The 115,343-nt window shown below is 32.0% G+C and carries 110 protein-coding genes, 9 tRNA genes, 1 other RNA gene, 1 pseudogene and 1 riboswitch (2 of these 122 cut by a window edge); of the genes and pseudogenes, 53 read left to right on the top strand and 68 right to left on the bottom strand.

Annotated elements, in window-relative coordinates; genetic code table 11:
- Window positions 1–539 carry the end of a 3-isopropylmalate dehydrogenase gene (gene leuB, locus B3J26_RS07765; protein WP_291074047.1) on the top strand. It extends 586 nt beyond the left edge of the window, so 539 of the gene's 1,125 nt are visible here — the last part of the coding sequence; the start codon falls outside the window, past its left edge; the stop codon is at window positions 537–539.
- Window positions 540–619: 80 nt separating this feature from the next.
- On the opposite strand, the gene groL is transcribed toward leuB, so the two are convergent.
- The 9 genes from groL to miaB all read right to left on the bottom strand — a co-directional run bounded on the left by groL (window position 620) and on the right by miaB (window position 10,595).
- Complete coding sequence (gene groL / locus B3J26_RS07760) at window positions 620–2,245, bottom strand: chaperonin GroEL (protein ID WP_125349630.1); 1,626 nt, start codon at window positions 2,243–2,245, stop codon at window positions 620–622.
- Window positions 2,246–2,348: 103 nt separating this feature from the next.
- Entirely contained in the window at window positions 2,349–2,627 is a 279-nt protein-coding gene (locus tag B3J26_RS07755) for a co-chaperone GroES (protein WP_125349629.1), read from the bottom strand.
- 155 nt (window positions 2,628–2,782) lie between these two features.
- Window positions 2,783–5,029, bottom strand: coding sequence for a reprolysin-like metallopeptidase (locus tag B3J26_RS07750; protein ID WP_291074045.1), 2,247 nt, complete (start codon window positions 5,027–5,029; stop codon window positions 2,783–2,785).
- 5 nt (window positions 5,030–5,034) lie between these two features.
- Entirely contained in the window at window positions 5,035–5,373 is a 339-nt protein-coding gene (locus tag B3J26_RS07745; protein WP_115001712.1) for a hypothetical protein, read from the bottom strand.
- A 188-nt stretch (window positions 5,374–5,561) separates the two neighbouring features.
- On the bottom strand, window positions 5,562–5,912 hold the full coding sequence (gene secG / locus B3J26_RS07740) for a preprotein translocase subunit SecG (RefSeq protein WP_038332909.1): 351 nt from the start codon (window positions 5,910–5,912) through the stop codon (window positions 5,562–5,564).
- A gap of 4 nt (window positions 5,913–5,916) precedes the next feature.
- Complete coding sequence (locus B3J26_RS07735; RefSeq protein WP_291074044.1) at window positions 5,917–7,125, bottom strand: tetratricopeptide repeat protein; 1,209 nt, start codon at window positions 7,123–7,125, stop codon at window positions 5,917–5,919.
- 23 nt (window positions 7,126–7,148) lie between these two features.
- A complete protein-coding gene (locus tag B3J26_RS07730; protein ID WP_115001709.1) occupies window positions 7,149–7,658 on the bottom strand; it encodes an LptE family protein in 510 nt (169 codons plus the stop codon).
- A 1-nt stretch (window position 7,659) separates the two neighbouring features.
- Window positions 7,660–8,931, bottom strand: a complete 1,272-nt coding sequence (locus B3J26_RS07725) for a sigma-54 interaction domain-containing protein (RefSeq protein WP_125349624.1) — start codon at window positions 8,929–8,931, stop codon at window positions 7,660–7,662.
- Window positions 8,932–9,149: 218 nt separating this feature from the next.
- Window positions 9,150–10,595, bottom strand: a complete 1,446-nt coding sequence (gene miaB, locus B3J26_RS07720) for a tRNA (N6-isopentenyl adenosine(37)-C2)-methylthiotransferase MiaB (protein WP_125349623.1) — start codon at window positions 10,593–10,595, stop codon at window positions 9,150–9,152.
- A gap of 122 nt (window positions 10,596–10,717) precedes the next feature.
- Between miaB and B3J26_RS07715 the strand changes: the two genes are divergently transcribed.
- The 10 genes from B3J26_RS07715 (at window position 10,718) to B3J26_RS07670 (ending at window position 21,950) form a co-directional block, all read left to right on the top strand.
- Window positions 10,718–11,512, top strand: a complete 795-nt coding sequence (locus tag B3J26_RS07715) for a hypothetical protein (protein WP_125349622.1) — start codon at window positions 10,718–10,720, stop codon at window positions 11,510–11,512.
- Window positions 11,513–11,597: 85 nt separating this feature from the next.
- Entirely contained in the window at window positions 11,598–14,117 is a 2,520-nt protein-coding gene (gene topA / locus B3J26_RS07710) for a type I DNA topoisomerase (protein WP_291074043.1), read from the top strand.
- A complete protein-coding gene (locus B3J26_RS07705) occupies window positions 14,117–15,268 on the top strand; it encodes an arginase family protein (RefSeq protein ID WP_221856107.1) in 1,152 nt (383 codons plus the stop codon). Before topA ends, B3J26_RS07705 begins: the two co-directional genes overlap by 1 nt.
- Window positions 15,269–15,376: 108 nt before the next feature.
- Window positions 15,377–16,816: a gliding motility lipoprotein GldK gene (gene gldK / locus B3J26_RS07700; protein ID WP_221856105.1), complete on the top strand. Its 1,440-nt coding sequence runs from the start codon at window positions 15,377–15,379 to the stop codon at window positions 16,814–16,816.
- A gap of 35 nt (window positions 16,817–16,851) precedes the next feature.
- Entirely contained in the window at window positions 16,852–17,523 is a 672-nt protein-coding gene (gldL, locus tag B3J26_RS07695) for a gliding motility protein GldL (RefSeq protein WP_038332928.1), read from the top strand.
- Between the two features lie 121 nt (window positions 17,524–17,644).
- A complete protein-coding gene (locus tag B3J26_RS07690; RefSeq protein WP_291074042.1) occupies window positions 17,645–19,141 on the top strand; it encodes a GldM family protein in 1,497 nt (498 codons plus the stop codon).
- A gap of 23 nt (window positions 19,142–19,164) precedes the next feature.
- The gene (gene gldN, locus B3J26_RS07685) at window positions 19,165–20,067 is read left to right on the top strand and encodes a gliding motility protein GldN (RefSeq protein ID WP_038332933.1); all 903 of its coding nucleotides are present in this window, start codon (window positions 19,165–19,167) and stop codon (window positions 20,065–20,067) included.
- 76 nt (window positions 20,068–20,143) lie between these two features.
- Entirely contained in the window at window positions 20,144–20,338 is a 195-nt protein-coding gene (locus B3J26_RS07680; RefSeq protein ID WP_291074041.1) for a hypothetical protein, read from the top strand.
- An 80-nt stretch (window positions 20,339–20,418) separates the two neighbouring features.
- On the top strand, window positions 20,419–21,477 hold the full coding sequence (locus B3J26_RS07675; protein ID WP_291074039.1) for an NAD(P)/FAD-dependent oxidoreductase: 1,059 nt from the start codon (window positions 20,419–20,421) through the stop codon (window positions 21,475–21,477).
- A gap of 11 nt (window positions 21,478–21,488) precedes the next feature.
- Window positions 21,489–21,950: a hypothetical protein gene (locus B3J26_RS07670; RefSeq protein WP_115001691.1), complete on the top strand. Its 462-nt coding sequence runs from the start codon at window positions 21,489–21,491 to the stop codon at window positions 21,948–21,950.
- 6 nt (window positions 21,951–21,956) lie between these two features.
- On the opposite strand, the gene B3J26_RS07665 is transcribed toward B3J26_RS07670, so the two are convergent.
- Together B3J26_RS07665 and B3J26_RS07660 are read right to left on the bottom strand one after the other, a co-directional pair.
- A complete protein-coding gene (locus B3J26_RS07665) occupies window positions 21,957–22,178 on the bottom strand; it encodes a hypothetical protein (protein WP_115001689.1) in 222 nt (73 codons plus the stop codon).
- Window positions 22,179–22,196: 18 nt separating this feature from the next.
- The gene (locus B3J26_RS07660; RefSeq protein ID WP_115002126.1) at window positions 22,197–22,517 is read right to left on the bottom strand and encodes a hypothetical protein; all 321 of its coding nucleotides are present in this window, start codon (window positions 22,515–22,517) and stop codon (window positions 22,197–22,199) included.
- Between the two features lie 107 nt (window positions 22,518–22,624).
- Between B3J26_RS07660 and B3J26_RS07655 the strand changes: the two genes are divergently transcribed.
- From B3J26_RS07655 to B3J26_RS07640, 4 genes are all read left to right on the top strand, one after another.
- Window positions 22,625–24,541, top strand: coding sequence for an ABC-F family ATP-binding cassette domain-containing protein (locus B3J26_RS07655; RefSeq protein ID WP_291074037.1), 1,917 nt, complete (start codon window positions 22,625–22,627; stop codon window positions 24,539–24,541).
- Window positions 24,542–24,615: 74 nt separating this feature from the next.
- A complete protein-coding gene (locus tag B3J26_RS07650; RefSeq protein ID WP_291074035.1) occupies window positions 24,616–25,095 on the top strand; it encodes a DNA-deoxyinosine glycosylase in 480 nt (159 codons plus the stop codon).
- A gap of 169 nt (window positions 25,096–25,264) precedes the next feature.
- Window positions 25,265–25,337, top strand: a tRNA-Gly gene (locus tag B3J26_RS07645).
- Between the two features lie 24 nt (window positions 25,338–25,361).
- Window positions 25,362–25,445 (top strand) — tRNA-Leu (locus B3J26_RS07640).
- Window positions 25,446–25,573: 128 nt separating this feature from the next.
- Here the strand turns inward: B3J26_RS07640 and rho are convergent.
- Entirely contained in the window at window positions 25,574–27,211 is a 1,638-nt protein-coding gene (gene rho, locus B3J26_RS07635) for a transcription termination factor Rho (protein ID WP_221856089.1), read from the bottom strand.
- Between the two features lie 174 nt (window positions 27,212–27,385).
- On the opposite strand from rho, the gene B3J26_RS07630 reads away from it, so the two are divergent.
- The 4 genes from B3J26_RS07630 (at window position 27,386) to B3J26_RS07615 (ending at window position 32,189) form a co-directional block, all read left to right on the top strand.
- The gene (locus B3J26_RS07630; protein ID WP_291074032.1) at window positions 27,386–27,799 is read left to right on the top strand and encodes a DUF4293 domain-containing protein; all 414 of its coding nucleotides are present in this window, start codon (window positions 27,386–27,388) and stop codon (window positions 27,797–27,799) included.
- 264 nt (window positions 27,800–28,063) lie between these two features.
- Entirely contained in the window at window positions 28,064–30,250 is a 2,187-nt protein-coding gene (locus B3J26_RS07625) for a glutamine synthetase III (protein ID WP_291074031.1), read from the top strand.
- 107 nt (window positions 30,251–30,357) lie between these two features.
- Window positions 30,358–31,449: a peptide chain release factor 1 gene (prfA, locus tag B3J26_RS07620; RefSeq protein WP_038332970.1), complete on the top strand. Its 1,092-nt coding sequence runs from the start codon at window positions 30,358–30,360 to the stop codon at window positions 31,447–31,449.
- Between the two features lie 86 nt (window positions 31,450–31,535).
- Complete coding sequence (locus tag B3J26_RS07615; RefSeq protein ID WP_260391979.1) at window positions 31,536–32,189, top strand: phosphoribosylanthranilate isomerase; 654 nt, start codon at window positions 31,536–31,538, stop codon at window positions 32,187–32,189.
- 59 nt (window positions 32,190–32,248) lie between these two features.
- On the opposite strand, the gene B3J26_RS07610 is transcribed toward B3J26_RS07615, so the two are convergent.
- The 5 genes from B3J26_RS07610 to B3J26_RS07590 form a co-directional block, all read right to left on the bottom strand.
- On the bottom strand, window positions 32,249–33,556 hold the full coding sequence (locus B3J26_RS07610; RefSeq protein ID WP_115001677.1) for a DUF2268 domain-containing putative Zn-dependent protease: 1,308 nt from the start codon (window positions 33,554–33,556) through the stop codon (window positions 32,249–32,251).
- A 121-nt stretch (window positions 33,557–33,677) separates the two neighbouring features.
- Window positions 33,678–35,249 (bottom strand): DHA2 family efflux MFS transporter permease subunit, encoded by a 1,572-nt coding sequence (locus B3J26_RS07605; RefSeq protein ID WP_291074030.1) that lies wholly within the window; start codon window positions 35,247–35,249, stop codon window positions 33,678–33,680.
- Between the two features lie 21 nt (window positions 35,250–35,270).
- Window positions 35,271–36,464, bottom strand: coding sequence for an HlyD family secretion protein (locus B3J26_RS07600; protein ID WP_038332984.1), 1,194 nt, complete (start codon window positions 36,462–36,464; stop codon window positions 35,271–35,273).
- Between the two features lie 11 nt (window positions 36,465–36,475).
- On the bottom strand, window positions 36,476–37,771 hold the full coding sequence (locus B3J26_RS07595; protein ID WP_052217631.1) for a TolC family protein: 1,296 nt from the start codon (window positions 37,769–37,771) through the stop codon (window positions 36,476–36,478).
- Window positions 37,761–38,390 carry a TetR/AcrR family transcriptional regulator gene (locus B3J26_RS07590; RefSeq protein ID WP_219033728.1) on the bottom strand — a complete coding sequence of 210 codons (630 nt, stop codon included), beginning with the start codon at window positions 38,388–38,390 and terminating at the stop codon, window positions 37,761–37,763. Before B3J26_RS07590 ends, B3J26_RS07595 begins: the two co-directional genes overlap by 11 nt.
- Before the next feature lie 105 nt (window positions 38,391–38,495).
- Here B3J26_RS07590 and B3J26_RS07585 point away from each other — a divergent pair, with 105 nt between their 5' ends.
- From B3J26_RS07585 to B3J26_RS07575, 3 genes are all read left to right on the top strand, one after another.
- Window positions 38,496–39,767 (top strand): DUF2851 family protein, encoded by a 1,272-nt coding sequence (locus B3J26_RS07585; RefSeq protein ID WP_125349609.1) that lies wholly within the window; start codon window positions 38,496–38,498, stop codon window positions 39,765–39,767.
- Window positions 39,768–39,989, top strand: a complete 222-nt coding sequence (locus tag B3J26_RS07580; protein ID WP_125349608.1) for a PspC family transcriptional regulator — start codon at window positions 39,768–39,770, stop codon at window positions 39,987–39,989.
- Between the two features lie 133 nt (window positions 39,990–40,122).
- The gene (locus B3J26_RS07575) at window positions 40,123–41,322 is read left to right on the top strand and encodes a helix-hairpin-helix domain-containing protein (RefSeq protein ID WP_291074028.1); all 1,200 of its coding nucleotides are present in this window, start codon (window positions 40,123–40,125) and stop codon (window positions 41,320–41,322) included.
- A gap of 90 nt (window positions 41,323–41,412) precedes the next feature.
- Here the strand turns inward: B3J26_RS07575 and B3J26_RS07570 are convergent, their stop codons facing one another.
- The 3 genes from B3J26_RS07570 to B3J26_RS07560 form a co-directional block, all read right to left on the bottom strand.
- Window positions 41,413–44,325 carry a M16 family metallopeptidase gene (locus B3J26_RS07570; protein ID WP_291074026.1) on the bottom strand — a complete coding sequence of 971 codons (2,913 nt, stop codon included), beginning with the start codon at window positions 44,323–44,325 and terminating at the stop codon, window positions 41,413–41,415.
- A 71-nt stretch (window positions 44,326–44,396) separates the two neighbouring features.
- Complete coding sequence (gene crcB, locus B3J26_RS07565) at window positions 44,397–44,777, bottom strand: fluoride efflux transporter CrcB (RefSeq protein ID WP_291074024.1); 381 nt, start codon at window positions 44,775–44,777, stop codon at window positions 44,397–44,399.
- Between the two features lie 70 nt (window positions 44,778–44,847).
- Window positions 44,848–46,416 (bottom strand): NAD(P)/FAD-dependent oxidoreductase, encoded by a 1,569-nt coding sequence (locus tag B3J26_RS07560; protein ID WP_125349603.1) that lies wholly within the window; start codon window positions 46,414–46,416, stop codon window positions 44,848–44,850.
- A gap of 107 nt (window positions 46,417–46,523) precedes the next feature.
- Here B3J26_RS07560 and B3J26_RS07555 point away from each other — a divergent pair, with 107 nt between their 5' ends.
- Window positions 46,524–46,916, top strand: coding sequence for a protease inhibitor I42 family protein (locus B3J26_RS07555; protein ID WP_291074023.1), 393 nt, complete (start codon window positions 46,524–46,526; stop codon window positions 46,914–46,916).
- Between the two features lie 49 nt (window positions 46,917–46,965).
- Here the strand turns inward: B3J26_RS07555 and B3J26_RS07550 are convergent, their stop codons facing one another.
- On the bottom strand, window positions 46,966–48,159 hold the full coding sequence (locus B3J26_RS07550; RefSeq protein WP_291074022.1) for an aminopeptidase C: 1,194 nt from the start codon (window positions 48,157–48,159) through the stop codon (window positions 46,966–46,968).
- 489 nt (window positions 48,160–48,648) lie between these two features.
- On the opposite strand from B3J26_RS07550, the gene B3J26_RS07545 reads away from it, so the two are divergent.
- A complete protein-coding gene (locus tag B3J26_RS07545; protein ID WP_291074020.1) occupies window positions 48,649–48,810 on the top strand; it encodes a hypothetical protein in 162 nt (53 codons plus the stop codon).
- A 76-nt stretch (window positions 48,811–48,886) separates the two neighbouring features.
- Window positions 48,887–49,075, top strand: a complete 189-nt coding sequence (locus B3J26_RS07540) for a hypothetical protein (protein ID WP_291074018.1) — start codon at window positions 48,887–48,889, stop codon at window positions 49,073–49,075.
- A gap of 75 nt (window positions 49,076–49,150) precedes the next feature.
- On the opposite strand, the gene B3J26_RS07535 is transcribed toward B3J26_RS07540, so the two are convergent.
- The gene (locus B3J26_RS07535) at window positions 49,151–50,749 is read right to left on the bottom strand and encodes a hypothetical protein (protein WP_257467997.1); all 1,599 of its coding nucleotides are present in this window, start codon (window positions 50,747–50,749) and stop codon (window positions 49,151–49,153) included.
- A 138-nt stretch (window positions 50,750–50,887) separates the two neighbouring features.
- On the opposite strand from B3J26_RS07535, the pseudogene B3J26_RS14855 reads away from it, so the two are divergent.
- A pseudogene (locus B3J26_RS14855) lies at window positions 50,888–51,199 on the top strand (DUF3817 domain-containing protein).
- A 118-nt stretch (window positions 51,200–51,317) separates the two neighbouring features.
- On the opposite strand, the gene B3J26_RS07525 reads toward B3J26_RS14855, so the two are convergent.
- The 3 genes from B3J26_RS07525 to B3J26_RS07515 all read right to left on the bottom strand — a co-directional run bounded on the left by B3J26_RS07525 (window position 51,318) and on the right by B3J26_RS07515 (window position 51,605).
- A tRNA-Gly gene (locus B3J26_RS07525) sits at window positions 51,318–51,390 on the bottom strand.
- A gap of 26 nt (window positions 51,391–51,416) precedes the next feature.
- Window positions 51,417–51,500 (bottom strand) — tRNA-Leu (locus tag B3J26_RS07520).
- Window positions 51,501–51,532: 32 nt separating this feature from the next.
- A tRNA-Gly gene (locus B3J26_RS07515) sits at window positions 51,533–51,605 on the bottom strand.
- 142 nt (window positions 51,606–51,747) lie between these two features.
- Here B3J26_RS07515 and B3J26_RS07510 point away from each other — a divergent pair.
- Together B3J26_RS07510 and B3J26_RS07505 are read left to right on the top strand one after the other, a co-directional pair.
- Window positions 51,748–52,122, top strand: a complete 375-nt coding sequence (locus B3J26_RS07510) for a hypothetical protein (RefSeq protein WP_125350484.1) — start codon at window positions 51,748–51,750, stop codon at window positions 52,120–52,122.
- A 3-nt stretch (window positions 52,123–52,125) separates the two neighbouring features.
- Window positions 52,126–52,842, top strand: coding sequence for a DUF2071 domain-containing protein (locus B3J26_RS07505; protein WP_038333029.1), 717 nt, complete (start codon window positions 52,126–52,128; stop codon window positions 52,840–52,842).
- Window position 52,843: 1 nt separating this feature from the next.
- Here the strand turns inward: B3J26_RS07505 and cobC are convergent, their stop codons facing one another.
- The 6 genes from cobC to B3J26_RS07475 form a co-directional block, all read right to left on the bottom strand.
- Window positions 52,844–53,404, bottom strand: a complete 561-nt coding sequence (cobC, locus tag B3J26_RS07500) for an alpha-ribazole phosphatase (protein ID WP_291074016.1) — start codon at window positions 53,402–53,404, stop codon at window positions 52,844–52,846.
- Window positions 53,389–53,580: an adenosylcobinamide-GDP ribazoletransferase gene (locus B3J26_RS07495; RefSeq protein ID WP_291074014.1), complete on the bottom strand. Its 192-nt coding sequence runs from the start codon at window positions 53,578–53,580 to the stop codon at window positions 53,389–53,391. The genes cobC and B3J26_RS07495 overlap by 16 nt, the downstream gene beginning before the upstream one ends.
- Entirely contained in the window at window positions 53,541–54,164 is a 624-nt protein-coding gene (locus tag B3J26_RS07490) for an adenosylcobinamide-GDP ribazoletransferase (protein WP_291074013.1), read from the bottom strand. The genes B3J26_RS07495 and B3J26_RS07490 overlap by 40 nt, the downstream gene beginning before the upstream one ends.
- Window positions 54,158–55,177, bottom strand: coding sequence for a nicotinate-nucleotide--dimethylbenzimidazole phosphoribosyltransferase (cobT, locus tag B3J26_RS07485; protein ID WP_286494756.1), 1,020 nt, complete (start codon window positions 55,175–55,177; stop codon window positions 54,158–54,160). Before cobT ends, B3J26_RS07490 begins: the two co-directional genes overlap by 7 nt.
- 99 nt (window positions 55,178–55,276) lie before the next feature.
- A riboswitch (cobalamin riboswitch) is annotated at window positions 55,277–55,398 on the bottom strand.
- A gap of 8 nt (window positions 55,399–55,406) precedes the next feature.
- Window positions 55,407–55,652, bottom strand: coding sequence for a hypothetical protein (locus tag B3J26_RS07480; protein WP_291067599.1), 246 nt, complete (start codon window positions 55,650–55,652; stop codon window positions 55,407–55,409).
- Between the two features lie 56 nt (window positions 55,653–55,708).
- The gene (locus B3J26_RS07475; protein WP_291074012.1) at window positions 55,709–56,050 is read right to left on the bottom strand and encodes a hypothetical protein; all 342 of its coding nucleotides are present in this window, start codon (window positions 56,048–56,050) and stop codon (window positions 55,709–55,711) included.
- Between the two features lie 145 nt (window positions 56,051–56,195).
- Here B3J26_RS07475 and B3J26_RS07470 point away from each other — a divergent pair, with 145 nt between their 5' ends.
- Genes B3J26_RS07470 through B3J26_RS07455 form a run of 4 tightly spaced genes read left to right on the top strand, consistent with a single transcriptional unit; the run spans window position 56,196 to window position 64,987 of the window.
- Entirely contained in the window at window positions 56,196–60,119 is a 3,924-nt protein-coding gene (locus B3J26_RS07470) for a response regulator (protein ID WP_291074011.1), read from the top strand.
- A gap of 11 nt (window positions 60,120–60,130) precedes the next feature.
- Window positions 60,131–60,487 carry a response regulator transcription factor gene (locus tag B3J26_RS07465; protein WP_291074010.1) on the top strand — a complete coding sequence of 119 codons (357 nt, stop codon included), beginning with the start codon at window positions 60,131–60,133 and terminating at the stop codon, window positions 60,485–60,487.
- Between the two features lie 4 nt (window positions 60,488–60,491).
- Complete coding sequence (locus B3J26_RS07460; RefSeq protein ID WP_291074008.1) at window positions 60,492–61,556, top strand: HEAT repeat domain-containing protein; 1,065 nt, start codon at window positions 60,492–60,494, stop codon at window positions 61,554–61,556.
- A gap of 2 nt (window positions 61,557–61,558) precedes the next feature.
- The gene (locus tag B3J26_RS07455; RefSeq protein ID WP_291074007.1) at window positions 61,559–64,987 is read left to right on the top strand and encodes a sulfatase-like hydrolase/transferase; all 3,429 of its coding nucleotides are present in this window, start codon (window positions 61,559–61,561) and stop codon (window positions 64,985–64,987) included.
- Here B3J26_RS07455 and B3J26_RS07450 read toward each other — a convergent pair.
- From B3J26_RS07450 to B3J26_RS07415, 8 genes are all read right to left on the bottom strand, one after another.
- Window positions 64,984–66,231 carry a YaiO family outer membrane beta-barrel protein gene (locus B3J26_RS07450; protein ID WP_115001652.1) on the bottom strand — a complete coding sequence of 416 codons (1,248 nt, stop codon included), beginning with the start codon at window positions 66,229–66,231 and terminating at the stop codon, window positions 64,984–64,986. The genes B3J26_RS07455 and B3J26_RS07450 overlap by 4 nt on opposite strands.
- Window positions 66,232–66,321: 90 nt before the next feature.
- A tRNA-Leu gene (locus B3J26_RS07445) sits at window positions 66,322–66,405 on the bottom strand.
- A 24-nt stretch (window positions 66,406–66,429) separates the two neighbouring features.
- A tRNA-Gly gene (locus B3J26_RS07440) sits at window positions 66,430–66,502 on the bottom strand.
- A 29-nt stretch (window positions 66,503–66,531) separates the two neighbouring features.
- Window positions 66,532–66,615 (bottom strand) — tRNA-Leu (locus B3J26_RS07435).
- A 35-nt stretch (window positions 66,616–66,650) separates the two neighbouring features.
- Window positions 66,651–66,723 (bottom strand) — tRNA-Gly (locus tag B3J26_RS07430).
- 88 nt (window positions 66,724–66,811) lie between these two features.
- Complete coding sequence (gene accD / locus B3J26_RS07425) at window positions 66,812–67,660, bottom strand: acetyl-CoA carboxylase, carboxyltransferase subunit beta (protein ID WP_115001651.1); 849 nt, start codon at window positions 67,658–67,660, stop codon at window positions 66,812–66,814.
- A 43-nt stretch (window positions 67,661–67,703) separates the two neighbouring features.
- Entirely contained in the window at window positions 67,704–68,771 is a 1,068-nt protein-coding gene (fbaA, locus tag B3J26_RS07420; protein ID WP_115001650.1) for a class II fructose-bisphosphate aldolase, read from the bottom strand.
- Between the two features lie 37 nt (window positions 68,772–68,808).
- On the bottom strand, window positions 68,809–71,412 hold the full coding sequence (locus B3J26_RS07415) for a BamA/TamA family outer membrane protein (protein ID WP_291068964.1): 2,604 nt from the start codon (window positions 71,410–71,412) through the stop codon (window positions 68,809–68,811).
- 4 nt (window positions 71,413–71,416) lie between these two features.
- Here B3J26_RS07415 and B3J26_RS07410 point away from each other — a divergent pair, with 4 nt between their 5' ends.
- From B3J26_RS07410 to B3J26_RS07400, 3 genes are all read left to right on the top strand, one after another.
- Window positions 71,417–72,160 (top strand): TrmH family RNA methyltransferase, encoded by a 744-nt coding sequence (locus B3J26_RS07410; RefSeq protein ID WP_115001648.1) that lies wholly within the window; start codon window positions 71,417–71,419, stop codon window positions 72,158–72,160.
- Window positions 72,161–72,248: 88 nt separating this feature from the next.
- Window positions 72,249–73,517, top strand: coding sequence for a serine hydrolase domain-containing protein (locus tag B3J26_RS07405; protein ID WP_291074005.1), 1,269 nt, complete (start codon window positions 72,249–72,251; stop codon window positions 73,515–73,517).
- 145 nt (window positions 73,518–73,662) lie between these two features.
- Window positions 73,663–74,046 (top strand): HU family DNA-binding protein, encoded by a 384-nt coding sequence (locus tag B3J26_RS07400; protein ID WP_038333067.1) that lies wholly within the window; start codon window positions 73,663–73,665, stop codon window positions 74,044–74,046.
- A 132-nt stretch (window positions 74,047–74,178) separates the two neighbouring features.
- Here the strand turns inward: B3J26_RS07400 and B3J26_RS07395 are convergent, their stop codons facing one another.
- The 3 genes from B3J26_RS07395 to B3J26_RS07385 all read right to left on the bottom strand — a co-directional run bounded on the left by B3J26_RS07395 (window position 74,179) and on the right by B3J26_RS07385 (window position 78,009).
- Window positions 74,179–74,703 (bottom strand): hypothetical protein, encoded by a 525-nt coding sequence (locus B3J26_RS07395; protein ID WP_038333068.1) that lies wholly within the window; start codon window positions 74,701–74,703, stop codon window positions 74,179–74,181.
- A gap of 121 nt (window positions 74,704–74,824) precedes the next feature.
- On the bottom strand, window positions 74,825–75,937 hold the full coding sequence (locus B3J26_RS07390) for an ABC transporter permease (protein WP_280049842.1): 1,113 nt from the start codon (window positions 75,935–75,937) through the stop codon (window positions 74,825–74,827).
- The gene (locus B3J26_RS07385; RefSeq protein ID WP_291068975.1) at window positions 75,937–78,009 is read right to left on the bottom strand and encodes a carboxy terminal-processing peptidase; all 2,073 of its coding nucleotides are present in this window, start codon (window positions 78,007–78,009) and stop codon (window positions 75,937–75,939) included. The genes B3J26_RS07390 and B3J26_RS07385 overlap by 1 nt, the downstream gene beginning before the upstream one ends.
- Window positions 78,010–78,202: 193 nt before the next feature.
- On the opposite strand from B3J26_RS07385, the gene surE reads away from it, so the two are divergent.
- Entirely contained in the window at window positions 78,203–78,967 is a 765-nt protein-coding gene (gene surE, locus B3J26_RS07380; RefSeq protein WP_038333074.1) for a 5'/3'-nucleotidase SurE, read from the top strand.
- Window positions 78,968–79,034: 67 nt separating this feature from the next.
- On the opposite strand, the gene B3J26_RS07375 is transcribed toward surE, so the two are convergent.
- From B3J26_RS07375 to gyrA, 3 genes are all read right to left on the bottom strand, one after another.
- The gene (locus B3J26_RS07375; RefSeq protein WP_291074002.1) at window positions 79,035–79,943 is read right to left on the bottom strand and encodes an IS110 family transposase; all 909 of its coding nucleotides are present in this window, start codon (window positions 79,941–79,943) and stop codon (window positions 79,035–79,037) included.
- A gap of 133 nt (window positions 79,944–80,076) precedes the next feature.
- The gene (locus tag B3J26_RS07370) at window positions 80,077–81,273 is read right to left on the bottom strand and encodes a tetratricopeptide repeat protein (RefSeq protein ID WP_291074000.1); all 1,197 of its coding nucleotides are present in this window, start codon (window positions 81,271–81,273) and stop codon (window positions 80,077–80,079) included.
- Between the two features lie 3 nt (window positions 81,274–81,276).
- A complete protein-coding gene (gyrA, locus tag B3J26_RS07365; RefSeq protein WP_291073999.1) occupies window positions 81,277–83,850 on the bottom strand; it encodes a DNA gyrase subunit A in 2,574 nt (857 codons plus the stop codon).
- Between the two features lie 364 nt (window positions 83,851–84,214).
- On the opposite strand from gyrA, the gene rpmH reads away from it, so the two are divergent.
- The 4 genes from rpmH (at window position 84,215) to B3J26_RS07345 (ending at window position 87,176) form a co-directional block, all read left to right on the top strand.
- Window positions 84,215–84,373: a 50S ribosomal protein L34 gene (rpmH, locus tag B3J26_RS07360; protein ID WP_019974979.1), complete on the top strand. Its 159-nt coding sequence runs from the start codon at window positions 84,215–84,217 to the stop codon at window positions 84,371–84,373.
- Between the two features lie 82 nt (window positions 84,374–84,455).
- The gene (locus tag B3J26_RS07355; RefSeq protein WP_038333079.1) at window positions 84,456–85,148 is read left to right on the top strand and encodes a cell division ATP-binding protein FtsE; all 693 of its coding nucleotides are present in this window, start codon (window positions 84,456–84,458) and stop codon (window positions 85,146–85,148) included.
- Between the two features lie 80 nt (window positions 85,149–85,228).
- A complete protein-coding gene (locus tag B3J26_RS07350) occupies window positions 85,229–86,344 on the top strand; it encodes a glycosyltransferase (protein ID WP_185144468.1) in 1,116 nt (371 codons plus the stop codon).
- Window positions 86,345–86,354: 10 nt separating this feature from the next.
- Window positions 86,355–87,176, top strand: coding sequence for a 2OG-Fe(II) oxygenase (locus B3J26_RS07345; RefSeq protein ID WP_280051062.1), 822 nt, complete (start codon window positions 86,355–86,357; stop codon window positions 87,174–87,176).
- A gap of 13 nt (window positions 87,177–87,189) precedes the next feature.
- Here the strand turns inward: B3J26_RS07345 and B3J26_RS07340 are convergent, their stop codons facing one another.
- Window positions 87,190–88,308 carry a glycosyltransferase gene (locus B3J26_RS07340; RefSeq protein WP_280063386.1) on the bottom strand — a complete coding sequence of 373 codons (1,119 nt, stop codon included), beginning with the start codon at window positions 88,306–88,308 and terminating at the stop codon, window positions 87,190–87,192.
- Between the two features lie 18 nt (window positions 88,309–88,326).
- Window positions 88,327–88,560 carry a uroporphyrinogen decarboxylase gene (locus B3J26_RS07335; protein ID WP_115001637.1) on the bottom strand — a complete coding sequence of 78 codons (234 nt, stop codon included), beginning with the start codon at window positions 88,558–88,560 and terminating at the stop codon, window positions 88,327–88,329.
- 76 nt (window positions 88,561–88,636) lie between these two features.
- On the opposite strand from B3J26_RS07335, the gene kdsA reads away from it, so the two are divergent.
- The 4 genes from kdsA to B3J26_RS07315 all read left to right on the top strand — a co-directional run bounded on the left by kdsA (window position 88,637) and on the right by B3J26_RS07315 (window position 92,063).
- A complete protein-coding gene (gene kdsA / locus B3J26_RS07330) occupies window positions 88,637–89,446 on the top strand; it encodes a 3-deoxy-8-phosphooctulonate synthase (protein WP_291073996.1) in 810 nt (269 codons plus the stop codon).
- A 73-nt stretch (window positions 89,447–89,519) separates the two neighbouring features.
- On the top strand, window positions 89,520–90,881 hold the full coding sequence (gene hemN / locus B3J26_RS07325; RefSeq protein ID WP_291073994.1) for an oxygen-independent coproporphyrinogen III oxidase: 1,362 nt from the start codon (window positions 89,520–89,522) through the stop codon (window positions 90,879–90,881).
- A 60-nt stretch (window positions 90,882–90,941) separates the two neighbouring features.
- A complete protein-coding gene (gene hpt, locus B3J26_RS07320; protein ID WP_038333090.1) occupies window positions 90,942–91,478 on the top strand; it encodes a hypoxanthine phosphoribosyltransferase in 537 nt (178 codons plus the stop codon).
- Window positions 91,479–91,484: 6 nt separating this feature from the next.
- The gene (locus B3J26_RS07315; protein WP_125350758.1) at window positions 91,485–92,063 is read left to right on the top strand and encodes an adenylate kinase; all 579 of its coding nucleotides are present in this window, start codon (window positions 91,485–91,487) and stop codon (window positions 92,061–92,063) included.
- Window positions 92,064–92,096: 33 nt separating this feature from the next.
- On the opposite strand, the gene B3J26_RS07310 is transcribed toward B3J26_RS07315, so the two are convergent.
- From B3J26_RS07310 to B3J26_RS07295, 4 genes are read right to left on the bottom strand one after another with little or no spacing between them, the layout of a single operon-like run.
- Window positions 92,097–92,567, bottom strand: coding sequence for a hypothetical protein (locus B3J26_RS07310; RefSeq protein ID WP_280036948.1), 471 nt, complete (start codon window positions 92,565–92,567; stop codon window positions 92,097–92,099).
- 7 nt (window positions 92,568–92,574) lie between these two features.
- Complete coding sequence (locus B3J26_RS07305; protein WP_219033696.1) at window positions 92,575–93,606, bottom strand: quinone-dependent dihydroorotate dehydrogenase; 1,032 nt, start codon at window positions 93,604–93,606, stop codon at window positions 92,575–92,577.
- 45 nt (window positions 93,607–93,651) lie between these two features.
- The gene (locus tag B3J26_RS07300; RefSeq protein ID WP_219033695.1) at window positions 93,652–94,245 is read right to left on the bottom strand and encodes a hypothetical protein; all 594 of its coding nucleotides are present in this window, start codon (window positions 94,243–94,245) and stop codon (window positions 93,652–93,654) included.
- Window positions 94,246–94,255: 10 nt separating this feature from the next.
- Window positions 94,256–94,432, bottom strand: coding sequence for a hypothetical protein (locus B3J26_RS07295; protein ID WP_181816329.1), 177 nt, complete (start codon window positions 94,430–94,432; stop codon window positions 94,256–94,258).
- A gap of 209 nt (window positions 94,433–94,641) precedes the next feature.
- On the opposite strand from B3J26_RS07295, the gene obgE reads away from it, so the two are divergent.
- Both obgE and B3J26_RS07285 read left to right on the top strand, forming a co-directional pair.
- Entirely contained in the window at window positions 94,642–95,628 is a 987-nt protein-coding gene (gene obgE / locus B3J26_RS07290; RefSeq protein ID WP_115001628.1) for a GTPase ObgE, read from the top strand.
- A 23-nt stretch (window positions 95,629–95,651) separates the two neighbouring features.
- Entirely contained in the window at window positions 95,652–95,972 is a 321-nt protein-coding gene (locus B3J26_RS07285) for a YbaB/EbfC family nucleoid-associated protein (protein WP_038333099.1), read from the top strand.
- Between the two features lie 32 nt (window positions 95,973–96,004).
- On the opposite strand, the gene B3J26_RS07280 is transcribed toward B3J26_RS07285, so the two are convergent.
- The 3 genes from B3J26_RS07280 to B3J26_RS07270 form a co-directional block, all read right to left on the bottom strand.
- On the bottom strand, window positions 96,005–96,784 hold the full coding sequence (locus B3J26_RS07280; RefSeq protein WP_291073991.1) for a rhomboid family intramembrane serine protease: 780 nt from the start codon (window positions 96,782–96,784) through the stop codon (window positions 96,005–96,007).
- A 73-nt stretch (window positions 96,785–96,857) separates the two neighbouring features.
- Window positions 96,858–97,838: a hypothetical protein gene (locus B3J26_RS07275; protein WP_125350526.1), complete on the bottom strand. Its 981-nt coding sequence runs from the start codon at window positions 97,836–97,838 to the stop codon at window positions 96,858–96,860.
- A complete protein-coding gene (locus tag B3J26_RS07270) occupies window positions 97,835–98,332 on the bottom strand; it encodes a hypothetical protein (protein ID WP_125350525.1) in 498 nt (165 codons plus the stop codon). Before B3J26_RS07270 ends, B3J26_RS07275 begins: the two co-directional genes overlap by 4 nt.
- A 50-nt stretch (window positions 98,333–98,382) precedes the next feature.
- On the opposite strand from B3J26_RS07270, the gene B3J26_RS07265 reads away from it, so the two are divergent.
- The 3 genes from B3J26_RS07265 (at window position 98,383) to rnpB (ending at window position 102,071) form a co-directional block, all read left to right on the top strand.
- A complete protein-coding gene (locus tag B3J26_RS07265; protein WP_115001619.1) occupies window positions 98,383–99,033 on the top strand; it encodes an NRDE family protein in 651 nt (216 codons plus the stop codon).
- 119 nt (window positions 99,034–99,152) lie between these two features.
- Entirely contained in the window at window positions 99,153–101,678 is a 2,526-nt protein-coding gene (locus tag B3J26_RS07260; protein ID WP_125350523.1) for an ATP-dependent Clp protease ATP-binding subunit, read from the top strand.
- An 83-nt stretch (window positions 101,679–101,761) separates the two neighbouring features.
- Window positions 101,762–102,071: RNase P RNA component class A (rnpB, locus tag B3J26_RS07255), an RNA gene on the top strand.
- Here rnpB and B3J26_RS07250 read toward each other — a convergent pair.
- The 6 genes from B3J26_RS07250 to B3J26_RS07225 all read right to left on the bottom strand — a co-directional run bounded on the left by B3J26_RS07250 (window position 102,071) and on the right by B3J26_RS07225 (window position 107,034).
- Window positions 102,071–102,679 (bottom strand): LuxR C-terminal-related transcriptional regulator, encoded by a 609-nt coding sequence (locus tag B3J26_RS07250; protein WP_291073990.1) that lies wholly within the window; start codon window positions 102,677–102,679, stop codon window positions 102,071–102,073. The two genes, rnpB and B3J26_RS07250, sit on opposite strands and share 1 nt — an antisense overlap.
- A gap of 26 nt (window positions 102,680–102,705) precedes the next feature.
- Window positions 102,706–102,843 (bottom strand): hypothetical protein, encoded by a 138-nt coding sequence (locus tag B3J26_RS07245; RefSeq protein WP_291073989.1) that lies wholly within the window; start codon window positions 102,841–102,843, stop codon window positions 102,706–102,708.
- Window positions 102,844–103,029: 186 nt separating this feature from the next.
- Window positions 103,030–103,971, bottom strand: a complete 942-nt coding sequence (locus tag B3J26_RS07240) for a transketolase family protein (RefSeq protein WP_185144213.1) — start codon at window positions 103,969–103,971, stop codon at window positions 103,030–103,032.
- Window positions 103,971–104,675 carry a hypothetical protein gene (locus B3J26_RS07235; RefSeq protein WP_291073987.1) on the bottom strand — a complete coding sequence of 235 codons (705 nt, stop codon included), beginning with the start codon at window positions 104,673–104,675 and terminating at the stop codon, window positions 103,971–103,973. Before B3J26_RS07235 ends, B3J26_RS07240 begins: the two co-directional genes overlap by 1 nt.
- A gap of 22 nt (window positions 104,676–104,697) precedes the next feature.
- A complete protein-coding gene (locus tag B3J26_RS07230; RefSeq protein ID WP_291073985.1) occupies window positions 104,698–106,164 on the bottom strand; it encodes a hypothetical protein in 1,467 nt (488 codons plus the stop codon).
- 24 nt (window positions 106,165–106,188) lie between these two features.
- Complete coding sequence (locus tag B3J26_RS07225) at window positions 106,189–107,034, bottom strand: transketolase (RefSeq protein WP_125350518.1); 846 nt, start codon at window positions 107,032–107,034, stop codon at window positions 106,189–106,191.
- Between the two features lie 170 nt (window positions 107,035–107,204).
- Here B3J26_RS07225 and B3J26_RS07220 point away from each other — a divergent pair, with 170 nt between their 5' ends.
- Both B3J26_RS07220 and B3J26_RS07215 read left to right on the top strand, forming a co-directional pair.
- A complete protein-coding gene (locus tag B3J26_RS07220) occupies window positions 107,205–107,417 on the top strand; it encodes a hypothetical protein (protein WP_280049851.1) in 213 nt (70 codons plus the stop codon).
- Window positions 107,407–107,733 (top strand): hypothetical protein, encoded by a 327-nt coding sequence (locus B3J26_RS07215; protein WP_280049852.1) that lies wholly within the window; start codon window positions 107,407–107,409, stop codon window positions 107,731–107,733. Before B3J26_RS07220 ends, B3J26_RS07215 begins: the two co-directional genes overlap by 11 nt.
- Window positions 107,734–107,764: 31 nt before the next feature.
- Here the strand turns inward: B3J26_RS07215 and B3J26_RS07210 are convergent, their stop codons facing one another.
- From B3J26_RS07210 to B3J26_RS07200, 3 genes are read right to left on the bottom strand one after another with little or no spacing between them, the layout of a single operon-like run.
- The gene (locus tag B3J26_RS07210) at window positions 107,765–108,010 is read right to left on the bottom strand and encodes a hypothetical protein (RefSeq protein WP_280049853.1); all 246 of its coding nucleotides are present in this window, start codon (window positions 108,008–108,010) and stop codon (window positions 107,765–107,767) included.
- A gap of 2 nt (window positions 108,011–108,012) precedes the next feature.
- Complete coding sequence (proC, locus tag B3J26_RS07205) at window positions 108,013–108,795, bottom strand: pyrroline-5-carboxylate reductase (protein ID WP_280051056.1); 783 nt, start codon at window positions 108,793–108,795, stop codon at window positions 108,013–108,015.
- Between the two features lie 25 nt (window positions 108,796–108,820).
- A complete protein-coding gene (locus B3J26_RS07200) occupies window positions 108,821–110,359 on the bottom strand; it encodes a sodium:solute symporter (RefSeq protein ID WP_291073981.1) in 1,539 nt (512 codons plus the stop codon).
- 107 nt (window positions 110,360–110,466) lie between these two features.
- On the opposite strand from B3J26_RS07200, the gene recR reads away from it, so the two are divergent.
- Window positions 110,467–111,081, top strand: a complete 615-nt coding sequence (gene recR / locus B3J26_RS07195; protein ID WP_115001603.1) for a recombination mediator RecR — start codon at window positions 110,467–110,469, stop codon at window positions 111,079–111,081.
- A 1-nt stretch (window position 111,082) separates the two neighbouring features.
- Window positions 111,083–112,153, top strand: coding sequence for a glycosyltransferase family 2 protein (locus B3J26_RS07190; protein WP_291073980.1), 1,071 nt, complete (start codon window positions 111,083–111,085; stop codon window positions 112,151–112,153).
- 19 nt (window positions 112,154–112,172) lie between these two features.
- Here the strand turns inward: B3J26_RS07190 and B3J26_RS07185 are convergent, their stop codons facing one another.
- The 5 genes from B3J26_RS07185 to ftsH all read right to left on the bottom strand — a co-directional run.
- Window positions 112,173–112,436 (bottom strand): hypothetical protein, encoded by a 264-nt coding sequence (locus B3J26_RS07185; RefSeq protein ID WP_115001599.1) that lies wholly within the window; start codon window positions 112,434–112,436, stop codon window positions 112,173–112,175.
- A gap of 83 nt (window positions 112,437–112,519) precedes the next feature.
- The gene (locus B3J26_RS07180; protein WP_125350513.1) at window positions 112,520–113,170 is read right to left on the bottom strand and encodes a phosphatidylserine decarboxylase family protein; all 651 of its coding nucleotides are present in this window, start codon (window positions 113,168–113,170) and stop codon (window positions 112,520–112,522) included.
- Window positions 113,167–114,015 (bottom strand): phosphatidate cytidylyltransferase, encoded by an 849-nt coding sequence (locus tag B3J26_RS07175; protein WP_125350512.1) that lies wholly within the window; start codon window positions 114,013–114,015, stop codon window positions 113,167–113,169. The genes B3J26_RS07180 and B3J26_RS07175 overlap by 4 nt, the downstream gene beginning before the upstream one ends.
- A 2-nt stretch (window positions 114,016–114,017) precedes the next feature.
- A complete protein-coding gene (locus tag B3J26_RS07170) occupies window positions 114,018–114,623 on the bottom strand; it encodes a hypothetical protein (protein WP_291073979.1) in 606 nt (201 codons plus the stop codon).
- Window positions 114,624–114,753: 130 nt separating this feature from the next.
- Window positions 114,754–115,343 carry the 3' portion of an ATP-dependent zinc metalloprotease FtsH gene (gene ftsH, locus B3J26_RS07165; protein ID WP_291073977.1) on the bottom strand. 1,423 nt of this gene lie beyond the right edge of the window, so only the last 590 of its 2,013 coding nucleotides appear in the window; its start codon lies off the right edge, out of view; the stop codon is at window positions 114,754–114,756.

Genomic DNA, 115,343 nt, shown 5'->3' with positions numbered 1-115,343 from the left:
CCTCTCGTTTATGGCGAAAAGTTGCGATGGATATTAGCCAAAAATATCCTGAAGTTGAATTAGATTTCTTGTTTGTTGATAACGCAGCGATGCAATTAATTATCAATCCAAAACAATTTGATGTGATTTTGACAGAGAATATGTTTGGTGATATTATTTCGGACGAAGGAAGTGTAATTGGAGGAAGTATAGGTTTGTTGCCTTCGGCTTCTATTGGTACAGAAAATGCATTGTTCGAGCCTATTCATGGTTCGTATCCACAAGCAAAAGGAAAAGGAATTGCAAATCCGATGGCTTCTATTTTGAGTGCCGCAATGATGTTGCGTTATTTGGGATTGGAAGAAGGAGCAAAAGCAATAGAAAATGCGGTGGGAAATGCGATTAATAATTTGATTGTAACTTCAGATTTAGATGAAACGAGCGATTATTCGACGTCTGTTGTAGCAAATTATATTGCGAAGATATTATTGAGCGATCATGATCATCATTCATATTTTAATTTTGAAAATGTATTGATGGGGAAATCGACGATTATATAGTTTTTATTATTTATGACTTAATGAAAAAGCCATTCAGAGTTCTGAATGGCTTTTTCTATTGTATTTTTATGAGTTGATGATTACATCATTCCTGGCATTCCACCTCCCATTGGTGGCATAGCTGGCTCATCTTTTTTAATTTCTGTAACAACCGCCTCAGTAGTAATTAACATACCTGCAACAGAAGCAGCGTTTTCTAATGCAACACGAGCGACTTTAGTTGGATCAATAACTCCAGCCTCGATCATGTTTACATATTCGTCAGTTTTTGCATTGTATCCGAAATCACCATTTCCTTCTTTTACTTTAGCAACAACTACAGAACCTTCTCCACCAGCGTTGTGAACGATTTGGCGTAATGGTTCTTCAACTGCACGCGTTACAATTTTAACACCTGTCGCTTCGTCAGCATTTGTTGTGTCAATTGTTAAGTTAGATAAAGCTCTAACGAAAGCAACACCACCACCAGCAACGATACCTTCTTCTACAGCAGCGCGAGTTGCGTGTAAAGCATCATCAACACGGTCTTTGATTTCTTTCATTTCAACCTCAGAAGCAGCACCAACGTATAATACAGCAACACCTCCAGCTAATTTAGCTAAACGCTCTTGTAATTTTTCGCGATCGTAGTCAGAAGTAGTTGTTTCTACTTGCGCTTTAATTTGGTTAACACGAGATTTGATTTGCTCAGCATCACCAGCTCCGTTAACAATAGTTGTATTGTCTTTGTCGATAACTACTCTTTCTGCAGTACCTAACATTTCTAAAGTAGCAGTTTCTAACGTAATTCCTTGCTCTTCAGAAATAACAGTTCCTCCTGTTAAGATTGCGATATCTTGTAACATTGCTTTTCTACGATCTCCGAATCCTGGTGCTTTAACAGCAGCAATTTTTAAAGAACCTCTTAAACGGTTCACTACTAAAGTAGCTAAAGCTTGACCTTCAACTTCTTCAGAAATGATTAAGAATGGACGACCTGATTGAGCAACTGGCTCTAATAAAGGTAATATTTCTTGTAAGTTAGAGATTTTTTTCTCACATAATAAGATGTAAGGATTCTCTAATTCAGCAATCATTTTATCTGCATTTGTTACGAAGTATGGAGATTGATATCCACGATCGAATTGCATTCCCTCTACAACGTCAACGTAAGTTTCTGTTCCTTTTGCTTCTTCAACAGTAATTACTCCTTCTTTTCCAACTTTAGAAAAAGCTTCTGCGATTAATGATCCAATAGTATCATCGTTATTTGCAGAGATAGAAGCAACTTGTTTAATTTTTTCTGATGAATCACCAACTTCTTGAGATTGCTCTCTTAAGTTAGCAACGATTCCAGAAACAGCTTTATCAATACCACGTTTTAAGTCCATTGGGTTCGCACCTGCAGCAACGTTTTTCAAACCTTCGCGAACGATAGCTTGAGCTAAAACTGTAGCAGTTGTAGTACCATCACCTGCAACGTCGTTTGTTTTAGAAGCAACTTCTTTTACCATTTGAGCACCTAAGTTTTCGATTGGATCTTCCAATTCGATTTCTTTTGCTACAGAAACTCCGTCTTTTGTTACATGTGGAGCACCGAAAGATTTTTCTAAAACTACGTTACGACCTTTTGGTCCTAATGTTACTTTAACTGCATTTGCTAATGCATCAACACCTCTTTTTAAAGCGTCTCTTGATTCAATGTCGAATTTAATATCTTTTGCCATTTTTTTTATAAGTTTTGTTGTCTTAAGTCTTAAGTCGAATATAATTAAAAATAAAAAAATAAGTTACTTTGTACTTAATACATTTTACTAATTACAACTAAATTTAGATGATTGCCAAAATATCAGCTTCACGCATGATTAAATAGTCCTTTCCTTCTAATTTTAATTCAGTTCCTGAATATTTTCCGTAAAGAACTTTGTCTCCAATTGCAACAGTTATTGGTTCATCTTTTTTACCATTACCAACTGCTACAACGATTCCTTCTTGAGGTTTCTCTTTTGCTGAATCTGGGATAATAATTCCTGATGCTGTTTTAGTTTCTGCAGGAGCAGGCTCAATAACCACTCGATCTGCTAATGGTTTAATGTTTAATTGTGACATATTTGTATTTTTATTTTAATAATTGATGGTTTTAAATAAACGAAAAACGTGCCAACACACAATTTCTGCCATTATGGATAAGTTAATTTCACTCCTTAAAACAAAAATGCCAAGTTGTATGACAACTTGGCATTTAAAGTGATTTTTATGAATAATTATTTTTTGATAATCACTTTTTTCGTGAATTGTTCGTTACCTGCTTCAATCGAAACAATGTAAACACCATTTGATAAACTAGATAAATTAACTTGTTGAGATTTCGAAGAATTCAATTTGTTTGAGTAAACTGTTCTTCCTGCTAAATCTGTCACAGTAATTTTACCTGTTGTAAATGAGTTTGTAAAATCTAAATTGATTATTCCATTTGAAGGATTTGGAGAAATTGTCGCTAAATCTTTTGAATTGATCTCAGAAGTTGCCAATTTATCAGAAATTTCAAAATTTGAAGCATTTACCGCTAAGAAAACATTATCAATTGCTTTAATCATAATGCGCGCTTCTTTTGTTAACGAAACATTCGTTGGAACTGTGAAATCATATTTTCCATTATTTGGAACTGATTCAGCTAAAACATAATCAAATGTTTTTCCACCATCAACTGATAATAAGATTTTTACGTTTTGTGTATCAATTCCGTTTGCATCCGTTCCCGCAACATCCCAAGTAATTGTAGCAGGATAATTTTGTGTCCAATAATCAGTTGTCGCTTGCGAAGTCACTTTGAATGGTCCGAAATCTTTTGTAACAAGAACAACATTCTTACGATCAGTTTGACCTCCTTTAGGATTGTTATCTCTAACTAAAAGAGAGAATTTTAGCGTACGAGCAACGCTTGGAATAACTTCCCAGTTCATAGGAGCTGGATTTGTCTCTAAAGTTAATTTACCATCAACAATTGATTGTAAATTAGGGAAGTATCTGTATCCTACTGTAGTTGGATTAAGAGATCGAAATGTTGGTCCATTTTTATTAGTAGATACAGGAGGTTGCGTAGCTATTTGTATATCTGTTTGTTCCCAGTTGTATGTTATTGCATCTCCATCAGGATCAGTAGCTGTTGCTTCCAAAACAAAAGCAGTTGAGTGAGGAATGTTATATGACAATTTATCTAGAGCAATAACAGGCTCATTGTTTCCTGAATCAGTATTTACTGAACAACTTCCATTTGTAGAAGTAATAAAATTATATATATTACTAACACTTACAGTAGAAAAATAAGGGTCACTATTATTTTGTACATTAGGAGGACAAATACCAGCATAAGCCATAATGGTACTTCCACTACCAGGTTCAACAGCTGTAGCGCCTGAGCGATTTCCTCCACAAGAATTGTTAAAAGTATGTGGTGCTCCAAATTGATGTCCCATTTCGTGAGCTACATAATCGATATAGAAAGGATCATTTATAGGTGCTCCTAATCCAGTTACACCTCCTGCTTTAATTGTACTACAAGGACTTTGTAAGTAAGCTACTCCACCACCACCAGTAGAAAAAACATGGCCAATATCATAATTATCTACACCTATTTCTCTGTCTAAAACAATTTGATTTTCTTTTAGCATAGCACTTCCATTATTGTTGGTGTATTCATCTGATGTAATAAAAATAATTTTATCATTATTTTCCACTAGTTCCATTGTTACACCAAACTCTTTTTCATAAACACCATTTACACGAGTCATAGCTACATTTATAGCTGAAATAACAGCTGCTAGTTTTTCTTCATTGGTACCAGATGATAATCCTGCTCTATTTACATGGTATCTAGAGTACTCTATAGTTGTCGCTAAAGCTAAACGGTATTTTCTCATTTTACCATCAATAGCAGTTTTATTCGTAGGTATATCATTTGTGATTTGATTGATTAATTTCTGTTGATATACATCATCTGTATGACAAGAAAAATTAATATTATCATCAACATTTTTTCTACTATATGAAATGTAAGTTGACAAATCTTCTGTATAAGCATCAATATAAGAAATATCGTGACCTTTCTGTATCATTGCACTAAAACCGTGATAAGGAGAATAACTAAAACGGATTGTAGCTTTTCCATCAACAGATTTCCCTACATAAGATTTAATCGTGTTATATTTCTCTTGTAATTTAGGCGCCATAATAGATGCTTCTTCAACAAGATATTTTGTTATTTCTCCATTTTCATTCGGAATGTTTACTAACTGAGCATTATTATTCCCTTTGTTGGCAATAGAATTTAAGTCATTAAGTAAACTTGTAACATCTAATTTAAATAATGTAAATTCTTTAGGAACAGTTGATCTTTCAACTAAATTAGTAGGTTGAAAATTTTTATTTTTCAATTCTTGCCAATGATTACTTTGCGCAAAAACCGAACTTCCTCCCATCAGAAGAGATAAGATAATAAATTTTGTTTTCATAAATTTCAATATTCTAGTGTTAAATAATTAATTTCTTTAGGTATTTCTATAAAAAATAAGTTGATAGATTTATCAGCTTCATCTTTATATTGATGTAGTTTTAAAATGTTTTTTTTAGAAGAACTAGTTAATTCTGAGATTTCGTAACGATCAATATCTTCTTTACAAATAACTGCAATATTTTTATTTGAGAAGTCAATTATTTCTAATGGAGCGTTTCGTTGTCCTGGAATAATTAATGACGTTTGAAATTCATCAAAATCTTTCATATTTGTAAAAACTTTTACTTCATTTTTACATCCTTTTCCATCAAATGCAGTTCTAAAAATATTTAATTCATTCATAGAAATAGTTTTTAAAACTTTTTGGTGACCGCATCCGATAAAAAATAAAGATATTAATAGTATAAAGAAGTAATAGTGTTTCATATTCAGTGTTTAGGACTAAATTATGAATAAATATTCAATATAAGGCATTAAAAAACGAGAATCATTCGATGATTCGCGTTTTTTGATTTATTTTCTTATCAAAATTACTTCGCTGGTTGAGCTGGTAATTGATTTTGACTTGCTCCGTTTGCAGCAGGTTGCGTTGGTAAATTATTAGCCGGTGCCGTAACATTTGGCTTAATTGGTTTTATCGCATTTGGATTTTCATGCGAAGCACTTGCTCCAATAATCAATACGATTACAGCGATAAATAATCCCCAAGTTGTGTTGTCTAAGAATTTATTTGTTCTTTGAACTCCAAACATTTGGCTTCCTCCGCCACCTCCGAAAGTAGAAGATAATCCTCCTCCTTTAGGGTTTTGAGATAATACGATTAGTACTAATAATACACATAAAATCATGATAATAATCATGAAAAACTGAAATAGTCCCATTTTATTATTTAGAGTTTTTTAAATTTTCAATTTCTTTAATTCGATTTGCAAATAAACTATTTTTTTCTGGATATTTCAAAATTAATATCTTATAAGCTTTAATTGCCTTATCATATTTTTTTTGCTCAATATAAATTTGAGCCAAAGTTTCGGTCATCAAATCCGAATATTCTTCCGTATTCTGAACGAAATTTGATGGTGTGTTGACTGGTGTAATATCCGTTTTTTTCATCGGAACGATTTTCGGATTTTTTTCCAAAAAGTCATCAATCAACTTGTATTTTATTTCTCTTTCTGCAATTTCTTGTTCTTCCTCAATCTCTTGTTGTGTTTTTGATTGAGAAGGAACTTTCTTCAACCAATCTGAAAAAGAAAACGTCGATTCATCCGAATTATTTTCAATGATCTCTACTTTTTCTTCAATCATTTCAGGTTCAGATTCTTCAATTGCTTCAGCATTTTCAGACAATCCTTCTACAATTTCTTCTTCCTGATTATCTTCTATTGTTTCAATTACTTGCTGAGGTTCAGATTCAAAAATTTCAATTCCAGAAGTTTGTTGAACAGCATTTTCTATATCATTTTCAGAAGTCAAATTTTCTTCTTTCGAATTATTTTCTACCACAACTTTATTCGTGATTTCAGCAACTTCGTTCAATTCTTCATCCGAAATAATATCAACCACATGATCTGTTCTCAATTCCGATTCTTCTGTATCATTTTCGATCATTTCGTCCACAATATCTTCATTAATTTCATCAGAATTTATGTCAGAAACAACTTCAATTTCTTGGTTTGATTCTTCTTTTTCTTCAATGATTTCATCAACAACTTCAACTGTTTCGTTATTGTTTTCGATGATTTCTGAAGTAGAATTTTCTAAAATAGGTTCAGAAATAAATTTGTTTTCAGCTAATTCTTCCACTTTTTCTTCTACCATTCCAGGAGAAATAGTTTCAGTTTTTGTTTGAATTTCTTTCTGAATTGATTCCGAATTGATGTAATGATACAAATCGACACGATTGCTGCTGTGAATTGACGTTTTGTTCAAATAATCCTCAAAAGAAGGATGATTTTCCTTTTTCAAACCATAAAGTAACAATGCACGCAATGTGTAGAAATACGGATATTTTTCTACTTCTTTTTTAAGAAGTGGAATGTCCGATTTCTCAACTTCGTACGGATGTGCTACTAAATATTCAATTCTGGTCATTGCTCAAATATAAGGTTATTTTTTTACCAATCCATCGCAATAGACGCAAAAACTTGGTCGCGAATATCATCAATAATTAAAGGAACAATTGACGATTCTACAGCGCTTAACATTGCATTTCCGTCATATAATTGGAAAGCAGAAAATGTTCTGTCATAACTTTTTGATTCGTCTTTATTGTTGATGTATCGAACTTTTACATAAATTGTCAAACGGTTTTTTGCTGCAATATCATTCGATTGAATTGCTTCTGGAACAACATCGTATCCCGTAATTTCACCTTCGATAATTAAGTCAGAATTTTCGTTTGAGTTTAACTTCAACTTCGTTCTACTTCTAAAAATATCTTGAATCGCAATCGTTAAATCTTGACTCAAAGTAGGATTTTGTTGAGGTGCGTAATTCGGGAAAGTTGCCACATAAATTGTGTTCCAATCTGGTTGAATTGCTGCTCCCGAAAGTGAATATTTTATACATCCTGTTAAACTAAAAATAGCAAAAATACTAAGGATGAATAGTTTTATTTTGTTCATATTACAAATGATATTGTTTGATTTTTCGGTACAATGTTCGCTCAGAAATTCCCAATTCGTCAGCCGCCATTTTACGTTTTCCTTTGTGTTTTTCCAACGCCAATTTTATCATTTCCTTTTCATTATCTTGCAACGAAAGAGATTCTGGTTCTTCGATTGGACTTACGTCGTATACATCGTTCGAATAATCGTATTGCGATTGTTGATAATTTGGTGTAATTGGAGCAGATTTCGTTGGAACCAAATTATATTGACTTGGCACAAAATCTTCTTCTGGTTCGTTTTGATCTTGATAAACGCGCTGAATCAATTCTTGTGTATTGCCATTAAAATCTTCAACATCTTTGTGTTTGATTAAATCTAATGTTAAAGCACGTAAATCGTTCAAATCTTTTTTCATGTCCAATAAAACTTTGAACAATAATTCACGTTCCATAAAATCAGAAGAACTTCCATCTTTCGATTTATTTGTTACCGTCAACATTGTTGAATTATTGGGTAATAATTCCATGATTTTTTCTAACGAAATCACACGGTCTTTTTCCACAACAGAAACTTGTTCAGCAAAATTTCTTAATTGACGCACATTTCCCGGCCAAGGATAATTCGCAATATAATTTTGGGCTTCTGGAGAAAGCTCAATATGCGGCATTCTGTATTTATTTGCAAAATCTGAAGCAAATTTTCGGAACAATAAATTAATATCTTCCTTACGCTCGCGCAAAGCAGGAATATCAATTTGAACTGTATTTAATCGATAATATAAATCTTCACGAAATTTACCTTTTTCAACAGCTTCTTTCAATTTTACATTCGTTGCAGCAACAACACGAACATTTGTTTTTTGAAGTTCCGAAGAACCAACTTTCATAAATTCACCCGACTCTAAAATACGCAATAAACGCACTTGTGTAGCTAAAGGCAATTCACCAACTTCATCTAAGAAAATAGTTCCACCATCTGCTACTTCAAAATAACCTTTACGTGTTTGTGTAGCGCCTGTAAAAGCACCTTTTTCGTGTCCAAATAATTCAGAATCGATTGTTCCTTCTGGAATCGCACCACAGTTCACTGCAATATAATTGTTGTGTTTGCGTGCAGATTGATTGTGAATAATTTTCGGAATAAATTCTTTACCTACACCACTTTCTCCGATAACAAGAACAGAAATGTCTGTAGGTGCAACCTGAATCGCCTTTTCTAAAGCACGATTCAAGGCTATATTATTTCCAATGATTCCAAAACGTTGTTTGATAGTTTGTAAAGAATCCATTTTTTTATTTTTTAGGTTTTTGAAAAATGATCTATCAAATTTCAATTATTGTCTTATTAAAACCGTCATTTCGAGTAAAATTTTTTAGAGTTTGTATCGAAAATAAGGTTTTAAACTATTAAAATTCTATTCTCGATACAATTTTTAATCATTTCATTTATAAAAATCACTCGAATTGACGAATTTTATTTTTAGTATACAATTGACGGATTGATTGTTTATCCTTCTATCATTTCACCAATCAAAGTAGCCGTTGTACAGCTATTTGCTTTTACGTTTACAAAATCTCCTATTTTAGTTCCTTCTACTTTAGGGAAAACTAAAACCGCGTTTTGTGTATTACGTCCGTACCAGAAATTTTCGTCACGTTTAGAGTTTCCTTCAATCAAAACTTCATGAGTTTTTCCAACATAACTATTCATACGCTCTGCAGAGTGTTTTTGTTGCATTTCGATGATTTCTTGTAAACGACGTTTTTTATCTTCTGGTAAAACATCATCAGGCATTTTTTTGTGCGCTGGCGTTCCTGGACGCTCAGAATAAGCGAACATATAACCGAAATCATATTTCACATATTCCATTAACGATAATGTATCTTGATGTTCTTCTTCTGTTTCGCCACAGAAACCTGCAATCATATCGTGAGATAAAGCACAATCTGGAACGATACGACGAATTTTATCAATCAATTCGAAATATTCTTCACGAGTATGTTGACGATTCATACGTGCTAAGACAGTGGTAGAACCCGATTGAACAGGTAAGTGAATGTATTTACAAATATTTTTGTGTTTCGCCATCATTTGCAATACGCCTTCTTCCATATCTTGTGGATTAGAAGTTGAAAAACGTAAACGAATGTTAGGAAACTGCGTAGCAACCATGTCTAATAATTGAGCAAAATCTACAGCAGTCGCTTTCTGAATATCAGTTGCATTTTTGAAATCTTTTTTTGGTCCTCCACCATACCATAAATATGAATCGACATTTTGACCTAAAAGTGTAATTTCTTTATAACCAGATTCTGCTAATTCTTTACACTCATTCAAAATTGAGTGCGGATCACGAGAACGCTCACGACCACGTGTAAAAGGTACAACACAGAACGTACACATGTTATCACAACCACGAGTAATCGTAACGAAAGCTGTAACGCCATTTCCTCCTAAACGAACAGGAGAAATTTCTGCGTAAGTTTCTTCTTTTGATAATTGTACATTTACCGCATCACGACCATCTTCTACATCGTTGATTAAGTTTGGTAAATCGCGGTAAGCATCAGGTCCAACAACGATATCAACTAAATGTTCTTCTTCAAGAAATTTATGTTTCAAACGTTCCGCCATACAACCCAAAACACCAATTTTAAGACTTGGATTTTGTTTTTTGATTGCGTTTAAAGTTCCTAAACGTTTACGAACAGTTTGTTCAGCTTTTTCACGAATAGAACAAGTGTTTAAAAGAATTAAATCTGCTTCGTCAACTTTTTGAGTGGTTTGATAACCTTCGTTATTTAGAATAGATGCAACAATTTCACTATCCGAGAAATTCATTTGACATCCGTAACTTTCTAAGAATAATTTCTTTGTTGCATTACGAGTAGGAGCAGTCATCAAAGCCTCTCCTTGTCTTGCTTCATCTATATGTTTTTCTTCTGTATGCATTCTAAAATGGATATTTTATCGTGCAAAAATAATAAATCTATGTGACATATTGGCAGTAAAATTTTCTTTTGCATTTTATTAACATTTTGTAGATTTGAGGAAATCTAAAAAAATATAAAACTATGGATGATAGAATTAGACAAAGAATAGAAGAAATTAAACAACGAGGAGTAAATATAAACGTTGGCGATATTTTTTCAAAATCATGGGAAATTTTTTCAGGAATCGCTTTATATGCAATTCTTGCAATTGTAATAACATTCGCAATTAGTTTCATGATTAATTTCTTCTTAGGATTAATCATTTCAGCACCAACTATGGTTATTAATGATCCATCTGATTTAAATGAAGTGTTTGCAGAAGCATCATCTCCTTTAGCGTGGGTGAGTAATATTGTTAGTATTGTAGTTGCAGCAGCTTTAGCACCGATTACAGTAAGTATTTTGACAATGGCTAAAAAATTTAATAAACATCAAAATCCTGATTTTTCAGATTTGTTTGTTCATTATAAAGATGGAAAATTTGGTGTGATTTTTACAACATATTTAGCTGTTCAATTTTTAGGATTCATAGGTATTTTATTATGTATTGTACCTGGATTTATTTTCTATGTTACATCAATACTAGCAATTCCTTTTGTATTGTTTACAAGTTTTACTACAACGGAAGCTATAAAATCAAGTGTAAGTATTTTATTTAAAAACTTCGGATCAGCATTTGTTTTTTGTTTGGCTTGTTTTGGAGTTGCAATTTTAGGCGTACTTGCTTGTGGAGTTGGATTATTAGTAGCAATGCCTCTAATTTATATTGCTACATATGTTTTATATGAAACAGTTATAGGAACAGAAGACAATGAACAATCAGAAATAGACCAAATAGGAACAGATATTTACAAGGATAATCCTTACATGAAATAGACAAAATTATGAAGCAGTTGAAAATCATTTTTGGCTGCTTCATTTTTTTGTTATTAATTTTGCAGAAATTTTTTAAGAAAACAATATGTCTAAAAATCTCGTTATTGTTGAGTCCCCAGCAAAAGCTAAAACCATTCAAGGTTTTTTAGGTGATGATTTTATCGTGGAATCAAGTTTTGGTCACGTGGTCGATTTACCAAAGAAAGGAATGGGAATCGAAATCGAGAATCATTATAAGCCAATATACGAAGTAACACCTGATAAAAAGGAGGTTGTAAGTAAACTGAAAAAATTGTCTTCGAAAGCCCAAACAATTTGGTTAGCATCCGATGAGGACCGCGAAGGAGAAGCAATTTCTTGGCATTTGTATCACGTTCTTGGATTAGAAAAGAAAGATACAAAACGTATTGTTTTTAATGAAATTACAAAAAAAGCGATTCAACGTGCGGTAGAAAATCCACGTCAAATTGATGAGAATTTGGTTGATGCACAACAAGCTCGTCGTGTTTTGGACAGATTAGTTGGTTTCGAAATGTCGCCAATTTTATGGAAAAAAATCAAACCAGGCTTATCTGCAGGTCGTGTTCAATCAGTTTCTGTTCGATTAATTGTTGAACGTGAAAAAGAAATTCAAAATTTTGTTCCAGTTTCGTCATATAAATTCATTGCAATTTTCGAAACAAATGAGGGAAGAACATTAAAAGCAGTTTTAACAAAAGAATTTTCTACGTTAAAAGAAGCCGAAGATTTCTTAGAAACATGTGTTGGAGCAGATTTTAAAGTAAATGATTTACAAAAGAAACCAGCAAAGCGTACACCTTCAGCACCATTTACAACATCAACTTTGCAACAAGAAGCATCTCGTAAATTAGGTTTTTCAGTTTCAAGAACGATGCGTGTCGCACAACAATTATACGAATCTGGACATATCACATATATGAGAACAGATAGTGTGAATTTGTCTGATGATGCATTAACAGCAGTAAAAGCTGAGATAGAATCTGCTTACGGAAACAAATATGTTGAGATAAGAAAATATAAAAACAAAAATTCATCTGCACAAGAAGCGCACGAAGCGATTCGTCCAACGCATTTCGAAAATCATTCAATAAATGCAGACGATTCTATGCGAAAATTGTACGAATTAATTTGGAAACGTACAGTTGCTTCTCAAATGGCAAATGCAGAATTGGAACGAACTATTATTGATATTGATAACAACAAAAACAACTTTATTTTCCAAGCGAAAGGAGAAGTAATTGTGTTTGATGGTTTCTTAAAAGTATATCAAGAATCGTTTGACGACGAAGATGCTGATGATGATAAAGTATTATTACCAAGTGTAAAAGTAAATGAGCAATTGAAAGCAGATGAAATAAACGGTACTGAACGTTTTTCTCGTCCTTCGGCTCGTTATACAGAAGCATCTTTGGTAAAAAAATTAGAAGAATTAGGAATAGGTCGTCCATCAACTTATGCACCAACGATTTCTACAATCCAGAATAGAGGCTATGTGGAAGTTGGGGAATTGGATGGTCAAGAACGAAAATATAATACCTTAACGCTAATCGATAATCAAATCAAAAAAGTTCAACAAAAAGAAATTTTTGGAGCTGATCGTCGCAAATTAATGCCAACTGATATCGGAATTGTGGTAAATGATTTCTTGGTTGATTATTTTACGAATGTGATGGATTACGATTTTACAGCGCGTGTCGAAAATAGTTTTGATGATATTGCGGAAGGTAAATTGAATTGGACAAAAATGATTGATGAATTTTATACGAAATTTCATCATGTTGTAGAAGATGTTCAAGAAAATGCTGATCGTGCAACTGGAGAACGCGAATTAGGAATTGATCCTGTATCGGGTAAAAAAGTGCATGCACGTATTGGACGTTTTGGGCCAATGATTCAGATTGGTGAAGCAGAAGATGAAGAAAAACCTCGTTTTGCAAGTCTTCAAAAGCATCAATCTATTCATAATATTACCTTAGAAGAGGCAATGAAATTGTTCGAATTACCAAAAACTTTGGGTGAGTATAAAGCGCACGAAGTAGAAGTGAATATTGGACGTTTTGGGCCTTATGTGAAATTTGATGATAAATATATTTCGATTCCGAAAGAGGAAGATCCAATGGATTTATCATTTGATCGTGCAGTAGAATTAATTGAAGAAAAATTAAAAGCTGATGCACCGATTGCACAATACGAAGGGTATGATGTAACAAAAGGAAAAGGACGTTTTGGACCATTTATCAAATGGAATGAATGGTTTATTAATGTTCCAAAAAAATACGATTTCGATCATTTATCTCAAGCTGATATTATCGAATTGATTGAAGATAAAAAACGTAAAGAATCTGAACGTGTGGTACGCGAATGGGCAGAACAGGAAATTCGTTTGGAGAAAGCACGTTGGGGACGTTATAATTTGATTCAAGGAAAAGTAAAAGTTGAGCTATCGAAAGAGACGAATCCAGAAGCGTTGACTTTGGCTGAGGTTAAAAAATTAATAGAAGCAGCAAAACCTAAAAAGAAAGCGCCAGCAAAAAAGACAACTGCGAAGAAAACGACAACTAAAAAAACAACGACTAAAAAGTAATGTATAACGACTTTTTAAAACCCGTTTCTGAAGAATTACAAGATTTTGCTAAATCTTGTAATTCTTTTGCGTTAGGACAAGCTATAAAATTTCGCGAAGATGTGATCGAAATCGATGAAAAATCGAACGATAAAATCGCGATTATTGGTGTGACAGAATCTCGTTCGAAACAAAAAGATTTGATCGAAGATGTAGATTTTAGCCTTGTTCGTACACAATTGTACGAAATGCAAATGGGAAATTGGTCGATCGATTTGTACGATTTTGGTGATGTTGTTTTTTATGATGATAAATCCGAAACCGAAAAAGTTTTTAGAGAAGTTACAAACGGATTAATTCGTGATGGATACGTTGTTGTTATTTTGGGTGGAAATCCAAGTTTAGGTTATCAACAATATCGTGCGTATGATGAAATTGTTGATAAAGTTTACTACTTAACAATCGATCATAAATTACGATTAGGAAAAGATGAAGCGCAAACAACGGAGAATAATTATTTAACAAAAATTATTTCTAATGAGCCTTTCAATTTATTGGATTACACAAATATTGGTTTTCAAACATATTTCGTGGCGCAAGAAAAATTAGATTTGTTAGATCAGTTAAATTTTGATGCTATTCGTTTGGGTGTGATTTCTGAAAATGTAAAAGAAATAGAACCTTATTCGAGAGATGTAAATGCGGCTTTGCTTAATTTATCGAGTTTACAAGGTTCGGATTTCTCTTCTTCAAAAAATATGACGCCAAATGGATTTACTTCGCGCGAAATTTGTGCGTTGACAAGATATTTAGGTTTCAGCAATAAATTGACTTCACTTTACGTTTGTGATTATATCGAAAATTATAAAAAATTAGATCATCTATTAATTTCGCAGATGATTTGGTATTTTATTGATGGAAAAAATCACCGTCCAGAGATAAAAAGTTTTGACGATACACAATATTTTGAAAAAATTTTTGTTCCTACAGAAGGATACAATTATATTTTTTACCGAAATGTATTAACCAATCAATTGTGGATAGAAGTTGATAACACTGTTGATGGAGAGCGAAAATTTGAAATTATTCCGTGTTCAGAAAAAGATTACGAACAAGCCCTTAATGGTGATATACCAAATAGGTGGTGGAAATATTTCAAAAAATTTTATTAAAAAATAAAGAACAATTTTAAAAATCAATTAATAAATTGCCTTAATTTGTAGCCTTATTAATTGAGAACTAAAAGTATAAAACCTGTATAAAAATAAATCTATAACAGAATGAATAGAATTTTGGTAAGTGCATTGTTGCTATCTCTTTCTTTATCATCATGTAAAATGTTGAAAAACAGAGGGAGTAGTGATAGAAATGATGGACAAATAGTTTCGAAAACATCTTCGGCTTGGACGCCAGTTCGTCCAAAGGGAATGGTTCCGATTCCGAGTGGATCGTTTGTTTTAGGACAGACCGATTACGATTTTACAAAAACAAATGATGCTCCAGTAAAAACGGTTACTGTTACAGGTTTCTTTATGGATGATACAGAGATTACAAACTCTGAGTATCAAATTTTTGTAAACTACGTAAAAGATTCTATCGCTCGTACTGCTTTGGCTAACAAGGCAGAAACTTTAGGTTTTGATCCAATGAATCCTTCAACTGAGAACGATGGAATTGGAGCTTATGCTTACGTTTCGGGATCTGCAGATGGAGAAGGAACGCCATATGACGAATATTTAAAAAATAGTAATACAGGTCGTGATGGTCAATCTTTAGATGCAAAGAAATTAAATTGGAAACAGCGCTTGGAGTGGGATAAATACAAATATCCAGATGTAGATTATGCTGAGGTTATGGAAGGATTATATTATCCACCAGAAGAGCGTATGAATGGAGAAAGACGTATTGATACGCGCAAATTAAACTATTCTTATGTGACAGTTGATCAAACTGCTGCAGCAAAAAAACGTGGTACTTTCCGTGTAGATTTTCGTAAAGAATTTAGTTTAAATATTTATCCTGATACAACAGTTTGGGTAAGAGATTTCAACTATTCTTATAATGATCCAATGCACCAAGATTATTTTTGGCACAAAGCTTACGCAAATTATCCTGTTGTAGGTGTTAACTGGAATCAAGCAACTGCTTTTTGTGATTTCCGAACGAGATATCATAACACAGCATTGAATAATAAAAAGAAAAGAGGAAGTCAAGTAAAAGTAATTAGCTACCGTTTACCAACAGAAATTGAGTGGGAATACGCTGCGAAAGGTGGATTAGAAAACGCACCTTATCCTTGGGGAGGTCCTTACTTAACTGATGATAGAGGATGTTATTTAGCGAATTTCAAACCAAAACGTGGAGATTATTTAGAAATCAACGATGGTAAGAAAACAGGTTATATGTATACAGCTCCTGTAAAAACATTCAAAGCGAATGGATACGGATTGTATGATATGGCTGGTAACGTAGCTGAGTGGACAAGTTCTCCTTACAACAGATCATCTTACACAATGTCTTCATCACTTAATCCGTCAATTACAATGTCTGGAGAAGTAAACAGAAGTGTAAGAGGAGGATCTTGGAAAGATGTTGGATACTTATTGATGGTATCATCTCGCGATTGGGAACACAAAGATTCTGCAAGAAGTTTCATCGGATTCCGTACAGTACAATCTTTCCCAGAAGGATCAAAAGTAAATTTTAGAAAAACCAAATAACCTATTAATAAAATAATTTAATAAAAAGCACTCTTATGGCAGTACAAGCTTCAAAACAAGAACGTCTTACAAATTTTTTGTATAATTTCTTTGCCGCAGTAGTAATTATCGGGGCATTATGTAAAATTACACATACGAATATAGGACCAATATCAGCCAATTTAATCTTAACAGTAGGTTTAGTAGCTGAAGCAATCGTCTTCTTATATTCAGCATTCTTCGATAAACCAGAAGGAAGCTACGAATGGGAAAAAGCTTATCCAGAATTATTAAGTGGTGAGCCAGTACAAAGAAAAACTGCTGCTGTTGCAACTGCAGGAAATAATTTAACTGCAGAATTAGACAAAGTATTAGCAGATGCTAAATTAGACAAAGAAGTTTTCGAAAGATTACGTGGTTCTTTAGACAAATTTGGTTCAGCTGTTAACGAATTAAACACAACAACATCTGCTGTCGCTTCAACAGAACAATATAGTAACGAAATTGCAAAAGCATCAACTAACATCAGCCAATTAAACGCTGTATATGCTGAGCAAATCGTAAATAGCCAAAAACAAGTAGAATTAAATAAACAATTTATCGAAGAAATGCAAAAATCTTCAGGTAGTTCAGAGCAATTCTTGAAAGAAATGCAAGAGCTTTCTGCAAACATTAATGCATTAAACAAAGTATACGGAGGTATGCTTTCTGCAATGAAAAATAACTAATCGTTGTACGATAAATTAAACTAATTATTCATTAATTCTATAAATTATTATGGCAGGAGGTGGTAGACTAACCGGACGTCAGAAGATGATCAACCTGATGTATCTCGTGTTCATTGCAATGATGGCTTTGAACGTGGATCGTGAGGTGTTGAGATCTTTCGAAACGATAAATACATCTTTAGAGTCAACAACGACTTTAACGAAAACAAATAACGATACCTTCTATGGTCAAATTGATCTAAAAGCGAAGGATGATCCAACTTATGCAAAAACTCAAGCAGATGCTGCAGAAGTTAAAAAACAAACAAATGATTTTGTTGCTTATATCGATGGATTGAAAAAAGAATTAGCTGGTGCTGATTTTGTTTCAGGATCAGAAGATACAGATTACAATGCATTGTCTAATACAGAGCCTGTAGTTTCTTTATTCTTTAAAGGAAAAGGAGGAGACAAAGGAAATGAGAAAGCACAAGAGTTTACAAATAAAATTGATGGGTTCAGAAATTTCTTAATGACTTTTGCTAAACAAAGTCCAGATGCTAAAAATGCTGAAGCGCGTATCAATGAATTTTTTGGAACAACACCAAAAACGAAAAATCAAAGCTGGATGCAAGAAAAATTCTATGATCAACCAATGGTTGCGTCATTAACGAATTTATCTAAAATGCAAATGGATGCACGTACAGAAGAAGGTAACTTAGTAAGAGCATTATTATCTGGTAAATTAGAAGAGAAAATCGAGTTGGATGCATTCCAAGGTTTATTCTTATCGCCAGGTGTTGTAAAAGTAGGTGATGAAGCTGTTCTTAATGTAGTTTTAGGAGCTTACGATAATTCTATCAAAGGTTCTGTTTCTACAAGTGTTGGTTCTGCTGCTGTTGTTGATGGTAAAGCTTCTATTAAGTTGAATACATCATCAGTTGGTATGCATCAATTAACAGGTAACATTACTTATGTATCGAATGGACAAACGAAAACGGTTAATATTGCACCTTCAACTTATCAAGTTGTAGCACAAACATTAGATAAAAAGGCTGCAGAGATTATTGAAAAAGATCCAACAGGAGGTTCTATTGTTGCAGATAATTTACGTGTTGTTTACCGTGGAGTATCTAACCCTATCTCAGCGACAATTAATGGAGCAAACGGACCAGTTAGTTTAAGTGCTTCTTCTGGAAGTCCTTCTGGAGCTGGAGCGAACAAATGGAATTATACGCCTGGAGGAGGAAACGAAGTGGTGTTTACGGCATCTGCAAGAGCAAGTTCTGGTAAAACATTATCTGTTCGCGAAACATTCCGTATCAAACCAGTTCCACCAGCACGTGGTGTAATTCTAGGAAATACAAGTCCAGCTATTCCAGATAATGGAATTGCAGCACAAACAATTCGCGTAGATTGGCCAGATTTCTTATTCCCAATTTCGGGTGAAGTAACATCTTTCAATGTAAAAGTTCCTGGTCAGGCAACGGCTCGTGTTTCTGGAAATAAAATGTCAGGAGCGGCTGGAGTTATTTCGAAAGCGAAAAAAGGTGATATTATTGGTGTGTTCGATATTAAATATCGTACAAATTCAGGAGCAACTGGAGAAGCATCATCTATCGCAATTCAAGTACAATAATTTAAAAAGTAAAAATTTAAAATATGAAGTATCTTTTGTTTGGTTTAATGAGTTTTTTCTCAACTCTTACAATGGCGCAAAATGTTCTTAATGCTGTTTCGCCAGAACAGTTAAGAAAAGACCGCGAAAATAAAACAAGAGTTGATGAAGCTGGAGATACAGTAAGTACGGCTCAAGATCCTATGAAATATGGCTTTATCGAAGATAAAGATGTTTTATGGTCGAAAGTTGTATGGGAAGTAATTGATTTGAATGAGCGTCTAAATCAACCATATTATAGATCTGGTGATGAGTTAGTGCAAAATTCTAAATCTTTATACGATGTATTGGTTGACGGAGTTCGTAGCAAAAAGATTAGAGAAGTTTACGACGATGAGTACTTTCAAACTAAAATGAGTTATGAGCAAATTATGGCTCGTAATGAGAAGAAAGATACACAACAGTATTACTACGATATGAAAGCTGCTGGAGAAACTCCTGACGAAGCTGCTATTTTTAATTATAAAATTAAATCTGACGATATCAAAATGGTAAAAACGAAAGGTCTATGGTACATCGACCGTCGTTTAGGAGAATTAAAATATCGTTTGTTAGGTTTAGCAATTATGGGACCTGATGCGCAATCGTTAGGAACAGAGTTTGCTGACGGAGCTTTCGTAGATTTGTTCTGGATTTGGTATCCAGATGCTCGTAATGTTTTGGTGAATGCAACGGTATTCAATCCAAGTAATTCAAATTCGGCAATTACATATGATGAGATGTTAAATGCACGTAGATTTAGTTCTATTATTTACAAAGCTCAAACAATGTATGGAACGAAAATGATTGATGATTACATTCCAAATGATGCGAAAGGTCAATTAGAAGAACATCACAAAATTAGAAATTCTATCATTCAGTCAGAAGCTGATATGTGGAATTACTAATCAGAATACAAAACAAAGAATCCAGTCATTTGACTGGATTTTTTGTTTAAACTTTAGTTCAAATTAAATAAAAGCCATGAAAAATATTTTATTATTATCATTACTAATAATATCAATTAATAGTTTTGGACAAGCAAAAACTCTTTCTAATTCTATTAAAAAATCAACAACTAAATTAGACGAAAGCGAAAAAAGAATCACCTTAAGAGACTTTGTAGAGAATATCTATATTAATGCTCTAAATACTTTTGAAGGAGAAAAAATAGTTTAATTTTTCTACAATGTTTTTTTTCAGAATTTAGTTAATCCTTAAAATCTAAAATAGATACCTTTGTAAGCAAATTTTAGAAATTGAAAAAAGTAGAATATATCATCGTTGGTCAAGGTGTTGCAGGGAGTTGTATGGCGATGAAATTGTTGAAAGAAAAAAAATCTTTTGTGGTGATTGATAATCATTTTCACAAAGCATCGGCGATTGCTGCTGGAATTTTTAATCCTGTTGTGCTAAAACGATTTTCAATTGTTTGGAATGCAACAAAACAAATCGAAAGATTACGAGAGGTTTTTGGTTATTTTGAACAATTGTTAAACAAAAAATATATCTACAATTTTCCAGTTTATAGAATTTTTAATGACGAACAAGAGAAAAAAACGTGGTTGAAAAAAGCGACAACTCATCCAGATTTGATTGATTATTTAGCAACTGATACAGAACAATTGAATGATTTTTCTTCAATAAATTCTCCGATAGGTTCTGGCGAAGTTTTGCATACAGGCCGTGTTGATTTGACAAATCTTTTGGCTGATTTTAAAAATTATTTAGTCAAAAATGATTTGTTTCTTGATGAAACTTTTGATTTTAATGAATTAAAATTAGAGGATAATCAAACGAGCTATAAAAAAATCGAAGCAACTAAAATAATTTTTGCCGAAGGTTATAATATTTTGAACAATCCTTATTTCAAAAATTTACCTATAATTGGTGTAAAAGGCGAAGTGTTGAGAATTAAAACAGAAGCTAATTTACCTGAAGCAGTTGTGAAAGGAAAAGAATTTTTGATGCCTTTAGAAAATAATCAATATTTTGTAGGCGCAACTTACGATCGTGATCATGTGAATTATGAAAATACTGAGGATGCAAAACAATATTTGGTTGAAGGTGTTCAGAATTTTTTTAAAGATGATTTTGAAGTTGTGGAACAACATGCGTCAATTCGTCCAACGGTTGTGGATCGTCGTCCAATTATAGGAGCGCATCCAACGCATCAACAATTGATTTGTCTAAATGGAATGGGAACGCGTGGGACAATGTTAGCGCCTGTGATGGTGGATGATTTGTACGATTTTTTAGAAAATAATCAACTAATTGACAAAGAAGCGAACATTGCACGTTTCTATGATCGATTTTAAACCTATTTTGAATGAAAAAATTTGACATAAAAATATTTGCAATTCAACTTGTAGCAAGCGTTTTGTTATTTTTAGGAATTCAACAATTTTACGTCTTGGCTGAATTAGATTTGATTGAATTAATTCATTCAATGGGAAAAGATAATTTTGCCTTTTTGGTTAGAAAAAGTGACGAATTCGGAATCAGCGAAAAACTGAAACATTTAGCTACAATGAAAACAATTTTGAGTTTTGTAGGTATTGTTTTGGCGTATATTTTATGTTCAGTAATTAATCATAAACGCAATTACGATTGGAAAATGTCTGTAATTATAGTAGTATTGTGTTTTTTAGTTTTTCAATTCAGATTAATGAACCTTCCAATTAATTTTATTGCAACCAAAAATCTCGCATTGGCTTATTTTGTGCCAGCAACTTTTTCGATTTTAATCAGTTTTGTATTGTATTTTTTGAGTTATCGTTTAAAACCTTAAAAAAAATCAATGCAAAATTCTACAATTAGCATTAATATTTTTAGCTTCTTTTATAAAAGTTAAAGCTAATTGTTCATCGTTAACATCAATTGTTATTGAATGTCCATCTAATAATTTGTCAACATTACTTTTAGCAACTTTTAATGATATTTTTAGTAAGTCAATTTGTAGATGTGTTAAAGTGACTTTTTGAAATCCTTCATTCCAGCCATCAAATATTATCTTCATAAGTGATTTTAAATATTGTTAAAAATAGAAATGAATACTTGTTTTAAGTTCTAATGCTTTATGAAATATATTAATAATATTTTCGCATTCAGGATATGTTTTCTTCAATTGATTATAAGTGTTTTCAATTAAAACTAAATTATTAATTTTTTCGTCTTCATAATCGTCAATTATTGAATTACAAGTTTGATTAATTAAATCAAAAACACCTTTCTTCCATAAAATATTAAATTCTGATTCATTTAACCTAATTTCGATTAATTCGTTTGGAGAAGCTGTATCATAATCTAATTTTAATTCAGCTTCTTTATTAATAGGAACAATAATAATTTTACTCATAATCATTAATTGAAAGGTGATTGTTATTTTTAAAACACTTTCACAATATACTACTTATAGTTTTGAGATAAGTTTTCATCTAACAAAAAACATTGTATTTTTGCAAAATGTTATTAGTACAAAATTTAGGAGTTTATTTTGCGGGTAGATATTTATTCGAAAACGTTTCGTTCCGCATCAACAAAGGAAACCGTGTTGGTTTGGTAGGGAAAAATGGAGCAGGAAAATCTACTTTGCTTAAAATTTTAGCCAAAAGTCAGCAATCTTCAGAAGGTGAAGTTGTTTACGAAGGCGACGTTACAATCGGATATTTATCGCAAGATATTGATTTTGTACAAGGAAGAACGGTTTGGCAAGAAGCGGATTCTGCTTTTGAGCAATTGGTTGAAATTCAAGAACGTATTGATTTTGTAAACAAAGAATTAGCTGAAAGAACAGATTACGAATCGGACGAATATGGAAAATTAATTGAAGATATTTCTCATTTAATAGAACGTTTCGGACTTTTAGGTGGTTACACAAAAGATGCTGAAATCGAACAAATTTTAATTGGTTTAGGATTCAAAAATTCAGATTTTCATCGCCCAACAGAAGAATTTTCTGGAGGTTGGAGAATGCGAATTGAATTGGCAAAACTATTGTTGCAAAAACATGATGTAATGCTTTTAGATGAGCCTACCAACCATTTGGATATCGATTCGATTGTTTGGTTAGAAGATTTCTTGAAAGATTATCCTGGAGCTGTTGTGTTGGTTTCGCACGACCGTCAATTTTTGGATAACGTAACTAATCGTACAATCGAAATTGCAAATCGCCACATTTCTGATTTTAAAGCGAATTATACGCGTTATTTAGAATTGCGTGAAGATCGTCGCGAAAAATTAGAGCAAGCACAGAAGAATCAAGAGCAAATGATTAAGCACACGGAAGATTTAATTTCAAAATTCCGTGCAAAAGCTAATAAAGCTTCGATGGCGCAATCATTAATCAAAAAATTAGATAAAATAGAACGCATCGAAATTGAAAATGATGATGTAACGAAAATGAATATCCGTTTTGTGGATGCTGTTCAGCCAGGTAAAATTATTTTCGAGTTAGATGATGTAGGTGTTGCTTTTGGTGATCATCAAGTTTTTGATCATGTTTCTTTTTATGTTAATCGAGGAGAAAAAGTAGCTTTTGTTGGTCAAAATGGTCAAGGAAAAACGACTTTATCGCGTGCGATTATCAACGAACAAGAGCATTCAGGCAAAATAAAACATGGACATAATGTAGAAATCGGATATTTTGCCCAAAATCAAGCACATGTTTTGAATGATAAATTAACGGTTTTAGAAGAAGCAGAAAATTCTGCAACAGAAGAAACACGTAAACATGTTCGCGATTATTTAGGTGCATTTATGTTTGGTGGTGATGCTGTTGAGAAAAAAGTTTCGGTTCTTTCGGGAGGTGAGCGAAATCGTTTGGCGTTGTGTAAATTATTGTTACGTCCATTCAATGTATTAATCATGGATGAGCCAACGAACCACTTGGATATTGTATCAAAAGAATTGTTGAAAAAAGCTTTACAAAAATATTCTGGAACTTTGATTTTAGTATCTCATGACCGTGAATTTTTAGAAGGTTTAGTAGATAAAGTGTTCGATTTCCGTAATGGTCAAGTGAAAGAATATCTTTCTGGAATTGATGATTATTTGGCGCAAATAAAAGCGGGAAGTTTCCGTGAAGTGGAGAAAGGAAATAGTTTGGCTGCACGAAAAGAAGAGAAACCGATTGAGGTTAAAATAGAACAAGCGAAAAGAGTTTTATCTTTTGAGGAAGAGAAAGAGCAAAAACGTCTTAAAAATAGATTGTCAAGAATAGAAACGGAGATTTCTGATTTAGAGACGAAGATTGCCGATTTAGAAAATAAGTTGCATGCAGGTTCGCAAACGCAACAAGAATTAGATAAATACTCGAATCTGAAAAATGATTTAGACAAAAAAATGTTAGAGTGGGAGGAGGTTTCTGAACAAATTATCTAATGATAGAAATAGAAAAAAAAGTGCTACAAACTGTAGCACTTTTTTTGTACATTATATTTTTAGAATAAAACAAAATGCATAAACAATCATTTGCTGCAATTATATCAGAACTACCAAAAACATTAATTCTTGGCTCTTTACCTGGTGATATATCGTTAGAAGTTAATCAATATTATGGACATCCGCGTAATCGATTTTGGAAAATGATGTTTGAGATTTTTGAGACAGAATTTTCAGAAGATTATGAAATAAGAAAACAACTTATTTTACAGAATAAGTTTGCGCTTTGGGATGTTGCACATTCTGCTGACAGAAAGGGAAGCATGGATGTGGATATGAAAAATGTTTTGCCAAATCAGATTGATGAATTGTTGAATGAATATCCTACAATTGATAAAATAATTTTCAATGGAAAGAAATCAGAACAATTATTTTGGAAATATTTTGATGAAAAAACATCTATTGAGTATATTTCTTTGCCAAGCACAAGTCCTGCAAATGCTCAATTTTCTTACGAACGATTGATTGAAATCTGGAAAAATGCAATTATTTAAGATGAATTTTTAATGTTCAAAATAATTTAATCAAAGAAAAGTAAAATTATTTTAGTGCTTAAAAATATTATGATGAGAAACTTAGCTTTTAATGTAAAATAATTATGAAAAAAATGTTTCCTAAAAGTTTTGTAATTAAAAAAGCTGTTCTATATTTGCACTCACAATCGCGGGAATAGCTCAATTGGTAGAGCGTCAGCCTTCCAAGCTGAATGTTGCGGGTTCGAGTCCCGTTTCCCGCTCTAACTTCTTTCTTAGAAGTGGATGCCTTGGTGGTGGAATTGGTAGACACGCAGGACTTAAAATCCTGTGTCCATTAGGACGTGCGGGTTCAAGTCCCGCCTGAGGTACAACAAAGCTCAAGAATTTATTTTCTTGGGCTTTTTTTGTTATATATTTTTTTCATAAAATAGATTTATAAAAAAAAAACCACCTAAATAGCTTTAGATGGTTTTTTTTAATTATAAGTTGTAATAAATTACTTATTCATTGAGATTAAAAACTCTTCGTTAGAGCGTGTATGTTTGATACGATCGTGTAAGAATTCCATCGCTTCTACAGGATTCATATCCGATAAATGGTTGCGAAGAACCCACATTAATTGTTGTGTTTTGTCGTCTAATAACAAATCGTCTTTACGCGTAGAAGAACTTACTAAGTCAATTGCAGGGAAAATACGTTTGTTCGAAATCTTACGATCCAATTGTAATTCCATGTTTCCTGTTCCTTTAAATTCTTCGAAAATAACTTCATCCATTTTAGAACCTGTATCAATCAATGCAGTTGCAATAATTGTAAGAGAACCTCCATTTTCGATGTTACGAGCTGCTCCAAAGAAACGTTTTGGTTTGTGCAATGCATTTGCATCAACACCACCCGACAATACTTTACCAGAAGCTGGCGAAACAGTATTGTAAGCACGTGCCAAACGCGTAATAGAATCTAAAAGAATCACAACATCGTGTCCACATTCTACCATACGTTTTGCCTTCTCTAAAACGATATTTGCAACTTTTACATGGCGATTTGCTTCCTCATCAAACGTAGACGCAATAACCTCTCCGTTTACCGAACGTTTCATATCTGTTACCTCTTCCGGACGCTCATCAATTAATAAAACAATCAAATAAACTTCTGGATGATTTTGCGCAATTCCATTCGCAATATCTTTCAATAACGTTGTTTTACCCGTTTTTGGTGGCGCCACAATCATTCCACGTTGACCCTTACCTATTGGTGTAAATAAGTCAATCACGCGATTTGATAAAGATTTAGAATTACTTAAATTGAATTTCTCGTTAGGGAAAAGTGGAGTTAAATGCTCAAAAGCGATACGATCACGTACATAATCTGGCGTACGACCGTTGATTTCTTTAATTTTGATTAAAGGAAAATATTTTTCACCTTCTTTTGGAGGACGAACTTCTCCTGTAATTGTATCTCCCGTTTTTAATCCAAATAATCTAATTTGAGATTGAGAAACATACACATCATCAGGCGAAGACAAATAATTAAAATCAGATGAACGTAAAAAACCATAATTATTATCTGGTAAAATCTCTAAAACACCTTCAGTTTCAATAATTCCATCAAATTCATAATTCGCAGCGCGATATTTATTTTTTTGATTTTGATTGTTGTGGTGATTATTTTGTTGAGATTGATCGTTTTGATTACGATTATCAGATTGATTATTTTTCTTCTGATTATTTTGGTTATTCTTTTTCAGATCTTGGCTTTTGTTCGCTCGTTCCTGAAATTTATTAACGCGAGGATTATTTTCTTCCTTTTTTTCTGTTTCGGTAGAAGTATTTTCAACTTTTTCAGTTTTTACTTCTTCTGCAACAGCCTCTTTTTGTTGAACTTCTCCTTCCGAATTCTGAACTCGTTTGCGTTTCGGTTTCTTATCTTCTGTAGGCAGATTTTCAGCTTCATCTTTTTTAGCAGGTTTTGTTTCAGCTTTTTCTTCAACCTTTGGTTGGCTGTTGATAAAACCTAAAACTGCGTCTAACAACTCACCTTTTTTTAATTTCTTATACCCATCGATTTTTAATTGCTCTGCAACTTGTTGTAAATCTGGTAATTTGAATGATTTTAATTCTTCGATATCAAACATAATCCTATAATGAAGGTATTAATGTGTTTATATTTTTTTATTCAATAAAGTAATTGGGAATCATAACAATAGAATTGTTATAAAGCGTATAAATTTGAGATTTATTAATGCAATAGTACGAATAATTATAAAAACTCAAAAAGTTTTTTTACATTTGTATTCGAAATTTAAGAAATGATTCAAAGAAAGCAAAGTATATATTTATTCTTAAGTGGAATAATTTCGAGTATATTCGCCATGAATTTTGATAAGCTGTTTGATATTCCATTAAATTGGTTACAATATCCGGAGAAAGGAGATTACATTTTTTCGTTAGCCTTTTTCTCATCAGCTTTAATTTCATTTTTAACCATTATGTTTTTCAAAAAACGTAAGTTACAAATTAGCTTAGGATGGTTAAACATTATTTTGAATGTTTTATTAATTGGTTCTTTTGTATATTGTCTATTAACATTACCTGGAGAAGGAAATTCTGAGAAAGGTATTTGGGCATTAGTTCCTTTAGCTTCGATTGTGCTTCTGTCAATTGCCAATCGTTTGATTAAGAAGGATGATGATCTTGTAAAATCAGTAGACCGTTTCAGATAGACCAAAAACTTTTTATATTATGAGTGTCTAAAAGCAGTTTCAAGCAATTGAAACTGCTTTTTTCGTTTAAAGAAGTTTATTCGAATGTTAAATAAAAATTTATTTTATATTGAAAATTTTTAAAAACAAAACCAAAAAAAAAGGGGTGTTGAATTTATTTGTGATAAAATTTTAATACAACCCCTAAAAAAATCAGGGTGTTTTTATTTTATGTTTAATTTTTATTTATTTTTGCATCATAAAACAACACAAAGTAATTTTCTTATGACATCATTTCGTTTTGAAGCATTAAAAGCCGCAAGCAATCGCAAACCGGTAGCTGTTCCTGAATTAGGGAAAAAATCAGAAATTTTTGCAAGCAATGTTTTCAATGACAAAGCAATGCGTCAACATTTAACTTCAGAAGCTTATAAAGCCGTTCGTTCTGCAATGGATTATGGTACTAAAATAGACCGTAAAATGGCAGATTTTGTTGCTTTAGGAATGAAAGAATGGGCGATGAGCAAAGGTGTAACACACTATACGCACTGGTTTCAGCCATTAACAGGAACAACAGCAGAGAAACATGATGCATTTTTCGAAACTTCATTTGATGGAGCAGATCCTGTAGAAAAATTTAGTGGATCATTATTAGTTCAACAAGAACCAGATGCATCTTCTTTTCCAAATGGAGGAATTCGTAATACATTCGAAGCACGTGGATATACCGCTTGGGATCCAACTTCACCAGCATTTATTTTTGGAACAACATTATGTATTCCGACAGTATTTGTTTCGTACACAGGAGAAGCTCTAGATAATAAAGCACCTTTGTTAAGAGCGCTTTTATCAATTGATGAAGCCGCTACAGAAGTAGCGAAGTTCTTCGATAAAAATGTGAAGAAAGTAATTCCGACTTTAGGTTGGGAACAAGAATATTTCTTAATTGATGATGCTTTAGCGGCTTCTCGTCCAGATATTTTACAAACTGGTAGAACATTGTTAGGACATGTTTCTGCAAAAGGTCAACAATTAGAAGATCATTATTTTGGTTCGATTCCTACACGTGTTTTAAATTATATGCGCGATTTAGAAAACGAATGTATGTTGTTAGGAATTCCTGTAAAAACGCGTCACAACGAAGTTGCTCCAAATCAATTTGAGTTAGCCCCAATTTTTGAAGAAACGAATTTAGCAGTTGACCACAATTCATTATTAATGGATGTGATGCAAAAAGTAGGAGAGCGTCATCATTTTAAAGTGTTATTCCACGAAAAACCATTCAAAGGAGTTAACGGATCAGGAAAACACAATAACTGGTCGTTAGCAACAGATACTGGAGTAAATTTATTAGCGCCAGGAAAAACACCAAATAGCAATTTACAGTTTTTAACGTTTTTTATCAATACCATCAAAGCAGTTTCAATTTACGAGGAATTGTTACGTGCTTCTATCGCTTCGGCTTCTAATGACCATCGTTTAGGTGCGAATGAAGCTCCGCCTGCAATTATTTCAATTTTTATTGGTCAGCAATTAACAAAAGTATTGGAAGAATTAGAAGGTGTTTCGACAGGGAAATTATCTCCAGAAGAAAAAACTGATTTAAAATTAAACGTTGTAGGTAAAATTCCAGATGTTTTATTAGACAATACTGACAGAAACAGAACTTCACCATTTGCTTTTACAGGAAATAAATTTGAGTTCCGCGCTGTAGGATCAACTGCAAACTGTGCAAATGCGATGACAACCTTGAACGCAATTGTAGCAAAACAATTGATTGATTTCAAAAAAGAAGTTGATGCCTTGATTGAAACAGGTTTGAAAAAAGACGAAGCAATTTTCAATGTTTTACGTGAGTATATCAAAGAAACAAAAAATATATTATTCGAAGGAGACGGATACAGCAAAGAATGGGAAGAAGAAGCAGCTCGTAGAGGATTGTCAAATCACAAAACAACTCCATCAGCTTTAAAAGCAAAAGTTTCTCAAAAATCGTTGGATTTATTCTCGGAGCTTAATGTAATGAACAACACAGAAGTTGAAGCGCGTTATGAAATCGAATTAGAAGATTACATCAAGAAAATTCAGATTGAAGGTCGTGTTTTAGGTGATATTGTTAGGAATCATATTATTCCGACAGCTTTCAAATATCAAAATATATTGATCAAAAACATTAAAGGATTCAAAGATATTTTTGGAGATGATTATGAAGAATATGCAGGCGAGCAATTAATCATTTTAAAGAAAATTTCGATGCATGTAAACGAATTAAACGCAAAATTGCACTTAATGATGGATGCGCGTAAAGAAGCAAATGTGGTTGAATCTTTAGAAGAGAAAGCATATGCTTATTGTGATAAAGTAAAACCATATTATGATGAAATTCGTTACCATGCGGATAAGTTAGAATTAATGGTAGACAACGAATACTGGGTCTTAACAAAATACAGAGAATTATTATTTACGAGATAATATTTTCAACAATAAATTACTAAACCGATGAGAAATCATCGGTTTTTTTTTATTCAAATTTTCTGAATCCCTTGAGTTATTGTATCTTTGCAATCCAATAAAAGTATATGGCAGATTTAGGTCTATTAGATAAATTAAGAGCAATCAAACAACGTTTCGATGAGGTAGCAGATTTAATCATCCAACCAGATATCGTAACAGATCAAGCTCGTTATGCGAAATTAAACAAAGAATATTCTGATTTGAAAGACTTTGTTGAAATGCAAAAACAATACGAAAACTTAATCAATGTAATTGAGGAAGCAGACGAAATTATTCAAGATGGTTCTGATGCTGAAATGGTTGAGTTAGCTAAAATAGAAAAAGACGAAGCAATCAATGCGATTCCACCTTTAGAGGAAGAAATCAAAATGATGTTGATTCCAAAAGATCCAGAAGATGAGAAAAACATCATTGTCGAGTTACGTTCTGGTACAGGAGGAGATGAAGCAGCGATTTTCGTAGAAGATATTTACCGCATGTATTCGATGTATTTCAAAGAAAAAGGATGGAAACACGAAGTATTAAATACTTCTGAAGCATCTGGAAAAGGATACAAAGAGTTGGTGATGCAAGTAGAAGGAAATGCAGTGTATGGAACGATGAAATACGAATCGGGTGTTCACCGTGTACAACGTGTTCCTGAAACAGAATCGCAAGGGCGTGTGCATACATCGGCGATTACGGTTGCGGTTTTACCAGAAGCAGAGGAAGTTGATGTAGTGATTAATCCAGCAGATTTGGAGTATCAAACAGCGCGTTCGTCTGGTGCGGGAGGACAAAATGTAAATAAAGTTGAAACAAAAGTTCAATTAACGCACAAACCTTCTGGAATTGTAATTGTTTGTCAAGAAGCGCGTTCTCAACATAAGAACCGTGAAAAAGCGTTACAATTATTACGTACAAAATTGTATGAAATCGAGTTCGAGAAAAAACATTCAGAACGTTCTGCTCAACGTAAATCGTTAGTTTCGACTGGTGACCGTTCGGCTAAAATTCGTACATACAACTATCCGCAAGGACGTGTAACAGATCACCGTATCAACAAATCAATTTATAATTTGGATAACTTTATGAATGGAGATATTCAAGAAATGATTGATGCATTGAAAATGGCAGAAAATGCAGAAAAATTAAAAGGTTCGGAAGAAGATTTCTAACATCAATTTTAAATCTTAGATCATACAAAACACTTCAAGAAATTGAGGTGTTTTTTTATATATTTATAGTATTAAGAATAAAACAAATGATGAAAACAAGAGTTAAAATTTGTTGTATTAGTAGCAAAGAAGAAGCACAACAAGCGATAAAATATGGAGCGAGTGGATTAGGTTTAGTTGGTAATATGCCAAGCGGACCAGGTATTATTGGTGATGATTTAATCAAAGATATTACACAAATTATCCCGCCAACATTAGCTTCGTTTTTATTAACAAGTGAAACAACTTCAGAAACAATTATTCAACATTATAAAAAAGTTTATACGAATACAATTCAGTTGGTTGATGAGCTGAAAAACGAAGAATATCAAATTTTGAGAAACGAATTACCTTGGGTAAAATTGGTACAAGTGATTCATGTAATTGATGAAAATTCGGTAACTGAAGCGATAGAGAAATCTCAGTTTGTAGACGCTATTTTATTAGATAGCGGAAATCCTAACTTACAAGTAAAAGAACTGGGAGGGACAGGGCGCACGCACAATTGGGCGATTAGTAAAAAAATTAGAGAAGAAATTAACATTCCTCTATTTTTGGCTGGCGGTCTTCATCCTGATAATATTCGTGAAGCGATTGATGTTGTTCAGCCTTTTGGCGTAGATATTTGCAGTGGTGTAAGAACTGACGGAAAATTAGATGAAAAGAAATTAGACGCTTTTTTTAGAGCGGTTAATGGTTAAAAAAATAAAATCCTTGTCAAAGTTTTGAATCTTGACAAGGATTTTACTTATTCAAAAACCTAATTAGAAGTTTCAAATTCTATCAAATAATTTTTTAGAGGGTAATTAGTTGTATTTCTAAAATTACTTGTAATCATAAACTGATATTTTTTATTTGGTTCTAATTCTACACTAATTGTCCAACTTTTATTATCATTTGACCAATATCTTTTCTTGAAATCACTTTTAGGAAATGCGGCTTCACCTAATTCACCATAATCTACTCCAGTATTAAATCCATTTAGAGGTTCAGAAAAATTGATGGTAATCTCTTTTGTTTTGGGATCAACATTTTTACTGTAATTGTTAAATTGTTTTATTCCAAGAACAGTAGGTCTTTTGCTTTCAAAATCTTTTTGAAGTTCTTCTAATGATTTAGAAAAATAATTTGATTTAGTTACATAATCTTCAATAACAGCTTCGTTTGCATAATCTAATTCGATTAATTCTTTTATTGCATTTTGTTTATTATTCGCTTGATTGTAATAGTTTTCAGCCATCTGATAACCGACATAATAACCTAAATCTCTTACACCAAACTCATTTGGAGAATCTCCCCAAAGCCATTTGTTTAAATTATTAAGAGTAAACATTTCTTGTTCAAATCGTGCTCTTACTTTTTCGTTATTCTTCTTACCATAAGCTATTGCAGGAGCTACCGATGGTACATTCATTGCTTTTGTGGAGACAAATTCTGCAATACCTTCGTAAATAACATTAGAAAGAAGATTGTTTGCTGGTAATTTTTGTTGTGTATGTACATACTCATGCGCATTTAATAATATTAAATTATTAATCGGTTCGCTATCAAAATACAAACGTCTTGAGTTGCGTTGATTTTCAGGAAATTCGTCTGTAATGGTATTTTTATCCGTCATCGCAATTTCGCTTCCAATCAAAACACTTCCATCTTTTATTGTTCCATTTGTACGTAATGCACCAATTGTAAAGTAAATATTAGCTGGTTTTAATTCAGGATAAATCAATCGGAGTTTTTTAATTCCTTTATTCAAATCTTTTGATAGATTCTTAGACTTTAAGGTATTTTTTCGAACCGAATTCCAGAATTTAGGATAAGTATTAATTGCATTGATATAATCTTTTTCGGTATAATTTCTTGCTTCTCTAATTAATTTTAAACCTTGTGTACCTTTTGATAAATAGTCGTCATTCAAATATTTATATTGCAATACAGAATCTTTAGTTTGAGTTATTTTATCATAAGCAGTCCAAAAATTATCCACGTCTGATGTAAAAACTTTTTGCGCATTGACAGAAAAAGAAAAGAGGAAATAAGCTGTAATAGATGTTAATATAGAATTTTTCATAAATAGTATTGAGTATCTAAAATAATCTATTTCTATTTAATTCAACAAAAAAATCCATCCCAATAAATTGAGATGGATTTTACATTTATAAAAAACTGAAAATTAAAATAATTATTCTTTTTTAATGTCCTGCACTGATTACTTTACCTGCTCCTTTTTTGATAAAGAACAAAATAAATGGAATACAGATTAAGAAAACTACACCCAAATACAAGAAAACATCCATATAAGTTAACACAGTTGCTTGTTTGGTAACTTGTAAATCGAGTAGGTTATAGGCTTTATTTAATGCTTCATTTGGTGCAAAACCTTTGCTCACGAAGCTCATTTGTAAATTCTGAATATGTTTTTGTACATCAAAATCGGATGTATCAAGATGCGAAACTAAATTTGTTCGGTGTCCAACTGTCCAACGCGAAATAAATGTTGTAATAATCGCAATACCAAAAGATCCTCCTAACTGACGCATCATTCCTGTAAAGGCAGCTCCTTCACCAATTTGTTGCCCCGTCAAACTAGAAAGTGAAAGTGTGGTAACAGGTACAAATAATAATCCCAATCCAACTCCACGAACAATTAATGGCCAAAAGAAATGCTCGGAACCTGTGTCTGGTGTTAAGATTTTGTATGACCAAAAACTGTAACAGAAAAAGATAAAGAATCCTCCTGCAACCATATATTTAGGTGGTACACCTTTTTGTAACATTGTTGCGATGATTGGCATCATGAATGCTGTCATCAACGATGAAGGGATTAATAATAAACCTGCATCAGTCGCTGTCCATCCTAAGATTGATTGTGTATAAATTGGAATAACGAATGTCGATCCATATAATCCAAATCCTAAGATGAAGGATAAAATAGTACCAACTGCCAAGTTGCTATCTTTCAGTACACGTAAATTTACAATCGGATGTTTGAAAACTAATTCTCGCCAAATAAATAAAATGAATCCGAAGAAACTTGCAATACTTAAGGTTACAATTGTCGAATCTGAGAACCAGTCGTCTTGTTGTCCGTGTTCTAATACATATTGTAACGATCCAACTGCAATGGCTAACAAAATAATTCCCAAGAAATCGACTTGACTTAGTTTTGATTTCTCTGCATATTTTGGACTGCGAACAAATGATATCGTTAACAATACTGCAATAATCCCGATCGGAATATTGATGTAAAATATATATGGCCAAGACCAATTATCAATAATATAACCTCCTAAAGGCGGACCAAGCGTAGGACCAACAATAACTCCCATTCCATAAATTGCCTGCGCTAAACCACGTTTTTCGGGTGGATAACTTTCGGTAATGATGGTTTGCGAAGTTACTAATAGCGCTCCACCACCAAGTCCTTGTATAAATCGGAACAAGATAATTTCCCACAACGTTGTTGCATTTCCACAAAGAAATGAGGCAACTGTAAAAATGATAATCGAAGCCGCAAAATAATTGCGTCGTCCAAATTGTTGCGACAACCAGCTGGTCATCGGTACTACAATTACGTTGGCAATTGCGTAAGCGGTAACCACCCACGCAATATCAGTTAAAGAGACACCCAAACTACCTTTCATGTCATTCATCGCAACGTTTACAATTGTTGTATCAACAATCTCTAACAATGCACACATGATGGCGGTAATGGTGATGATTACACGTCTTGCACCATATTCAACTAAATTATTTTCTTCCATAATTTTTCTGAATAGGTGTTATTACTTTGCAGAAGTATTCGATTTTAAAAGAATATCAGCTTCCACGTTCATACCTGGACGAATCATTTTCAACATTTCGTCTTTTTGATCGATAAATTCGATTTTAATCGGAAGACGTTGAACTGTTTTTACGAAGTTACCAGATGCATTATCTGGAGGTAATAACGCAAATTTAGCACCTGTTGCAGGAGATAAAGACGTTACTTTCGCTTTGAATTCGTGGTTTGGATATGCATCTACTTTGATGATGGCTTCTTGTCCAACTCTAATTTTTTCTAATTGAGTTTCTTTGTAATTTGCCACAACCCAAATATTATTTGTTGTCACAATATTAAACAAAGATTGACCAGCTTGAACCAATTGTCCTGGTTGTAAATTAATTTTAGAAACTTGTCCATCTTCAGCTGCAATTACATACGTATAAGACAAATATAATTTTGCATTATCGATGTTTGTTTTGCTTTGACCAATTGCTGCTTCCGCAACTTTAATTTGTGCTTTTGAAGCATCAGCTTGTGCTTTCGAAGTGTTCACTTGTTTTGCTGTAGCTTGCGCTTGTTTTGCTGTAGAAGCTAATTGAGCACGAGAAACACCTAATTGTTCTTGTACAATTCGCAATTGCTTTTCAGCTGTTTCTTTTGCTGCTAAAGCTTGCTCGTATTGTTGTTTTGTGATCGATTGATTTTGGTATAATTTATTGTAACGATCAAAATCATTTTTCGTTCTCCAAACTTGTACTTTTGCTGCTTCTACATTTGCTTGAGCTGTATTAACACTTGCTTGAGCTGTTTCGATTGTTGTATTTGCTGCAACTGCACCAGCTTCTGTCACTCCAATAGCTGCACCAGCTTGAGAAACACCTGCGTGAGCAACTCCTAATTGACCTTCTGCTTGTAATAGAGCATCTTGCGATTGTTGCAATTTCAAGGCAAATTCAGATCCATCCAAAACAACTAATGTATCACCTTTGTGAACCATTTGGTTATCTTCTACTAAAATCTTCTGAATGTATCCTGAAACTTTAGGTATAACAGGTGTTATTTTTGATTCAATTTGTGCATCATCAGTAATTTCGTGCGCTTGTCCGTGTAAATATTTATAAACTCCATATCCACCTCCAAGGATGATTAATGCTCCTAAAACGATGATAAATTTTGAATTTATTTTTTTCTTTTCTTGATTATTTTCTTCCATATCGAGAGGTGTTATTGTACGTTTTCTAATAAAATTCCTGTAGTATAGTAATATTCGTAGATCGCTAATTGTTCGTCAGCATCTCCGACAACTTGATTGATTTTTGCTTGCAATTGTTGTACATCCGCTTCTAATAAATCGTCTGTATCAGCCAATCCGTTGTCATTTTTATCTTTTACAATTCTGTAGTTTTCGTTCGCTTGTTCTACAGCTTCTTTGTAAACATTATTTTTCTTTTTTGCTAAATCATACTTTTGAAAAGCTTCGTTCATTTCAACTTTAGCTTTATCAATTGTCGTTTCTTTTTGCATCTCATTTTCTAATTTCTGAGCTTTTGCAATTTCAACTTCTGCTTTATTTTTATACAAAGAAGATAAATCATATTTCAATCCGACACCAACATTTGTTGCATTTGTAACCGAAGCAACTTTATCAATATCCATCGCAATATATCCAGCTGAAACCGCTAATTGAGGGTAATAAGCTGCTTTCGCAATTTTGATTTGACTATCAGCAATCTGATTTTTTACATCATATGATTTAATATCTGTACGATTGACGTAATCTTGAGAATTTTGATTGATGGTTTTCAAGGTTTCTACATTATCAACATGAACGATTTTACTTTCGTCTTGTCCAGTCAATAAATTCAATCGGTAATTGATGTTTTTGTATTGCGTTTCGGCTTCATCAATTGCAACTTGCACATTCGATGCTTGCAATTTTGCTCTCAACAAATCATTTCTCGCGATGATTCCGTTATCCAAAAAGTTTTGAAAATCTTTCACACGTTGATTTGCTCTCACTAAGTTTTCATTCAACACATCGATAGAACGTTGCGTTTTGTACAATCCAAAATATAAATTAATAGCTTGCCAAACCACATTTTCTTTTGTTGCTTCGATTTGTAAGTTTGATAAATCAACCATTAATTCATTGCTTTTGATTGCATTTTTAATTTTAAATCCAGCAAAAACAGGAACAGAAGCACTTGCTTGTCCTAATAATAATTGGTTCGGTTCAACTCCCATTCCTCCACCAGAAGATTGCATCGGAAGTTTGATGTCTACATTTGTTGTCGTAAACAAATGCATATATTGTCCACTCAACGAAATGTCTGGTAAACGATTGTTTTTCGCGCTTTGTACTTTATACTCACTTGTATTTTTAGCAGCTTCGGCAACTTTCACAGATTTGTTGTTCTGCAAACTTTGTTGAATAACTTCCTGCAAAGAAACGTTGGTTTCCTGCGCATGAGCGAAAGTAGCAACAACTAAACAAATCGGTAAGAAAATTTTATTTTTCATCGTATAGTAAAATTGCTTTTAAAGAATCTATTAAATAAGGGTAATATTCTTCGTGAATATGTTCTGTAAACTCTTCATGAGAAGATAATCCCCATTGTTTCATATATGTTTTTTCGTTCAAAATCAAATAAGATGTTCCGCCAATAACTACCATTACAACAGCTTCGGCAGGAGCTTTTCGTTTAAAAACGCCTTCAGAATATCCTTCACTAATAATGTTAGTGATATATTCTAAATTTTTCGTTTTTAACTCATTGACTTTACAATCAATTTCTAAAATTGAATCTCTTTTCGAATATTCTCTTGCCATAATTCCATGAAATTCAGGTTTATCTAAAATTCTATTCAAATAAGCTTTTAGGATTGACTGTAACTTTTCAAATGGAGAAAGTGTCGAATTTTGAGAAATCGAGGCCAATGATTCATTGAAAGTTGTGATACGCCAACTAAATAAATTCTCGACCAATTTATCTTTTGATCCAAAATAATAGCTAATCATCGCAATGTTAATGTTTGCTTCTTTTGCAATTTCTCGAACACTTGCAGCATCAATTCCTCGTCTTCCAAAAACTCGTTCAGCCGCGCCCAAAATTTCTATTTGCTTCTCACTTAATTTCATCTTATAAAAATTGAACGTGCAAAGTTAAACAAACGTTTAATTAATTTAAAAAAAATAAGTATTTATTTTAATGATTTTTTATAATTCATTGATTAACTTTTGTCTATGAAAGAAATTTTTCTACATCATATTTGGAAATTGAATCAATTTTCACATCAAAGCTTACAAACTTTTCATGGAGATTTCATTGAAATTGTGAAAGTTGGAAAGTTAAACCATCATGCTGGGCCAGATTTTTTGGAAGCAGAAATCATCATTGGCGATAAATTGTGGATTGGAAGTGTCGAAATGCATGTCAATTCTTCGGATTGGAATTTTCATCAACATTCAAATGATTTATCGTATCAAAATGTGATTTTGCATGTTGTATGGAATCACGATTGTGAAGTTGATATTTTGCGTCAACGTAATGTACAAACTTTGATTTTACAAGATTTTGTAAAACCGGAAATTGTTTTTAATTATCAAAATATTATTAATTCTAAGTTGGATAAAATTTATTGTGAAGAATTTTTAGATTCAATTGATTTGAAGCAATTTTCTTTTTGGTTTGAACGAATTTTAATCGAACGTTTCGAAGAAAAAACAAACGATATTGTACAAATTTTAGAACACAATAATTCCAATTGGGAAGAAACATTGTTCAAAAGTTTGGCAAAGAATTTTGGATTAAAAGTTAATGTAGAAACTTTTGAGATTTGGGCAAATTCTTTTCCGTTCAAAGTTTTGCAAAAAATACAATTTAATGCCCAAAAAGTTGAAGCCTTGTTTTTTGGACAAGCCAGTTTTTTAGAAGAAAACTATGAGAATGATTATTCTAAGCAATTAAAAAACGAATATCAATTCCTGAAAAATAAATATCAATTAGAATCAATTGAAAATAGTTTGTTCCGATTTTCGAAAATGCGACCAATTGGTTTTCCGACGATTCGTTTGGCGCAATTAGCATCGATTTATGTGAATTATCAAAGTTTGTTTTCTGAAATTATTCAGCCAAAAAATTTGAAAGAATTTTATAAAATCTTCGAAAATTTGGAATTAAATTCTTTTTGGGAAACGCATTATACATTTAAGAACGAATCAAAATTTCAACTCAAAAATCTTTCAAAAGATAAAATAAATAATTTGCTCATCAATTCTATTATTCCGATTCGTTATGCTTTTGAGCGACAAAAAGATGAGGTAGAAATTGATTTTTATTTGGATTTATTAAATGAAATGGAAGCGGAAAATAACTCGATTTTAGATGAATTTGAACGAATTGGTTTTGAAAATAAAACCGCAAAAGATTCTCAACAATTAATTCAACTTAAAAAAAGATATTGCTCCGAAAAAAAATGTTTAAATTGCGCTATCGGACAACAAATTTTACGTTAAATGAAAGATCAAATTAGGAATTTTACCGAAACAGAATGGTTTAATGTGATTTCGCGATTTGCAGACAAATTGGGAATTCGCGTTGCAAAATTACGTTTGATTTTCATTTATTTAACCTTTGCAACTTTCGGTTTAACCTTTATTGGTTATTTTATTATGTTATTCTTTTTTTGGGTAAAAGATTGTTTTGTTATCAAACGAAAATCGGTTTTTGATTTGTAAAAAATATTTACAAATACTTAAAACCTTTTATTAATTTTAGATTTCTTAATTTGTTAAATATTTGATGGTTATGTCGTTTTCGATATCGTGAGTGTTTGATAAGGATATTATTTTCACTTCTTTTCCAACCAAGATGAAATATTTAAAAAAATCTACTTTTTACCTGAATAAATCGCAAAGATTTGGCTTGTATTTATTATTTGTTTTGATTTTGTTATTTGAGATTTTTCAACATATTTCAGTTGAAAAAGAAACATATCAATTATCAGAAGCAGATAAAGCTTTGCTAGCAAATTATCAAAAAACTCCGAAAAATTATACATTTAATTCTACTTCAAATAAACAAGTAAAAGATTCAATCAAACCCTTTAACCCAAACGAATTATCTTTAGAAGATTGGATGAATTTAGGGTTTTCGGAACGTCAAGCTGAAGTCATTTTGAAATATAAAGGAATTGTTGGCGGAGAATTTACATCGAAAGAACAGCTTAAGAAATGTTATGTTATCGATGAAGGAAAGTATAATGAATTAGCTCCTTTTGTTCTTTTACCAGAACAATCTAAATCGAGTTTTATAGATTATTCATCACCAAAAACTAAAATAGTTTACAAAAATTTCAATCCAAATGATTTGCCACAACAAGGCTGGGAAAAACTTGGTTTTTCGCCAAAACAGGCAGAAATAATCATGAAATATAAACAGATTGTTGGAGGAAAGTTTACGTCGAAAGAGCAATTGAGGAAATGTTTTGTGATTGATGATGTGAAATATGCGGAGATGAAAACGTACATTTTGTTACCAGAAAAATCGAAGGAAGATGAAAAAAATGAGAAAAAACAAAGTGGTAAAAAGATTGAATATGTAAAATTTAATCCAAATAATTTTTCTGAAAATGATTGGCAAAAAATAGGTTTTTCGTCTAAACAAGCGACTTCAATTCTGAAATATAAAAATATTTTGGGTGGACAATTTAAATCGAAAGAACAATTGAAAAAATGTTATATGATTTCGGACGAAAAATATGCAGAAATGGAATCTTATATTGATTTGCCTGAAAATGTAATTTATAAAGCTGAGCAACCAAAAGTTGAGCAACCAAAAATAGAGGAAAAAGTAGTTGAGAAAATTGAAGTTAAAGAGAAGTTTAATCCAAATAATTTGAGTCATGAGGATTGGATGAAACGTGGTTTTACAGAGAAACAAGCGAATACGATTCTTAATTTTAAACGTTCGTTGGGAGGTAGTTTTAAAGATGCAAAAACGTTGAAAAGATGTTACGGGATAAGTGAAGAAAAGTTTAAAGAAATTGAGCCCTATTTGGTGTTTGAATGATTATTATTCATTCATAGGTTAGTTTTTAAAAAGATAAACGCGTTATAGGATTTCCTAAACGCGTTTATTGATTGATATGATTTTAGCCGATTAATAATTGAATAAATCTTCTAAAGTCAATTCTTTTACTTGTCCTAATTTCTCTACAGAAGGCCAATCTAAGTTTTCTTTCTTACCAATTAAACCAACATTGAAGTTTTGACCTTTGATATGTTTTTGGAAAAATTGATCCAATTGATCTAATGTTAATTTAGATGTTTGATCGTAAATATCTTTATTGATATCATAATTTAGACCTTTATCTTGTAATGATAACCAATAAAAGAACACATTTGCTTTTGTATAACGACTTGTAGCGATTTGCTTAAGTGCTGCTTGCTTAGAATTATTGAATTGATTTTCTGCTTTTGGCATATTATTCATTAATTCTTTCATTGCGTCAACAGCTTGTGGCAATTTGTTTGCTTGTGTTCCAATTACAGCTCTTACATAATTGTAATTATCTTTTTTATTTGCATTAATGTAATAAGAACCAGCAGAATAAGCCAATGATTTAGACTCGCGAATTTCTTGGAAAACGATAGATGACAAACCTCCACCAAAATACTCATTGAAAATTCCTGTAGATGTCAACAAAGTTGGATCATATTTAGTATCACGAGCAAAGAAATTAATTTCCGCTTGTACCATATCGTAAGGAGCAAAATATACTTTGCCATCTGTAGCTGGTTGTGGATATTCTTTTTTCTTAGGATAATCTAAATTTTTCCCGAAATTATGATTTTGTTCAATTGCTTTTTTCGTTTCCGCTTCATTATTTCCGTAATAGAAAATCTGGTGCTTGTAATTAAAGAAATCTTTGATGATTTGCGTTAATTCTTTTGGATCAATAGCTTTCAAATCAGCTTCAGAAATAATATCTCTCGAGCGATTATTTGGTCCATATTGCGCATAAGTGTTCAACAAAGAAGAAATCACGTTTTTGTTCTTTTTTGAATTTTCTCTTGATTTCAAGATTGTTTTCACATATTCTTGGTAAGATTCATTATTTGCAACGGCATCACTTAAAAGATGTTCAAATAATTTGATTCCGCTTGTTAAGTTCTTTTGTAAACCTGTGATATAAACAGAAGTTCTTTCTGTACCAGGATTAACTCCATAATCAACACCAATTTTATAAAACTCTTTTTTCAAGTTTTCTGGCGAATATTTGGACGTTCCTAAATAATTTAAGTAATTAATCGCTAAACCAAGCTTTTTGTTATTGTCTGATCCCATATCCGCGATATAGTAAACAGAGCTAATATCGTTTGTCTTGTTCTGAATCGAAGTGAATTTTGCATTCTTGATTTTACTTTCGTTCAATTCTTTTTTGAAGTCAACAAAAACTGGTTTAATCTCACTTGATTTAATCTTCATGAAATCTTTGTACCAAGTAGATTCAGCATCACGATTCAATTGAATTGGCGTAATTCCAGGATTCGAAACACGTACCAAATCCTTGTTTTCACCTTGACGTTTGTAAACAATTACATAATTATTCGTATAATTATTCTTTGCAAAGTCCATTAGTTCTTGCTTTGTTACACGACCCATATCATCGTATTGATCGACAACTTCTGCCCAAGGAACATCATTGATATATGATTTGTACAAACTTGCTGCTAAAGAACGAGTATTTTCCCAGCTTTTCATACGAGATTTTCTTAAATCATTTACAACTGCTTCTATCATCCAATCATCAAATTCCCCTTTTTTGATTTTTTCAATCTGAGCAATTAATAAATCACGTACTTCTTCTAAACTTTGTCCCTGTTTTGGAGATCCAGAAAAAGAATGCATACCATAATCTCTAAAGAAAGAAGAAGAGCTTCCTGCTCCTAATGTTTTTTGCTGTTGATTGATATTTAAGTCGATTAATCCAGCTGTAGAATTACTTAAAATATAATCAATTAATGTTACATATTTTGCATCAGAACTTTTTGCTCCGTTAAAACGGTAAGCAAACTGAACACGTTCCGAAGATGGACTAAAAACTTCGCTTGTTACAATTGTTTTAATCGGCTCTTCTTTTGCAACATATTGTGCAGGAGCTGCTTTTGTAGCATAATTTCCAAAATATTTGTCAATCATTGGAACAGCCGTATCAAAATCGAAATCACCAATCAACATCACAGCCATATTGCTCGCTACATAATATTTATCGAAATAATTATGAATTGCAACCATTGATGGATTTTTTAAATGTTCTGAAGTTCCAATAGTTGTTTGTGTTCCGTAATGCGATTTTGGAAACAATGTTTCCATCATTTTATAAAAAACTAAACGTCCATCATTGTCTTGTGAACGATTAAATTCTTCGTAAACGGCTTCTAATTCAGTATGAAAAAGACGTAAAGTTAATTCACTAAAGCGCTCAGATTCTACTGTTAACCATTTCTCTAATTCATTATTCGGAATATTATTATGATAAATTGTTTCTTCTAAAGATGTATGTGCATTAGTTCCTGATGCTCCCAAAGATGAAATTAATTTATCGTATTCGTTTGCCACAGCATATTTGGATGCTTCTTGCGAAACTTGATCAATTTTTTTATAGATTTCTACTTTTTTTGCAGGATCTTTTTCTGCTTTGTGCTGTTCGTATAAATCTGAAATTTGTTGGATCAAAGGTTTTTCAACAGCCCAATTTTGTGTTCCAATTTTAGAAGTTCCTTTAAAAACCATATGCTCTAAGTAGTGAGCCAAACCAGTATTGTCTTCTGGATCGTTGTTAGAACCTGTTTTTACAGCTATATGAGTTTGGATTCTTGGTTCGTCTTTTATTTGAGCCAAATAGATTTTCAAACCATTTTTTAGCGTATAAATTCTTGTATTCGAAGGATCATTTTCTACCATTTCGTAGGTATATCCTTTATTGTCAGTTTTTTTCACTGTTTTTAATTGTGCGTGAGTAAATACAGAACCAAAAATGATTCCGCAGATCAAAATAGATTTCCTCATGTATTAATTTTTTAAGTTGCTTAAAAGTAATACATTAAAACGAATAAGAGAAAACTATTTTCGATATAGAGTTATTTTGTTAATCTAAAACCAATCATTGTAAAGAGTAAACCAATGAGTACACTCAAAAAAATATAAATAATTGGTGTGATGTAATTTTGTTGTTGAATTAAGTTGAAATTTTCATACGAAAAACTTGAAAATGTCGTGAAACCTCCACAAAATCCAGTTATCAGTAAAAAATTGAAATAGGTATTTCCTAAACCATTTTTGATTGAATATCCATATAAAGTGCCAATCAAAAAACAACCGATAATATTTGTCAAAAACGTAGCAAATGGAAAAGGTTGTGAATAATATTTTCCGATTCCGTACGAAATTAAAAATCTTGCAACACTACCAAAAGCGCCACCTAAACCGACAAATAGTATAGATTTTAAGAGATTCATCATTCCTAAAGATGTGAAGCTAAAACAAGTTCAGCTTGACATCTGTATTTTATTTTGAGTATTAAATATAAAACTATTTTCCGATAAAATTCTTCACAGCAATTGCAACTTTTGCTCCGTCCATTGCGGCAGAAATAATTCCACCAGCGTAACCAGCTCCTTCAGCGCAAGGAAATAAACCAGCAACTTGCGTATGTTCTAAGGTTTCTTCATTTCTCGGAATACGAACAGGCGAAGAAGTTCTTGATTCTGTTGCCACAATATTTGCATTTTCGGTATAGTAACCATTCATTTTTTTACCAAATGTTTGGAAACCTAATTTCAAAGATTGATGAACTTCTTTTGGTAAAACTTCGCTCAATAAACCTGATGTTAAACCTGGTAAATAAGAACAATCGTTTAATGAATTGGATAATTTCCCTGAAACAAAATCAGTCATTCGTTGTGCGGGAGCTTTTAATTTACCTTCACCAACTTGCCACGCTTTTTGCTCGACCATTTGTTGAAACTTCATTCCACCCAAAGGTCCAGTAAAACCATATTTAGCAAAATCTTTTTCATCAACTGTTACAACCATTCCCGAGTTTGCAAAGAATCCGTCACGTTTAGAAGGTGACCAACCATTTACTACCAATTCTCCTTCGTCTGTAGATGCGGGCGCGATAATTCCACCGGGACACATACAAAAAGAGAAAACGCCGCGACCTGCTTCTTGAGAAACTAATGAATACGAGGCTGGCGGAAGAAATTCGTTGCGTTCTGTTCCGATTGGACAATGATATTGAGCAGAATCAATCAAACTTTGGTGATGTTCTACACGAACGCCTAATGCAAAAGGTTTTGCTTCGATTAAAACTTTCTTTTCATCTAACATTCTGAAAATATCACGAGCCGAATGTCCCGTTGCTAAGATCAAAGAAGAAGTTTTAATTTTTTTATCATGATTAATTTCAATTCCTTTGATTTGATTATTCTCGATGATAATATCCGTTAGTTTTGTATCAAACCAAACTTCACCACCACATTCGATAATTGCTTCGCGCATGTTGGCGATAATCCCAGGTAACTTATTTGTTCCGATATGTGGATGCGCTTCTTGTAAAATACGCTCTGTTGCACCGAAATGGACAAACCATTGCAATGATTTCAGAATGTTTCCACGTTTTGTAGAACGCGTATATAATTTTCCGTCCGAATAAGTTCCAGCGCCACCTTCGCCATAACAATAGTTTGATTCAGGATTTACTTTTCCTTCTTTATTCATTGCTGCTAAATCACGACGACGATCACGAACATTTTTACCACGCTCGATGATAATTGGTTTTAGACCTTGTTCTATTAATTCTAACGCAGCAAATAATCCAGCAGGACCAGCACCAGCAATATAAACTTCGTGTTTGTTTTCTACATTTTGAAGATTTGGATGAAACTCGAAAGCATCAGAGAATTCTTCATTTACAAAAACATTGACTTGTAATTGGGAAATAATATTTCGGCTTCGTGCATCTAAAGAGCGACGAATAATTTGGTAAGCATTGATATTCTCTGGTTTTGTTTTAACAGCAGATGCTAAACGTTGTTTCAAAATTTTCTCGTTTGCAGCTTCTGTAGGAGAAATTCGTATCGTTACATTTTGAGGCATAATTATTGACTAAAAAATAAAGTACAAAATTAGTTGAAAAAGCGCTTAGTTGAATAGCTTTATAACTGTTTTTATCAAAAAAAATAAATAAAATCATCCATCATAAAATGAAAAAAACTTTATTATTAATTGGAAGTGCAACTTTGTTGACAGCGTGTGCAAAAAATGCAAGTAAAGAACAAACGATCAATTTGGATACAATCGAAAATGTAAAAACGATTAAACTAAATGAAGGTGATCAGGTAAAATTAGAAGTTACTGCTAATCCTTCCACTGGTTATGACTGGTTTACTTCTGAACCAGAAGATTGTAGTGTGAAAATTGTTGATAAGTCAAATGTGAAAAATCAAAAAGAAGGAGTGGTAGGTGCGCCGAGTAAAAATGTATACACTGTGAAAGCGGGAAGCAAAGGCGAATGTACAATTCAGTTTGATTACAAAAGAGGCTGGGAGGAAGCTGCTCCAGCTAATACAAAACAAATTACATTTATTGTGAAATAAAAAAAAATCCACTCATTGAGTGGATTTTTTTAGTTTATTATCTTACAAATTAGATTCCTAATTTTTTCAACGTTTGTTTTTGAACACCGTTTTTATGAACTAAAATATTTGTTGTTTTGTACTGAACAAAAGCTTTTGTTACATAAAGATATCCTTCGTAATCGTTAGTTAAACCCCAAGAGTTTTTCACGATGTAGTAATCTTTTCCGTTTTGATCTTTCGCAATACCAACAATGTGCATTCCGTGATCATCAGTCGTTTGGTAATCATCAAAAGCAGCCTGACGCATATCTTCTGTAATTACTTTTTCTGGTTTTGGACCTTTGAACATATCTGCTTTTTGTTGCGCATTCATATCTGCAAAATCAACTTCTGGTACATACGCTACACCATTTTTCCAGCTAAATCCTTTTTCAGAAACGTCTGTTGCCCAAGCAACTGTAAATCCGTTTTTCAAAGCATAATCAATGTTATCAGTCATCTCTGTCATCGGAACATTGTAGAAAGATTCGTACGCCCAGTTATCTGGAATCGCTAATACAAACGGTTTGTAATAAGCGTGATCTTTGAAAGATGTAATCGCAACATAATCGTTTGGATTAATTCCTACTACTTGATCAGCAAATGTACGTGGTGTGTATTTTTTTCCGTTGTATGTAAACTCTTTTGGATATTCTCCTAAATAGCTATCCAAAACAGCTGTATAGGCTTTCTCCCAGTTTGGTGTTAATTTACCATTTGGATTTGCAACAACCGCTTTCAAAACTCCTTCTTGAATTGCAGCCATTTCACCAAATTGATTTGTTTTTGTTCCGTAATTTAAACCTGTGTAAACAGATTCTGGAACTGCTCCGTATTTTTTGATTGTATTCAAAACATCATAGAAAGAACCTCCATCACCTAAAGTTGTTGCACCGTGCATGCGAACATATTGTTTTCCTTTCTCAACATATGTATTTCTCGCATTGAAAATTGGAGACAATTGAATAGGTTGTTTTCCCATTCTTAACATTTCTGATTCGAAGAAAGAATTTCCTGAATATGACCAACAAGTTCCTGATGAACCTTGGTTTTCTACTGGAGTTTTAGCTAAATTGATAACGTCAGTAAATTTGAAAGCTTCTTTACTATTTTCACTAACATTTTTGTTCAAAGAATTAACTAAATTGTCTTGTGCAGAAACCAATTGAGCTGAAGCTAAAAATAAAGCTGAAGCTAAAACTGGATAAAAAATTTTACGCATTTTTAAATTTATTTTGTGTGAGTATTTTATAAGTAGCTAATTTCACGAAAATGTTAACAATAAACCTATAAAAATTTAAAGTTTTTTTAATAAAACTTCTTAGTAATCATTTACAAAATACATTTGTTAAGCTAAAACAGACTTGTTTGTAATCAACTGATTCCTCGGGAAAGGTAAAACAAGGTAGTTTGTAATCAAATTTTCTTGGCAAACATTACAAACAGATATGATTGAGATAAACGTAGCCTTACATTTATTATAAACAACCTTGTTTGTAATAAAATCTTTTTGAAGGAGATTACAAACAGATATGATTTAGATAAATTTAACTTTACAGACATTACAAACGCACATGTTTTAGATTAATGTAAGCTTACAAATAATTATATTAGTGGATAATTTAACGAACTAACGAAACAAAGTTATAGTTTACCTTGTAAGAAATAATCTTAACTGCAACTATTTAAAGTTAAAAAATAATTCCGAAAAATGATAAAAGATATTATTTTTCAAATATATGCAGGACAAAAATGTAAAAAGATGATAGATTTAGTTTTAAATAATTTCATATCAGAATATGAGAAACTTAATTTAGATTATGCTTTACCTATTTCTAATTTAGATAATACTTTAACTCAGAAGAAGAAATGATTAGTTACTTTATCAAAAAAAAAAGATTGATCAAACTTTTTATTGGAGTCAAGTTCATAATAATCCAAATCGCATTATGGTAGGTGCAATAATTACTGATGATGATAAGCTTATAATGAGTTTAACATTTGATGGGGATAAAGAAATTGAGAAAAAATATTTTAATAAACTCAAGTGTATTTTAAATTCAGAAATTGGAATCATTTCTTATGTAAATCCTACTGAGTACGAAAACGGAAAAGATTTTGTATTAAAATATGTTTAAAACAGAAATGCTTAATATAGGTTTGATGAAATGTATATTTAGAGCTAAATAAAACTAACCTTGACAATATTTTTTTTAAAACTGGCTTAATATCCCAAAGTGGATTTTAGATTCTTTAAAATCGAATGAAGTTTCGTCTGTTTTACCAACTGCATAACTCAAATTGAAAATTCCCATTTTAGTTAAAAAAGAAATTCCAGTTCCTAAACTTAACAAAGACGTATTCAGATTTGCGCGTTTGTTATCTATAAAACCATAATCGGCGAAAAGTCCAATATAGAATGCTTCGCTTGGAACAAAACGATAATCTGCACTCAAAAATCCGTACATATTTGTTGTAATACTTTCTTCGTTAAAACCTCTAAAACTACCAAAACCACCAATTCTGTACAATTCGTTTTCGGAGAAATCATCGTCTTTCGTGAGCAAACCTCTAAATTCTGCACCAGCTTTTAAGAAATGTTTTTTGGACAATTCGAATAAACGAAATGTTTTTAGACCAACTTCAATTTGATTGACGGTTTTATTTTCCAAATCTTCTGTCCACGAAAAATTCTTTTCCTTTTTACGAATCGAATTTACCACAACATTCAACATAGATTTTCCTTCCATCAAACGAAAAGGATGTTTCAGGAAATAGTGATAACTCAAACCAAAACCAATTTTCGAATAATCGTCGTAGCTCGATTTTAGATAGGAATCATCTTCCAACAAAAAGTTAGACGATTGTATAATTCCGCTTACACCAATATTCGAGTTGAGGTTGAGTTGATAAAATAATCGCTCCGAAAAATCTAAATTCACAAAAACAGAATCTTGTTTGAAAAGCTTGAAATTCGTTTCCGAACCAATCGCAGATTTGAACAAATAAGGTACTTTAACACCAATATTCAACGACGTATTTTTATTTGCTGTTCCAATCCAATTTAACCTGATTTCTTCCAAACTATTGAACACGTTGTTCAACGAAAGTTGTACATTTCCGTTCAATCTAAAATCGCCGTTATCATCTGTTCCAAAACCTAAAACACCATCAAAATAATTTGAATTTACTTTGCGAGGATACAAATATAAAATCGTAGAATCAGGCTTAAATAAAGTTTGTGGTAATTGCGCTTCTGCAATATAATTGGTTTGTTGCATTAATGTCGAAATTGTTGCCAACTTCTGTTCATTGTATACTTCGCCAGTTTTTATATTGAGTCCATGACGCAAATAACCTTTGGATAATTTTTCGTAACCAACCAATTTTACACCATCTATTGTTCGCAGATTTCCTTTGTCTAAAACCAATTCAATTTTCTGTTCATTTTGTTCAAAACCATTTGGAACAAGTTTTATTTGCGCAAACGGATAACCTTGATTAGTGTTGGTTGTTGCTATTTTATTTAGAATAGAATCTAAATTATTTGTTGGGAAATAATTATTTTTATTTTCGAACAATTCATTGTTTTTCACCCAAATTGTTTGGTACAATTTTCCTTTATTTAGATAAACTTTTTCATTTTTTATCGAATCAATCGTCAAAGTATAATAACCTGTTTTTTGAAGCGAATCTAAAGATGAATCAAGATTTTTGCTTTCGAAATCTTTTGTATACGATTTTGTATCATCATTATATCGTAAAAAATGATATGTTTTTTCTTGTCCAAAAAGTAAAATAGTTTGGATCAAAAAGAAGAATATGTAGCCTAAAAATCGCATTGTTGCTTATAATAACGTGTAAAATAGATGTTAAGTATTTGTTTTACTGATATCTATTAGTGTTCATGTGGAAATTAAAAATTATTTTTGACTTCAAATTTAAGATGAATGTTGAAATTATTTAAAATTACTGGATATTTAGAAGCTATTTCTGCGATAGTTTTGTTTTTTATCGCAATGCCAATGAAATATATTTGGGAAGATCCGACATGGGTAACATAAGCAGGACGCGTACACGGAGGATTGTTTATAGCTTATATTATATTGGTTTATTTATTGAAAGAAAAATACAATTGGTCTTGGAAAATTTTTATGATCTTTTTTATCGCAGCAGTTATTCCTGGAGGAACAATTTGGGCAGAAAAAAGATTAATCGAAGGCAAAAAATATAAACAAATGTTGGCTGAAGAAGCGAAATAAGACAACGATTAGATAAAAAAGTAAAACCTTAAACGTGATTGTTTGAGGTTTTTTTATGTTTTAGGAATCAAATTTTTCTAAATAAAAAAAGCCGAAGATTAATCTTCGGCTTTTACAGAGCGGGAAACGAGACTCGAACTCGCAACATTCAGCTTGGAAGGCTGACGCTCTACCAATTGAGCTATTCCCGCGTAAATTTTCAAATCAAATTAAAAAGTACCTCAGGCGGGACTTGAACCCGCACGTCCTAATGGACACAGGATTTTAAGTCCTGCGTGTCTACCAATTCCACCACCAAGGCAAAATTTGATTTTTGAATTTAATATTTCAAAGAGCGGGAAACGAGACTCGAACTCGCAACATTCAGCTTGGAAGGCTGACGCTCTACCAATTGAGCTATTCCCGCGTTGTGAGTGCAAATATAAGGTCATTAATATTACTTTTGCAAGTGTTTTTCGAATAAATTTTACAACTTTTTTCTAATAAATTAATTTTGAAATATTTGACTTGTTGATTTTTTTTGAGAAATTAGGGAATTGAATTATTTTATGGAGAAATTATTTATTTTTTGTGGTGTTTTTCTTCTTGTGATGAGTTGTAATTCTAAGAAAAAGTTTGAATCAGATAAATGGATTCCTTTTGAGGAAGGAGTTTACGGACAAAATTATCGTTATAAGATGTTGGATGATTTGGTTAATAATGTTTTAAAATTTGATTCATATAATTCAAATGGAACTTCAAAAAATGAGGTTTATAAATTGATTGGTAAGCCTGATGAAATTTTAGATAAAATGGAGGTTTATTTAATTCAAGAAAAAATTGGTAAAATTGATCAAAATGGAGAAATTAAACTTTATTTAAAATATAGTGATAATTTGACGTTGAATTATTGGAAAATACAAGAAACAACTTACAAAGAATAAATTATGAAAATCCCCAAAATTCATGGTATTATAGAACGTAGAATGTTAATCAATTTTTGTGTAGAACTACACTATATTGAGAAGATTTTACCTCAACCTTTTCGCCCAAAATTGTACAAAGGAAAAGCAATTGCTGGAATCTGTTTGATTCGATTAAAAGATATAAAACCAAAAGGTTTACCTGATTTTGTAGGAGTGAATTCTGAAAATGCAGCGCATCGAATCGCGGTTGAATGGGAAGAAAATGGCGTGACAAAAGAAGGTGTATATATCCCGAGGAGAGATACTTCTCTAAAATTGAATACACTTGTTGGTGGTCGAGTTTTTCCTGGTAAACATTATTTTGCGAAGTTTAATGTTATAGAAGAAAACGATAATTATCATTTAGATTTCACGAGTTCTGACGATACACGAATTGAAATTGATGCTAAAAAATCTGTTGAATTTAATTCTAATTCGATTTTCGAAACGTTGGATGAAGTTTCAAAATTCTTCGAGAATGGTTCTGTCGGTTATTCTCCAAATGGAAATAATTTTGAAGGTCTAAAACTCGAAACCTATAATTGGGGAGTAGAACCTTTGGAAGTTTTACATGTGAAATCAAGTTTTTTTGAAGATGAAACAATCTTTCCAAAAGGTTCTGTTCAGTTTGATAACGCAATTTTGATGACCAATATCGAACATGAATGGAAGTCGTTAGAAAAGATAAAATGTTTGTAGTTTATTCTTTCCTTAAAATAAAATCTTCCTCATTTGTTTTTCCTAAATTAAACTGAAACATTTCACCATAATTTATAGGTATTTTGAATGCATTTTTGATTGGTATTTGCAACAAATAACACCACATCAAACGGATGATTCCACCATGTGCAACAATCAGCACTTTTCCGTGTTGAGCATTTCGTAACTCGTCCATAAAATCAAAAAGTCGCGTAGAAATATCTTGCATTGATTCGCCGTTTGGTGTTTTAGTTTCGACAAAATCGGCGTACCAAGGTTCTATTTCTTCCGAAGGAATTTCGTTCCACGATTTCATTTCCCAATCTCCAAAATTGAATTCTTTTAATCGATCATCAAAAATAATTTCATTCGAGAAAGTTTCTGCCAAGCGTTGACAACGACTTAACGGACTTGAAAAAATTATATCAAAATTGCTTTCAATTTTAGTATGAATTTGTACCACTTCTTGATGAAAAGTGTCAGCTAGTTCCACATCAGTTTGTCCGTAACAAACGGATGAAGGAACATTAACTTTTGTATGTCGAATTACAGAAACTTGCATATAATTAAAACGCCAAGGTAAAACAAAACTTCGGTAACTTGTTGCACAGTTCCCAAGCAATCGCCCGTATATCCGCCAATATATTTCTTGAAATACCAGCCCAAATAAACTTTTCCTAGGTAACAAAGTGGTAAAATCAACAAGAATTTCCATTCGCCAAAAACAATAAAAGGCACAAGACAGAAAAGAAAACTATGACAAGATTTTTTATCGGAAGAGCTTTATTTGCCATCGGTTTCGATTTACTTGTGTCGATGTCTGTTACATATTCGTGGGTATAAATCATCATTCCAGAAAAAAAACGACTAACCGAATGTGCTGCAATCAAACTGAAAATCATCAACCGAAAATTATTTTCTGCAATATGAACCAATGAAGTAAATTTCAATAATAACAATAAGATAACGCCAATACCACCATAAGCGCCAATTCGGCTATCTTTCATAATTGTCAAGATTTTTTCTTTGCCATAACCACCACCAAAACTATCGCAAACATCGGTGAAACCATCTTCGTGAAAGGCGCCAGTCAGCAAAACACTTGCAATAATTGTGATAATAATAGCGATATCAACTGGTAAAATAAATTGACAAATTGTATAAATCAATGCATTGAAAGCGCCAACTAACAAACCAATTGCAGCATAATATTTCTGTGATTGATTCATAATTTCGTTGCTATATGGAATTTTGAACGGAATTGGAATTCGAGTAAAAAACATCAAAGCTGTTAAAAAGTAGGTGATTTCTTTTTTTAGCATTCCACTTCAGTTTCTTTGTTACTCACGCCTGCAGATTCGAAACTTGCCATATCATTAAAAAAGTTAACCGCACTTTTGATAATTGGATAAGCCAACGCACAACCTGTTCCTTCGCCAACACGCAAATTGATGTTTAGAATTGGTTCTTCGTTGAAATAATTCAATAAATATTGGTGTCCAGATTCATCACTTTGATGACAAAAAATAGCATTATTTAGAATTTCAGGGTTCAATTTCGACGCAACTAAAATAGCAGCCGAAGCAATATAACCATCAATCATCAACAGCATATTGTGTTCATAAGCAGATAACATTGCAGCTGTCATTTGCGCAACTTCAAAACCGCCAAAAGTGGCTAAAATCTCTTTCGGATCAGTAATTTTTCCATGTGTATTCTTCGCTACATTTAGAATATTGATTTTATTCTGTAATTGCTCATCATTCAAACCTGTTCCACGACCAACACATTGTTCAAGAGGTAAATCAGTCAAATAATGTACAAGCATTGATGCGGAAGAAGTGTTCCCAATTCCCATTTCGCCAAAACCAATAATATTTGTTCCGTTTTGAGCGATTTCGTCTACAATTGTCTTCGAATAATCAAAACATTGTTCCAATTGATCCAAGGTCATGGCAGATTCGCGCAAGAAATTTTTGGTTGATTTGGCTACTTTACAATTTTTCAAAACCGAATAATCCTCGAAATCATAATTTACACCAGCATCAACAATGGTTAAATAAATCTCATTTTGATTACAAAAAACATTAATTGCTGCCCCATTATTTAGGAAATTAAAAACCATTTGGGGTGTAACTTCCGCAGGATAAGCGCTAACACCAGATTGAGCAATTCCATGGTCGCTCGCGAAAACAATCAGATGTGGATTGATTAATTCTAAATGTTTTTTTTGTTGAACCAAACCAATTTTAAGTGCAATTTTTTCTAATAAACCTAAGGCTCCAAGCGGTTTTGTTTTAAGATCAATAATGTGTTGAATTTCTTCTTTTTGCATTTTATACTAAACTAAATTTTAATAAAAAATGCTTTCGAAATCAAGTGCAATCAATTAACAAATAATAAAATACATGCAGTTTTGATTGAGCTTCAATCGCGAAAGCATCATCTAAAAAGTGGTCTGGCTTATAGTTTTTCTCTACTTACAGTTGCGCGACAGCTCGAGATTTGCACTCGATTCCCTTTTGTGTTAGTAAGGTAATAAAATAATCATAAAAGCAAAAAAACTATTTTTTAATAGCCATTATTCCTTGTATTGTTGGTTCTATTGAAATATCTCCCATAATAATTTCTTCCGCTACGAAATCTGCTCCATTCAATTTTAGTTTTTTTGGTAGATTTTTGCTTGTATAATTTTTATTAATTTCTATGTTTTTTTCGATTGAAGCTAGTCGAATATCAATTGGCAAACCTTTTAGAACATGGGATTTTATGGTGTATTCTTTACAAATTTTTACAGTTCGTTCTATCAATTCACCATTAATTAATAATTGTAAATTGGAAAACTTTGAATTCTTGTGTTCGAACTTTAAGTAACAATTATTTTAAATTCAATCGATTCATTTTCTATAGAATTATTGATAGGTAAAGGATTATCATGACAAGCTGTATTATGTTTTTGAGCTTTTGATGAAGTACTCATTAATCCTAAAGCAGAAAAAATCATAACATTAGAAATCGTTTTCTTGAAAAGATTTTGACCTAATTGACTTGGATGAAAAATACCACAATGAACGTTTTTTTTCTGAAATTCATTTGAAATTTCGTCATTTGTGAAGTTAGAAAAGTCAGTGATTTTATGTTGACATTTCGTACAAAAATTATCATCTCGTAATTTTTCTTTGCATGGAGTTGGGATTGTGATTTTCATATTTTTTAAAGTTTAGATTTATAATAGAGATGATTTTTTGATTGAAAAGGTTGGTTTGATTTTCAGAAATATTTGATTTCGAATATTTGGATTTATGTAATATCTTTAACCACCTCTACTTTCCTTTAAAATAGCTATTATTTAAATGGAAAATTATCCCATCCCAACGAACGAAAAGCAAAGATTGCAAGCGGTTTACGATTATAATTTACAAGCGCATGATAAAGACGAAGAATTAGAAGTTTTTGCAAATGCTGCGAGTTTGATTTGTAATGCGCCAATTGCGTTAGTTTCTGTTTTTGATGAAAACTATCAAGTGATTAAAGCAAATTGTGGAATCGAGGTAGATATTGTTCCGCGTCAACAAACAATATGTCAATTTTCTTTGGTAGAAAATGAAATTTTGGTGATTGATGATGTGACGAAATTTGAACCTGCAAAAAATATTGCTGGTGTAAAAGCCGCAAATATTCAGTTCTATGCTGGTGTTCCGTTGATTGATGACAATGGAAATGCGTTGGGAACATTATGTGTAAACGACCATTATCCAAGAACGTTGGACGAAAAACAACGTAATTTATTGATTCAACTTGGGAAAAATATTACCAAATTATTGGTGAGTAAAAAGCGCAAAAAAGATGCGGCTTACTTTCAAAATATCTATAAAATATCTAATAATCTTATTGGAGTTGCCGATATTAATGGTGTTCTAAAATCTATAAATCCTTCTTTTAAAGAGGTTTTAGGAATAAAAGATGAAAAGACAATTATTGCAGAAAACTTTTTAGATTTTGTTTCGGAAAAAGATAAGAAGAAAGTTAATACGTATTTATCAAATCTTAAAAATAATACAGATTCAATCAATTTTAAATGTTTGATGTGTTCTCCTGAATCTCAAGAAGAGAAGTTAGTGGAATGGTATACAAAATCTAACTTAAAAATTGATAACGAAATCTTTTTCTTTGGTCGAGATATTACGCTTGAAAATTCGAAAAAAGTAGAATTAGAAAATAGCGAACGTAAGTTTAGAAATTTCTTCAATTCTTCGCTTGGTTTAATGACAATTCATGATTTGGATGGAAATATATTGTCGATAAATAAGACAGGATTAGAATCTATGGGCTATTCAGAAAATGAAGCAAAAGATTTGAATCTGAAAAAATTAATTCCAAAATCTAATCAAAAAGAATATCAAACCTATATCGAAACAATTTCGTACAAAAAGCAAGATTCAGGTTTGATGAGTCTGATAAAGAAAGATGGTTCGTTAACATATTGGTTATACAGCAATATTTTGGACAAAGATAACGAAGGAAATCCTGTTGTAATGAGCACTGCGGTGGATATGACGCAAAGGACTTTGTTGGAAAGAGACCTTAATCGCGCACGTCAATTGTTAGATCATACGTACGAAGTTGCGAATGTAGGAGGTTGGAAATATGATTTAGTGAAGCAAAAATTAATTTGGGCTGATATAACGAAAAAAATCCATGAAGTTGAACCAGATTATGAACCAAATGTAGAAACTGCACTCAATTTTTATGAAGCAAAAAGTAGTTATCCAAAAATAAAGAAAGCCTTTAAAGATGCGGTAGAAAAAGGAATCGAATATGATATGGAGTTGCAGATTGTTACCCAAAAAGGAAAAACAATTTGGGTAAGATGTAAAGGAATTCCAGAATTCGTAAACGGAGAATGTGTTAGCGTTTTTGGAATTTTTCAGGATATTAATGAGAGAAAACGTTATACGTTAGAGTTGACAAGACAAAAAGCTATTTTCGAAACGTTTATTAATCACGTACCTGCTTCAGTTGCAATGTTTGATAGTGAAATGAATTATCTGACTTTGAGTAATCAATGGAGTGATGAATTTGCGATAAAAAAGAAAAATGTGATTGGAAAATCTCATTACGAAATGTATGATGTTCCAGCAGAAAGAAAAGCTATTTATGAGGCTTGTTTGCAGGGCGAAAATTATTCGAATGAAGATACCATTTATCGCACGCCAAAATATGACACTGATCAACACTATTCGTGGGCGATTCATCCGTGGTATATCAATAAAAAACAGATTGGTGGTCTAATTATGTTTTCGCAAAATATAACAGAATCTGTCAAGAAAAATAAAGAACTTAAAAAAGCCAAAAAGAATGCTGATATCGCTAGTAAAGCAAAGTCTGAGTTTTTAGCCAATATGAGTCACGAGATTCGAACGCCGTTAAATGGTGTGATTGGTTTCTCTGATTTATTGTTGAAAACGCCGCTTAATCCAACTCAAAAACAATATTTGAATTTTATTAATGATTCTGCAAATTCATTATTGTCAATAATAAATGACATTTTAGATTTCTCTAAAATTGAATCAGGTCGAATGGATGTTTCGATAGAAAAAAATAATCTGTTCGAGTTAGGAAATCAAGTAATCAATGTGATTCTTTATCAAGCCGAAAACAAAAAAATAGAATTGTTGTTGAACATTGATAATAATTTACCTCAATTTATTTGGATTGATGAAGCTCGATTGAAACAAGTGCTAATTAATCTACTTGGAAACGCTGTGAAATTTACGGATAGTGGAGAAATAGAACTAAAAATTAGTCAAGTTGAACCAATTGTGAAAGGAGAAAAAGCAAAACTGAGATTCTCTGTTCGTGATACAGGAATTGGTATAAAACCAGAAAAACAAGCCAAGATTTTTGATGCATTTACACAAGAGGATAGTACTGTTAGTAAACGTTTCGGAGGAACAGGTTTAGGTTTAACAATTTCGAATAAATTATTAAATTATTTCGGAAGTCATCTAGAATTGCAAAGCGAAATAGATAAAGGTTCTACATTTTTCTTTGATTTAGAAGTTGATTACGAATATAATATTGAGCAACAATTTGATCATTTGGAAGAAATAAATCATGTGTTGATTGTAGATGATAATCAAAGTAATCAAATGATTTTGCAGCATATGTTGCAGTTCAAAAATATAACGTCTGATATTGCGAACAATGGAATGGAAGCGCTTCAGAAAGTTTTGAATGGCAATGTTTACGATGTTATTTTGATGGATTATCACATGCCAGTTTTAAATGGTTTAGAAACAATTCAGAAAATAAAAGAGTATTTTGTAACTAAGAATACAAAAATTCCTTTAGTATTATTGCATAGTTCTTCTGAGGATGAATATCTAATTCAGAAAGCAAAAGAATTGGGAATTACTTCGCGATTATTGAAACCAATTAAGTCTGAAGAATTGTTTGATACGCTGCGTAAAACGATTATTGATTCGAAAGAAATTCAAACCATAGAAATTGAAAATCAAGAAGAAATTTCGCAAGATTTTTCGAAACAATTTCATATTTTAATTGCTGATGATAATTTAGTTAATATGGCTTTAAATCAGCAGATTATCAAAAATATTGCACCAAATTCTATTTTGTATACGGCTGCGAATGGAGCGGAAGCCGTATCAATTTGTCAAGAAAATAAGATTGATTTAATTTTGATGGATATTCAAATGCCAGAAATGAATGGTATTGAAGCAACTAAGGTTATTCGTTTATTAAACAATTTTCAAGAAACTCCGATTATTGCAGTGACAGCGGGAAATGTAAAAGGCGAAAAGGAAAAATGTCTTAATGCTGGATTGAATGATTTCTTAGCAAAACCAATTCGAGAAAAAGATATTTTTGATGTACTAGAAAAATGGTTAGACTTTTCCCAATATGAAAAGATTGAAACCAATGATTTTGGAAATCACCTTGATCTTTCGATGATAAATAATTATACGAAAGAAGACGAATCGTTTAGAAAAACATTTATAGAAATAATTATTAATGAGTTAGAAAAATCTATACTAGAATTTGAAACTTATTCCAACATACAAAATTTAGAAGGATTAAATCAATTAGGTCATAAAGTAAAAGGCACAGCAAAAACTGCTGGACTTACAATTTTGGCTGATTTAACCGAACAAATAGAAAAATCAACTTCAATCAATTACCTACAAGAAAACCAGCTGATTATTAAAGTGAAAACCGAAATAGAATTAGTTATTAACTATTTAAAAAATATTTAAAAACCAATATTATGCAGATTTTAATTGCCGAAGATGATGAATTGATTTTAAAAACAATTGAGCACAAACTGAAAAAAGAAGGTTACAAAGTTGTTTTAACACGAAATGGAAAAGAAGCAATCAGTAAGATTGAGACTGAAGATATTGATTTGATTATCACTGATATTATGATGCCTTTTGCGTCTGGTTTGGAGATTATTAGTGCTGTTAGAAAAAGTAAAAATGCAGATACACCAATGATTATTTTGTCTTCTTTAGGGCAAGAAGATGTGGTGGTGGAGGCATTTAATTTGGGTGCAAATGATTTTATGGTGAAACCATTTAGTCCTATTGAATTGTCTGTTCGCGTGAAAAAATTGCTAAAATAAAAGCATGATTATCCTACAAATTATAACCTATACCGAGTTAATCGTAGGAATCTACGTTCTACTTATTTTACTTTTTTTGATAATTATTTATACGTTATTGACAAGTATAATTGAATATAAAATCATTACAAAGAAAAATAAGTGGAATGCTATTATTGATCAAGAAATTTATGAAACAATTTTGGATGATCAATCCAATTCGAATACTGATTTTACGGATTATTTGAAATCAAGTTCATTCAAACATTATTTTATCAAAAAATTACTAAAAGCGGAACAAAATTTTTCTGGACATTCAAAAGAAAGTATTCAAAATTTATTTGACCATTATGAATTAAAAAAAATATCCTTACAGAAATTAAATAGTCAAAAAAATCATGAAATTGCAGAAGCAATACAGGAAGTTACGACGATGAATCATGTTGAAACTTTACCGAAAATCAAAAGTATGTTACAACATAAAAATGATTTAGTTCGATCTGAAGCGCAATATGGTTTAGCAAAATTTTCGGGTTTCGAAGGATTATTTTTTTTGGACAATTTACAGGAGCAATTGACGGATTGGCAGCAATTGAAGTTGTTGGATGCAATTACAATTTTACCGAATAATGATGAGGTTGATATCATAATTTCGAGTTGGTTAAAATCACCTAATCAAAGTGTAAAAATTCTTGCTATGAAATTAATTCGCAAGTTTCAATTGTTGCAAATGCACGATTTGGTCGCAGATAATTTGCATGTTTCTGATGAAAAAGTTGTGGAAGAAACGATTAAAACATTAGTCAGAATCGAAGATGATTCAACTTCAAAGCTATTGATTGAACAATATCAAACGTGTAACGAAAAGTTTCAAATTCAAATTTTAAAAGCCTTAGATAAAATTTCTAATCCAGAAAATAACACATTTTTAGAAACTCAAGCAAAGGAAAATCCTTCATTTTCTGTCAAAAAAGCAAGTGTAAGAGCGTTAAATAATTGTTGTTCAAAAACCGATTTACAAAAACTTGCACATCAATCAAACTCTCCTGAATTAAAACAAATTATTAATCAAATTATCCAAGAAAACTAATCATGAATTGGATAGAAACGGCTTTCGATTTTTTTATTTACGGCTTTCTTTTTTATTCAATCCTATTAATTTTAGTCTATGGATGGATAGGTTTTTATGCGAAAGGAGCGATAAAATCTTATATACGAAAAAACAGTTTTACAGATTATTCGCTTATTGCAACATCGCCCAATGCGCCAACTTTTAGCCTTATTGCGCCCGCTTATAATGAAGGTGCAACGATTGTGGAGAACGTGCGTTCTTTGTTGTCGTTGTATTACAATCAACTCGAAATTATTATTGTAAATGATGGTTCCAAAGATGATTCGTTGCAACGATTAATTGAAGCGTATGATTTGATTAAAATTGATTATTTCGTTGAAGGAAATATCGAAACGAAACCAATTAATGCAATTTATAAAAGTACAAATCCTGTTTTCAAGAAATTAATTATTGTTGACAAAGTAAATGGAGGAAAATCGGATGCGCTAAATGTCGGAATTAATATTGCAACAAACGATTATATTGTTTGTATTGATGTCGATTGTATTTTAGAACAAGATGCGATTCTGAAGCTAGCAAAACCGTTTATGGATGAAGCAAAAGCAAAAGTAATTGCATGTGGAGGAGTTATTCGTTTGGCGAATAATTGTAGCATTGTTGACGGAAAAATTGTCGATGTTAATTTGCCAAAAACTCGTTTAGGAAGAGCGCAAGCGTTAGAATACATTCGAGCATTTCTTTTGGGAAGAATGGCGTGGTCGCGCGCCAATGGTTTGATGCTGATTTCGGGTGCTTTTGGTGCTTTTGATCGTGAAATTGTGCTTCAATGTGGCGGTTACGATCACGATACAGTTGGTGAAGATATGGAGCTTGTTGTGCGAATGAGACGTTATATGCATGAACAAAAATTGGCCTATAAAGTGGTGAATATTCCCGATCCGCTTTGTTGGACAGAAGTGCCAGAAAGTAAAGAAATTTTAACCAAACAACGCAATCGTTGGATGCGTGGAACGATAGAAACATTGTGGAAACATCGTATTTTATTTTTCAATCCGAAATATGGAAAACTTGGAATGATGAGTTATCCGTATTGGTTTTTCTTCGAATTTTTAGGGCCGATTATCGAATACATTGGTTGGATAATTTTCGTAGTTTTATTCTTTTTAGGATTAATTAATTGGCATATTTTCTTTCCTTTAATGGCTTTTGTGTTGCTTTACGGAATTTTATATTCGATTTATGCCATTCTGATTGATTTGATGACGTACAATGTTTATCACAAAAAAGGCGATATTCCGAAATTATTTTTTACGGCGTTTATAGAGCCGTTTACATTTCATCCATTTGTTGTGATGGCTGGCGTGAAAGGGGTGAAGGATTTCTTTTTGAAAAATAATTCATGGGGAGAAATGACGCGACAAGGTTTTGGAGGAAATCAAGCGAAAGAATTATCTATTTGGCAAAAACTGAAACTTGGATTTGTAAATTTGGCTCAGCAAACTACGTTTATTTCGTTGGTTTATTTGTTACTTTTTGGATTGTCAACAATTCTTGAATTTTATCTTTATCAAGAAAATCTTACAACAACTTCTAATCAAACTTTATTTTTTGACTTATTCATACATAATATCGATTTTGCTTTAGATAGTATTTTTGTGGTAAGTTTTGCATATTTTTTACTGCAATTTTATTCGATAAGTTGGGCGAAAAAATGGATCATTTTTGCGTATTCTTTTTTAATCATTTCAAATGTTTTATTGATTAAATATTTTCAAACAACGCTCAATTTATTAGGTTCAGATTTGTTTTCTTATACGTTCGAAGAATTGAAATTAATTATTGGAGCATCAGGTGTTGTAAATGTTACAAACATTCTTTTATCAATCGCTGCAATTGCTATTTTAACAACGATATTTATTTACAGTTATAGATTAAAAATTAACCAAAAAATTCTTCAATTACCATTAATAATTTTGAGTTTTTTATCGCTTATTGTTCCAATTAATTTGGATTTAAAAAGTTCTCAAAATGATGAGTTTTCATCTAATCTAATTTTGAGTAAGTCGTCTTATTTTTTTTCAAATTCGATTGAACAATATGCAGAAGATAAACTTTCAGAAATTGATTTTTTAAACTCAAATTCGAGTTCAAATAATGAAGATAATCGACATTATTTCGATAAAACTAATTATCCATTTTTGTATCAAGATGAGAACAAAAATTTCTTCGAGGATCAATTTAATTTAACAACAGAAAAACCGAATGTTGTTTTTATTGTGATTGAAGGTTTGGGACGAGCTTTTAGTAACGAAAGTGCATATTTAGGTTCTTTTACACCATATATTGATAAGCTTTCGAAAAAGAGTTTGTATTGGGAAAATGGATTAAGTACGACGGGAAGAACATATGGAGTTTTACCTGGATTGACGGGGTCTTTGCCATTTGCTGAAAATGGTTTTATGGAACAAAAGAGTTTACCTCAACATTACAATTTGTATAATTTGTTGAAAAGTAATGGTTATAAAACGGGGTACTTTTACGGTGGCGATGCTGATTTCGATTTTATGTCGAAATACTTGAATTATTCGGGTGTTGAAACAATTATTGATGAAAATGATTACGAAAATAATTATGCAAAAATTCCGTCGAATAATGGATTTTCTTGGGGATTTGACGATCATTCAGTGTTTAAAAAATATTTAGCAACGCAAAAAGAAAATAATCAACCATATTTTAATGTTTTGATGACGTTAGCGACGCATAGTCCTTTCTTAATAAACAATGTTGAGAAATATAATAAACAGTTTGAAACGTTGATTAAATCTCGAAATTATGATGCGACAACTTTGACGACAGTAAAAAAATATAAACAACAATTGGTGACTTTTTTGAGTGTTGATGAAGCTGTAAAAAACTTTTTCGAAGCTTATCAAAAACGTTCAGATTTTAATCAAACTATTTTTGTGATTACTGGAGATCATCGAATGCCAGAAGTACCGATGGAAACAAAGATTGATCGTTTTCATGTTCCGATTATTGTTTATTCTCCTTTGTTAAAGTCACCGAAAAAGATGTCAAATATTGTGACGCATTTTGATGTTGCACCAACTTTTGTGACATATTTTAGATATTCATATAAACTGAAATTACCGAATTATGTGACTTGGATGGGACAGAATTTAGAAAACGGTAAAGCGAATTTCAGAAAACAAGGCGTTCCGTTAATGCAGAATAAAAATATTTTAGATGATTATGTTTTTCAAAATTATCATTTGTCAGGAGGGAAGTTATATCGAATTGAAAAGAATTTAACCGAAGATGTTGAACAAAATTCGAAGATGGAAACAGAGTTGAAAAATCGATTGAAAAGCTTTAAAACAAAAAACCATTCTTTGAAAAATACTCAAAAAATGGTTCCTGATTCTATATTTAATCGTTATATCAATTAGAATTTTCGGCTGTACGAAACGCTTACATCAAATTGATTTCCTTTTTGATTTGGACGATATTCTTGATTGTAATAATTCGCACCAATTGAAATTAAGTTTAATTCACTGATCGAAAAATTATAATCTGCTCCAATTTTGAAGGACTTCAGTTTGTAAGTTGTATCTTCTAAAAGATTGTTGTTAAAATCTTCTGGTGAAATTCCTGTACCAATAGCTAAGCTTAAATAATTGCTTGCATCGCCAGTATAATAACGAGTTGTGAATGTATACGAATGCGAAATGTTGTTGTTACTTGGTGTCACAAATGCACGTAAATTGAACCAATAATTTTTATAATATTTACCGATAGATCCTGTGAACATCCAAACATCATCCGAAAAATGAAGTTGACGATAACCTAATTCAGCTTCGAAACTTTTAGGTAAATTAGCGTAAAGAGAGGCTCCTGTGCGATATTTAGGAAAAATTCCATCACTATCCGAATATCCACCGCCAACATACATATAAAATGTCTTAGAAAGTCTTGGATAAGCTTCTACTTCGTATTGAACTCCGTTATCTTTAAATTTGTTTGCGTAATTTACTTTAAAAATCAACGAACCAAGTGAAGTTTGTCTTTTATAACTAACCGAAACTTGATGCCAATCATCTGCAAATTGCTTGTCAAAATGTGAGTAATTATAATTTACACTAATCGCATTTTTAGTATTATTTATTTCGATTCGATTTGCTAATTCGCGCGCTTCCGTATTTTTAGGGTTAATTGCTAATAATTCTTTGATTGTTTTCGAAGCTTCTTCATAAGCATTGTTTGAATTAAGAACTTTAGCTTTTAACAACAATAATTCTTCATTTTTAGGATATTTAATTAATCCACGATCAATGATAGAAACGGCTTCTGTATAATTATCATTCCAATATTCAAGTGACGTGTAAGCTAAATAAAAATCGGTAGAAGGATCCATGTTTTTTTCAACATTCTGAAAAACTTTTCTCGCTTCTTCGGTTTCATCATTCCATGTATATATTCGTCCCAAAAAAACAGCGATATCTGTATATTCCGGAGATTGATCTAAAGCTTGTAATGCAAGTTTCTTGGCAGTTGCATAATCTTTTTCTTCGAAAGCTTTGTGACGTGCTTCTTGAAATAAATCATCCGAACTTTTCGATTCTTGACTATACGAAAATAAAGGTAAAAAGGTAAGAGTAAAGAGTGTCTTTCTTAGAAATGATTTTTGAATCATGTGATAAAAACGTACTTTATTATGAGGATAAAGATATAATTATTTAGAGCATAAAAAAAGCTCAAGAAAATAAATTCTTGAGCTTTATTGTACCTCAGGCGGGACTTGAACCCGCACGTCCTAATGGACACAGGATTTTAAGTCCTGCGTGTCTACCAATTCCACCACCAAGGCATCCACTTCTAAGAAAGAAGTTAGAGCGGGAAACGGGACTCGAACCCGCAACATTCAGCTTGGAAGGCTGACGCTCTACCAATTGAGCTATTCCCGCGTGTAAATTGTAAAAATCAAATTAAAAAGTACCTCAGGCGGGACTTGAACCCGCACGTCCTAATGGACACAGGATTTTAAGTCCTGCGTGTCTACCAATTCCACCACCAAGGCAAAATTTGATTTTTATGAATTTTTATATTTCAAAGAGCGGGAAACGGGGCTCGAACCCGCGACCTCAACCTTGGCAAGGTTGCGCTCTACCAGCTGAGCTATTCTCGCGATTGGAGTGCAAATATATAAAATCAATTTCTAATAATCCAAATCAAATTTGAATAAAATTTTAAAAATATATTTGCACTTATTTTAATTAGTTGATAGGCATTAACATATCAGCTACTTCTTTTATTTTATCTTTCATCTTTTTACGATGAACGATCATATCAACGAAGCCTTTTTCTAATAAAAATTCAGAAGTTTGGAATCCTTCTGGTAAATCTCTACCAATAGTTTCTTTGATAACACGTGGTCCAGCGAATCCAATTAATGCTCCTGGCTCTGCCATGATAACGTCACCAATTGATCCGAAAGATGCTGTAATTCCTCCAAAAGATGGATTTGTTAAGATTGTAATATAAGGAATGTTGTTATCTGCTAATTGAATTAATTTAGCTTCTACTTTAGCTAATTGCATCAACGAAATTGCAGCTTCCATCATACGTGCACCACCAGATTGTGTAATAATTACGAATGGAGTTTTGTTTTTGATAGAATAATCAATTGCACGTGCAATTTTTTCTCCCATTACAGATCCTAAAGAACCTCCAATAAATTTGAAATCCATACAAGAAATTGTAATGTCACGTCCATGAATTTTTCCAGTCGCATTGCGAATAGAATCTGTCATTCCCGTTTTCTTTTTAATCTCTTTTAAACGATCTTTATAAGGTTTTGTATCTGTCCAATTTAATGGGTCTTTACTTTCTACTTTTGTATCTAATTCTGTGAATTTACTATCATCAAATAAGATATCGAAGTATTCTTGAGAACCAATTTGTACGTGATGATCATCCTCTGGACTTACATACGCATTTGCTTTTAGTTCTTCAGTTTCAATAATTTTTCCTGATGGTGTTTTGTACCATAAGCCTTTTTTAACGTCTTTTTTAGACTCTGTAGGCGTTGTAATATTTTTCTTGCTTCTAATAAACCAAGGCATATTCTCTGTTTTTATTTGGATAAGAATAATCTTAGTAAAAAGATTATCCTAAAGTATTAACATTATTTAAATCGTGGAAAGCTTGAATTAATCTGTCTTTAAAAGTAACTTCTCCAGCTCTTAACCACACGCGTGGATCATAATATTTTTTGTTAGGAGATTCTGGACCTTCAGGATTTCCAATTTGTCCTTGTAAATAAGCTGCATTTTCGTCAAAATATTTACGAATTCCTTCCATAAATGCATATTGTAAATCTGTATCAATATTCATTTTGATAACTCCGTAGCTAATTGCTTCTCTAATTTCTTCTAAAGTAGAACCAGAACCTCCGTGGAATACGAAGTTTACAGCGTTGTCTACACCATACTTTTCGTTGATGTATTTTTGAGAGTTATCTAAAATTTTTGGAGTCAAAACAACATTTCCTGGTTTGTAAACACCATGTACATTACCAAATGCTGCTGCAATCCAGAAATTATCAGAAATAGATTTTAAGTTTTCGTAAACGTAAGCAACTTCTTCTGGTTGAGTGTATAATAAAGAATTGTCAACATTAGAATTGTCAACACCATCTTCTTCTCCACCTGTAATACCTAATTCCATCTCCAAAGTCATTCCAACTTTAGACATTCTTTCTAAGTATCTTTTGCACGTTTCTACGTTTTCTTCTAAAGGCTCTTCAGATAAATCTAACATGTGAGAACTAAATAAAGTCTTTCCGAATTTATTAAAATGTTCTTCGTTAGCGTCCATAATTCCATCAATCCAAGGCAATAATTTTTTTGCACAGTGGTCTGTATGTAAAATTACAGTAGCTCCGTAAGACTCAGCTAAAGTGTGAATATGTTTTGCTCCCGCAATAGCACCTTTGATAGCAGAAAGTTGATTTTCTCCTTTTAATCCTTTTCCAGCATTAAAAGCAGCACCTCCGTTAGAAAATTGAATAATAACTGGAGAGTTTACTTCAACTGCAGCTTCCATTGCAGCGTTAATAGTATCTGAACCGATGACATTACACGCTGGTAAAGCGTATTGATTTGCTTTTGCATCATTGATAATGTCTTGAACTAATGAACCGGTAGCAACACCGGCAGGAAATTTTCTGCTCATTATGTTAGTATTTTGTGAAACAAATATAGATGTTTTTTTAGAAAGGATAATTAATTCCGAAGTGGATTCTTGGTTTAAGCAAATTAAAATTGTCAAATTGCCAGCGATCACCCAATTCGTAAGAAGGGTCATAAATTTTGTAACCTAAATCAAATCTTACAATTGCAAACGTACCAATGTGATAACGGAAACCTAATCCAGAACCAATTCCGAATTCTTTGTAAAAATCTTTGAACTTAAATAATGTTTCTGGACGATTTTTATTAACACCCCAAATATTACCAGCATCAAGAAAATATGCACCTTCCAAACTTCCAAAAAGATTGAAGCGATATTCAGCATTGAATAACAATTTCATGCTTTCAAATTCTAAACTTTGATTTTTAGAATCGATACGTGGTTTACTTCCAGGACCTAAAGTTAACGGCGCCCAACCACGAACGTCATTTGCTCCTCCAGCCGAATAACTTCTTACGAAGGGTGCAACATCTGAGTTTCCATATGGTTGAATGATTCCGAATAAGAAACGTCCCGCTACGCTAGAGTTTGAATTTAATTTGAATTTTCGTCTAACATCCACATCAAATTTTACGAATTGAGAATAAGGAATTCCAAAGATCAAACCTGCTTGATTTCCGTCTCGATCAGGTTCAGCTTTATTAAAGCCAAAAGCTTTGTCTAAACCTCTTAATACATTTCCGGCTAATTCAATTCTCGCTTGAATAAACCAAGGATTACTTTTTGGTCGAAATGAATTTTCTTGATTAAATGTAAATTGATAGATAAAAGAGTTGATTAATACATTTTGGGAAATATTAGCTTTTCTATATAACATATTCTCAAAATCAACATACAACTTTGCGTTTTCTCCAGTTAATGAACTTTGGAATCCTTTGTCAGCCTCGATTGCGTCTGTTAATTCATCGTCCGTTAGATAAATTGGTGCATTAGGATTGTATGCGTAGTATAAATCTTTTACTTCGTTTTTTGTATTATTATCTTTTGTAAACACTTCATAATAGCGATCTTTTTTTCGGTTACTAATAAATTCTGTGTTAAACAAAGAAACTTTGTGTTGAAACTCCGAACTCGAAATATCCATATCAAAACCAAAACCATAAGTCGTTTTGTCTAAACCTACATTTTTCTGCGTACTTGCATTCATTCGAATAGCAGATTCGGCAGTAAAACGTTTTGGTAAAATATTATCAAGATTAATTGGTGTTAATAAATAAGGAAATTTCAACTTTGTTTCGATAGCGATTTCGTAAGCATTTAAGAATGCTTTATTCATTGAGAAATCTTTGTTGACAGAACCTAAAGTTCCTTTCAAAGTTGTTTCTAAATTTTCTCCTCCTCCAAATAGATTTCTCGAAGTTAAAGTCATTCCGGGAGAAATTGCAAAGTTCATATAGCGAGAAGCATAACTTTCGACAAAGAGATTCAAGTCATATTTCTTTTTTGGTGTAAAGAAAACGTCTACATTTAGGATAGAATCTTGTTTATTAATTCTGAATCCATGTAAGTTAATGTTTTCTTTCTTGAAAATATTACGTTTTGTCTGAAGTTCTTGTCGTTGACGATATAGTTGACCAGGACGAATTACAAATGCATCTGTAAAATATTTTGGTCGATATTCTGGTTCTTTTGTATATAAAACGTTATAATCTTTATATTCTTCTTTGATTAATTTACTTTCATCATCAACAAAACTGCGAGAATCTGCATAAATATTTATCTTCCCAAAACGGTATTGCGTAAAAGGTGTAATACTATCCGTTTTCAAAGAATCTTGAATATATTTATCAATAAACATCGTTACATCAAGGCGTTTGTTACTTTTTAATGTATCCGCTTCAAAATATAAATCTTCGCCCGAATCATTGAAATCATAGTAACCTCTATTCTTTAACAAATCGATGATACGATCACGTTCTTCTTCAAATTTGTCAAAATTATATTGATCTCCAGCATGCAAAACAGTTTGTTTTCCAAGAGGAGAATTAAGATATTCTTCTATTTTTTGATCAGCTATTTTTTGATCATATGTTTCGATATAAGAAGGTTCACCTAACTTAATATCATAAATTGTTTCTGCTTTTTTTGCAACAGAATCTTTATCATAGGAAACAGCTACTTTCGAATCGAAATAACCTTTATCATGAAATAATCGATTTAAGTTCTTTGCCGAAAATTCTGATTGTTGTTCATCCAACAAAACTGGCTCTTCACCTTGACTATAATAAAGACGTTCTTTCCATAAACTGTGACCAACATATTCGCTTAGGTTATTCTTCGTTAGTAAACTATCCAATAATTTCTGGTTACGAACCGAAGCATCTTGTCTATAATATTCCTGAAAAGTTTCATCAAATTTCGCAGGAGACCAATTGTAAACCCATTGCCAAAGAGGGAAAAAACCAAGGAACTTACCAGCTGGCTTTTGTTTCACATAATCACTTAAATCTTTGTTGATTATAGTTTTTTTCTTCTTAATATCTGGATCCTCTTTATCGTAGATAAATTTGTTCTTTACAAACAAATATTCTCCTTCAGGAACTTTCTTAGTTGTACTACAGCTATAAAAAAGTAATCCTAAACAAGAGATAAGTGTTATATTTGTTGTAATTTTTTTTTGCATAAATATGTTATCAAATAACGTTATTAAGATAATAACTTCTCTGGGTTCTAAAAAATATAGACAAAAATATAATTTGTTTGTCGTAGAAGGTGTTAAAAATATTGGGGAAGTTATAAAAAGTTCTATAAATATTAAAGAATTATTTATAACTGAAGACTTTTGGCCAGAAGCTACACATATCAAAAAGACTTTTATTGAAGAAAAAGACTTGAAAAAGATCAGTTTCTTAACTACTCCGAATGTAGGTTTAGCACTTTGTGAATTACCTAATTATAACGAAAACATCAAGTTGAATGGTTTAAGTATTGCTTTGGATGATATTCGAGATCCAGGTAATTTAGGAACAATTATCCGCTTGGCTGATTGGTTTGGTGTAGAGGATATTTTGTGTACCAAAGAATCTGTTGATATGTACAACCCAAAAGTTGTGATGTCGACAATGGGCTCTTTTACACGAGTGAAAGTTCATTATATCGATTTGGAGAAATACTTGTCTGACTATAAAGGAAACATTTTCGGGACTTTTATGGAAGGAGAATCTATTTATGAACAAACACTTCCACAAGAAGGTATCTTGGTAATGGGGAACGAAGCGAATGGAATTTCTCCAGAAATCGAGAAGTTAACGACAAACAAACTAAGTATTCCGTTCTTTGGGAAAAATGGTTCTACCGAAAGTCTCAACGTAGCTGTTGCAACAAGTGTCATCTTAGGCGAGTTTAAGTCTCAACTTTCGCACAAATCATAAAAAAAACTTAATGTTTATAAACGGGTAACTATTCCACAAATAAATATATACTTTAGTAGAAACAAACAATAAGATTAAGAAAAAACACATGAAATATGTAGCGGTTGTTCTTGCTTCTGCAATGCTGTTTATGGGAAGCTGTAGCAAGAAAAACGAACAAAAAGAAGAACTTAGAAAGAAGGATCCGCATGCTTTGCGCTATGATTCGTTGGATTGGAAAGCAGATTTCAAGCCAATGAAGTACACACAAGCAGAACTTAATGATTACAGAAATAAACTAAACACTTATTACAAAGACTTTTGGGTTGACGGAAAAGTGAGCGGAGGTTTGTTGGTTGTGAAGAATGGGCAAGTACTTTTAGAGCAATATCAAGGGATGGCAGACGAAAGACATAAGCGTCCAATCACTGCCGAAACGCCTATTCACATAGCATCTATCTCGAAAGTTTTTACATCTATGGCGATACTTAAGCTGGTCGAGAAAGGTAAAATCAAATTAGATCAAAAAGTAAATACAATATTAGAAGGTTTTCCTTACGATGATATCACGGTTCGTAATTTGCTAAATCACCGCAGCGGTTTGCCAAATTATGCCAACGTTTTGTGGAATAACAAGAAGGTAATGATGGATCGCGAGAAACCAATTTCTAATCAAGATGTGTTAGATATCTTTAGAGAATTTGACGTTAAACAAATTCGTCCCGCAGACAAAGGGTTTTATTACTCGAACACCAACTTCGCTTTCCTTGCTTTAGTAATCGAAAAGATTATGAAAATGCCTTATCCGAAAGCGATGAAATACATGGTTTTTGACCCTCTTGAGATGAATCATACCTTTGTTTTTGAGTATGATCGCGATAAAGATACAGTAGCACGTTCTTACAAATACAATGGTTACGAGTGGGCTTGGGATGATTTTGACCGCACGTATGGAGACAAAAATATTTACTCAACGCCAAGAGATTTGTACAAGTTAGATGTAGCCATGTATTCAGATGATTTCTTACCGAAGAATATTAAGAAAAAAGCTTTCCAAGGATATAGTTACGAGCAGAAAGGTTTCAAAAATTATGGGCTTGGAATGCGTTTGTTAGAATATGACAATGGTAAAAAATTATTGTATCACAATGGTTGGTGGCACGGGAATAACACCGTTTTTGTACACGATGTTAACAATCAATTTACGGTAATTGCATTAGGAAACAAGCAGAATAAGAATATATATAGTGCATTCAAATTGGCTGGACTTACAGGAACTTATCCGTTAAAAGCACCTAATAAAGACTCGATGAGGTTGCATAAACAACCAATTGTACCAAAAACAACAGCAAAACTTTCGACCAAAGTTTCAAGATAATAGCAAGGCTTCCTTATATATGGAAGCCTTTTTTATTTTTGTGTTATAATGTATTTTATTGATAATCAATAGTTTTATTTTGTTAATTAAATATAAAGTATTAAATTAGAGTTAATTAACTCTTAATTTATAAATACTTTTAATTATGGCTGTAAAATACAACGTTATTCAGAAGGCTTACCCAGGAGATCCTACGGGGCCTAAAAAGTTCTACGCAAATTCTATTGCAGATGGTGAAGTATCACTTCGAAATTTGAGTAAAGAAATTGCGCAAACCTCATCTATTAGTGAGAGTGATGTATATGCAACATTAATTGATTTGGCTAAAATGTTATCGAAACATTTGTCTGATGGAAAGATTGTTCGCTTGGGAGATTTTGGTTCTTTTCAAATAAGTATTAGTAGCGAAGGAATGGATGTAATGAACAAAGTAAATTCTGCTTCTATAAAAAGTGCTAAAATACTTTTTAGACCTGGTCTAGATTTACGAGATACTTTAGCTACTTTAAAATATGAGAAAAAGAAATAGTTAAGATAATTTTTCTAACTTCTAATAGAAGTAAATAAAAAACGTCAAGTGGTTTTCATTAAAACCACTTGACGTTTTGTTTAAAACCTCCTTATGTTTTATATAAAAGATAAGGAGGTTTTGTAAAATAGATTAATTGATTTTTTCTAACTCACATATATATTTATTATAATCAATCATTTCTATATAAATTATTTCTCCTTTTGTATTATATTTTAAGTTATAAGATAATGAATTAATTAAATTATCAACATGACCAAGATTTAAAAATGATTCAACTAAAAATACAGGGTAATCTTTATTAGAATAAACAATATGTACATCAAAATTACCTGGTTGCATATCATAAGAATACTTTATTAATTGATTCTTTTCATTGAAATATTCAACAATATATCCTTCTTTAGTCTTTGATATACGAGGTTTTATTTGCTTTTTCTTAGTGACTAATTGGTTAGGAAAAAAGGTAGGAGTATAAGAATTAAAATGTTTATTATAGAATACTAAATCTAGTTTTTCTTTAGATTTTATCGTGTCAAAAGATTGAGTGTGTACTTCTCCTCCTATATAGCATGTGTTTTTGAATATATATTCTTGAGAAAAAATAGTTGTAGATATAGGTAGAAATAATAAGAAAATAAAATATTTTTTTAGCATAACTAATGATTAATCAGTTTTAGTATAACAAGTTAATCGTAGTTAATATTGTTTGATTGAATAAAAAAGCTGCTAAATAATTATATTTAACAGCTTTGTAAGTTATTAAAATCTATATTTTTTACTGCTTAATATCCATAATATCTCGCAATACATTCCCAAAGATATTAAACCCAAGAACCAATAACATAATAGCTAATCCCGGTAGAATTGCCAAATGTTGTTTTCCTAAAATAATATGATTATAATGTTCTTTGATGATGTTTCCCCAAGACGGAGTAGGAGGTTGTGCGCCAATTCCAAGGAAACTAAGACCGCTTTCTACTAAAATTGCCGAAGCAAAATTGGCAGCAGATATAACGATAATAGGAGCAATGACATTAGGTAATATTTGGTTGAAGATAATTCTTGCGTCTGAAAAACCTAAAGCTTTTGCCGCTTCTACGAATTCTTTTTCTCTGTACGATAGGAATTGTCCACGAACTACACGTGCAACTTCTACCCACATCGTTAGTCCAACTGCGATAAATATCTGCCAAAATCCTTTTCCAATAGCTAAGGTAATTGCAATAACCAATAGTAAAGTTGGGATAGACCACACAACATTTATCAACCACATTATAATGTTATCTGTTCGTCCCTTGTAATAACCTGCAAGAGCACCCAAGGAGATTCCGACAACTAATGAAATGAAAACAGCGATAAACCCGATAAGAAAAGAAATTCTTGTCCCGATAATTAACCTCGAATAAAAGTCTCTTCCGTAAGAATCTGTTCCAAGTAAATAGGTTTTTGTGTAGATAAAATCCTTCTCTATATCTTGCGTTTTGATGTTATGCTTTGTCCAAGTTGACAAATCTATCTTTACTGCTTCACCACTTAGTCCGTTCCCTATATATGGAACATAAGTAATGCTTTGTCCATCTCTTTTGTAAGATGTGATACTTATTTGTTCGGTATCGATCTCTTTCCCGAATATAAAATCAGAAAAGTTCGTTTTTCCTGAATAATTAGGTAAAGGGATTTCGATTGTTTTTTGCTGATAACCTATAGGTGAATATGCAATGGTTAGGTCTTGTCTGTTTGCATTTTCCGTTTTGTCGGACGCAAAGACATAAGCAAAAATAGAAATGATTGCAGCTAATACTATTACACTAAAAGAAAGAACACCAAGGGTGTTCTTTCTTAATTTATTGAATACAATATGAGAAAATGAACCGTTTTCTTGTTCCATTATTTAATGTCTCTTAAAACGTTAACAGCTTCGTTTAAATAAAAGTCTTTTTGCATTCCTTTGAACCAATTGTTACGTTTAGCTTTTAGCACAGTATCTGTTTTAGTAGTTGCCAAATCGTTTTGATTCATTGTAAATTTGAAATTGTTTTTATACTTGTCTAAAGCTTCAAATTTCTTGATTTTATCTTCGCGAGTTTTACGGTACGTTTTGTAGTCTTCTAAGTTCAAAGGAATCTCTTTTACATCTTCCATTGATTTTATGAACTTGAAACTTTCGTTCATTAAAGCTAAGTGAGCATTATTTGCCAAACGAGTTTTACTGTTCGCTTTAATCTTCGCTAAATCGAAAGCAGAAGGCCATTTTGCAATAACCAATGGTTTGATTTGATCCCAATTCAAGGCTTCTGGACGAGAAGCTTCGCTGATATCTTCGTAAGTGAATTGATCAACTAATGCAATGTCCGATTGAACTCCTTTCAATTGTGTAGACCCTCCGTTTACTCGGTAAAATTTTTGTATTGTTAACTTAATAGCTCCTAATTCATCACTTCCCGACTGACGGTCTAAAGGCAAGATTGTTTGTACAGTACCTTTACCAAAGGTTTGCGGTGAACCCACGATAACAGCGCGACCATAGTCTTGCATTGCTGCTGCAAAAATTTCTGACGCAGATGCAGAAAGCTCGTTAACCATTACTACTAAAGGCCCGTCGTATGCGATAGAATTATCTTTGTCTTCGTGAATTTTAAGCATTCCGTCCGAACGTCTCACCTGAACAATTGGTCCTTGATTGATGAATAATCCAGAGATTTTAACTACCTCTTCAAGAGAACCTCCTCCATTGTTTCTAACATCGAAGACAAGACCTTTGATGTTTTCTTTCTTCAATATATCAATTTCTTTCTTGATATCATCCGAAGGATAACGTCCGCCTTCTTTTCCCATTGGAGTGTAGAACTCAGGTAAATAGATGATTCCGTATTTATCTCCTTTCTCGTCCGTAATAACAGATGAGCGAGCAAACACTTCCTCCGATTCAATCACCTCACGAATCAAAGAGATTGTTTGTTGAGAACCGTCTTTTTTCTGAATAGTCAAGACAACTTCTGTTCCTTTCTTCCCTTTAATTAGGCGAATAGCATCGCTCAAAATCATCCCAACGATGTTTTTAGCTTCACCATTTTTCCCTTGTGCAACTTTAATGATCTTGTCACCTACTTCTAATTTATTGCTCTTCCAAGCTGGTCCGCCAACAATTAATTCAGCAATTGTAGCGTAACCTCTTTTGTCTTGTATTTTGGCTCCAATTCCTTCCATTTGTCCAGACATTTCGAATTCGAAATCCTCTTTACTTGTTGGAGAGAAGTATGTTGTGTGCGGATCGTATTGTTCTGTGAACGAGTTCATGTAAATAGAAAAATAATTCTCGCGTTTTGTCTGTTTTATACGACGAAAATAGTCAGAAATCAAGTCTTTAACTTCTTCACGCGCCATCTTTTCTACTTCTGCAAAAGGAGTATCTTTTGTGATTTTCTTTTTCTCATCTGCCAAAGGATCTTTTACAGGTTTTATAGAAGAAGAGTTGTCTAATGTATCTTTCTTTTGACCTTTTAATTCGTCTTGCATTGAAATGATTTCTAACATCACGTTATATTTCAAATATTTGCGCCATAAATCTTTCGATTCGTTTTTATCTTTCGCGAATTTTGATGTTTTATAATCGATATTGAAATTCTCTTTTTGATTGAAATCAAAAGGTTTTGACAAGGCATCCATCGAATATTTTTCAGCGTCAGCAATACGTTTGTAGATTGTGTCAACAGTAGAATTGTAGAAACCTAAGTTTTCTGATTTGTAATAATCATCTAAATTGTGATAATCTTTTTTGAATAGATCATAATCAGATTGCAATAAAAAACGTTTGCTTGGATCAATGTATTCTAAATATTTATTGAAAACATTTTCCGAAAATTTATCATCTACAGTAGCAGGTTTGTAATGTAGGTAAGTTAGGGTGTTTCGTGTATTTTTTACGATTAACTTTTCTCTTTCTTCATCTGTGTCTAACATGGGTTTGCAAAAGCAAAAAGCAAGCAAACTCATTGATAAAAACGATAGTAATACATACGTTTTTTTAATTAACATATTGCGTTGGTATTATATAAATTAATAATTTAAGACTCCTTCAAATATAAAACAAAAAAGAAATTAGAAGGAAGTTTTTTACATTTGTAAAAATGATGAATAAAAGTAAGAATAAAATATGGAAAGACCGCTAATTTTAGTTACAAATGATGATGGAGTAACTGCGCCTGGAATAAGAGCGTTGATAGAGATTGCAAAAGGATTTGGAGAAGTTTATGTTGTTGCGCCAGATAGTCCGCAAAGTGGAATGGGGCATGCGGTGACAATAAATTCGACATTGTTTTGCGATGAAATAGAAGTTGATGAAGATGTAAAAGAGTATGCGTGTTCTGGAACGCCAGTGGATTGTGTGAAATTGGCTGTTTCGCAAATTTTGCCTCGTAAACCAGATTTGTGTATTTCGGGAATTAATCACGGATCAAATTCGTCGGTGAATGTGATTTATTCGGGAACAATGTCTGCTGCTGTAGAAGCTGGAATTGAAGGAATTCCTGCGATTGGTTTTTCGTTGTGTGATTTTGCTTATAATGCAGATTTTAAAGCTGGAGAAGAATTTATTAAAACAATTATTGATCAAGTTTTAAAACATAAATTACCAAAAGGTGTGGTGTTGAACGTGAACATTCCGAAGTTGAAAGAACATGAAATAAAAGGAATAAAAGTTTGTCGTCAAGCTGATGCTAAATGGGAAGAAAAATTTGATAAACGTGAAGATCCTCGTGGAAGAACGTATTATTGGATGAGTGGAGAGTTTAAAAATCTTGACAAAGGTGAAGATACAGACGAACGTGCTTTAGAGGAAGGTTATGTTTCTGTTGTGCCAGTTCGTTATGATTTGACAGCCCATCATTTTTTACCAGATTTAAGAAATTGGGATTTGTAGATTTGTAGATTTGTTCTAAGTTCTAAGTTCTAAGTTCTAAGTTCTAAGTTCGTTGTCATTCTGATTTCTATGACAAAACCAAGTTATTTTTATAAATATTTTGATTTTTAATTAGTGCATAAATTCTGTGAATTATTTTATTTCTGACTGCGTTTAAGACCGACATTTTATTTTTCCCTTCTTCTACCTTTCGATGATAATAAATAGCCAAGTCATTATCTAAACGAATAGCACTCATTGCAGCTAAATGCAATAGTTTCTTCAAATCTTTATCAGCCATTGATGAAACTTTCGGTTTTCGCCTTATGGAAGTTCCAGATTGAAAATCAAATGGAGCTATTCCAGCATAGCAAGCCATTTGTCTAGGTGTATTTATGGTTGTAAAACCATCTGTTTTAATCAACATATTAAATGCTAAAACTTTTCCTACACCAGGAATTGATTGTATTCTTTTATAATGATTATGAAGCTGTTCATCTTCGTTAATTAATTGATAGATTCTTTCTTCTATTTCATTAATTTGTTTCGTTAAGACATCAATAAGCTTAGTGTTTAAGCGTAATACAGCTTTATCCATAGTTGATTTTAAGAATTGTTCATCTTTTGCTTGAGCTAGTAATCCTGCTCTTATTTTAACGCGATGTTTTCTTTCAGCATTCAATAATTTTATCTTTTCAATGACTTTCGAATTAGGCTTCCACTGTTGAAGATCCATATAATTTTTAAGTAAAAATACAGCAATACGTTCGCTGTCAATTTTATCATTTTTACCTCTAACTAATCCCATACTTTTTTTCAAATGCAAAGGATTGATGACATAAACAGCAAAAGAATGTTGAATTAATACGTTGTAAAGAAGGATGTTAAATCTCCCTGTATTCTCCATTCCAATTAGAATATTTTGTCTCTTAACAAATTGTTTCAAAAAAGATTTGATAGCTTTTTCAGTATTAGCAATAGTATCAAAACGATTCACTCCATTTTNNTAAAGGAACTCGTTTCAGAATCACATGATACAAATTGATGAGAAGCTGAAGTAAATTCAGCCTGACAAAGTATAAAAAAAGGACTTCAATTGAAGTCCTTTTTTTTGTGTTATATTGAAATAATTATTTTACTAATTTTTTCTCAGCATCACGATAAAAATTTTCTTTTTGATCGTTTCCTAACGTTTTGTAAGCTTGAATTAAGTTACGAATAACTTGACGATTTTCTGGTTGAATTTCGTACATCTTTTCAAGATAAGGAGCTGCTTCTGTAAACAAAGCTTTACGTTTTGCTTCGTTTGCGTTGTAAACTTCTTTCTCTTTTTTAGATGTTCCTAAATTGTTGTTCATAGTTTCAACAATTTCTTTGTCTGGTTGCAAAATAGCTAAAACTAAATTGTTATAAGACTCGAAATGTTTAGGGTTTAATTCAATCGCTTTTTTAAACAAGTTTTTAGATTCTGCTGCTTTAGAAGCGTCATCTAAATATAAAACACCTAAGTTGTAATAATTTTGCGCATCGTTTGGATTGATTTTAATCGCTTCTTCGATACGTTTTGTCATTTTATCAGCGTTTCCAGAAACTTGGTAAATTCCAGTTGCGATATTGTTGATGTCAGCATCTTTTGGATATTTTGTAGTTGCTTCTTCTACGATTGCATCGTATTTTTTTGCATTGTATAATCCATTAAGAGCTAAAACATACATATCACGGTTGTAATCTTTTGTTTGATTAGCTGATTTCCCAGTGAATCCTTTTGCTGCTAATTCTTTCAAAATCGTTAACGATTTATCGTAATCATTTGCATTGTAAAAACAGATTGCCGCTTGGTATTTATAGATATCTTCTTTTGTACCTAAAGCTTCAACTAAGTTGAAAACATTTAAGAATTTTGTTCCAGCTTCAGCAAATTGTTTTGCGTCCATTGCTTTGTTTGCAGCGTCTAATTCTTTGTTTGCTAAATTAGAAACCTCAGATTGCAACAAGAAACCATATTTTGGTTGCAAAGCAACTTCTTTTGCTTTTGCGTAATTACCACCAGCTGTAGCTTTATCTAAATCGGCTTGAGAATAGTAAAATTCGTCTTTTTTAGAGTCTTTATTTTTGACTTGCCAAACTTTACCGTTTTCGTATTTAGATAATTTTGCTAAATCTTGACTTGCTTTTGTAACGTCACCTTTAGCTAAGTTTTCTTTTGCTGATTTATTATATTTTTCAGCTAAAACTGTAGGTTCTGTCGTTAATTCTTCTGTGTTAGTTTGAGCGAATGATGTTGACATTGCTAAAACTAATCCTAAACTAAATAATAATTTTTTCATTGATTATTCATTATTTGGATCCTCAGCAGGTGTTTCTTCTGCTTGAGTTTCGTTGTTTTCGTTTGTGTTTTCTACAACAATTGGATTTCCTTCTTCATCAAGTTCTACTTCGTCTTCCAATTCTTCTTCAACTTGTACTTTTGCAATTGCTGCAATTTCATCGTTCTTTTTCAAGTTAATCAATCGAACACCTTGCGTTGCACGACCCATTACACGAATTTCATCTAAACCAGTTCTAATTGCAACTCCAGATTTATTAATAATCATTAAATCATCTTCGTCTGTAACAGCTTCAATCGCGATTAATTTTCCTGTTTTATCAGTAATATTAAGAGTTGTTACACCTTTACCACCACGATTTGTTTCACGATAATCTTCGATAGAAGAACGTTTTCCGTAACCTTGTTCAGAAACAACTAATACAGTTTCTTTTTCTACATCAGTCACAACAATCATTCCGATAACCTCATTATCTGATTGATCTCCTAAATTGATACCACGAACTCCAGAAGCTGTACGGCCCATTGGACGAACTTTTTCGTCTTCGAAACGGATAGCTTTACCATATTTAGAAGCGATCATGATTTGAGATTTCCCATCTGTTAATAATGCTTCTAATAATGTGTCACCTTCGCGAACTGTAATTGCGTTGATACCATTTACACGTGGACGAGAATAAGCTTCTAAAGATGTTTTCTTGATGATACCATTTTTAGTTACCATGATTACGTAATTATTATTTACGTATTCTTCGTTCATTAAATCGTGTGTAAGGATATATGCTTTTACTTTATCATCTGGCTCGATGTTAATCAAATTCTGAATTGCACGACCTTTAGATGTTTTAGAACCTTCTGGAATTTCGTATACACGCATCCAAAAACATTTTCCTTTTTCTGTAAAGAATAACATGTATTGGTGGTTAGATGCCGAAACCATATACTCTAAGAAATCTTCGTCACGTGTTGTAGCGGCTCTGTTACCAACTCCTCCACGAGATTGTTTGCGGTATTCAGAAAGTGGTGTACGTTTGATGTAACCCATGTGAGAAATTGTTAAAACAACTTGCTCATCAGGAATTAAATCTTCGATATTTAAATCTCCACCTGCATAATCGATATCTGTACGACGTTCGTCACCATATTTTTTACGAACTTCTAATAACTCATCTTTGATAATTTGCATACGTAAATCTTCGTTTGCTAAAATATCTTTCAAGTGGTTAATCATTTTCATGATTTCTTCGTACTCTTCACGAATTTTATCAATCTCAAGACCAGTTAATGTACGTAAACGTAGATCTAAAATTGCACGTGCTTGAATTTCTGATAACTCGAAAGCTTCCATTAATCCTGTACGCGCTTCGTCTGGTGTTGCAGATTCGCGAATGATTTTAATTGCACGATCAAGATCATCTTGTGTACCGATTACTTTCATGTAACCTTCTAAGATATGAGCTCTTTCTTGTGCTTTTCTCAATTCATATTCCGTACGACGAACAATCACTTCGTGACGGTGTTCTACGAAATGATAAATCATATCTTTCAAGTTCAATTGCTCTGGTCTTCCTTTTACCAAGGCAATATTATTTACACTGAAAGATGATTGTAATTGAGTAAATTTATATAGTTTATTTAAAACAACGTTAGGAACCGCATCCATTTTAAGGACATAAACGATACGCATACCTTTACGGTCAGATTCGTCACGAATTTCAGAAATACCATCTAATTTACCATCTTTTACTAACTCAGCAGTTTTTGCAATCATATCTGCTTTGTTAACTTGATAAGGAATTTCTGTAGCAATAATACAATCGCGACCATGTACTTCTTCGAAATTAGTTTTTGCACGTAAAACAACACGTCCACGTCCAGTTTCGAAAGCTTGTTTTACACCATCGTAACCATAAATTGTACCTCCTGTTGGGAAGTCGGGTGCTTTGATGTATTGTGTTAATTCGTCAATTGTAATCTCACGATTGTCGATGTAAGCAATTGTTCCGTCAATAACTTCTGTTAAGTTATGTGGCGCCATATTTGTTGCCATACCAACTGCAATACCAGATGCACCATTTACTAATAAGTTTGGAACGCGAGTAGGTAATACAGTAGGTTCTTGGATAGTATCGTCAAAGTTTAGTTGAAAGTCAACTGTCTCTTTATCTAAATCAGCTAATAATTCGTCTGAAATTTTTTGAAGTCTTGCTTCAGTATAACGCATTGCAGCAGGTGGATCACCATCTACAGAACCGTAGTTACCTTGTCCGTCAACCAATAAGTAACGCAAAGACCAAGGTTGCGCCATACGTACCATTGTGTCGTAAACAGAACTGTCGCCGTGTGGGTGGAATTTACCTAAAACTTCCCCTACAATACGTGCCGACTTTTTGTAAGAACGATTAGAAAAAACACCTAATTCATACATTCCGAATAATACTCTACGGTGTACAGGTTTTAAACCATCACGCACATCCGGAAGCGCACGAGATACGATTACCGACATCGAATAATCGATGTAAGCGGATTTCATTTCATCCTCAATGTTAATTGGGATTAGTCTTTCTCCTTCAGTCATATTGTTTTGTTATATAAGGTGGCTAATATACGAATTTTAAGCTAAAAAAAGACTGATAAAAACAAGATATTTGATGTTTTATGAAAGTTTTAAGGAAACTTTTCTAATCCTTCTAAAAATAGCTTCGTTTGATCTTCGCAAATGATATTGTTGATAAGTTTTAATTGTTATTGTTTTAATTTTCTCTTGCTTAACAAAAAAATGTTTTTATATTTGCACTTCGAAAATTACAAAGTGTAGAACGGAACGCGGTTTACTATTAATTCAGCTTTTTTGTAATTTTCTATCAATTTGATTTTTGAATTAATAATAATAACTGTATATTTGCAACCCATTCGAGTAATGGATTAGAAACTTAGTAAAGATGAGTAAGAGAACATTTCAACCAAGTAACAGAAAAAAAAGAAACAAACACGGATTCCGTGAGCGTATGGCTTCTAAAAACGGGCGCAAAGTATTAGCTGCTCGTAGAAAGAAAGGAAGAAAAGCATTAACTGTTAGTGAAGTAAGAGCTAAAAGATAATCGCTACAATTCATAAAAAATAAGCTTGAAGGTCGTTCTTTCAAGCTTTTTTTTTACATTTGTTTTAAAGACTGTAGAAAGTATGGAAGCTAAAAATGTAATTGAGTTAAGTCAATCATCTATATATCAAAGAAATCATTTAGTATTATCTGACGTTAATTTCACACTTAACGAAGGAGAATTTGTTTACCTAATCGGAAAAACAGGAAGTGGAAAAAGTAGTTTATTGAAAGTGCTTTATGGTGATTTGCCGCTTCAATCGGGACAAGGTTCTGTGGTTGGAATGGATTTGAAATCATTGAAAACAAGTAAGATTCCTGATCTTAGAAGACATTTAGGAATTGTTTTCCAAGATTTCCAATTGTTAACAGATCGTACAGTTGAGCAAAATTTGACGTTCGTTTTGAAAGCAACAGGTTGGAAAGATAAGGCTACAATCGATAAACGTATTGATGAGGTTTTAGATTCGGTAGGGATGTTGTCAAAAAAGAAAATGATGCCTTTCCGTCTTTCTGGAGGAGAACAACAGCGTGTTTCTATAGCTCGTGCTTTATTAAATCATCCTGAATTAATTTTAGCAGATGAGCCTACAGGAAACCTAGATCCAGAAACGTCAAATGATATTATGGATTTATTGTTGTCGGTATCGAAAGAAAATAATTGTGCAGTTTTGATGGCTACACACGATTATGAAATTATTCGTCGCTATCCTGCGCGTAAAGTGCGTTGTGAAGACGGAAGATTATTTGAAGTTGCGGAAGCGATATCAGAATAAGATAAATTACACAATATAATTTTAAAGAAAGAGTTTACTTAGTTGTAGACTCTTTTTTTTGTTAAATAATTAACTAACTAATGTATCAAGGTAATAAACTTCATTTTATAAGTATGGATGTTCCATTTCCTCCCAATTATGGAGGTGTTATAGATGTTTTTTATAAATTGAAAGCATTTCATCAACTTGGGATTGAAATTCATTTACATTTGTTTGGGTTTAACGAAACAGAAAGAGATGTTTTAAGGAAATATGCTAAAGAAGTTTATTTTTATCCAATACATCAGATGCCTTATTATATTTTTCAGAAATATCCTATTTCAGTAAAATCGAGGGATAGCAAATTATTGTATGAACGAATTAAATCGTTGAAAGCACCTATATTTTTTGAAAGTCTAAAAACAACATTTATTTTGAATAAATATAACCTTGAAGGTTATTCTAAATATTTGCGATTACATAATATTGAACAAAATTATTTTTCTGGATTAGCTGAAAGCGAGAAGAATCTGGTAAAAAAAGCATTGTTTTATATTGAGGCAAAAAAATATATTCAATACGAAAATATCATCCATCAGTTTGATGAAGTTTTTACACTCTCTAAATTTGAACAAAATTATATTCAAGAAAAATATAATAAAGGAAAATTTGTGCCTGTTTTTCATGGAAATGAAACTTTTCAATCACTAAGTGAAAAAGGAGAATTTGCTTTATATCATGGTGATTTGAGAGCTTCGGACAATTGTAAAGTAGTCGATTTTTTGATAGAAGTGTTTAAAGGAATTGATTATCCTTTCGTTATTGCTTCAGGTTCTAGAGAGAATTGGGTAAAAGAAAAAATTAAAAATTATCCTCGTATACAATTTGTTAAATTGAAAGATTTTGATCATTTGAAAAATCTTTTCGAAAAAGCACATCTCAATATAGCGTGGTCTTTTCAGGAATCTGGAACAAAACTAAAAGTGATAAATGCATTATTCAATAGTCGTTTTTCGATAATAAATGAAAATGTGATAGATGACGAGAAAATTAGTGGACTTTGTGTTCAAGTTTCGAATAAATCAGAGCTGATAAAAGCTATTAATCATTTAAAAGATCAATCATTTTTAGCATCAAAAGAATATATTGAAACACTTGAATATGATTTGAATGATAAATTGAATGCCGAAATTATTTTGAAACAAATTTTTAATTAACTTTATGATTATGAACAGAAATCAATTCGCAGATATAATTTTACAACGATTAATTGATCAAAAGGAAGAAATAAGTCAACAATACAATAGTAGCAAAGATAAGATCGGTTATTTTTGGGTTGATGATCTATTGCCAGAAGAATTAGTTTTGGAGATAAATCAAGTTTTTCCACAAGAAAAAGAAATGGTGTTGAAAAAAAGTTTGAAAGAAGATAAATATATTGCTGTTCAAATGGATCAATATCATCCTATTTTAGAAGAAATTATTTACGCTTTTCAAGATGAAAGAATCGTAAATTTGATTGCTGAGATTTGCGAAATAAAACAACCTATTCCAGATTCATCTTTGTATGCTGGAGGTTTGTCTATGATGGGAAATCGTCAATTTTTGCAGCCTCATTTGGATAATTCTCACGATGCGAAAAGAGAATTGTGGCGTGTGTTGAATTTATTGTATTATGTAACGCCAGACTGGAAAGAAGAATATGGTGGTAATTTAGAAATTTGGCCAAATGGATTGAAAAATGATCAGATTACAATTTTTAGTAAATTCAATCGATTAGCAGTAATGGCAACGCATAATGATTCTTTGCATTCGGTTTCTCCAATAAAGTTTGAAGGTTTTAGAAAATGTGTTTCAAATTATTATTTTTCTAAAGAACCTTTAAGAGAGACAGATTCCTTTCATGTGACTTCGTTTAGAGGTCGTCCAGAGCAAAAGGTTTTGGATCAAGTTTTACAAGTTGATAATGCTTTAAGAATGGGTGTTAGAAAAGTATTTAAAAAAGGAGTAGTGGAAAATCCACATATTTATAAAAAAGAAGAAAAGTAGATTAAAATTTAATCTACTTTTTTATTTTTTCAAAAATCTCCTTCAATTTTAATTCTTCATTTTCCCAACAAAGTTCATTTGCAGCATTTGCAAGGTTTTCTTGGTAACTTCTTTTTCCTTCGTTTAAGATTTCTTGTAGTTTTTCAGCCAAATGTTTTGGTTCGTGATTGTCAATCACTTTTCCAACTTTATATTCTTCGACCATTTTTTTGATTTCAGGTAAATTTGTTGCTAAAACTGGTACTCTAGCTTGAATAAAGTCAAATAATTTATTCGGTAGAGCGTAGCGATAGCTTAATCCTAAATCTTCTTCCATACTCATTCCTACATCAGCTAAAGGTGTTATAGTTTTTAAAGTTTTTGGGGGAATATTTCCTAAAAAATGAATGCGATTAGTCAAGTTAAAATCTTTTACCAATTGTTCGTATTCAGTTTTTTTAGGTCCTTCGCCAGCAATCCAAAATTGACAATTATCAATGTGTTTAAACGCTTCAATCATTTTGTCAATTCCTCGACTCATGTTAATTGCGCCTTGATACAATAATATTTTATCGTTTGTTGGATTTTCGGGTAAGCGAAAGAAAATTAAATCTTGTTTATCGTTAAGTTTTGTTCGGTTGGGAACATTTCTAATCACAGCCGGATTAGCACCATATTCCTTGCGAAACCAATTGGCATATCCATCACTTACTGTATAAAAATACTTGATTTTTGGAACAAGAGAACGTTCTAAAGTTTTCCAAACTTTTTTTGTTTTAGGACGATTGTGTAATGATGGTAATTCTGAATAAATTTCATGACTATCAAAAACTAAAGGAATTTTTTTGATTTTACTTACCAAATAAAAAGGAAGTAAGCTATCTAAATCATTCGCTAGTAAAATAGTTTGTTTATCCGCTTTTTTAAGTAAAGTGAAAAATAATTTGTAATTGAATTCAGCATACTTTTTCATTGTTGATTGATTCTTTTGTTCCATCAAAAATGTCTTGTACGGTTTATTCAATTCTGGTCTTCCGTTTATAGTCGCGCCAATCAATTCTACATCGTATCCAAATTTTAACAAAGAATGGCAAACTTTATCTAATCTTTGATCCGTTTCAATATTATTTAGTACAGCAGATAGGATTTTCAATTTTATGGTTTTTGAAGATTATTTTCCAGGTTTGAAGATGATATAATACGCCTGAACTAAAAATAAAATCGCATTTGGAATAAGGACTGGCCAAGCCTCGATCATAGCAGCATAAATTACAAAACATACACAACCAATTGCATTGATAATGCGGATAATTGTAATCTTCGAAAAAAAGAATGCTAGTACAATAAAGACTGAAGCAAGATAGCCAAAAATATCAGCTATACCAATGTTAGATAAAAAATCCATAAAACGATAAATAAGAATGATAAAGTATAGGCAAAATTATGAAAAATAAGTCGATAACTTTGTGTAAATTTGCACAATGATAGAAACTTTATCAAAGATAAAACACAAAGATTCGCCAAACTTCTTTTTACTTGCTGGTCCATGTGCCATCGAAAGTGAAGATATGGCTTTGAGAATTGCTGAAAAAGTAGTAACAATTACTGATAAATTAGAGATTCCTTATGTTTTTAAAGGATCTTTCAAAAAAGCAAATCGTTCTCGTATTGATAGTTTTACAGGGATTGGAGATGAAAAAGCATTGAAAATTATTCAAAAAGTTGGAGAAACTTTTGATGTTCCAACAACTACAGATATTCACGAACCTTTTCATGCAGAAATGGCGGCGGCTTATGTAGATGTGCTACAAATTCCTGCTTTCTTGGTTCGTCAAACCGATTTAGTAGTTGCAGCTGCACAAACAGGGAAACATGTTACATTGAAGAAAGGTCAATTTCTTTCGCCTGAAGCAATGAAATTTCCTGTAGAAAAAGTAACAGATTCTGGTAATAATAATGTTGCAATTATCGAGCGTGGAACTATGCTAGGTTACGGAGATTTAGTAGTAGATTATCGTGGAATTCCTGTGATGCAAAATTATGCACCGGTTATTTTAGATATCACACATTCTTTGCAACAACCAAATCAAGCTTCAGGTGTAACGGGAGGAAAGCCAGAATTAATCGTAACAATTGCGAAAGCTGGAATTGCTGTTGGTGCTGATGGTATTTTTATCGAAACGCATCCAGATCCTAAAAACGCAAAAAGTGACGGTGCAAACATGTTACAATTAGATTTGTTAGAAGACTTATTAACGAAATTGGTTAGAGTTCGTCAGGCAATTCTATAAAAATAATTTTTAAAGAAAATTTATTAAATAATACTTAGTCAAGTTGATTAAGTATTTTTAATTTTTTTAGATAATGGATAATTTAATTCAGAAATATAATATTCCAGGACCTCGTTACACAAGTTATCCAACTGTTCCGTTTTGGGACAATGATGATTTTACTAAACAAGGTTGGATTGAAACTTTTCAACGATCTTTCGATGAAAGTAATGTAGAAGAAGGAATATCAATTTATATTCATTTACCTTATTGCGAGTCGTTGTGTACGTTTTGTGCATGTAACAAACGTATTACGAAACAACATTCGGTAGAAGTTCCGTATATTGATACAGTTTTGAAAGAATGGAGATTATATGTGGATTTATTTTCATCTCGACCAAAAATTAAAGAAATTCATTTAGGAGGAGGAACACCAACGTTTTTCTCTCCAGAAAATTTGAAGAAATTAATTGATGGTATTTTTGAATATGCGGATGTTGCCGAAGGACACGAATTTAGTTTAGAAGGTCATCCAAATAACACAACAAAAGAGCATTTACAGGCTTTATACGATTTAGGTTTTAGACGTATTTCGTATGGTGTACAAGATTATGATCTGAAAGTTCAGGAAGCAATTAATCGTGTTCAACCTTTCGAGAATGTGAAAAGAGCAACAGAAGAAGCGCGCGAAATTGGCTTTACATCGATTTCTCACGATTTGATTTTTGGTCTTCCACATCAAACAATGGAAGGAATGATGGAAACTATTAATTTGACAAAAGAATTAAATCCAGATCGTATTTCGTTTTACAGTTATGCGCATGTGCCGTGGATAAAAGGTGTTGGACAACGTGGTTTTCAGGACGATGATTTGCCTTCACCAGAATTGAAACGTGCATTATATGAAGAAGGAAAGAAAATGTTCGAGGAAATGAACTATTTCGAAGTTGGAATGGATCATTTTGCCTTAGAACAAGACTCGATGTATCAATCGATGAAAAACCATACATTACATCGTAATTTTATGGGATATTCTTCTTCGAAAACACAATTAATGGTTGGTTTAGGAGTTTCTTCTATCAGTGATTCTTGGTATAGTTTTGCACAAAACGAGAAGACAGTAGAAGAGTACGAAAAATCAATCAATAACGGAGAATTATCCGTTTTCAAAGGACATATATTATCAGAAGAAGATTTGATTATGCGTCGTCATATTCTAAATTTAATGTGTAATTTAGAAACTTCTTGGGCTGATGATAACATGAAATTTGATGATGTAGATCGTATCAAAACTATGTTACAAGATATGGTTGACGATAATTTGATTGAATTTGTAGAAAATGGTTTGATCGTAAAAGAAGAAGGACGTCCATACGTTCGAAATGTGTGTATGACATTCGATAAGAGAATGATAGATAACGAGCCAGAAACACGCATTTTCTCAATGACAATCTAATAAAATAGATAAATGTTTTAAACTTTATCAAAAAAAGTATATATTTGAATATCTCAAACAATGAAAGAAATAGAAATTCACGGTAAAAAATTTATTCCGTACATCGCTTTTGAAGAAATAGAACACGCCATCAAAAATATGGCAAACGAAGTTTACGAAGAATACAAAGACGAAAGACCGATTTTTGTTGGTGTATTAAACGGAGTTGTAATGTTCTTCAGCGATTTCTTAAAACAATATCAAGGAGAATGTGAGATTTCATTCTTGAAATTAAAATCTTACGAAGGAACAGAATCAACAGGGAAAATTACTATTGAGATGGATATTCCGATGAATGTTGAAGGACGTCACGTAATTATTTTAGAAGATATTGTAGATACAGGTAATACGTTAGTAGAGTTGCACCGAATCTTGAAAGAGAAAAAGGTAAAATCATTAAAAGTAGCAACTTTATTATTTAAGCCAGATGCTTACAAAAAAGATTTAAAGGTAGATTTAGTAGGAATTTCTATTCCTGATAAATTTGTAGTAGGTTATGGATTAGATTTTGACGGATTAGGAAGAAATTTACCAGATATTTATCAAATAAAACATTAAAACAAAATGCTAAACATTGTATTGTTCGGACCTCCTGGCAGTGGTAAAGGAACACAAGCTAAATTTTTAGAAGAAAAGTACCAAACTCCTCAAATTTCTACTGGAGACTTATTTCGTTTCAACCTTAAAAATGAAACAGAATTAGGCGCTCTTGTGAAATCTTACATGGACAAGGGACAATTAGTTCCAGATGAGGTAACAACAAATATGTTGGTTGATCATTTAGATAACAATCCAAATGCGCAAGGATACATTTTTGATGGATATCCACGTACAACATCTCAAGCAGAAGCTTTAGATAAAATCTTAGCAGATAAATACGAAAGCGAAGTTTCGATTACATTAGCATTAGTTGTGGATGACGAAATTTTGGTTCAACGTTTATTAGAACGCGGAAAAACTTCTGGTCGTGCTGATGATGTGGACGAAAAAATTATCCGCGATCGTATTACAGAATATTACGAGAAAACTGCAATTGTAGCAGAACACTACAAAGCGCAAGGAAAATGGGTTGAGATTGATGGAGTAGGTTCTATTGAAGATATTACCGAAAAATTGAACGCAGCAATTAAAGAAGTTTTATAAAACGACTTTTACATTATAAAATAAAAAGGATTCTCATTTTGAGAATCCTTTTTTATTATTGTCAAGCTGAATTTTTTTCAGTTTATCATTTTTCAAGAATTTTTTTAGATTTTCAGGAATTTTCTCCCAAATATGATTAGGAATACCAAATTCTAATTTTTCAAATAGTTTCTCTTTATTGTTCCAAATTATTACATTATCCCAGTACGTTATAAAAAAAGTAGATTTATCTAAATATTCAGAACTATTTATATAATCCATCCAACCTTCTGCAATTAAATTGTTAGAATTATCATATACATAAATTTCTGAGTAATTTTCTAAAGAGCTATTAAGATGGTTACTTAGATGACCTTCAATACAACTATTTGACCAATCAAATTTTAAATTATCAGATTTTACATCATAGTATTTTAAGTCAACAATTAATTGTTCTTCGACTAATTTTCTCAATTCAACACTCATAGGAGATGATAATCCTAAATCTATATAATTTGGAGTCATAAGTTTTCTATTTTCCTTCAACCAAGCCTTTACAAATGTTTTTTACAACAGCAGGACCTTCATAAATAAAACCTGTATAAACTTGTAACAAACTTGCACCAGCTTCCAGTTTTTCTTTAGCATCTTCGGCTGTATGAATTCCGCCAACTCCAATGATAGGAAATGCTTTGTTCGATTTTTCAGAAAGATAACGAATCACTTCTGTTGAACGATTTTTAAGTGGTTTTCCCGAAACTCCACCAGTTTCTTTTACAATTTCTGGATCAGATTTTAATCCTTCTCTTGAAATGGTTGTATTTGTAGCAATCACTCCAGCAATTTTAGATTCTAATACAATATCTATAATATCGTCCAATTGAGAATCTGTTAAATCTGGTGCGATTTTAAGTAAAATTGGTTTCGGTTTTTCGTTTTGATTATTGTATTGTTGCAAATAATTAAGAATGTACAATAAAGGTTCTTTTTCTTGTAAATCGCGTAATCCAGGTGTGTTTGGAGAACTTACATTGACTACAAAATAATCAACATAATCAAACAATGCATTGAAACATTTGATGTAATCGTCAACAGCATCTTCATTTGGTGTCAATTTGTTTTTACCAATATTTCCGCCAATGATATAGTTTTCACGATTTTTTAATTCTCTAATTTTCGAAACAACAAAATCAACACCTTTGTTATTAAATCCCATTCGGTTAATAATCGCCTCATCTTCCATCAAACGAAACATACGTGGTGCATCATTTCCCGGTTGAGGTTTTGGTGTAACGGTTCCAATTTCGATAAAGCCAAATCCGAAGTGGTTCAATTCTTCAATATATTCAGCATTTTTATCAAAACCTGCAGCCAAACCAATTGGATTTTTGAATTTAATTCCAAAAACTTCTCGTTCTAAACTTGGTTGATTGTATTGATAAAATTTATCTAATAATTTTCCAACTCCAGGAAATGCAGCATAATTTTTTAGATTTCGTGTAACGAAATGATGTGCTTCTTCGGGTTGTAATTGAAATAAAATGTTTTTGAATTGTTTGTACATGCTGCAAAATTAATCAATCCTATTCATTATAAAAATATGTTTTGATTACTTATTTTTCGTGATTGATTGTATTGTGCTAATTGGAGAAATTTCAACAGTTTTTTGACCTTTCACAACATAAAAATAATAAAGACTATTCGTATTGACTAAATAAATTTCTTTTTTCTCACCAGAATTGAAAGTTAAGGTCTGTCCATATTTTTCGAATTTTAAATCTCCATTTTTTATTCGTTTTGATAAAAAATTACCACCACCAACTCCAAATCCTAAAAAGAAACAAATCAGCATAACAAAAAAGAATCCAATTAAATTTTGATTAATTTTCTTAGTGAATTCTTCATTCGTGAGGTTATCAGTTTCTTTAATCTTGTAATATTTCTTAATGAATTTTTTCTCTGGATATTTCAATGAATACTGTTTAAAACTATAAAGTAGAAAAATAAGAAGAATAAAAAAGATTAGTAAGAAAGGATGTGCGGTGATTTCGGCTATTGGACTAATTAAGATATCCATAATGCTCGAAAATTTCAGAATATTAATATCCAATTGATAATAAAAAATAGATTCTTTAATAATTCCCATGAAGACTAAATAAATATAACCAAAAGGAAGTAATCGTTGTAAATGTTCGTTATTCATACTATTGAATCTATTTTTGGCGCGATTTTATTTCTTTGTTAATCATAGAAAGCCTTATGACCAAAGGCATCAAAGTAGTTGAAGTTCTGCAAGCAACGGCAATTAATGCATAATTTTTTGATTTTATTGCTGAATATACCAAGAAGATAGAAATCAAAAACATCAAACATCCAAAAGTAATTACCATTGTTTTGGTTTGTTTTTGCTTTTTCAGAAGTTAGTCATCAGTATATTCGGACAAATTTTTTTAGTATTCATGATAGTGTGTTAATTAATTGAATAAATATAAATAAAAATCTGAGTCATTATAAATTATTCATTCAAAATAGATAATACAAGATTTTAATAAACAAATTAGAAATTGTACTTTTGCAGACTAATTAAAAGAGAAAAATTATGCAATCAAATTTTGTTGACTACGTAAAAATAAATTGTAGAGCCGGACATGGAGGTGCGGGTTCAGCAAGTTTGCATCGCGAAAAATATATTGACAAAGGTGGACCAGATGGTGGAGATGGTGGACGTGGAGGAAATATCACGCTTCTTGGAAACTCAAATCTTTGGACCTTGTTAGAATTTCGATTCAAAAGACATTTCCGTGCGCAAAACGGTGGACGTGGAGGTAAATCTCGTTCTACTGGTGCTGACGGTGAAGATATTATTTTGGAAGTTCCGATCGGAACAATTGCCAAAGATGACGAAGGAAATATTATTGGCGAAGTAACAGAAAATGGGCAAGAATTAATTATTGCGCAAGGAGGAAAAGGGGGGCTAGGAAACTGGCATTTCCGTTCTGCAACGCGTCAAACGCCTCGTTATGCACAGCCAGGTTTGGATGGTGACGAGCGTCAAGTTACATTGGAGTTGAAAATTTTGGCAGATGTTGGTTTAGTTGGTTTTCCAAATGCAGGAAAATCTACTTTATTATCAGCTGTTTCGGCTGCTAAACCAAAAATTGCAGATTACGCATTTACAACGTTAACACCTAACTTGGGAATTGTAGAATACCGTAATCATCAGTCATTTATTATGGCAGATATTCCTGGAATTATCGAAGGTGCGGCAGAAGGAAAAGGTCTTGGACATCGTTTCTTGCGTCATATTGAGCGTAATTCTAACTTATTATTTTTAATTCCTGCCGATACAGAAGATTATAAAAAAGAATATGAAATTCTGTTGAATGAATTGAAAAAATTCAATCCTGAATTGTTAGATAAAGAACGAATTTTAGCTATTTCTAAGTCAGATATGTTAGATGATGAATTGGAAGCTGAGATTAAAGCACAATTACCAACTGATATTGATACGATATTTATTTCGTCTGTTTCTGGAAAAGGAATCACAGAATTGAAAGATTTATTGTGGAAAAAACTACACGAATAACTAATTATTAAAGATAAAGACAAATGTTTGGAAATTTTGGAGACATCATGGGAATGATGGGAAAAATCAATTCATTTAAAGATAAATTTTCTGATTTGAAAAATGAATTAGATGGAGAAATATTTACAACGACTTCTAACGATGGAAAAGTAAAAATTACAATGTCTAAATTGGCAACAGTAAAAGATATTGAACTTGCTGAAGGAATGGAAAAAGAAGAAATTGAAGATTTGTTAGTGATGACGTTAAACAAAGCGTTGGAACAAGTAAAAACAGAAGCAATTGACAGAGCGAAAAAAACAGCTCAAGAAAATTTACCAAACATTCCTGGAATGCCTTTCTAAGAAGAATTTGAAAAAATAAAAACCCCTGAAAATTAATTTTCAGGGGTTTTTGTTTGATAATTTGGTTCAATATTTTTATCATCTTTCTCATCCAAAGATTCAAGATATTCTGCTTTCAAACGTTCTTGTTCTTGGTAAATATCCCATAAACGCTCGGCTTGTGGATCATAATAATTTTCTTGATCCCATTTCGGAACTTCTTTTTGTGGACCAATATTTCTAAACAAATAAGCAAAAAATGCACCCGAAATAAATCCACTTAAATGTCCTTCCCAAGAAATAGAATTACTACTTGTATCTGTTTTTAATTGTGGTAAAATTTCTTGAGGAACCATTCCCCAAATCATTCCGCCGTATAATAAAATAATGATTAATGAAATTGCCATTAAACCACGTTCTTTTCTGATTATTCCACTGAAAAATATAAACGAAGCTAATAAGTAAACGATAGAACTTGCTCCAATATGACAGCTTACATTGTCATCTAAAAAAGGTGGGTTTCCAATGATCCAAAGAATAATTCCTGATAAAATCCAACCAAAGAATATCACGTAATAAGCCAATCTATCGTACATCAATAGTGCGATAAAGCTAAGAAAAGCTAATGGAAAAGTATTGCTGATAATGTGTTTCCAACCCGAGTGAAATAAAGGCGAGAACAGAATTCCTTTCAATCCTACGAAAGTTCTCGGAATAACGCCGTAACAACTATCTAAATTGTATCCGTTTTGTTGGAACAAAAAGATAATCCACATTGGTATAAGCAGTAGCAGAGGAATTATAATAGTTTTCTTCGGAAAAGGATAACTCATAAAATTGGTTTTGAAAACATCATTCAATCTTTATTCCTTTCCAGAAAATCTGCCAATTTTGGTCAAATTAAGTTTAATAGCGTTTTATTAATTCTCTCGCAAGCAATTTCCAATCTGTCCATTTCACGCCTAATTGATGATTTTGAACAGCAATTTTATGTTGGTAATTCAAATGCTTAATCACTTCCTTATAAGCTTTTATCAAATTAAAATTCGGATCATAAATATGAGTTGCTTCAGAATTTGCACCATTAATTTCAAGTATGACAAAATTTCCGTTCTGAAAATCTTCTAAACTTTTTGCTTTCAAATCGATACGACCATAATAAAAACCATCAATTTTTTGTGCGATTTGATCTATAGTTTCTTCTAATTTAGACGTTTTTAGAGAAGATCCATCTAAAAAAGTTGTTCCTCGACTATGATTTCCTATTGGTTCAACCAATAATTTTTCATCTTTTTGAAGAACTGAATTTAGTTCGTTTTGTAAACGTTTAAACAAATAATCTTTTCGGTAAAAAGCTCTTAAATTTTGTTCGATTAATTCTTTCAAAGTTGATTTTCCATCACCCGTAAACGTCAAAAAATCTTTTGCTGTTATCGACAGTATTTTACCATTTTTTTCTTTTGGTAATCTAACATAGAAAACACCAAACTCAAAGTTTGATTGAATATATTCTTGTAAAATTAAATCTCGATTATTTTGCTCTAAATAATTTTTCCAATCAATTTCATTTCTGATTAATTCTACACCAATTCCACGTTCACCAAGATTTGGTTTTGCAATAAAGGGAAAATTAAACGGAATTTCTTGTGTTGTAAATTCATCAAAAAAAATGGTTTTTGGCTTATAATTTTTATCAATTTGATTGAGTAAATCAATTTTAGAATAATCAATAAATCCGCCCCATTTCATTGTAGGATTTGCCGAGCAAAAGTAAGCTGGAGCGCCTGTTTGAAAGATTTTATAAATGTACCAAGGTGTCAATGGCGCATAAAATAACCAGAATGGCCAAAATTCGTATCGTGTCCATTTTGTTATTTTCGGATTCATTTTTCTTGATTTTGAAAAGCAATTGTAGAAGATGCAATTCCAAAATTTTGTGGAATTTTAATCGTTGAAAAATGAGTTTCGATCGCAATTTTAATCAACGCAAAATGATGAATGCTATGATCAAAACAATACATTAATTCGCGATAATTTGTGGTATTAATTGTGAAATTCTCTCCGTAATAATTCTGTTTTAGCTGAATTGTTTTTTCTAAATCTAAACGTTCTATTTGTGATTTTAGATGATTCAGCGTATTCAAACTTTCAACAACCGAATTTTCTAAAGCACGATTTCGCTCTCTATCATCATAACAAATACAATTGTTTTTTTGCGCTTGTAAAAAGCACGAATAAAACTCGATAATATGACGAAAATGTTGACCAACAGAAGCACCAGAAATGATTTCTAATTCCTTTTGAAAAGACAGATCGTCAAATTGCAAAAGAATCGATTTCATTTCATCAAAGGAATGCGCTATAGTTTTCTGAATACTCATAATTCTTTGCAAAGATAAATTTTTACATTTGAACTAAATTGAAAAATGAGATGTGTATAATCAGTTTTTACAGAAATGAGGATGAATTTGTGTTGACGCACAACCGAGATGAGGAAATAAATCGTTCTTCTTCTAAAGAGATTGTGGAGCAAAAGCGTTTTGATAAAACTTATTTTTCGCCTGTAGATGAGCGCGCAAATGGAACTTGGATTTTTTATTCGGAACAATATGTTGCGTGTATTTTGAATGGAGGAATCGAAAAACCAATGCATTTCAAAGAAAAATACAGAGAAAGTAGAGGAATTATCTTATTAGATTTATTGAAATATAATTCTGTAAATGAGTTTATTAATTCGGAAAATTTGTCAGGAATCGCACCTTTTACAATTTTTGTTTTTGAAAGACTAACTAAAAATGCTTACCTTTTGTTTTGGAATGAAAATAAACTGAGCGTAAAAGATATTTCGCAAGAAAAAATTGTGACATGGTGTTCGTCGACATTGTACAGTCCTGAAAGAAGAAATGAAATTGATGAAATTTTTAATCAAAATAATGATTTAAAATCCGAAGAAATTTTAGAACTTCACGATGATTTGAAAATGAAAAAAGGTGATTTGTACGATTTTTTAGCAACGACATCTATCTCTCAAATTATTATGAATTCTTTAAGAATTGATATGAAATATTGTCAGCTATTTTGAAATTAATAGACAATAATTCGTTATTTTAAGGAATCATCAAATCATTTCGGACATAGGCATAATTTATGCTATAGTCTATCAGAATAATTATATTTGTTAAAGACAGCTTAAATAATAAAATGAACGATAATTTCTCACAACAAGTAAAAGACGTTATTTCTTATAGTAAGGAAGAAGCGTTGAGATTAGGCCACGACCAAATAGGAACGGAACACCTTCTGTTGGGGATTATTCGCGACGGTGAAGGGAAAGCCATTTCTGTCTTAGAAGCATTGAATGTCGATTTAGACGAAATGCGTCAAAAAATAGAAAACCTAAACCCAGCAAAAGAAACTCCAGGTAATAATATAAAAAATTTGAGTTTGACAAAACAAGCTGAAAGAGCGTTGAAAACAACATTCTTAGAAGCAAAATTGTTTAAAAGTCCGACTGTAAATACAATTCACTTATTATTGTGTATTCTTCGTAATGAAAACGATCCGATTACAAAATTGATGAATAAGTTGGATATTGATTACAATACAGTAAAGGAAGAATTCAAATTTCAATTTCAAGATGAGGAAATTCAATCTCCTCGTGCAGAAAATCCATCTTTTGATGGAGGTGATTCTGATAACGATTTTGAGCGTGCGTCTACAAGTAAACCTACTTCGAAAAGTAAAACGCCAGTTTTAGATAATTTTGGACGAGATTTAACAGCGATTGCGCAAGAAGGAAAATTAGATCCTGTAGTTGGACGCGAAAAAGAAATAGAACGTGTTTCGCAAATTCTTTCTCGTCGTAAAAAGAACAATCCATTGTTAATTGGAGAGCCAGGTGTTGGTAAATCTGCAATTGCAGAAGGTTTAGCGTTAAGAATTGTACAACGTAAAGTTTCGCGCGTATTGTTCAACAAACGTGTGGTAACATTAGATTTAGCATCATTAGTTGCCGGAACTAAATATCGTGGACAATTTGAAGAGCGTATGAAAGCAATCATGAATGAATTAGAGAAAAATGATGATATTATTCTTTTCATTGATGAGTTACATACAATTGTTGGAGCAGGAGGAGCTACGGGTTCTTTAGACGCTTCTAACATGTTCAAACCTGCTTTGGCGCGTGGTGAATTACAATGTATTGGAGCAACAACGTTGGACGAATATCGTCAATATATTGAAAAAGATGGTGCATTAGTTCGTCGTTTTCAAAATGTGATGGTTGAACCAACAACTCCAGAAGAAACATTACAGATTTTACATAATATCAAAGATAAGTATGAAGCGCATCATAATGTAAATTATACAGATGAAGCGTTGCAAGCTTGTGTAAATTTGACAACACGTTATATTACAGATCGTTTCTTGCCAGATAAAGCGATTGATGCTTTAGATGAAGCGGGTTCTCGCGTGCATATCAAGAATATAAAAGTTCCTCAAGAAATTTTAGATCTTGAAGCAAAATTAGAAGAAGTTCGCGAAGAGAAAACGAAAGTTGTAAAATCTCAAAAATACGAAGAAGCTGCTCGTTTACGTGATTCAGAGAAACAAATAGAAAGTGATTTGAAACGTGAGCAAGCAAAATGGGTACAAGAATCGAAAGAGAATCGTGAAACAGTTACAGAAGAAAATGTAGCGGAAGTTGTTTCGTTGATGTCTGGCGTTCCTGTACATCGTGTAGCTGAAAAAGAATTGAAAAAATTAGCTCAGATGAATGAGTTAATGAAAGGAAAAGTAATTGGTCAAGATGAAGCGGTAACGAAAGTTGTGAAAGCAATTCAGCGTAATCGTGCAGGATTGAAAGATCCAAATAAACCAATTGGTTCATTCATTTTCTTAGGAACTACGGGTGTTGGTAAAACACAATTAGCGAAAGTTTTGGCGAAAGAAATCTTTGATTCTAACGATGCATTAATTCGTATCGATATGTCTGAATACATGGAGAAATTTGCCGTATCTCGCTTAGTTGGGGCACCTCCAGGCTATGTTGGTTACGAAGAAGGTGGACAATTAACAGAAGCAGTTCGTCGTAAACCATATGCAGTAATCTTATTAGATGAGATTGAGAAAGCACATCCAGATGTATTCAATATTTTATTACAAATTTTGGATGATGGTCATGTAACAGATAGTTTAGGTCGTAAAGTTGATTTCCGTAATACGATTATCATTTTAACGTCTAACATTGGTACAAGACAATTGAAAGAGTTTGGAGATGGTGTCGGATTTGGAACTTCATCTAAGAAAGATTCTGCTGATGAACGCGCAAAATCAACAATTGAAACAGCTCTAAAACGTGCTTTCGCGCCAGAATTTTTGAATCGTATTGATGATATTATCTTCTTTAATTCATTAACAAAAGAAGATATCATGAAAATTATCGATATTGAATTGGCAAGTTTAATAGAGCGTTTAACAGCTTTAAATTATCATATTGAATTAACAGAGGAAGCGAAGAATTTTATCGCAGACAAAGGATTTGATAAAGATTATGGAGCTCGTCCGTTGAAACGTGCTATTCAGAAATACATCGAAGATCCAATGGCAGAAGAAATCATCAACGCTGTAATTAGTGAAGGAGATGAATTAATCCTTGACTTAAATGAAGCAAAAGATGGCGTTAAAATTTCTGTAAAAGGAAAAACGAAAGAAGAAAAATCAGAATAATTTCTAAGTTTCTATAATAGAAAGGCTTGAACAAAAATGTTCAAGCCTTTTTTATTTCGGTAACTTTTGCCGTACATTTGCGCTCAGCAAGCCACTTTGTCGCTTCATGTATGTGAAGAGGAAAGTCCGGGCTCCAAAGAGTAAGCATAGCGGGTAACGCCCGTCCGTCGAGAGGCGAGGACAAGTGCAACAGAAAGTATGTACAGTTCGGCTGTAGTGAAACCAGGTAAACTCTATGCGGAGCAATGCCATGTATACCAGCAGTTAAGAGCTACTCGTTCGTTGCTGGGGGGTAGGCAGATTGATATTTTAGGTAACTAAAATACTAGATAAATGACAAAGCATCTTGATTTATTAAGGTGACAGAACCCGGCTTATCGGCTTGCTTTTTTCTATTTTTTGAAGTAAAGACTAAATAATTCTGATGTATTAGAACAATCGTTTTTCTTCAAAATATTTCTTCGATGCGTGTCAATAGTATGTTTACTTAAGCCAATTGCATCAGCAATATCCTGACTTGTGTAGCCTTTGATCAGAAACTCGATAATCTCCGTTTCTTTTTTTGTAAGTTGTAAAGATGAATTTGTTTTTGAATTAAGAAGATTATTCAATCCATCTTTGATGTTGTAAATATGCATAATAGGCTTTCCTCCAACCTTTATTTGTGTGATGTCAGTCGCTAAACAAAAAACTCGATTTGGTAAAAAATTTTTACTTAATTCGTAAAAGAAATGTTGCAAATGAATTTGATGAATTTCTCTTTTTTTATCTATCACACGAAAATCATAAGTAAATTTATAATTCATTCTTTCTTCAGGGACAATTTCCATACTAAAATTTGCAATTCGTTGCTGAATATCAATCACATGTTGCAAATCATCGGGATGTACCATTTGAACACATAGTTCAGCTGTATATTCGTCAGGAAGATAACCCAAAATATCTTCGCATTGAGGAGAAACATATTCGAATGTTGCAGAATTAGGATTGATGAAATACATAAAAGATTCACCAAGTGCAAGACTTCTTAAAGTTTGTAAATAATCATTAATTGATTGAAACTCTCATTTTTTTCGTTTAAGGTTCTACGATCTGTATTTTCACTCCATAGTTTTTTTACAATACTTGCATATTCAGTAATAGATTTTTGATTTGCTTTTTTCATATGCTTACAAGTAAAAGTTAATAAAATACCATTAAATGAGTATTTTTTAAGTTAGTAATATAAACTAATTTTGCAAAATATATATAGGATTAAAGCAGTTTTGCTTTTTTCAACCAACCTATTTTATATTTAACCTATAAAAAAAGGAGCTAAATTTTTTAGCTCCTTTTTAATATTATGATGGAATTAAAGTAAAGATTTTACTTTCTCGATTACAGCAGTAGAATCGATTCCATATTTTTTCATTAAATCTGAAGGTGTTCCAGATTCACCGAATTTATCATTAACCGCAACAAAAGCTTGTTTTGTTGGTAATTTTTGAGCTAAAACTCTTGCAACAGATTCACCTAAGCCACCTAAAATATTATGTTCTTCAGCTGTTACAATTTTTCCTGTTTTCTTTACAGAGTTTAAGATAATTTCTTCATCTAATGGTTTGATTGTATGAATATTGATCACCTCACAAGAAATTCCTTCTTTTTCTAACTCAGCAGCAGCAACCAAAGATTCCCAAACTAAGTGACCTGTCGCAACAATTGTTACATCAGAACCTTCGTTCATTAAGATACCTTTACCAATTTCAAATTTTTGGTCAGCTGGTGTGAAAACTGGAACAGCAGGACGTCCGAAACGTAAGTAAACAGGACCTTCATATTCAGCTACTGCAATTGTAGCCGCTTTAGTTTGATTGTAATCACAAGGATTGATAACCACCATTCCTGGTAACATTTTCATCAAACCAATATCTTCTAATGTTTGGTGAGTTGCACCATCTTCTCCTAATGTTAAACCAGCGTGCGATGCAGCGATTTTTACATTTTTGTTAGAGTAAGCGATAGATTGACGAATTTGATCGTATACACGAGCTGTAGAAAACTCAGCGAAAGTTCCTGTGAAAGGAATTTTACCTCCAATTGTCAAACCTGCAGCAATTCCCATCATGTTTGCTTCAGCAATACCAATTTGGAAAAAACGCTCTGGGTTTTCTTTGATAAATTGATCCATTTTCAATGAACCAATCAAGTCAGCACACAATGCAACAACGTTAGGATTTGTTCTTCCTAACTCTGTCAATCCGTCTCCGAATCCACTACGTGTATCTTTTTTTTCTGTGTATGTTAAGTCTATCATTGTTTTTGTTTTTTGTATTCGTTTTTGTATTTTTCTACTTCTGTTTTTTCATCAAATTGATAAATAAAATCATTTGGCGAAACATTAATTTCTTCTTCCTCTTCAGCGCTCTTTTTGATCCATTTTTCTAAGGTTTCAACATTTTCTAACACAATATTTTGTTCAACTCTATAAATCAAGCCTTTCAAATTTAGTTCAGAATTGATAAACGGAACGGTGTTGATGTTAGAATTTGTATCGATGCAAATTTCTGTACCATTGTCGTTGTCATTATCTTTTCTGAAAATGTTATACACTTCACATTGTTTATTTAGAATCGTTTCTTTTTGACCAGTTCTATTCGCAACATAACTATTTCCGATTGCGGAATTTGTTAAACTTGGATTATTAGTCGCTAAAAAAGAATTTCCTAATAAATCTTTTGTGCCTTCGAAATCAATTTTAAAAACCTTCGGATTTTCTTCTTCGCTGTAAACAGAATACATATTGTCGTTTACTTTTAATGAAGCGAAGTTTCCCATCGGTGTTCGCGTAATCATCAAATGTGCTTTGTAATCTTTGGTTGATAAAATGTCCAAAAAATCTGAATAGAAATCACTTTTGATACGATATTGAATAACGTTTTCAAATTTATACGATTGCATTTGAGCAAAAGTTAAACTTGTAAAAAGCGTTAATATAAAACTGATTGATTTTTTCATTATCGATGTATTTTGATCAATATTAATCCAAAGAATTCAAGAAAGTAGTTAACTTATCTTTGTCTTCTTTTTTCAGTTTATCATATTTATTATTGATTTCTAAAATACTTTTTCTCATTGCATCAATTGTTCCCGAAAGACCAACACTTCCACTTTGATAAATGTATAAATCGCACACTTGTCCTACATAATTGTAAACCAAATTTCCTAAATCTTTATCTGTAAAAGTTGGAATTTTAGCTTTCAAATTTTTGCAATGTTCTGGTGCAACTTTCATGAAATCTTGAACGTCTGGATTGTCGATTGCTAAATCGATTTTGCTAATATCTGTCGTTTTGTAAGCAGATGTATAAGGATCATAATATTCGGCTAAACTAACTTCTGTTGCAGCAACAGCAGAATCTACTGCTACAGCCGCTTCATCATAATCTGTTGAAACTTCTGTTAATTTAAACTTTTTAGCATCATCGAAATACGTTTTGAAAAGGTTATTTAATTCTTTTACTTCGCTTTTGTTTGCTAATTTATTCTTTTTGAATTGTTTTACCAATTGATTTGTAGAGCCTTGCGCAGCTGCTAAAGCTTTAGGACGCTCGATATCAGGATTTCCATCATAATCGCTATCATTATAAATCAAGCTATAATTTAATGAAGCAACAGTCCCAAAAAGACTATTTACGTTATCACTTTCTGATGTTTGATAATTGTAATAATTAACAATAGGATCCTCGTAACGATTGTCCGGAGAATAAGCTGCTGCTTCCGCTGCATAAGCTGTATCTACAGACGACATCATGTTCTCGTATTCTTGTTTCTTTTTTGCCAATTCGTTGGTAAAACTTTCGATTTCTTTTTTCTCATCAAAAGTTACTTTTACGTTAGAATTTGCAATATTTTGAATCGTTAATCCATTAAAATCTCCTGCGTCATATCGTATCAAAAGTCCTTTCAGTTTTGTTTGAGGAAACATAATAGCAACGTTATTAATTGCATTTTTTTCATCAACACATAATGTAGAAGATTTTGTTTCGAAATCTGTTTTAGATGTTAATTCGTATTCATTACACTTATATCCATTGATCGTTGTAGATGAATTTAGATTTTTAACTGAAATAAATTTCTCGAACAAATTATCCGAATAAGGTTTTAAACTATCATCCGACATGCCTTCATAATAATAAGGTGCTTTTATCGATAATTGATTTTCTAATGAATTGGCATAGACTTCGAAAAACTTGCTGTTGTTGATAAAGAAAGCATCTTTATTAAAGCTTCCTGAAGTGTAAGGACCTCCTTCCGAAGTTCCTAAAACAGCGTCTTTAGAAATATAGGTTACAAAAAATAAATCTTTTTGACCATCTAAATAAGTCTGATATTCTTCTGGTAAATTGATTTTATACGATACTTTTTTGTCAAAAGAATATGTTTTTTCCTGGCCAAAGGCTGTCAAAGAACAAAGCGTAATTATAGAATAAAATAACGTTTTCATAGTATTTTGGTTGTATTGAAATTATTAATAATCTGTCAATTCAGTTTCTGGATTTTGCTCTAATGCAGATGCTAATTGCTCGTCGTTAGGTGCTTTTCCGTGCCAAGAGTGACTTCCCATCATGTAATCAACTCCATTACCCATTTCTGTGTGTAATAAAATTGAAACTGGTTTTCCGTTTCCTGTTAATGTTTTAGCTTCTTCTAAAATAGCAATTACTTTTTCTAAGTTATTTCCATCTTTTTCTTCTAAAACAATCCATCCAAAAGCTTCTAATTTAGCTTTCAAATCACCTAAAGGTAAAACGTGGTCTGTATCACCATCAATTTGACGACCATTGTAGTCAATCGTTGCAATTACATTATCCACTTTTTTACCAGCAGCATACATAAAAGCTTCCCAAACTTGACCTTCTTGTAATTCACCATCACCGTGTAATGTGTAAACTAATTTATCGTCGTTGTTTAATTTTTTTGCTTGCGCAGCACCTAAAGCAACAGATAAACCTTGTCCTAAAGAACCAGAAGCGATACGAATTCCAGGTAAACCTTCGTGTGTTGTTGGGTGACCTTGTAAACGAGAGTCTAATTTTCTGAATGTAGCTAATTCGCTAACTGGGAAAAATCCCGAACGAGCCAATGTGCTGTAGAAAACTGGTGAAATGTGACCGTTTGATAAGAAGAATAAATCTTCTCCTTTTCCGTCCATAGAGAAGTCAGTAGAGTAAGTCATGATTTTACCGTATAATGCAGCAAAATATTCTGCACAACCTAATGATCCACCTGGGTGTCCACTATTTACGGCATGTACCATTCTCAAAATATCTCTCCTTGTTTGTTGTACTTGTGTTTGAAGTTCTTGAAGTGTCATTGTTTGTTTATAAAAATTTGAACAAAAATAATCCTTTTTTGTAGGGCAAAAAAATCGTAGAACATAAATCACTACAATTGGGGAGGAGATTTTTTAGTTGTAATTTTTTATGGTTTAGTTTAGTAATCAAAGTATTAATATTAAATTTGTTGTAAATCAAACTTTAATTCATGTCAACAAAAGATATTTTTATTATTGAAACTGAAACTTCTGAAGAAGCAAAGGCACTGAAAGCTTTTGTGAAAGCAATGAAGTTGAAAATGATTAAGACAAAAAAAGAAGAAGTTTATTTGAATTTGGAAGAAGCTGTTGAGGAATATAAATTGATTAAAGAAAAAAAACTGAAAGGTATTTCTGCGAAAGATTTATTGGATGAATTATAATGTAGTTGCTGTTCCAAGTTTTGTTAAATCTTTGAAAAGATTAATCAAAAAATATCCTTCTTTGAAAGATGATTTTCGTGATTTTATAAATAATTTGGAGTTAAATCCTGAACAAGGAACGTTGTTGAGTAATAATTGTTTCAAAATTAGAATTGCAATAAAATCTAAAGGAAAAGGAAAAAGTGGTGGAGCGAGAATTATTACGCATGTAGTTATTGAAGAAGAAAAGGTTTATCTACTTTCAATCTATGATAAAAGCGAGCAGATTTCTGTTACAGATAAAGAATTGAGAAAATTACTTGAAAATTTAAAATAAAAAAGACGAAGTTTAACTTCGTCTTTTTTATTTATTCTTCTTCCATATGCCATTCGCCACGGTGAGGTATCAAAGCGTCACGAACTTGTATCATTTCAGATTCTACTACCACCAAATAAGCAACTGCATATTCTGGCTCAACCTCTACAAATTCAGAAAATGTACTTTGTAACTTTTCTTTTTCTGCGTATTGTTTCAGGTGAATTGCATGATGTTTTGCAGTTGGTATAGCATCGGGACCATAAAAATCCCAGATTAATTTTAATTTCTTTTCCATACTTATATTTTATCAAAAGAAGTTTTAATTCCTTTTATTAAAGCTGAACTAAATCCTTGATGTTCCATTTCATTTAATCCAGCAATCGTACAACCTTTTGGTGTCGTCACTTTATCAATTTCTTGTTCTGGGTGCAAACCGTTTTCTATTAATAATTCAGCAGCTCCTTTTACAGTTTGTGTTACAATTTTTGTTGCAGTTTGTGTGTCAAATCCAATTTCAATACCACCCTGAATCATTGCTCTTATAAATCGTAAAACATAAGCAATTCCGCAAGCGCCAATTACAGTTGCTGCATTCATCAATTCCTCATTTATAACAACTGTTTCGCCAATTGGATTGAAAATCGTTTTGATTTCATCAAGAATGTTTTCATCTTTCGAATTTCCACAAATACAAGTAATCGATTCTTCTACAGAAGCAGCCGTATTAGGCATTGCTCTAAAAATTGACATTCCTTGCGGTAAAATGTTTTGATACGTTTGCAATGAAATTCCTGTTGCAACTGAAATTAATATTTTGTTGGTCGTAAAATCATCTTTTAATTGTGTCAAAACTTCTTCCACTTTGTACGGTTTTACACACAACAGAATATAATCAGCATCTTTTACAGCAAAATGATTATCATTTGTAATCGTTACACCAAGCTTTTTAAGATGTTCAATTTGATTCAAATTATTTCTTGTAGCGATAATTTGATTTGGATCGAATGCTTTATTCTTAATTAAACCCTCTGTTATAGAAATTCCTAAATTTCCTGCTCCAATAATGGCGATTTTTTTCATAGTTGTAGAGTGTTAATTGTTCTGATTATGAATGAATAATTGTTTCTTTTTGACGATTAGAACTTACCAACCATAGACCGATAAAAGTTAATAAACCATTCAGAATGATTAATTCAACACCAATTTTGTAATCGGTAAAATTAATCACTAATTCGTTGATGATATAGGTGAAAATAGGTGCTAAAATCGCAACTGTAATAATTGAATATTTTTTGTAAATGTTACGTTTCGTTAAAATTCCGAAAGCAAATAATCCCAATAAAGGTCCGTATGTATAACCTGCAATTTCCATCACAAGATAAACAATTGATTTGTTGTTAATCATTTTGAAAACCATAATCAAGATAAAGAAAACTACCGTGAAAATTAAGTGAACACGAATACGAATCTTTTTCTTTTCTTTTTCTGATTTTTCTTTGTCCTCGTTGATGTTTAATAAATCGACACAATATGAACTTGTAACTGCTGTTAAAGCTCCGTCAGCAGAAGGAAATAAAGCAGAAATTAATCCGATAATAAAAATCACAGAAATAATCATTGGGAAATGATGTCCTAAAAGCGAAAGTGCAGGAAACATATCATCACCCATAATATTTTGTCCACCTTGTTCCATAAAGAAACCGTCAGCAGTATAAAAACCACCTTCACTCATTGCGTATAAATAAAGCAATCCACCCAAAAATAGGAACGCTAAATTCACAATCAATAATGTTCCAGCGAACGTCAACATATTCTTTTTTGAGTTTTGAAGATTATCAACCGAAATATTTTTTTGCATCATTTCTTGGTCAAGACCAGTCATAGCTATTGTGATAAACATTCCGCCTAAAATAGTTTTTAAGAAATAAGTTTTCGAATTTGGATCAAGATTAATGAAATGGGTATAGTTTTTGGCTTGCATCCTATCGTAAGCTTCACCAACAGATAAATTAAGATGCGAAAGGATAAACCAAATACAAGCAATCAAGCTAATGATCATAAATGATGTTTGCAAGGTGTCGGTTACGACAATTGTTTTTACTCCACCTTCGAACGTGTATAATAATATCATCAATAATAAGACAAATGTTGTTGCCCAAAATGGTACGCCTAAATTGTCTAATAAAAATATTTGTAACACATTTACAACTAAATATAAACGTGCTGTTGCGCCAATTCCACGAGAAATAATAAAGAAAACCGATCCCATTTTATGTGCTTCAACATTGAAACGCTTTCCTAAATAGGTGTAAATCGAGGTCAGATTCATTCGGTAATAGAGCGGAAGTAATACGCCAGCGACGATAAAATAACCAAGAAAAAATCCGATTACCATCATATAATACTCGAATCCTCCGTAAATATATTCGGAACCAGTTAATTTTCCGACCGTTCCTGGAACTGATATAAAGGTAACGCCACTAAGACTTGTCCCAATCATTCCGAAAGCCACCAACCACCATTTACTTTTTTTGTTTCCGTTAAAAAAAGATTGATTGTCAGAATTTCGACTGGTGAAGTAAGAGATCACTAAAAGTCCTACAAAGTATACGATAACACAAAGTAGTAAAATTGTTGAGTTCATAATTTATTTAGTAAATAAGCCCAAATTTAATATTTTTGAGTGAATGATGATAGATTAATTTTCCGAAGATAAAATTGTAAATTTGTTGTCTATAATTTTTTGAACGAATGAATTACCCAAGCAAGGTTTTAGAGCGAGCTGTAGAAGAGATGTCAAATTTGCCAGGAATAGGAAAGAGAACAGCTTTGCGACTTGTTTTACATATGCTAAATCGTCCCAAATCTCAAACGACAGCTTTATCCGAAGCGCTTTCTCATTTGGTGGATGATGTTAAATATTGTCAACATTGTCATACGATTTCTGATGATGAGATTTGTGATATTTGCAATAATCCATTGCGAGAAGAAACTATAATTTGTGTGGTAGAAGATGTACGCGATGTGATGGCAATTGAAAACACAGGACAATTTAAAGGACAATATCACGTTTTAGGAGGAAAGATTTCTCCAATGGAAGGCATTGGACCTGGTCAATTGAATATTCAAACTTTGGTAGATCGTGTTCAAAATGAAAATGTAAAGGAAATAATCTTTGCTTTAAGTTCTACAATGGAAGGAGATACAACTGTTTTTTACTTGTATCGACAATTAAAGAATGCCGAAATTATTTTTTCGACCATTGCACGAGGTCTTGGTGTAGGAGATGAGTTAGAATATGCAGACGAAGCGACGTTGGTTCGTTCTATACAACATCGAATCCCATATTCAGAAAATAAATTTTAAAATGAAATTATCGATAATTATTGTTAGTTATAATGCGCCAAAACATTTAGAGCTTTGTCTTGATTCGTGTCAGGAGGCTTTAAAAAATGTAGATGGCGAAATAATTGTAATTGATAATAATTCATCGGAAATTGATTTTACATTCCTAAAAAAAACTTTTCCTACTGTAAACTTTTTACTTCAAAAAGAGAATCTTGGTTTTGCAAAAGCGAATAATATTGGGGTTGAGAATGCTTTGGGAGAATATATTCTGATTCTTAATCCAGATACAATTATTCCAGAGAATTTATTCGAATCTTTGATTGAATTTCATCAGTCAAAAGAAAAAATAGGTTTTGTGGGAGTACGAATGATAGATACAAACGGAAATTTTCATCCAGAATCAAAACGTAATATTCCGACAGCTAAAAATTCATTTTCTAAGTTGTATAGTCGATTTAATCATTCAAAGAAAAATAATTATTACAAATTAGAAGTTGATGAATTTGAAATTGCTCCTTGCGAAATTTTAGTTGGTGCTTTTATGTTCACCACGAAGAAAATCTATCAGGAAATTGGAGGATTTGATCCACGTTATTTTATGTATGGAGAAGATATAGATTTGTCTTTTAGTGCAGAATTGGCTGGTTATAAAAATTATTATAAAGGAGATATAACGGTTTTACATTACAAGGGAGAAAGTACGAAAAAAGATAAAAAATATTATAAACATTTTTTTGAAGCCATGATGATTTTCTTAGCAAAATATTATCAAAAAAATTGGTTGCATTATCAACTTTTACGTTCGGGAATTTTGATTAAATATTTAATTCAATTATTTAAATTTTCTTTACATTCACCTAATAATACTTCTAAAATAGAAGTAAAAGCAGAAAATTTATTTTGGATTGATAAGAAATCAGATTTCAAATCTTTATCAAATAATGAAATTGCAATTGATGCAAGTTTTTTTACTTATCAAGAGATATTATCAATCATTTCTGAAAACAACTCTTCTTCACGTTCATTTTATATTCGCCCTAAAAATAAAAATTATTTAATAGGTGATGATAAACTGATTATAAATCTATAAAAACAAAAAAAGCTGAATCTTAATGACCAGCTTTTACAGTATCTTTTTTCTCAACTTTCGGAGTTTCTACAGTTTTTGTAGAATCTTTTACTTCCTCATGTTTTTCTTCAACAGCTTCTTCATGTTTTGCATGACCTTCGTGAGCAGCTTCAGACTTGTGGTGCATTTCTTCAGCAGTAGCTGGTTCGTGAACTACAGGAAGTACACCATGGTTTACACCTGCTTTAGAGTTACAAGATGTAGCAAATGCAGCAACAGCTACTAAAAGAATTAATTTTTTCATGACGTACAAAATTTATTGTATGAATATATTGTTATAATTGTTTTGACAAAATTAGTTAAAAACATTGAGTTCAACTAACTGATTTATTTCAATTGTGCAATTTTCTGAATTCCACCTTTTGTTTTATCTCCAACCTTTACATTGATTTCAGTATCAAGTGGTAAAAAGATATCTACACGAGATCCGAATTTGATAAAACCATATTCTTTACCAGCAACAGCTGTATCATTCTCTTTACTGTAGCAAACAATTCTTCTCGCAACAGCACCAGCAATTTGTCTAAAAAGAACTTTTGTATGATCTGTATTTTCTACAACAACAGTTGTTCTTTCGTTTAACTCTGATGATTTAGGATGAAATGCTACCAAAAATTTCCCTGGATGATATTTAGAATAAATAACCTTACCATTCACAGGATAACGTGTTACGTGTACATTAAGTGGCGTCATGAAAATAGATAATTGAATACATTTTTGATTCAAAAATTCACTTTCATATACTTCTTCTAATACAACTACTTTTCCATCTACCGGCGCAATAACACAATTTTCAGATGAATCTGATTCACGAATTGGATTTCTAAAAAACCAAACGACAAATCCATAAAGAATCCATAATGGTAAAGCGAATAAAAGACCATAAACAGGAAAAAAGTAATGTAATACTCCTGTAGCGATTGCAAATAAAATTAAGCAACCTATCAAAATTGCAGTTCCTTCTCTGTGAAGTTTCATAAAGTATATACTAATAAATAATATAAATAAACAAATGGTGTGACAAATATAAAACTATCTAATCGATCTAAAAAACCACCATGACCCGGAATTAAATTGCTGCTGTCTTTTACATTGAAAAAACGTTTCAATTTAGATTCTGTTAAGTCACCTAAAGGTCCTAATGCAGCAACGATTAAACCTATAATCATCCAATTACCATGTAAGTTTTCTCCAAAATATTTCTGAATAAAAAATCCAGTTAATAAAGTGAAAATAATTCCACCAAAAAAGCCTTCCCACGTTTTAGCTCCAGAAATTTTTGGTGCTAATTTGTGTTTTCCGATTAAGTTTCCTGTTAAATAAGCAAATGTATCGCTGCACCAAAGTAATAAGAAAACAAAAAATACTTCGTAGTGCATTACTTTTTCACCTAAACTATAATCAAAACTTGGTAGAGTAAGTGCAATAGCGAAAGGAGCGATGACGTAGGTTAAACCTAAAGTAGCTTTACCAAAATCATTCAATAACTCATTTGTTGATTTGAAAATAACATAAATACTAAAAATAAATAAAACAGGTATAATGAAATATAAACTTCGTAAATAAAAATAGTAGTGATTTGTAGTTTCAAAGGCTTGTAAAAACTCTTTCCCATAATATCCAAATACAACTAAAGCAGCTAAAAGTGAACCTAATTGATAAAGTTTATTGGTAAGATTGGTGATTTTAAAGAATTCGTACAAACAAAAAAGTCCAAAAACCATCATTAAAACGATTAAACCTTTTGGATGTATTGTTGTTCCGAAAAATATTACAAGTGCATAAATAAGTCCCGAAAATGCTCTAATTGCTAAATTTTTCATAGCTATTCTTCAACCAATAACAAATAAATATTCTTCGCATTCTGTATATTAGGAAATTTGTGCATGTTTTTCCCTCGAATAGAAGTTATTTTAGATGGTAGGTTGTCTTTTTTTAATGTTCGTAATTTCTGTAATGCCGCTCCCACATTTTCTACTAATTGCGATGGGCGTGCATAGATAATAAAATTTGATGGAAAATCATCTATATTTCTTCCACAAGTTTGATGTGCAGATAACATAATACTACCATCAAAGGCAATTAAGAACTCGCAACTAAGAAAACTAAGCGTGTAACGAGAATCGCAAGGATTAACTACAAACGGGATTTGATTAGTTGTTAACATCTCTTGAAGCTTTGGATCAAGACAAATTAACTCAGTTACATTTTCGTAATTGACAATCTCTTTAAGGTTTTTAGAAGCCTCCTCTATATTATCACAAAATAAAAAATGTCCACCACCTACATTAAAGTTTGTAGCAAATACTTCATCCATAGAAATCTTTTGGTCAGCATAATTCGGATGAAATAAATCAATGTGATTATCATCTGAATTCTCTGCTGATTTTTCAGTAGCTTTTTTAAGTAGGTTTTTAATTGCTTTCCACATGAAAACTCATGATTTTATATGAAATTAATCAATTACAGCCTAAAGGTAATAAATTTTAACAATATAATAAGAAGTAAAAAAAAAATCGTCCAAATAGGACGATTTTTTCTATTATTTTGAATGAATTTGATTAAATATCATTTCCAGATTCTGGTTGAACAACTTGTTCTGAACCAGCTTCTATAGCTTCCTCTTGTTTTTCTTCGATTTGATCTAATTCGTTTACAAATTTTCTTGGTCCGAAAATTTCTTCCAAATCTTCTCTAAAGATCACCTCTTTCTCAATTAATTTTTGAGCTAAAACATCTAATTGATCGCGATGTTCACGTAAAATATCTTTTGCTCTATCATATTGAGCTTCGATCATTGTTTTTACCTCTTTATCAATTACCTGAGCAGTTTGTTCTGAATAAGGCTTGCTGAAGCCATACTCATTTTGTCCAGATGAATCGTAATAAGAAACATTACCAACTTCTTTGTTCAATCCGTAAATACTAACCATTGCAGAAGCTTGTTTTGTAACTTTTTCCAAATCACTTAATGCACCTGTAGAAATATTATTGAAAACAACTTCCTCAGCAGCACGACCACCCATTGTCATACACATTTCGTCTAACAATTGTTCTGTCGTTGTAATTTGTCTTTCTTCTGGCAAATACCAAGCGGCACCTAACGAACGTCCACGAGGAACGATAGTTACTTTAACTAATGGCGCAGCGT

It is taken from the genome of Empedobacter sp. UBA5987 (assembly GCF_002429865.1).
Lineage (GTDB): Bacteria > Bacteroidota > Bacteroidia > Flavobacteriales > Weeksellaceae > Empedobacter > Empedobacter falsenii_B.
The sequence above is the reverse complement of the archived record's forward strand: the minus strand, read 5'-3'. Positions and strand labels throughout refer to the sequence as shown.

What these genes read in the sequence shown, in the direction of transcription:
- groL (WP_125349630.1), bottom strand. Translation starts at nt 2,245, where the DNA reads ATGGCAAAAGATATTAAATTCGACATTGAATCAAGAGACGCTTTAAAA.
- B3J26_RS07755 (WP_125349629.1), bottom strand. Translation starts at nt 2,627, where the DNA reads ATGTCACAATTAAACATTAAACCATTAGCAGATCGAGTGGTTATTGAG.
- B3J26_RS07750 (WP_291074045.1), bottom strand. Translation starts at nt 5,029, where the DNA reads ATGAAAACAAAATTTATTATCTTATCTCTTCTGATGGGAGGAAGTTCG.
- B3J26_RS07745 (WP_115001712.1), bottom strand. Translation starts at nt 5,373, where the DNA reads ATGAATGAATTAAATATTTTTAGAACTGCATTTGATGGAAAAGGATGT.
- secG (WP_038332909.1), bottom strand. Translation starts at nt 5,912, where the DNA reads ATGGGACTATTTCAGTTTTTCATGATTATTATCATGATTTTATGTGTA.
- B3J26_RS07735 (WP_291074044.1), bottom strand. Translation starts at nt 7,125, where the DNA reads ATGACCAGAATTGAATATTTAGTAGCACATCCGTACGAAGTTGAGAAA.
- B3J26_RS07730 (WP_115001709.1), bottom strand. Translation starts at nt 7,658, where the DNA reads ATGAACAAAATAAAACTATTCATCCTTAGTATTTTTGCTATTTTTAGT.
- B3J26_RS07725 (WP_125349624.1), bottom strand. Translation starts at nt 8,931, where the DNA reads ATGGATTCTTTACAAACTATCAAACAACGTTTTGGAATCATTGGAAAT.
- miaB (WP_125349623.1), bottom strand. Translation starts at nt 10,595, where the DNA reads ATGCATACAGAAGAAAAACATATAGATGAAGCAAGACAAGGAGAGGCT.
- B3J26_RS07715 (WP_125349622.1), top strand. Translation starts at nt 10,718, where the DNA reads ATGGATGATAGAATTAGACAAAGAATAGAAGAAATTAAACAACGAGGA.
- topA (WP_291074043.1), top strand. Translation starts at nt 11,598, where the DNA reads ATGTCTAAAAATCTCGTTATTGTTGAGTCCCCAGCAAAAGCTAAAACC.
- B3J26_RS07705 (WP_221856107.1), top strand. Translation starts at nt 14,117, where the DNA reads ATGTATAACGACTTTTTAAAACCCGTTTCTGAAGAATTACAAGATTTT.
- gldK (WP_221856105.1), top strand. Translation starts at nt 15,377, where the DNA reads ATGAATAGAATTTTGGTAAGTGCATTGTTGCTATCTCTTTCTTTATCA.
- gldL (WP_038332928.1), top strand. Translation starts at nt 16,852, where the DNA reads ATGGCAGTACAAGCTTCAAAACAAGAACGTCTTACAAATTTTTTGTAT.
- B3J26_RS07690 (WP_291074042.1), top strand. Translation starts at nt 17,645, where the DNA reads ATGGCTTTGAACGTGGATCGTGAGGTGTTGAGATCTTTCGAAACGATA.
- gldN (WP_038332933.1), top strand. Translation starts at nt 19,165, where the DNA reads ATGAAGTATCTTTTGTTTGGTTTAATGAGTTTTTTCTCAACTCTTACA.
- B3J26_RS07680 (WP_291074041.1), top strand. Translation starts at nt 20,144, where the DNA reads ATGAAAAATATTTTATTATTATCATTACTAATAATATCAATTAATAGT.
- B3J26_RS07670 (WP_115001691.1), top strand. Translation starts at nt 21,489, where the DNA reads ATGAAAAAATTTGACATAAAAATATTTGCAATTCAACTTGTAGCAAGC.
- B3J26_RS07665 (WP_115001689.1), bottom strand. Translation starts at nt 22,178, where the DNA reads ATGAAGATAATATTTGATGGCTGGAATGAAGGATTTCAAAAAGTCACT.
- B3J26_RS07660 (WP_115002126.1), bottom strand. Translation starts at nt 22,517, where the DNA reads ATGAGTAAAATTATTATTGTTCCTATTAATAAAGAAGCTGAATTAAAA.
- B3J26_RS07655 (WP_291074037.1), top strand. Translation starts at nt 22,625, where the DNA reads ATGTTATTAGTACAAAATTTAGGAGTTTATTTTGCGGGTAGATATTTA.
- B3J26_RS07650 (WP_291074035.1), top strand. Translation starts at nt 24,616, where the DNA reads ATGCATAAACAATCATTTGCTGCAATTATATCAGAACTACCAAAAACA.
- rho (WP_221856089.1), bottom strand. Translation starts at nt 27,211, where the DNA reads ATGTTTGATATCGAAGAATTAAAATCATTCAAATTACCAGATTTACAA.
- B3J26_RS07630 (WP_291074032.1), top strand. Translation starts at nt 27,386, where the DNA reads ATGATTCAAAGAAAGCAAAGTATATATTTATTCTTAAGTGGAATAATT.
- B3J26_RS07625 (WP_291074031.1), top strand. Translation starts at nt 28,064, where the DNA reads ATGACATCATTTCGTTTTGAAGCATTAAAAGCCGCAAGCAATCGCAAA.
- prfA (WP_038332970.1), top strand. Translation starts at nt 30,358, where the DNA reads ATGGCAGATTTAGGTCTATTAGATAAATTAAGAGCAATCAAACAACGT.
- B3J26_RS07615 (WP_260391979.1), top strand. Translation starts at nt 31,536, where the DNA reads ATGATGAAAACAAGAGTTAAAATTTGTTGTATTAGTAGCAAAGAAGAA.
- B3J26_RS07610 (WP_115001677.1), bottom strand. Translation starts at nt 33,556, where the DNA reads ATGAAAAATTCTATATTAACATCTATTACAGCTTATTTCCTCTTTTCT.
- B3J26_RS07605 (WP_291074030.1), bottom strand. Translation starts at nt 35,249, where the DNA reads ATGGAAGAAAATAATTTAGTTGAATATGGTGCAAGACGTGTAATCATC.
- B3J26_RS07600 (WP_038332984.1), bottom strand. Translation starts at nt 36,464, where the DNA reads ATGGAAGAAAATAATCAAGAAAAGAAAAAAATAAATTCAAAATTTATC.
- B3J26_RS07595 (WP_052217631.1), bottom strand. Translation starts at nt 37,771, where the DNA reads ATGAAAAATAAAATTTTCTTACCGATTTGTTTAGTTGTTGCTACTTTC.
- B3J26_RS07590 (WP_219033728.1), bottom strand. Translation starts at nt 38,390, where the DNA reads ATGAAATTAAGTGAGAAGCAAATAGAAATTTTGGGCGCGGCTGAACGA.
- B3J26_RS07585 (WP_125349609.1), top strand. Translation starts at nt 38,496, where the DNA reads ATGAAAGAAATTTTTCTACATCATATTTGGAAATTGAATCAATTTTCA.
- B3J26_RS07580 (WP_125349608.1), top strand. Translation starts at nt 39,768, where the DNA reads ATGAAAGATCAAATTAGGAATTTTACCGAAACAGAATGGTTTAATGTG.
- B3J26_RS07575 (WP_291074028.1), top strand. Translation starts at nt 40,123, where the DNA reads ATGAAATATTTAAAAAAATCTACTTTTTACCTGAATAAATCGCAAAGA.
- B3J26_RS07570 (WP_291074026.1), bottom strand. Translation starts at nt 44,325, where the DNA reads ATGAGGAAATCTATTTTGATCTGCGGAATCATTTTTGGTTCTGTATTT.
- crcB (WP_291074024.1), bottom strand. Translation starts at nt 44,777, where the DNA reads ATGATGAATCTCTTAAAATCTATACTATTTGTCGGTTTAGGTGGCGCT.
- B3J26_RS07560 (WP_125349603.1), bottom strand. Translation starts at nt 46,416, where the DNA reads ATGCCTCAAAATGTAACGATACGAATTTCTCCTACAGAAGCTGCAAAC.
- B3J26_RS07555 (WP_291074023.1), top strand. Translation starts at nt 46,524, where the DNA reads ATGAAAAAAACTTTATTATTAATTGGAAGTGCAACTTTGTTGACAGCG.
- B3J26_RS07550 (WP_291074022.1), bottom strand. Translation starts at nt 48,159, where the DNA reads ATGCGTAAAATTTTTTATCCAGTTTTAGCTTCAGCTTTATTTTTAGCT.
- B3J26_RS07545 (WP_291074020.1), top strand. Translation starts at nt 48,649, where the DNA reads ATGATAAAAGATATTATTTTTCAAATATATGCAGGACAAAAATGTAAA.
- B3J26_RS07540 (WP_291074018.1), top strand. Translation starts at nt 48,887, where the DNA reads ATGGTAGGTGCAATAATTACTGATGATGATAAGCTTATAATGAGTTTA.
- B3J26_RS07510 (WP_125350484.1), top strand. Translation starts at nt 51,748, where the DNA reads ATGGAGAAATTATTTATTTTTTGTGGTGTTTTTCTTCTTGTGATGAGT.
- B3J26_RS07505 (WP_038333029.1), top strand. Translation starts at nt 52,126, where the DNA reads ATGAAAATCCCCAAAATTCATGGTATTATAGAACGTAGAATGTTAATC.
- cobC (WP_291074016.1), bottom strand. Translation starts at nt 53,404, where the DNA reads ATGCAAGTTTCTGTAATTCGACATACAAAAGTTAATGTTCCTTCATCC.
- B3J26_RS07490 (WP_291074013.1), bottom strand. Translation starts at nt 54,164, where the DNA reads ATGCTAAAAAAAGAAATCACCTACTTTTTAACAGCTTTGATGTTTTTT.
- cobT (WP_286494756.1), bottom strand. Translation starts at nt 55,177, where the DNA reads ATGCAAAAAGAAGAAATTCAACACATTATTGATCTTAAAACAAAACCG.
- B3J26_RS07475 (WP_291074012.1), bottom strand. Translation starts at nt 56,050, where the DNA reads ATGAAAATCACAATCCCAACTCCATGCAAAGAAAAATTACGAGATGAT.
- B3J26_RS07470 (WP_291074011.1), top strand. Translation starts at nt 56,196, where the DNA reads ATGGAAAATTATCCCATCCCAACGAACGAAAAGCAAAGATTGCAAGCG.
- B3J26_RS07465 (WP_291074010.1), top strand. Translation starts at nt 60,131, where the DNA reads ATGCAGATTTTAATTGCCGAAGATGATGAATTGATTTTAAAAACAATT.
- B3J26_RS07460 (WP_291074008.1), top strand. Translation starts at nt 60,492, where the DNA reads ATGATTATCCTACAAATTATAACCTATACCGAGTTAATCGTAGGAATC.
- B3J26_RS07455 (WP_291074007.1), top strand. Translation starts at nt 61,559, where the DNA reads ATGAATTGGATAGAAACGGCTTTCGATTTTTTTATTTACGGCTTTCTT.
- B3J26_RS07450 (WP_115001652.1), bottom strand. Translation starts at nt 66,231, where the DNA reads ATGATTCAAAAATCATTTCTAAGAAAGACACTCTTTACTCTTACCTTT.
- accD (WP_115001651.1), bottom strand. Translation starts at nt 67,660, where the DNA reads ATGCCTTGGTTTATTAGAAGCAAGAAAAATATTACAACGCCTACAGAG.
- fbaA (WP_115001650.1), bottom strand. Translation starts at nt 68,771, where the DNA reads ATGAGCAGAAAATTTCCTGCCGGTGTTGCTACCGGTTCATTAGTTCAA.
- B3J26_RS07415 (WP_291068964.1), bottom strand. Translation starts at nt 71,412, where the DNA reads ATGCAAAAAAAAATTACAACAAATATAACACTTATCTCTTGTTTAGGA.
- B3J26_RS07410 (WP_115001648.1), top strand. Translation starts at nt 71,417, where the DNA reads ATGTTATCAAATAACGTTATTAAGATAATAACTTCTCTGGGTTCTAAA.
- B3J26_RS07405 (WP_291074005.1), top strand. Translation starts at nt 72,249, where the DNA reads ATGAAATATGTAGCGGTTGTTCTTGCTTCTGCAATGCTGTTTATGGGA.
- B3J26_RS07400 (WP_038333067.1), top strand. Translation starts at nt 73,663, where the DNA reads ATGGCTGTAAAATACAACGTTATTCAGAAGGCTTACCCAGGAGATCCT.
- B3J26_RS07395 (WP_038333068.1), bottom strand. Translation starts at nt 74,703, where the DNA reads ATGCTAAAAAAATATTTTATTTTCTTATTATTTCTACCTATATCTACA.
- B3J26_RS07390 (WP_280049842.1), bottom strand. Translation starts at nt 75,937, where the DNA reads ATGGAACAAGAAAACGGTTCATTTTCTCATATTGTATTCAATAAATTA.
- B3J26_RS07385 (WP_291068975.1), bottom strand. Translation starts at nt 78,009, where the DNA reads ATGTTAGACACAGATGAAGAAAGAGAAAAGTTAATCGTAAAAAATACA.
- surE (WP_038333074.1), top strand. Translation starts at nt 78,203, where the DNA reads ATGGAAAGACCGCTAATTTTAGTTACAAATGATGATGGAGTAACTGCG.
- B3J26_RS07370 (WP_291074000.1), bottom strand. Translation starts at nt 81,273, where the DNA reads ATGAAAAAATTATTATTTAGTTTAGGATTAGTTTTAGCAATGTCAACA.
- gyrA (WP_291073999.1), bottom strand. Translation starts at nt 83,850, where the DNA reads ATGACTGAAGGAGAAAGACTAATCCCAATTAACATTGAGGATGAAATG.
- rpmH (WP_019974979.1), top strand. Translation starts at nt 84,215, where the DNA reads ATGAGTAAGAGAACATTTCAACCAAGTAACAGAAAAAAAAGAAACAAA.
- B3J26_RS07355 (WP_038333079.1), top strand. Translation starts at nt 84,456, where the DNA reads ATGGAAGCTAAAAATGTAATTGAGTTAAGTCAATCATCTATATATCAA.
- B3J26_RS07350 (WP_185144468.1), top strand. Translation starts at nt 85,229, where the DNA reads ATGTATCAAGGTAATAAACTTCATTTTATAAGTATGGATGTTCCATTT.
- B3J26_RS07345 (WP_280051062.1), top strand. Translation starts at nt 86,355, where the DNA reads ATGAACAGAAATCAATTCGCAGATATAATTTTACAACGATTAATTGAT.
- B3J26_RS07335 (WP_115001637.1), bottom strand. Translation starts at nt 88,560, where the DNA reads ATGGATTTTTTATCTAACATTGGTATAGCTGATATTTTTGGCTATCTT.
- kdsA (WP_291073996.1), top strand. Translation starts at nt 88,637, where the DNA reads ATGATAGAAACTTTATCAAAGATAAAACACAAAGATTCGCCAAACTTC.
- hemN (WP_291073994.1), top strand. Translation starts at nt 89,520, where the DNA reads ATGGATAATTTAATTCAGAAATATAATATTCCAGGACCTCGTTACACA.
- hpt (WP_038333090.1), top strand. Translation starts at nt 90,942, where the DNA reads ATGAAAGAAATAGAAATTCACGGTAAAAAATTTATTCCGTACATCGCT.
- B3J26_RS07315 (WP_125350758.1), top strand. Translation starts at nt 91,485, where the DNA reads ATGCTAAACATTGTATTGTTCGGACCTCCTGGCAGTGGTAAAGGAACA.
- B3J26_RS07310 (WP_280036948.1), bottom strand. Translation starts at nt 92,567, where the DNA reads ATGACTCCAAATTATATAGATTTAGGATTATCATCTCCTATGAGTGTT.
- B3J26_RS07305 (WP_219033696.1), bottom strand. Translation starts at nt 93,606, where the DNA reads ATGTACAAACAATTCAAAAACATTTTATTTCAATTACAACCCGAAGAA.
- B3J26_RS07300 (WP_219033695.1), bottom strand. Translation starts at nt 94,245, where the DNA reads ATGAATAACGAACATTTACAACGATTACTTCCTTTTGGTTATATTTAT.
- B3J26_RS07295 (WP_181816329.1), bottom strand. Translation starts at nt 94,432, where the DNA reads ATGGTAATTACTTTTGGATGTTTGATGTTTTTGATTTCTATCTTCTTG.
- obgE (WP_115001628.1), top strand. Translation starts at nt 94,642, where the DNA reads ATGCAATCAAATTTTGTTGACTACGTAAAAATAAATTGTAGAGCCGGA.
- B3J26_RS07285 (WP_038333099.1), top strand. Translation starts at nt 95,652, where the DNA reads ATGTTTGGAAATTTTGGAGACATCATGGGAATGATGGGAAAAATCAAT.
- B3J26_RS07280 (WP_291073991.1), bottom strand. Translation starts at nt 96,784, where the DNA reads ATGAGTTATCCTTTTCCGAAGAAAACTATTATAATTCCTCTGCTACTG.
- B3J26_RS07275 (WP_125350526.1), bottom strand. Translation starts at nt 97,838, where the DNA reads ATGAATCCGAAAATAACAAAATGGACACGATACGAATTTTGGCCATTC.
- B3J26_RS07270 (WP_125350525.1), bottom strand. Translation starts at nt 98,332, where the DNA reads ATGAGTATTCAGAAAACTATAGCGCATTCCTTTGATGAAATGAAATCG.
- B3J26_RS07265 (WP_115001619.1), top strand. Translation starts at nt 98,383, where the DNA reads ATGTGTATAATCAGTTTTTACAGAAATGAGGATGAATTTGTGTTGACG.
- B3J26_RS07260 (WP_125350523.1), top strand. Translation starts at nt 99,153, where the DNA reads ATGAACGATAATTTCTCACAACAAGTAAAAGACGTTATTTCTTATAGT.
- B3J26_RS07250 (WP_291073990.1), bottom strand. Translation starts at nt 102,679, where the DNA reads ATGTATTTCATCAATCCTAATTCTGCAACATTCGAATATGTTTCTCCT.
- B3J26_RS07245 (WP_291073989.1), bottom strand. Translation starts at nt 102,843, where the DNA reads ATGAAAAAAGCAAATCAAAAATCTATTACTGAATATGCAAGTATTGTA.
- B3J26_RS07235 (WP_291073987.1), bottom strand. Translation starts at nt 104,675, where the DNA reads ATGAAAAAATCAATCAGTTTTATATTAACGCTTTTTACAAGTTTAACT.
- B3J26_RS07230 (WP_291073985.1), bottom strand. Translation starts at nt 106,164, where the DNA reads ATGAAAACGTTATTTTATTCTATAATTACGCTTTGTTCTTTGACAGCC.
- B3J26_RS07225 (WP_125350518.1), bottom strand. Translation starts at nt 107,034, where the DNA reads ATGACACTTCAAGAACTTCAAACACAAGTACAACAAACAAGGAGAGAT.
- B3J26_RS07220 (WP_280049851.1), top strand. Translation starts at nt 107,205, where the DNA reads ATGTCAACAAAAGATATTTTTATTATTGAAACTGAAACTTCTGAAGAA.
- B3J26_RS07215 (WP_280049852.1), top strand. Translation starts at nt 107,407, where the DNA reads ATGAATTATAATGTAGTTGCTGTTCCAAGTTTTGTTAAATCTTTGAAA.
- B3J26_RS07210 (WP_280049853.1), bottom strand. Translation starts at nt 108,010, where the DNA reads ATGGAAAAGAAATTAAAATTAATCTGGGATTTTTATGGTCCCGATGCT.
- proC (WP_280051056.1), bottom strand. Translation starts at nt 108,795, where the DNA reads ATGAAAAAAATCGCCATTATTGGAGCAGGAAATTTAGGAATTTCTATA.
- B3J26_RS07200 (WP_291073981.1), bottom strand. Translation starts at nt 110,359, where the DNA reads ATGAACTCAACAATTTTACTACTTTGTGTTATCGTATACTTTGTAGGA.
- recR (WP_115001603.1), top strand. Translation starts at nt 110,467, where the DNA reads ATGAATTACCCAAGCAAGGTTTTAGAGCGAGCTGTAGAAGAGATGTCA.
- B3J26_RS07190 (WP_291073980.1), top strand. Translation starts at nt 111,083, where the DNA reads ATGAAATTATCGATAATTATTGTTAGTTATAATGCGCCAAAACATTTA.
- B3J26_RS07185 (WP_115001599.1), bottom strand. Translation starts at nt 112,436, where the DNA reads ATGAAAAAATTAATTCTTTTAGTAGCTGTTGCTGCATTTGCTACATCT.
- B3J26_RS07180 (WP_125350513.1), bottom strand. Translation starts at nt 113,170, where the DNA reads ATGAAACTTCACAGAGAAGGAACTGCAATTTTGATAGGTTGCTTAATT.
- B3J26_RS07175 (WP_125350512.1), bottom strand. Translation starts at nt 114,015, where the DNA reads ATGAAAAATTTAGCAATTAGAGCATTTTCGGGACTTATTTATGCACTT.
- B3J26_RS07170 (WP_291073979.1), bottom strand. Translation starts at nt 114,623, where the DNA reads ATGTGGAAAGCAATTAAAAACCTACTTAAAAAAGCTACTGAAAAATCA.